The organism is Lysinibacillus sp. NPDC056959 (assembly GCF_042674095.1).
Taxonomy (GTDB): domain Bacteria; phylum Bacillota; class Bacilli; order Bacillales_A; family Planococcaceae; genus Lysinibacillus; species Lysinibacillus zambalensis.
The window spans coordinates 1-106,175 of record NZ_JBHURE010000016.1 but is presented as its reverse complement, the minus strand read 5'-3'; the positions used below and the strand labels follow the sequence as shown (position 1 = coordinate 106,175).

Here is a 106,175-nt window from a genome sequence, read left to right as displayed (position 1 = left end):
ACTATATCAACAACCGACCAAGAAAATGTCTTGGCTGGAAAACTGCAAACGAGGCTTTTAATGAGCAATTGTTGCACTTAATTTGACAAATCATCAAATAGAAAAAGTACAATTCTTGCTGCAGAATTGCGCACGATTGTTAGGTTACTTCATAATAAAATTTACAATAATTCAAGTATGATTCCCATATAACAATCAAATCAATATTTAAAAACAATAAAAATATAATAAAAAACAAAATAAATTTATTGATAATCGATAAAAATTATATTAAAATCATATAATCATTAAATCAGTGAGGTGTTTTAAATGAATGGTAAACTAGGTTCAACTTTTTTCTTAAAGGTTGTTGCTTTTCTTATTGGAATTGCGGTACTTGCCGTGTGTATATTTTTGTTGCCTGAAGCAGCCAGAAGAGATGCTATAGTGCGTCCAGGAGATTACTCGATATATCCGTTGTTAATATGCGCGTATGGAGTATGCATTACATTTTCTGTAGCTTTGTATCAAGCATATAAACTATTGAGTTATATCGATAGTAACAACGCTTTTTCCGAGTTATCCCTTAAATCCTTGAAGGTGATAAAAAAATGCGCTTTTACAATTATTATCTTAATTTTATTAGTAATAGTTTACTTAAGGGTGTATGCCATGTTCACGGGTGATGACCCAGCAGGTCCAATAGCACTTGGACTAATAGGGATATTAGCAACAGCTATCATCGCTGCCATTATGGACGTACTTCAAAAGCAATTAAAAAATATCCTAGAAAAAAAGAAATAAAAATGTAGATGTTTATTTTGCAGGTATAATATCTTCTTTCCCTATTAAATTAAATGGCTCTTAAATTAAAAATTGGCGCCTATTCTTTTTCAAGAATTGCGCCCGATTGTGGAAGATCTTTTTCTATTGAATAGTATCGTTGTACTGCGCAGCTGGAAAGTTGTTCTTCTAAAAGATAAGGGCCCTACAGATCAAAAAGAGATAGTGGGTTTATCCTTTACATCTTCCTTGCATTATTTCACTAACTAGCTGCCATAACGCGTTTTTTTCTTTATTTTTCGGTCCAAGCTTATTACACTTTTCATATTGAGGATTTGAATTCCTTTTTTTACATTAAACCCCAATAAATTTTTCAGAGGTAACTAATTATTATATCGTTTGTTAACTTCAATCGTAATGAACTCCGGCAAATAGCTGGGAGTACATCCTTTTGCTACTCTTTCATCTTTGTAAAGACCCGTTTTCTCACCAAGTTTAATACAACGTGCACGATTCTTTTCATCATAAACGCCTATCCAGCCTGCGGTGAAATTCATAGCCCATTGAACTTCCGGTTCTTCCTGCATAATATTGACTTCTAATGCTGATAGCAAGTTTGCGGTGTTATCAGGCGGTGTTTGTCCAGTCCATCTCAATCGCCCTTGATAATACCAGAAAGCTCGCCTTTGAAGAGCAGAAGGACTATTTTCCCATGACTCCATCAATGCAATCTTCTTCTTGTCTTTGGTGAGCTGATTAGCCATTAACCAATCCATTAAGTTATTTCGCTCATCAAAAGTGTGAGTCTGCATATCCTTATCAAGCTTATTTAGCACATCATGTGAAAGAAGTTTTTTGTCCATAATTAAGATTGCTAATAGTCTGGGCAAAAACTCTTCGGTTGACCAAAGTTCCATAGCTAGTTCGTGATCTTTTTTAATGTCCTTCGCGATTTTTCGTAAGTCGCCTAGCTTAGTTTTACTATTGATCTGAGGTAGAATGTTTTCTGCTTTTGAAGAGCGTTTTATTTCTGTATCTTTTTTTTCATCCATTTTATACAACCCCTTTATTAAAGCACTATTTCATAATATGTCCTTGACAGGATATATAAAGAACTTAATTTCGTTATAAGTCTTATTGCAGTGGTGTACCTCCAAGGTTTACCTTTTTTAATATTGTAGCATATATCGTATTAAAGCTTTCTCCACCTATAATAGAAGAGCAACGATCTTTAATAAAATAATAACATTTACTTCTTTTTAATTGGATACGTAAAGAGCATCCCTTTTTTTAAGAAACGCGCCCGTTAGCCATCCATGTCGCTTAAAATCAACACTACACCACAGAAAATGAAAGATGATTACGTTCTTTCATGGGAGTTTAATAAGAACAGCGACGCTTCTTCAACTAAAGTTCTTGTTAGTTTAAGTACCGATTAAAAAATACTGATTTACAGCTTATAAATTGTCTATATATGCACGTTTTTATTCACATAGCACATCTGCGGAATTTTCTGTAAATTATTTAAAAGTCTTATTGTAGCTTTGTTTATATACCTTTGCATAAAAAGCTGTATAAAGAATGTGCATACAAAAAGCCAAGAAACGTTGATCTCACAGCGTTCATGGCTTTTTCAAGTGTCCCCAAACTTGCAATTGGGAACGTTTATTGAATTTATAATGTATATAGTATTTATTATTCAAGAATAAACATTACAGTAATACTTCAGACAATTAATACAAAAGTACCTGTTTTTTTAAGCACATTTGAAGCCAACAGTTTATCCAAAGTGATTACGAAAACACCAAACAACAAGAAAAATACTCACTATCCCCCAAGCAGTAGTACTCCATATCCACCAAATTACGGATTTAGCTTTTGATGAATTTTCCTCGTCTTCCATATTTGCTTTTATAAAAGCGACCTTACTTTCCATACCTTTTTTCATAGAAGTGAGAACAACAAATCCAATTATTATGAAACCAATAGTTATCCAAAGTAATAGGTCCACCTTTACACTCCCTTTATATAATTGAATTTCACCGCAATTTATTATAGTAATTAGATTCTACAAAGATAACAATAAACCTTTTTTTAATTCAAGTGCGTTTTAGTATATAAAATACCCTGTGAAAATAATAATTAATCCAAAATTTTACATAACCACGTATTAAAATGTAGAAACTTAAAGTTCTCAAAGCGTCGTTTGGTAACATTTCATAAAAGGTTGTTATTCAATAATATGGCCCGATTGTTGAAAAACAAGTTAAACAACACTCTTCAACTAACCTGTCCCGTTAGTTGAATAAGTACTAAAGGCCTCTACTCTTGATTTAAATGCAATAATTTATCTAATGGCATATCTGATTCTTTAAAACCATATTTCGTTAACATCATTTGTTCTATAGCTTTTTCAGGGTTCTCTTGATAAATCTTTATAATTACTTCACAATGTGCCAAAGCTAGGTGTTCTGTAAGCATTTGTGCAAATTCACGCAGTATTTCTTTATGTTCATCTTTAACAGCTTCATCAGAGAAATATGTAGCAGAGACATAGTTTGCACGCTGGTCATCTTCTTCATAAATTAAATCTGGAATTTCAAAATCATCAAATGTGGCAGGTCGAAATTCATCTAAAATGGCTAAAGCATATTGTTGGTCGCCAATTCGAACATCCCACACTTCAAAGTCCCTTAATCTAATTTTACGTTTAAAATAATTAATCAAACAAAAACGGCCCCTTTCAATTTATTTTACTGCTGGTAATCAATCAAAATTACATCTTCTTATTCAACTATTCTGCACCGTTAGTTCAATAAGAAAAAAGAGCTGCAACTCAATGATCTTCAAGTAAAGCCCCCGTTCGTATTATAAGGTCAGCCAGAGTATAAAATGTCCTTTACAAAGGGTACACTTTAGCAACTCAATGATCTTTAATTAACGCACCCCGTTAGTTAAAGTCTGATTCTTCACAAATTCTTTGGTATTCGCAGTAAGTAGTTGATAACCCTACTTATTAATTTCCTCATATTGTGCAGTAAAATTCTGATTACATAAACCAACATAACATCTAAAACACAATATTTGCGAAGCCATTAAATAATTCAAATCTATTAAAATAACCAGAATTACTTTTCTTTTTTATTTCGCAACACTACACTAATAATTATGTAGATGAAACTTAATAAAAGAAGAAATAAGCCACCTAGAATGATTAATCCTATCAATTTCAAAACTATGCTCCTCCTTCCTATACGTAAAACTGAGCATTATCTTTCAGATATTCATTCAATATAGTGATGAAATTTATAATCCCACTTTTGTATATCTATTTAAAATAACCTTCTACTCCTTATTATTCAACTAAACTGCGCCGTTAGTGAAAAAGCGATTGCTCAAATTGAACAATCGCACCCCTTTAGTTTAATAAGACTACCAATAAGAACCTTCTACCACCTTAAGCAATTTAGTCTCCAGTCTATAGGCTGTCTATAAACGTTGAGTTATAAAGATGTAGTGATAAAGGATTGTTAACATTTTAAAATGTTGTGTTCCTTTGGAAATACTAAATCAATTTTTAGTCCATGTGGTTCTCTATTTAATAAGCGAATGTTAGCATGATGTTTTTGAACAATTTCCTTTACAATAGATAATCCGAGACCATTCCCTGGAGAATCCTTAGATTTGTAAAATGGATCGAATACATTAGCTAGATGCTCATCACCTATCCCAGGACCTTCATCCGTAATTGTAATGTGTATTTTGTTATTTTCATTTTCTATACAGGTTATCGAAATAATACCGGATACAGGTGAATAACGAATAGCGTTGCTAAGTAAATTAATCCAAAGCTGTTTCAGTAGCTGTACGTCTGCATGTATAGTGATAGATTCTAGTTGCACATTCCATTCAATATTTTTTTTATTCGATTGTGGATATAGAAGTGTAATCGTTTCTTTTAACATACGATCAATTGAAAATGCCGTAATATCAAGCTTTTTCACCTCATCATATTGAAGGCGTGAAAGCTTTAGCACATTAGTACTCAAATTGGATAAGCGCTCTGCTTCTTCTTCAATGATGAATAAATATTCCTGTTGTGTTGCTTTTGAAAATTCTTTTTCACGTAACGCTTTAGCAAAACCTTTAATCGATGTAATCGGTGTTTGATATTCATGTGAAACGTTAGAAATGAAATCCTGTCTTACCTTTAGCATACTTTGAACAGAAGTAGCCATCAAGTTGAAGCTATTTGTCAGTTGACCAATTTCGTCTTTGCGATTAGATTTTAATGTCATATCAAATTGGCCCTGTGCAATTTTATTGGTTGCCTTTGTTAATTGTTTAATAGGCTTTGAAATATAGTATGATGCGATAAATATTAAAAATAAACCAATGAATAAAGCTAGTTTTACAATAAGCTTCATCGCATTCATTGTCTCAATATGTTCTTTCATGTTGAATTGTAAAAGTATTTTTTCATTATTATTAGTATACGAATAGAATGCGACTATATCGTTCGGATTGCTAACTCGAACAAGTGGATGTCCATTACTTATCTGAGACAGGTCCGCCTGTGAATATTCATTAAGTAAATCGGCAGCTTGTACATGTTTGACATGATAGTTTGTTAGTTGGTTTAAGTGAACTAATAAATTTTCAAGCGATTGTTCATAGGATTCAGTTTCTATAAATTGTACAATTCCATCTAGTTCGGTGACTACTTGTTCTTCGAGTTGATTTGTAATAACAGTTTTTGAGATGAAAAAGGACAGTAGTACACTTATAAATAAGACGATTAAGGAACTAAGTGCTAATTTTACATTCAAGCTTCTCACTTCTTCACCTCTAAACCGTAACCAATACCTCTCAGTGTTTTGATGACTAAATTGGCCTCTAAATACTCAAGATGCTCCCTTAATTTTGAAATATGAACATCGAGAGTTCGATCGCCACGTTCATAACCAAACCCCCATACTTTTTCAATCAATAAATCTCTTGTTAAGACTTTACCAATATTAGAAGCAAATAGTTGAAAAAGCTCGTATTCTTTAAGTTTTAATTGGACTTGTTTTTGATTTGATTTTAAAATCAGGGTGTTACGATTTAATAGAATATTTTCAATTTCAATTTCATTCACAACAAGTACTTGTGATCGTTTTAATAATGCTTTTACCCGAAGTACCAACTCAACCGGATCAAAAGGCTTCACGAGATAATCATCTGTTCCCACTTGAAAACCATGAATTAAATCTTCACGCTCTCCTTTAGCTGTGACCATTAAAATCGGTACATCGGAAAAGATACGGATTTCCTCACAAAATGTGTAACCATCGATACCAGGCATCATAATATCTGAAATTATACAATCAACAGGGTTTGTGGAAAATGCCTCCAATGCCTCTTGTCCATTTGTATATTCAAAAACCTGAAATCCCTCATCCTCTAAGTATACTTTTATTAATGTACGAATAGCACGGTCATCTTCTACAATGGCGACTTTAATCATCTCGTTCACCTTCTTTTAATTATTCATTACGCAAAGCAACTACTGGATCTTTTTTCGCTGCCATTTTTGCAGGTAATAACCCCCCAAGCATGGTTAATACAATACTTAATACAATTAACGCAATGCCATGGACAGGGTTTAAACTTGCAATGTTTGAAAAGTCTGTTAAATTTTCGATAATGATGTTAATCGGCACTGACAATAAATACGTAATCCCAATACCTAAGATACCAGACGTTGCCCCTATAATGAACGTTTCCGCATTGAATAAACGAGTAATATCTTTTTTACGAGCGCCTAAAGCACGTAGTACCCCGATTTCTTTCGTACGCTCCAATACTGATACGTAAATAATAATGCCAATCATAATCATAGATACAATTAGTGAAATTGATGCAAAGGCAATTAATACATAACTAATCGTATCAATCACAGTATTGAGAGAACTACTCATCACTTCAGCCATATCTGTATATTCAATCGCTTCATCTTCAGCTTTGTCATCATTCCATGCATCTAAATAGTCTAAAATGCTGTCTTTCGCTTCAAATGTCGTTGGATAAATAGAAATCGAGACAGGTGTACTGATTGCACCTAATTTGGCTAAAGTAGCATCCTTTGTAAGTGGCTTAGTAAAATCACCACTTGTCATAGCCGTTGGATCCATTTCAGGTAATTGTGTAGATGGTGATGTTTCTTCACCTAACGCCTCTCCTGTAAGTACATTATAATCAGCTTTCTCTTGAGCTAATACAATTTCAGACTGTTGTGCTTCTGCGATAAAGTGCTCATTTAATGCATCACTGTATAAAAGTCCTGTCGATAAAGCTTTTACCTGTGCATCTTCTTTAATTCGGATCACACCACTAATATTAAGTGTTTGACTGTTTTTATCGTTGTATAAGGTTGATAAATCACTTGGGTTTCCATTCACTCTAAATGTATCACCATTTTTCACATAATACTGATCGTTTGATAATAATTTAAATTCTTTTCCTATTAATGATGATAATTTAATCACATCATCCGTTAGTCCAAGTTCATTTGCAGCCTGTACATCTAACTGGTTGTATGAATCTACAACGAGTAATAACTCACTTTCTGATTTTGGGAAATCCCCAGCTAATAAATCATAATTTTCTTCTAAATAGGTTGTACTATTAGTTGTATCTTCAGATGGATAAGTAGTTAAAGGTAAATTAGTTGTATTTAATTTTGTAGCTTTTCCATCTACCAATTTTAAGACTGGTAATTCTACAGAACGTGATAATGAATAACTACTCACAAGCTCCGAATCTAATTTATACACATAGTCTACGTATTCATCTGTTAACACATTGGTATGGGTTTTCGTTGTTTCATCTTCAGATGGGGCATTCACATACATTTTTTTCGTCGTTGGAAATTCATCCAACGTATTGCCATTTTCACCCGTTGGTGGTGAAGGGATAATCGATGTAGATGGTCCATCAGAAACTGTAATTGGCAATGAAGAAAGCATTTCGGTTTGAAAATCATCAATCTGGTTACTAAAACCATTTGATAATGATAAAACGAGTGCAACCCCGATAATCCCTACACTTGATGCAAAGGATGTTAATGCTGTTCGCCATTTTTTAGACAGTACGTTTTTACCTGAACTTTTTAAAGCTGTGAAGAAACTCATACTTGTATGCTTTAATTTGTAATCGCTCGTTATGGAGCTATCTAAAACGGGATTTGTATCTTCAATAAGTTGCCCGTCTTTAAACCGTACGATACGGTCGGAATACTCTTCAGCAAGCTCAGGGTTATGCGTGACCATTATGACCAGCTTTTCTTTTGCTAATTCTTTAATGATTTCCATCACTTGAATACTTGTTTCTGTATCAAGAGCACCCGTTGGTTCATCGGCTAAGATGATTTCAGGATCATTGGCAATGGCACGTGCGATTGCCACACGTTGCATTTGTCCGCCTGATAATTGATTTGGACGTTTCTCAATATGGTCTTTTAATCCAACCTTTATTAACGCATCTTCTGCTTTTTTTCTTCGTTCGCTAGTAGAAATACCACTTAGTTTCATACCCATCTCGACATTATCGCGAATAGAAAGGTGCGAAATTAAATTATAGCTTTGAAAAATAAACCCGACGGAATTGTTGCGATAAGCATCCCAGTCTTCTGATTTAAAACTTTTACTAGAAGCACCATTGATAATTAAATCACCACTAGTGTATTGATCTAATCCACCAATAATGTTAAGTAAGGTAGTTTTCCCCGAACCACTTGGTCCTAAGATTGAAACAAACTCATTTTTACGAAATGAAATCGAAACATTGTGCAATGCTATTTGTTCTAATGTCTCAGTTTTATATACTTTTTTAATGTCTATTAGTTTTAACATATATTCAATCCTCCCTTAATTAAAAGGATAGAAGGGTTATGTTAAATGAATGTTAAATTATTTTATTTCTTTTAGTTTATATTAAAAGGAAAATTATAATTAGGATTTTCTATGCACATTTTGCGATTGTAACTGGGTCATTTCAAGGATTTGACCAAGAATATTTATTAAAGGCACTAAATTTTTCAAAATAACATCTATTCGTTATTGAACTAAACTTCCCCGTAAATTGAAAAAGAAAAAGATGGGATCGCTGTGGAATCCCATCTTGAAGTAAAGCACTCGTTCGTTCAATAAAGAAGAAGGCTATTATCGCCCACCGCTCAATAGAATCAAAGAATCAAGAAATTTTTTTAGTCAAAAAACAAAATTCGGTCCCTTCTTCGTTCGAGTTGAGTGTATAGTTGACTTGCAGAATTCTAGCGATGTCATCAATGATTTTCAAACCAAGGCCTTCGCTTACATGGCTTTGGTCAAAGCCAGTACCATTGTCTGTCATGAAAACCTTTTGATCTTTTATGGTGATTTCTAGCTTTGTAGCTTTTGAATGTTTCAATGTGTTTTGGAACACATTATCAAACATTCGTTGAAGCCATAGTGCATTACTCGTCCATGTTACATGGCTATCCTCTAGATGATAGATTAATTCGATGTTTTGCATTCGATATAAATAGCTCCACTTTTTGATAATCGTTTCAAACAATAGCGTGAGTTGCACTTCTTCCTGGACGATATAAGAGTTCTCCATTGTATCTAGGGACTGCCAATTCAATTCATTTGTTAAGCTAGCGATGTATTGAATTTGCTCATTCAAGGATTCTACTAATTTCGGTTGTTCCTTAAACGTATCTTCTAAATAAAATAATTGTAAACGGATCGCTGTCAACGGTGTATTTATGTCGTGTCTTAGCTTTTGTAATAGCTCTTTTTGCAGCTCCTGCTGTTGTTGAAGCTCTAATTCCCGGTAAGTAGTTCGCTCAATTAGTATGTTAACGGACTGAATTAGCTGTCCGATTTCATCCTCACTGCCAACAGCTAATGTACTCGGTGTTCTTTCATTGCTCGCTAAGTCACGAATCGTTTTGTTGAGCATATTAATTTTCGTTAGTAATGAATTGATCGATTTCGAAAATAAAAACGCTAGCAAACATAATGATAGAAAGAACACAATCAGCATCGTTGGATAGGCGAAAGATTCGTGGAATGGAGTGCCTTTATTTCTAGTTTTAAAAACGAAGTCATAAATAATAGACATCGACACACTAATCCCTAACAAAACTATTGGAACACTGATGATGGCTGTAAATAATAATAATCGATATTTTGTTTTTAATGTCATTTCTTTATGTAGGTATTTAATCGATACCCTTCTCCGTAAATATTTTGTAGGATGGTACCTGATGTATCATTCATTTTCGTTCTAATCTTTTTGATATGGACATTGATAATATTTTGATTGCGATCTTCAAGCGGCCATAAATAGTCAAAAAAATGATCCTTCGTTAACACCCTATCCTTATTTTCATATAAATAAAAGAAGATTTTACGTTCGATTGCAGTCAATGCTATTTCATCATGCATATTATTTTTAAATAGTTTACGATGCTCGCTATCAATTAATAGATGTTGGATTTGTGTAAATGTACCGTACTGCTGCTCTAGCATTTTCTGCATTCTTAAAAGAAGTTCTCTCGGATCAAATGGTTTTGTCATATAATCTTCCCCAACGGTTAAGCCTTGCAGCTTGCTTTCAATATCATTGCGAGCAGATAAAAAAATAATGGGGATATTCAAGCCTAGGCTTTTAATGTTCTTTGTCAGCTGATAGCCATCTTCCCCTGGGAGCATAATGTCCATTATGACTAAATCGATTTGATGGATCATGTTCATCATTTCTCGACCATCTGTTTTCCATACAACGTCATAGCCTTCACGTTGTAGTATTTTTTGCATCAAATCGCCAATCATTTGGTCGTCTTCTACTATTAAAATCGTAAATCCTTTCATTCCCTCGACCTTTCTTTGTTGTCAACTTTAGTTTTCATAAAATCTATAGCAAGCTGATAAATCTCATCCGGTTTATATAAATAGATACTATGAGTGCCACTTAATACTTTCACATCCGCTATGTTAATTTGCTCGGCAAATTCCGCATATTTCTGGCTATGGTACTTCGTATATTGCGAACCTTTATTTTGTTTAGCAATCGCATCTATTAATAATATCGGTGTGTCTTTTGGTTTCGGAAGCTCTTCTGATTTTAAACTATTTTCGTACACTTGTAGTAACTCATTTTTCATATCATCATTAAAAATATTTTTATTGGATAGTGCTTTATAAATTTCTTTTTCTTCCTTAGATAAAAACGATTGCTTCATTACTTCTGGATTATACACTTTCGAAGGTGTTAATCGATGTACGCCCAATTTCGTTAGCAAATTCATTCCTTTAACAGTCCAGTAGTCGACTGCCCCCATTTCATGCTCCACATATTGATTTGGCAAGCCAATATCAAGCGCAATGATTCCCTTAATTTCTTCAGGATATTTTTGTGCCCAATAAATAGCTTCAACCCCCGAAATAGAATGCGGTACTAATATATAAGGAGGCTTATTTCCACTTTTCAAGAGCGCTTCTCTCGTTTGCGCTAAAATTGTATCAATATCTCGTTCGTCCTTCGAGACACCGCTATACCCATACCCCGCTCTTTCTATAACAGCAATCTTATGTTGTTGCGAAAATTTACTGTACAGCCCTTTCATTTCATAAATGGGTGCCGCAACCCCTGAACCTGCCATGAAAACGTAAGTATCTTGACCATCCCCCTCCGTATAAACATTGATTTTTTGATGATCCACTTCAATAAGCGTCCCTTTATTGCCTAGAAATTTCGATTCTTTACTTAGCTGATAACGATGATAACTGAATATGCCGACTAGCCCAACAAGCATGACCGCTATAAAGTAGATAACTATTTTCTTTAAAAGTTTTTTCATAAAATGCTCCTTTCAGTTGATAATGAAAGGATAAACAATAAAAATAAATTTCTAATTAATTTTTCGGTGATAAGCTAAAAAAAGCTGTCTAAAAGTGTTTTACTTCACTTAGACAGCGCTTAATTATTGATCGGGATAGGTCTCTTTTGAGACTCCCACGACTAAAGTCGCAAGCCCTACACCTTACGGTATGACCGGTGGGATTCCTGAGTAACTAAGCATTCGCAGTCCATTTCTGTTTTAAACAGCTCTCAAGATGAGGGGATCTCATTACCCTTCCTAAGACAGTGCATATAGCATCTTAGGCTGACTGACTGTTACCATCAATCACAGGTGCATATCGAATATTCATTGCACCGACTAAATCACGATGTTTTTCGAATCCACATTTACACTTATATTTTCTATCTTGTGCCTTATTCTTTTCGGAACATTTCGGGCATGTTTGACCTGTGTATGCAGGATTCACAAATTCAACTTTAATACCCGCTAGGTTCGCTTTGTACTCCATGAATTGAGAAAGACGATAGAATGACCAGTTGTGCAAATTCTTTTCGTTTTTACGGCTTGTTCTTGCCGTCTGCCTAATGTTCGTTAGTTGTTCTAAGCGAATGACAGAAATATTATTTTCTTTAGCAAAATTAACAACCGCACGACTAACCTTGTGGTCTTGGCCTTTCATGTATAGTTGTTCTTTATCATCAAGATTGCGAATAGCATTTAATTTCTTTAATTTTCCTAACTTCTTACGCTTGGAGTTATACATACGTCTAACACATTTGTTTTGCCTACCATTTCCAAAGAAACGAGCGGTTCCATCATCTGTCACTGCAACAGCAGGGACTTTCAAACCCAAATCTACACCCATTATCCTTGTTCCTGTTTTTTCACTTGTAGGAATAGTGACAGCTATTTGTGCAATCCATTTATTCGCTTTCTTCGTGACACGCAGAGTACCTAATTTGTGTTTCAACAAATCAAAATTGCGGTTATCTTTATCGACCAACAAAGCACGAATAGGTGTTTTAGTTGACTTGCCATCCATCATAATCGGCATTGAAATATGCGTTAAATCAAAAGAATAGTTTTGGTTATTCCAAATACATACCGGCTTCTTTAACACAGGAACAACCTTGAATTTATTTTTCTTCACTTTTTTAAACACACTTTTAGCGTCCTTAATCGCTTGGTTTTTAATAGCACTTGGCAGGTCGGCAGAAATATCCTTGCTTGATTTCTTTGTACTTTTCTTTTCTGCAACCATTTCAGAAACAAGGGCATTGATTGTATCAACATACAATCGACTCATATTCTTTAAAATAGAAGCCTGTTCTTTTGTCGGAAGCAGCTTGATTTTCACTGTTATCGTTAGTGACACATGATTCACCCCCTTGTTTTTTGTTGTTCCACATAACGTTTGACGGTTTCACTCGATGCGTTTCCTGCGGTAGATACAAAATAAGAACGTGTCCATAGGTTTTGCAAATGTTGTAGATGAGGAAATTCCTCTCACTTTTTAGACGTCACTCCTTTGATTTTTGCCATAATATCAGCAGGACTAAGCGTTGGTACGGTATATCAATTATGCCTCGGCATAATTGCGTCCGGAATCGGCTTTGTGCTTAGGCCTGCACGATGCAGGCCAGTTAGCCGTTATCCTACGGATGCGATGATTTTAGGCTAACATCCTCTAAGAACTCCTTTCCGATTCCTTGACATCCGCCGGAGGCTTTAACTTCTTTCAGCGGGTGATTAGACACCCGCTGAAAGAAGTTAAAAACATATGTGTATGGTCTTTGCACACTCCAAAGCAACGATGTCAATTTCTAATTCCTCACATATTTCCTGTACTAAAAGTTTAAAGCGTTCCTCTACATCTGCACGAAGAAAACTCTTTCTTCTGTATCGGGGACAAAAAACGAAATGATAGTTAATCAATGATACGGTTGTGTTTGTTCGTCTATAATCGTTCATACACACAATGTATCAACTTTTTTCATTAACTGCCGCATACACGCATAAATGATGTGAATTTTCTGATATTTTCAGCACCATAAGCCTTTCGGATTTTAGCGGCACTCCGTATCCACCTTCACTCTCATCTCATGCCTGAAGGAGTGGGCTTTCCCGTTCGGAAAATCTGTAAAAAGGATACAGATCGTTGGATGAGCGACTTTAATATTTCCACATCAATATCCGCTAGTTTATTTATATAAACACAAGCTTTTCCTGTTGTATGTTTACCAAAAACCTTTAATAAATTGTCTCGCTCACTGTCACCTGGTGCAAAATATAAACTGATTTTAGCTTTTCGGGGAGAGAATCCAACTAAAGGTGCATCGCCTTCATGTCCTGATTTATATTTATAATGATATTTGCCAAATCCTATAATACTTGGCCCCCACATTTTCGCTTCAAACCCTGTGACTTCAGCAAATATATCCAATAGTCGGTAAGCATCTTCACGCTTTTTTGGATGATCCACGTTTTCAATAAATTCAATAACACTCTCATCCGTTTCTTTTGTTTTTAATTCGTACATTTTTAAGCCTCACCTTCTAAAGTTGAATTTTGATGCATCATAACATTTCCAAATGCTTCCCACAATAGTAAAAACAAAGCTGTCTCATAAGTTTTTTCATACTTACGAGACAGCCCTCTTACTCTTATTCCACTTGCTCCAGTAAAAGTTTTTGCTGGAGATTACTATAAATGCCTTGTTTTTGCATAAGCTGTTGGTGATTGCCCTGCTCCACAATTTTACCTTGTTGAATAACAAGGATTTGGTCGGCATTTTCGATTGTTTTTAGGCGGTGTGCAATAACAAAGCTTGTGCGCCCCTGCATTAAATGCTGGAGACCTTTTTGAATATCAACCTCTGTTTGCGTATCCACACTGGATGTAGCTTCATCCAAAATTAAAATATCTGAATTTTCAAGAATTTCCCGGGCAATAGCTAGTAATTGACGTTGACCTTGACTTAAGTTTGCCCCACCTGCCTGAACAGGTGTATCATATTGGGCTGGTAAATGTTTAATAAAATTATGGGCATTCGCGATTTTCGCCGCTTCTTCAACCTCTTCATCTGTAGCATCAAGTTTACCTAAACGAATATTTTCACGAATCGTTCCTGAGAATAAATACGTATCCTGTAAGACAACACCCACTCTTTGACGGATTGTTGCCATTTTATAATCCTCGATATTATGACCATCAATCAAAATTTCACCTGCATCCACATCATAAAAACGAGTTAATAAATTGATAATCGTTGTTTTCCCTGATCCCGTTGGACCAACAAGAGCAATCGTTTCACCCTTCTTCGCTTGGAAGCTAATATTTTTTAGTACTGGCTTCTCTGGCAAATAGCTGAAGGAAACATTGCGAAATGCCACATCTCCTTTGAGGCTTTGGCAATCAATGGCATGCTTTTTATCCGCTACTTCCGAAGGTTCATCTAAAATTTCGAAGACTCGTTCTGCCCCTGCAATCGCCGATTGGAAAGTATTCAATAGATTAGATAACTGATTCAACGGACGGAAAAATTGACGTGTATACGTGACAAATGCGGCGATAACCCCAACTGAAACGATCCCTTTTAACGATAAAAATGCTCCTGTGCCAATAACAACAGCTAAGCCTAAGTTATTCATAAAATTATTAATGGGCCCAAGTAGACCTGAAGTAATTTCTGCTCTCTGTGCCGAGTTACGAAGATTTTCATTCTGCTTATGGAACGTCTCAATTGTTTGCTGTTCTGTCCCAAAAAGCGTCACAACCTCTGCACCCGTAATCATTTCCTCAATATAACCGTTCAGCATACCTAAATCACGCTGGCGGGCCGCATAGTTTTTACTACTACGTTTAACAATTTGCTTCGTTGTAAAAACAATTAAAGGAATAATAGTCAGCGTCACGATTGCTAGCTGCCAACTTAAAGAGAACATAGCAATACTAACACCGATTACCGTTAAGACCGACGACACGATTTGTGTCACACTTTGTACAAGTGCTGTATTTAAATTATCGATATCATTTGTCACACGGCTCATTAGATCACCAAGTGCTCGCTGATCGAAAAATCTCAGTGTTAATGTTTGTAACTTTTTAAACAGTTCAAGCCGTAATGTGCGAATTGTTTTCATCGCCACATGGATCATGACATATGTTTGAAGCCACGTAAAAATTGATGCAGCTGTATAAATAACTGCTAGCACAATACCAAGACGAATCGTACCGGCAATATCTTTTTTCATAATATATTCATCGACGATATGTCCAATTAAGTACGGTCCTGCTAAACTTAAAAATGTAGAAGCTATTACAAAGAATATAGAGAAATAAAGCCCAATTTTTTGTTGCTTCACATAATGCCACACACGATTAATCGTAGCTTTTTGATTTTTAGCCTTTTCAGCTGGTCCAGCCATACGTGGTCCGCGTCCAAAATTCATTTGCTTTGGTTGACTTTGACTCATTGTTGTACACCAGCCTTTTGCTGTGAAGCGTAAATTGCTTGGTAGAATTTGTTATTCTGTAATAATTGTTGATGTGTGCCTTGACCAACAATTTCGCCGTCATCTACTACTAAAATTAGGTCTGCCTGTTGAATAGAGGCTATTTTAGACGCCACGATAAACGTCGTTGTATCATGATATTGATTGCTAATAGCTTCCTGTACATGTTTTTCAGAGGCACTATCAAGAGCAGATGTTGTATCATCCAGCACTAAAATAGCAGGCTGTCTTACGAGTGCACGTGTTAACGCTAATCGCTGTTTTTGACCGCCAGAAAGATTGGTCGCCCCCTGTGAAAGTTCATGTGCTAAACCTTTATCCAGTCGACTTACAAATTCAGTGGCACATGCTGCATCTAGAGCTTGCTGTAATTCCACTGAAGTTGCATCTTCCTTACCAAGACGGATATTATGGTCAATTGCACCTGAAAACAATAATGCTTTTTGAGAAGTAAAACCAATATGTTTGCGTAAAGTGGATAATGCATAATCCTTTAGAGGCTTTCCGTCCAAGAGGATTTCTCCACTCGTCGGATCAAATAAACGTGGTAATAGCTTCACTAGCGTTGATTTTCCACTTCCTGTTTTTCCGATCAAACCTACCGTTTGCCCCGGCTTTACCGAAAATGTAATGTTTTTCAGGACATCCTCAGCCGATTCATAATAACGATAGCTTACATTTTGAAAGTCAATCGCCCCTTGAATTGGTGCTGTATGTGGATTTTCCGCTTCCTTAACCGCTACTTCTTTATTTAAGACGTCCACGATTCGTTCCCCTGAAGGAATCGCACGTGCAATTTGCATCAATACCATACTAGAAGTCATCAATCCATTTAATATAATCGTTAAATAGTTAATAAAAGCTAGAATTACTCCAACCTTTAAAGTACCGGCTTCTACCTTAATGGCCCCAAGCCAAAGTGCTGCTACAATGCCTAGATTGACAACGAACATCGTAAACGGCACGAGCACGCCAACAATTTGCTCGGCTGTAATAAAGCGCTTCGTTAGCGTATCATTTAGAGCGCCAAACTGTTCAATCTGTTGCGTTTCACGACGGAACGCCTTCACAACACGAATCCCCGCTAAGTTCTCCTGTAGCTTCGTATTAACACGATCAATTGCCTCCTGCACTCGGCGATACAGGACACCCGAATACTTTGTGAAAAAGTACATCGCAATAATTAATAGCGGCACGATAATAAGGAGTATCGAAAATAACTCACGTGCCGTCACAAAAACAATGATAACCGCTCCAATAAATAATAAAGGACCACGCACAAAAATACGCAACGTCATCATAAACGCGCGCTGAACACTTTCTACATCACTCGTTAAAATCGTAATAAGCTTCCCTGTTGTAAAAGTGTCACGTTCCTTTGCCGAATACGTCATCATTTTTTCATAAAGTGACTGACGAACATCCGATGCAAAATGGATCGCTGCCTTCGAACTATAATAGGAACAGCCTATCCCCCCAACAAGTCCGAATACCGCACTGATCAGCATCCAGACGAACATTTTCAGCACATACGGATTATCACCATTCGCAATACCCGTATCAATCATATGCTGCATAATCGTCGGCTGAAGTAAATCCATCGTTACCTCTAATACCATTAATAATGGTGCAATTAAGGTAAAAAATTTATAGGGCCCTAAAAACCCTCCTAACTGTTTTATTGCCTGCATTCCTTCGACTCCGTTCTTTAATTCACATTCATTATTAATTATAACTGAAAAACATTCTCAAGTGGCACTATTTTTTCGGGTCTCGTAATATTTGGGACACGATTGATTTTTTATGTAGGTTTTGGTAACTGCAGAAGTTGCTTTCAAATAGTTTAAAAGGAAGCTCTGGACTAAGGTTCATTTACTGGCATCTCTATGTTAGAATGCTGTTAAGATGGAGTAAATATTACCAATAATGTAATGACGTCCGTAAAATATCATAAGGGAGATGAGAAATAGTGTTACCAATCTTTTATTCTATTGGTTTGCTAATCATATTGCCTGCGAGCTTTATTATTTCGTTATGGAAAGCTCCATTTAAAAGTAAACTAGAATGGTTATTGGACTCATTGGTGACTACAGCACTAATCGTTTGGTTATTTCAAGCAGGAAACTGGAGTTGGGTCGGATACTATGTTCGCTTTCTTTGGTTGATTCTCTTGATTGTCACTTTCATTTTTTCTTGGAAAAAGATAAGAAATTTACCGTTTACAATAAAATATTCACTAAATCAAAAGTTTTCAATTGGTATTTACATTTTACTTATTCTCGTTTTTGGTACGTATAATGCTTTGGTCGTAAAAAGCTATTCAGTAGCCGAAAAAGGCATTGAATTATCCTTCCCACTTAAAAATGGCACCTACTATGTCGGACAAGGTGGTAATCAGGTGGCAATGAACTACCATCAAGCCCATCCAGGACAAAAGTATGCTTTAGATATTTTAAAATTAAATACGATTGGAACTCGCGCTAATGGACTATATCCAGAAGAATTGAATAAGTATCAAATATTCGAAGATAATTTATATAGTCCTTGTAATGGGAAAGTAGTCAACGTCAAAAATGATTTACCTGATTTCCCTCCTCCTAAATCTGATTCAGAAAATCCTGAGGGAAATCATGTCACCCTATCATGCGAGAACGATGATGCGACAACCATTTTATTAGCTCATATGCAAAAAGGCAGCATAGTGGTGGCAAAAAATGAAAAAGTAACAACGGGCCACAAACTTGGAAAAGTAGGAAATTCGGGCAATACAAGCGAACCACATTTACATATTCACGCCGAAAAGGATGGAAGAGGTGTTCCGATCACATTTAATGATCGCTTTTTAGTGAGAAATAGTTTGGTTTGGTAATATATATCCCCCTCCCCCTATTGTTTATTGCAGTTTGACCCGTTCACCCTCATAAAAAATACACCGCAATGTTAGTTCAACATCGCGGTGTATTGAGTATTACAAATCATCAAATCCGTTATCTTCTACATTGACCTTCACATATTGGCGAGAACGTTGCTCGAAGAAATCTGTTTTTCCTAAGTCAACATCCTCATACGCTTTAACCCACTTCAATGGATTTTTGCGATAACCTTCAAATGGACGCTCTACGCCAAGCTGATTACAGCGTACGTTCGCATAGAAGTGTACATAATCATGCACATCTTCCACATCAAGGCCTTCAATTTTATCACCAATCACATCATTAGCCCAATCGATTTCTAGCTGAACCGCTTCACGGAAGATTTCCTGTACACGAGCCGCTCGTTCTGGTGTATCGTATTCAGGATATTCCTCTAAAAGCTCCTGATAAATTTTCACAAATAAATCGACATGAAGCTGCTCATCGCGATTAATATAATTAATCATCGTTGACGATGCCACCATTTTTTGATTGCGTGCTAAATGATAGAAGAAAGCGAAGCCAGAATAGAAGAATAAACCTTCTAAAATCACATCATAGACAATCGCTTCTAGCATATTTCCAACAGATGGCTCCTCTGAAAATGCATGGTAGCCTTTAATTACGAAGTCATTACGTCGCTCTAACACTGGCTCTGTGCGCCAAAAGTCAAACGTACGATCCTGCTCGTCTTTGTTCACAATACTTGATAGCACATAAGAATAAGAGTGATTATGAATTACCTCTTGTTGCGCTAAAATAATCATTAATGCATTTAAGCTTGAATCTGTTAAATAATCCGCTACTTTCCCTGCAAAATCAGTTTGCACACTGTCTAATAGTGCTAGTAAGCCAATGATTTTTAAAAAGGATTCCTGCTCATTAGCTGATAGCTGTGGAAACTGCTTAACATCATTGCTCATATTAATTTCAAACGGAGTCCAGAAGTTACCTAGCATTTTTTTATATTTAGGATATGCCCAGCTAAAACGCACATCGTCCCAGTTTAAAATGTTAGAAGAGCGGCCGTTCACAATACCTGTTGAACGGTTTGGTGCTTCTTTATCCATAATTTGTCGTTTTGTAATAGTTGTCATTGTTACTTCCTCCTAGCTCGCGCAAGACTCACATTCTAGTAATTCTACAGACGTTGAGCGTACATAATATGTCGTTTTCACACCGCTTGCCCAAGCGTTCATATGCAATGCTAGTAAATCTTTTGCCTTGATCGTATTTTGAACGTATAAATTAAGTGAAATGCCTTGGTCGATATGACGTGCTCGAGCAGCATTTTGCTTGATTGTCCAATTTTGATCGATGAAATAAGCAGATTTATAATACCAAGTTGTCACAGGTGATAGATCCGGTACCGTTACTGGAATTTTGTAATCCTTCTTCTCTTCTGAATAACTCTTTTGGAAAATAGGATCAATCGTAGCCGTACTACCCGCTAAAATGGATGTTGATGAGTTCGGTGCAACCGCCATAACATAGCCGTTACGCATTCCTTTTTCAGCAACCGCGGCGCGTAACGCATTCCATTTATTGCTGTCGTATCCACGTTTTTCAAAATACGCACCAGTATGCCAATCTGAGCCTTCAAATAATGGGTAGGCTCCTTTTTCACTTGCCAAATCGTTAGAAGCGCGAATCGTTAAATACGCAATTTCCTCATATAGCTTGTCCGCAAATTCTACAGCTTCCTCAGACTCCCATTGAATTTCTTTCAAAGCTAATAAATGATGCCAGCCAAATGTTCCAAGTCCAATGCCTCGGTAGCGTAAGTTCGTACGCTCTGCTTGTTTTACTGGAATTGTATTTAACGCAATAACATTATCTAACATACGTACTTGAATCGGAATTAATTTTTCTAAAACACCAGCCGGTACAGCTCTACCTAAATTGATAGATGATAAGTTACATACAACGAAATCGCCAGGCTTGCGACGTGTTACGATAACATCATCTTCTAGAGTAATAGACTCGAATTCAGTAGCTGACATATTTTGGAATATTTCTGTGCACAGGTTCGAGCTATAAACCATTCCCTCATGCTTATTCGGATTCATGCGATTTACTTCATCTCGATAAAACATAAACGGCACGCCTGTTTCAAGCTGCGAGCGCATAATACGTTTCATAATATCAATCGCTGGCACAACTTCACGGCTTAATAATGGATTCGCAATACATTCTGCATATTTAGTACGGAAAGTGCCATCACCTTTTTTCTCATCGTAGAAATCCTCTAGTGAAAAGCCCATAACTTCTCGTACTTCATGTGGATCAAATAAATGCCATTCCCCGCGCTCTTCAACCGTTTCCATAAATAAATCCGGTAAGCATAGCCCTGTGAAAATATCATGGGCACGCAAACGCTCATCCCCATTGTTTAAGCGTAAATCTAAAAACGTAAAGACGTCTTTGTGCCAAACATCTAAATAAACAGCAATAGCTCCTTGTCGTTGACCTAGCTGATCGACTGAAACCGCCGTATTATTAAGCTGTTTAATCCATGGTAGAACACCACTAGATGCACCTTTAAAGCCTTTAATTGATGAGCCTCGGCTACGAATTTTACCCATATAAACACCAATACCACCACCGTATTTCGATAATGTTGCAACATCTGTATTCGTGTCATAAATACTTTGTAAACTATCATCTACTGTATCGATAAAGCAGCTAGATAGCTGGCCATGTGTTTTACCTGCATTCGATAATGTAGGTGTTGCCACAGTCATATATAAATTACTCATTGCCCAGTAAGATTCACGTACTTTTTCTAAACGATTTTCTGTTTCATCCTGCATAAGGGTCATCGCAATGACCATCCATCGTTCCTGTGGTAGCTCTACTGGTGTTTTCGTGTAATCACGGACTACATAGCGGTCCATTAATGTTTTTAAGCCAATATACGTAAACAATTCATCTCGACTTGATTCTAAATAGGAAGCGAGTTCTTGAAGATCCTGCTCACTATATTTTGTTGTTAAACTTTCATGATACAAACCAGCTTCTGTATAGCGTGCTAATTGTTCCGGGAAACATTTATAAACATCTTGCACTGAAACGCCACGGCGCATTGCAAATTGATCATATAGTTTTTCTAAATAAATTTGAGCTGCGACGAATGTCCAGTATGGCTCCTCCTCATCAATTAGGCTAAGCGTTTGTAAAATCATCGCATCCGCCCATGCTTCAAATGTCGCATTGTCGTTTTTTCGTAGCCATCGATCCGATAATCTTACAAAACTTTCGAGTTCATCCTCCGTATAACTTTTCTTGAGCTTAGCAATTTGCTGTTCGATTTGAATTGTCATGTATACATTCTCTCCCTTTCTTTCTCCAGCAACACAAAAAGCGATCACGCAACACTTATCGGTTACGTGATCGCAGTAAAATCGGAAATGGAAATGAAGGACATGCACACTAAGAAGTGGACAAATCTCTCGCCTCCACTTCTCAATCCCCGAAGAATGTGTTGCTGTCTTGAACAGATCGGCAGGTCTCCTGGCTCATGCTTCCTCCAAATGATGGCCTTCCCGTTCTTTACAGTGGCCTATTCATCATTTGTCAGCACTTACAGTTGCGGGGACAGCTTCGGCCTAAGATGACTCTTTTCCGAATTCCCTTTTAAACCATATTTGGTACCGCTCGTCCAAAATACTATATATTGTGTTTTAACTCCTAAACAAATCTAACATATAGTGTTTATAGTTGCAATAGGCGTTTTGCCCCTTGAATTTTTTAAAGTGCTACTTTTTCTCGAAGCAAGCCCGATTACAATGCAGTTTTACGTAGTTTTTCAAAATTTCTAGGAAAATATTTTTGTACTAGCTGCTCTTTTTCTGGATTAATTCCTAGTAAAACTACTGCACATGGACCAGCCGTTTTCTCAATATCTAATGCACTATTGACCTGTTGCTCGCCAAAAAGTCGGCTAAATTCTGCTTGTAAACCTTTTGATCCAACTGGCCATACTTGCTGCACAATTCCCTCTTTCCACGCTTGAAAAATAGGTTGCAGCTGTGCGACATCTTCAGGTTGTGCAAGGATTTCATTGCCTACAAGTGGCAAACCATATGTGTACCAACTTAGTTGCTCATGCTTAGTTGCTGTACGTTTCTGCTGCTCCCCAAGCATCGTTATTGACAAGCCTGATTGTAAAGTTGGCATATTAGTCTCTGAACTACCGTCTATTTGCGGACAAAAAAGGCCAGCCTCCTCAAAAACCTGTTGAATGCCTGCAACATAACGAGACCATGCAGCATCCCCTGAAAAATTAGCAAGTAAAATATGCTTTGGTAAAGCATTTGCAGCAAGCTGCTCTAAAAATGTAACACGTGCAGTAAAATATGCTGTAAGCTGATCTGGAGCAGACACAACATCTTGTAGCTTTTCGCCAATTGCAGCGGCATTATCGGTTGTCGCAATGAACTCACCTATTTTTATTGCATTTCTCAATGTACTCGACCTTCCTTACGCACAAACACCTTCGACAGAACTGGCATCGCCACCGCAACGATCACTAGATTAATGAGTGTTGCCAGTGGAAGACTAGTCAATGACGTCCAGTAAAACGCCGGACTAATAATAAAGTAAAATGGTATAGGTGCCACGACACCATTTAAAATAAGTGCCACAGGCCATTTCCAGAAATGCATGCCTTTTTTATGCATAACCCCAAAGATCCATACAACGATAAACATTTCCACTGCGATAATTATATGTAGTGGTCCAAAAGGGAAGCCAGTAGTTAGGGCTGAGATAAAATGCCCAATGACTCCCGCAACACCAGCTAATACTGGCGATAAAAATACAACGCTCAAAAATGCCGGTGCAGAGTCAAGCGCAGCAGTTGTAATAAATGTTGGAATTTTAATGACTGCACCTACTGCACAAATTGCCGCTACCATGGCAGTGAGCGTCAATTTCATCAATTTTTGTCGATCCATTCCATTGCCTCTTTCCGTTAAATTTTTTCATCAAAGCGTGGGGTTGATTTCCGTTCCGGCTGTGCGCTTTATCGCTGACCCTTTGCTTTCGCACAGATAAAACATTCGCCGCTGACGCTTCGCTTTCGCGCAGAGCTTCCTGGGGGCGTCGGGGCAACACGATGTTGGTCACGAAGGCGTTATCACAGGACGTGATGCATTTATCCTTCGTTCTTCTATATCGCTATTCCCCAAAGAGTCGCCTAGCCTCTACTCCAATCAACTTATATACAAAGCATGCGTCTTTGCAAATGTCATCACCACATTTGTGAAGTGTCTTACAAACTCTGCAAGCAAGTTACTATATCATTTGATCTGTTCCCCAATACCGTACCAAATGCGTACGACTTGTTCGGCTTCAGCAAACAATGCTTGGTACAAACGCCCACATGTATCACGTAATAATCGTGCCTGTTTGTCCATCGGCACAACACCACGTCCCATGTCGGTCACAATTATATACAAGGCACAATTTTCTTCAAGGGTCTTTAGTCTTGTCAAAATAGTTCTGACAAGAGGTTCATCATCCTCAAGGTCTTGTGTTACGAGCCATTTCTCTATATTTTTTATAACTAGTACATCACAAGTAGGAGCGCCATCAGGTAGAGTGCCATCCAGTAGCACAACGTTTTGACCTGCAAGTAATTTCATGACATAGTCGGTTTTTCCACTATAGGCTCCTCCGATAAAGACATGCATCTTGCTCCCTCCTCCCAAGCCTTTCTTGAAAACGTTAAAGAAAACATTTTATCATGCGGTGTTTGATAGGACCAAAAAGGTTGCTCAGTTGGAGCAAAGGCTACGAGTAGCGCTCGAATAACCCCGCCATGGACAACGAGATGATACACATCTTCCCCTTTTGGTAATGCAGTGAACCCTTCCAAAACACGTGCACAAAACATATCAAAGCCTTCTCCCCTTGGAGGTGGAGACTTTACAGGATCATCTAACCATGCACAATAACGACGATTGGATTGTAAGTCCTCATATGTGAGCCCTTCAAATTCTCCGAAATTCGACTCTCGAAATCTCCGATCAGACACGTAAGCTGCATTCGGAAAATATCGGACGGCTGTTTCTCTACAGCGTAGTAAATCACTCCCATACACCTTGATGACCTCTTGATCAACAATAGGGAGTAAAGATGCATCAGCTAATGAAGAATCTGTCCAGCCGATATAACGCTTTTCTAAATTTTCCTTTGTTGGTGCATGTCTCATTAAGCGCACAGTAACAACGTCACCCACAGTACAACCTCCATTCCTTCAATTGATGCACCGAGTAAATCCCCAGAAACACCGCCAAAGTTACGCACTGTAAATTGCCGAAAGACTAAAAAAGCAATCGCTAGTACTGCCATCAACACGAACGGAACAATTGTGAAGCCCGTTACAAACAACAAGCTACTGTATGCTACAACTAATGTTAAAAGCATACAGCAGATTAGTAAACCCGGCTTAATATGTGTTTTAAAAAAGTAGGCAAGCCCCTTTTCCTTTGAGCAATTAAGCGACATAAAATAAAAGCTCATACCTACTCGTGTACATAACGGAATAAATACAAGCATCCACAGTTCAAACTTTTGCTGTACGAATAATTCGTGAAGTATGACAAATTTACCAAGCACTAAAAATAGCACTGAAAGCACACCAAATGCACCAACACGTGGATCATCTAAAATTTCAAGCCGCTTCTCACGATCTCGATAGGAAAAATAAGCATCCCCCATATCAATAAAACCGTCTAAATGTAGTCCACCAGTAAATATGGCAAATAATCCGATAATCACAAAGGCAAGTAAGACCTCGCTACTAGCCGACCATTCCGTTAAACCATAGATCACCGCAGCCACTGCGGTACCCATGAGTGCCCCTATCCATGGCAAAAAGGCGAACATCCCTGTAATCGTTGCCTTCGTTAAAGGAATTTCTTTATGTACTGGCAAAACTGTAAAAAATTGAAACGCAAGTTGTATGCTATGCCAGATATTTTTCATCGTCTTGCCTACCTTCTTTTATTTTCAAAGCATCATTCATTATTTCCATTTCTTAACGACACCATAATTGATTTCATACGCCTCATCCGCTTTAGACACGAACCATTGATGTAATTCCCCAAGCATTTGCCGGTATAACTCTACTTCCTCGTTCGTATAGGGTGGCTCATCAAATAATTCGTTTGAGACGATAAAAAACGTCACCCTTTTCTCAAGTAACGTCTCTACCGCCTCTTTTAAAACCTCAAGTTTCTTTTCTAAACATCCAGGTTGTTCCACACAGGGAGCTCCCGCGTCAAAACCTTCGTAAAACGCATTTGTTAACCACGTCGTAACACAGTCCCATAACACGACATCTCCATCAGTCAGTTTATGCAAAGTATTTGCGATTGCGTAAGGTGCTTCTATCGTCAGCCACTCGATATTTTGCGCCTGTCTATCTGCCTGATGTCGAATGATCCGCTTCTCCATTTCACGATCCAACGCAACGCCGGAAGCAATATAAATAAGTCGCTGTGCTTGCATAGACTCTGTTTGATAGTGAGTAACAGCCGCTTTTTCAGCAAAGTGGGATTTACCACTGCGTACTCCCCCCGTAATGAAAATCAGTGGCAATGGTTTGCCCTCCTATAGTAAATGTTGAATGTTACCGATCTCTTGAACGTGCCATTGTTGATCGACTTGTTCAATAATCGTTACACTTGTACCATTAATAAATGGCTCTGTCCATAGCTGATCGACCCTTCGCCCTAAAATAGCGTTAATGATACACTTAATCGTTACAGCGTGTGACACAATTAAAACAGTATTCTCGGGATATTTTTCTGCTATTTTCTTTAACGTAAACATCGCTCGTTCTGTTACCATACCAAAGCTTTCCGTATGGGTTGCAACGAATTGTCCAGGATAATCAGTATATAATTCATAATCCGGATGAGCAATCACGATGTCCTCGACTTTTTTCCCTTGCCAATCTCCTAAAAAAATCTCCCGTAAATTTTCCTCATCATAGACTGGAAGCTGTCGATCAGCTAGAAGAATTTGCATCGTTTCCTTCGCACGACCACTTGAACTGCTATATGCCGCTGTAAAATTAATATTTTTCAAATGATCTCGAAGTTTTTCTGCATGTAAAATACCATTTACAGATAACGGCGAATCTAACCATCCTTGTAGCCGTTGTTCTTTATTCCACATTGTTTCGCCATGTCTTACTAAATAAAAAGTCGTCAGCTTTCTCACTCCTTATTTGCAATCAATTTTGCCTCGGCATAATTACGTCCGGAATCTGCTTTGTGCTTAGGCCTGCAGATGTTTTTTGTGCGAAAGCGCAGTGCTAACGTAGCGTCAGCAAAAGGTCTTGGTTTTGTCTGTGCTAAAGCGAAGCGTCAGCAACAACACGAGGGCCGACACGATGTCGGTCATTTCGGTAATGCCGCAGGACGTGGCGTGTTTACCGATGAGGTCAGTTAGCCGTTATCGCATGGATGCGATGGTTTTAGGCTAACATCCCCTATGGACTCCTTTCCAATTCTGTGACATCCGCCGGAGGCTTTGGGCCAACGCGATGTTGGTCACTCAGTCGTTACCACAGGACGTGGCGCTCTTAGACTGAGTTCCTCTATTTCAGCAAGTATTTTTTGTAGCGACAGGTACAGGTGTTTAGATACCCGTTGAAAAGTAGCTTAAATCTGTATTCATATCACCATCTATAGAGGTGGGAGACTTCTGCTGAATGAAGTTAAACCACGCCTGCAAACAATTCTGTAAATACGTCATGGCTACAATATCTTTAATCCCAATACGGAACCATTCGCCATTTAAGCCCATAAAGTTTTTTGTATGACGCAGTACGACGCCCTTTGATAAACAATATGTAAAAAATGTATCTGCTTGCTGATTTTTCGGTAATGCAAAACATACATAATTCGTTACACTATTTGTCACCTGGCACCCCTGTTCCTGTAAATAGCTCTGTAACGATTGTCGTTGATTTTTAGCATAGGCAATGGCTTGCTCACAATATGTGCGTTCATCTAAACAGCCTGTCCCAATAACTAGGGCAAAGGCATTCAAGTTCCAATGCGGTAGAATATACTTTAGCTCAGTAACAACTACCGGGTTCGCCACTAAATAGCCTAGGCGTAATCCTGGAATCGCATACATTTTTGTCATCGAACGAACGACAATCAAATGAGGATTTTCTGCCACATACTGGATTAATGAATAAGCTTCATCTACCCAGTCAATAAATGCCTCATCAATGACAAGCTCACAATTGACCTTTGCACCGTGAGAGATTAATTCGAGCAGCTCCTCTTTCTTTGGAAGCACACCTGTTGGATTGTTCGGTGTACAAATATATAAAGCATCCGCGTTCACCATTTCACGCTTCAGATGCTCCATTGGCAATGTATAGTGAACAATATCCTCTACAATAATTGGCACAATTTCAGCGCCTGCAGCTGTTAATGTTCGTTCATATTCTGAAAAAGTTGGATGTACGATAATAACACGCTTATTGCTGTAGCGTCTAACTAAAACACTAAATAGCTCAGATGCACCATTACCTAGTAATATAGAATCTTTTGGCACAGCATGAAAAGCTGCCACCTTTGATAAAAACGGCTCACCGTCTGGATCTGGATAACGTTGAATTAGCGGATAAAATGTCCGCCAACGTGCCTCGACAAACGGTGGTGGCCCTGCCGAATTCACATTTTCGCTAAAATCATACACCTTTTCAGGCATATTAAGTCCTAGCTGATGATAAACATTTTGCGGATTCGCTCCGTGATTAGGTAATTGCAAAAATTAACACCTCCACTGATAACATTACTAGCGTAAAGAGCAAGGTCGCGATGCGCATATGAATCACTGACGTTGCAATATGCTCTTTTGTTAATGGGACTAATTTCTCTCCCATTATTGCTCGATAAGAAACGACACCCTTATATGTATTTTTTCCACCAAGCTGAACACCTAATTGAACAGCTGTAGCTGCTTCTAAATAACCACTGTTAGGACTTGGATGCTTTTTCGCATCTTGTGCCCACCGTTTTAAGCGCTTCCCGAGAGATACATTCGTTTCATTTTTCGTCCCAAGCACCATAAGTAAACCTGTTAATCGGCTTGGAATAAAATTAAGTACATCGTCTAGCTTTGCTGCAAACATACCAAAGTCTTTATATTGTTCGTTTTTATAGCCAATCATAGAGTCTAACGTATTAACAGCTTTATAGCCCCATAACCCTATAGCGCCAAATAAAAAGGCATAAAATAATGGAGCTGTTACGCCATCACTCGTATTTTCTGAGACTGTTTCCACAACACCACGAACAATTTCATCCTCGTCAAGTTTCTCCGTATCACGGCCGACTATCCAGGATAGCTTCACACGAGCTTCAGCAAAATCACCTTTGACGAGCGGTTCATAGACAGTCATCGCCGCTTCCTTCAAGCTACGCTGTGCTAGTCCAATCCCAATAAGTAAGCCCTCAACCACTATGCCAAATAGCAGGCTCACCTTATAGCTTAGTAGCATAATGGCCGTCACAACAAACATCGTTGTACCAACTACAGCAAGCGCCATCACCATGCCACGGAGTTTTCTCATTCTTCCTTTATTCCATAACTCTGTTTGAGATTGATTGAGTTTTCCAATCCAGCGTACTGGATGAGGCATTTTAGGAGGATCACCCACTATTAAATCAAAAACAAGCCCAATGATACAGGCAATCACCAGTGCCATCATAACGAATTCTCCTCCTTATCTTTTTTATATTTTTGAATGGCCTCGCGCATCGTTTCATAAACACCGTGGCCAATGATTTTGCCAAGCATCGTAATCGGCCCAGCATATTGATGATAGTCACCTTCCTCTGTTGAAGCAATCAACAAGCTATCTGTCGAAGTACCTGTAGCTTGTGTACCCGTTGTTGGATCAGTGATGCCCTCATCAATAAGTGCCTTAACCTTTGCCTCTGTCGTAGAAATCATCGCTTGAAATAATGCTTCATCCGACAATCTCCCATTTATTAGTACCCACGTATTAATAGTCCCCGCATGATACTGCTCCTGACGATGAAAAGCTCGCGTAATATCGACGGCATTGCCAAGACCAGCAGTAATCATGATGACAAGATGAATTCCTTCATATGTAAATTCACGGACTGTCGCATACCGAGCATAGACTGCCGTCATCATCGCCACCGTATTGTCAATGGGAAAGCCCTCAGACTGTAAAAACCGTTGCAATTCTAGCTGTGGTTTTCGCTCATCATACGTATAGGGCACTGAACGATTCATCAAATGAGTATAAAAGCCAAAACCCGGATTATGTACGGCTGAGGATACTACCTTCATCGGTGAATCTGTTTGGACGGCAACATAATGGTCAGAAATATGAATATCGCCCTTGCGAAGTACTGACATAATCTCGCCTCCTATTCAGAAAATAAAAAAACAAATTCTTACAAAGAAGAATTTGTACTGTTGATCTTAAATTAATCATCTTTCCCCAATTTAAAGCTTTTGAATTTTCGCACAGCATCGCAACTTCATAATACTCAAATTATTTATTTTTTTGAAATTGTATCATAAATTCACAGGTTGCCACAATTCAATTTCGCGATATTTCGTTATTGTCTTTGTTTTAGAGTTTTAAAACGAATGACGGATCCTGCAATAATAAATACCCAACCAATACCGACATAGACAATTTTCATTGTTTTAGTCGAGGACGGTAAAATATCCATGATCGTTAAACAAACAAATAGTATGCCAATCATTGACAGAAGCATACCAATCGATAATTTTTTCAAAAGAAAAACCTCCAATCTGTGTACGCCCTCGATTTTACCGTATTCTCGTCAAAAAGAAAACACTAATCCGTTTCAAGGATTAGCGTTTATCCCCCCGCATTAACAAGCAGTATTTTTTCTGTCCACCTCTACCCATTAATTAAGCAAAGGCAAAGGCAAACTGCCCGTGAACACTAATTAATAAGTGGGGATAAAGAACTCCCCACTTTTAAAAGTTTCACTATATATCCTTACACTCGCACATTTGCAAAAAATTCCTCATAAAGCGCTTGTAAAATTTGGTTTTCAAACTCTTGTAGCACTCCGAATACTAGACTAACTTCAGATGAACCTTGATTAATCATCTCTATATTTGCACCTGTTTTAGAAATCGCAGTTGCAGCACGTGCCGCTAAACCTGTATTATTACGCATACCTTCGCCTACGATAACAATCATCGAGAAACCATGACGCATTTGCACATCATCTGCATGTAACTCATTTTTCACACGAGAAAGAATTCGTTCTTCATTTTCTAGTGTAATTTGGTTTGAACGCATAATGACAGAAATATCGTCTAAACCAGACGGTGTATGTTCATAAGAAATATTTTCATCTTCCAAAATTTGAAGAAGCTTACGTCCAAAGCCTACTTCACGATTCATCAAATATTTTGACACATATAAAGTTGAAAAGCCACTGTCTGCCGAGATACCTGTAACTGGACGTCCTGTAACAGAGCGTCTTGGTACGATACGAGTACCTGGGGCTGATGGATTATTTGTATTTTTTATGTTAACGGGCACCCCAATCTTGTAGACAGGCATTAACGCTTCATCATGGAAAACTGAAAAGCCTGCATATGATAATTCGCGCATTTCGCGATACGTAATTTCTTTAATTTCCACTGGATCATTCACAACTTTCGGGTTCGCGGAGAACACACAGTCCACATCCGTAAAGTTTTCATAAAGCTCTGCTTCAACAGCAGCTGCTAAAATAGAGCCTGTAATATCAGAGCCACCACGATCAAACGTTCGTAGTATGCCCGCTTTAGTGTAACCGAAGAAACCAGGGAATACAATAATTTCCTTGGTATTTTTTAGTGGCGCTAAATTAGCATAGGCCTCTGGTAATGCATACGTGCGTTCAGGTAAATCATTGACGACCAAACCTTCTTTTGGACTTACATAGCGTGCCGTCATACCGATGGAATTAAAATAAGCTGCGATTAGCTTTGCGTTATTGTCTTCCCCTGCCGCTTTGATGCTATCGATAAATAATTCCTCATTCGATTTATCACCCTGTACACGTTCACGTAAATCTTCAGCGATCACATCACAAATTGTATAATCTAACTCCAAACCATCCGCAATCGCCATAAAGCGATTGACAACGATTTGCAATTCTTTCTCAATATCTTCATTTTTTAATGCTGCCATTGCTAAGTTAATTAATAAATCAGTTACCTTTATATCGTCACCAGAACGCTTCCCTGGTGCAGAAACGGCTACGATTTTACGTGCCGGATTAGATTTTACAATGTTTGCTACTTTTTGAATTTGTTCTGCACTTGCTACAGATGTTCCACCAAATTTACATACGATCATAACCATCAAATCCTAACTTTTTAAATTAAATGTATTCCTCCAAAAAACAATTGATTGTACACAGTGTACAAATTATCATTCCCTACGTCAATACAATTTAAAAAATTCACGCAATTAATCGATGGAAAATGGACAATTTTCACACTGTTTGATTTATTATACGGATTTCGTATGAAATAGTTAAGGTTTTTGCAAAATTTTTTCGTAAAATTCCAATATTCGTACAAATATTTGTCTGAACTAGCTGAATTCATCTAATTTATAGAATTTTCAATGGTGTATCTGACATCTCAAAACGAACCACGTCTTTGCGAATTTATATGGATATCAAGATGAACAATTTTAATTGTATAAAGTTGTATCACTTCAACAGCAGGATGTTGATTTATTACAACGATAGGTCGAAAACGATAGGTCGAAACTCTTCGAAAATGACTTCTTTATTTAGAGACATTTTTTTCAAGCGTCGTAATAAAATCAAGTGACGAAAAGTACCTCAATCAAGAACTCTTTTATACTTACTTATATCTAACATTCGTAACAAAGTATTTTGCAGCAAACTTGATTGAATTGTAGTGACTTTCTTCTATATTAATTGAAGAAAACGCTTTCTCCATTATGATATGCTGAAAAAATTGTGATGTTTGTGCTATTTATGAGTGATGTCAAGCTATTCTTTTGTTGTTTTTTATTCGTTTTAAACGGGGATTGCTTTGATTTGCGTAAGTTTGTGCTTTTATTCTGTGGAGGGCTGTATTCGTAAGGATCGGAGCAGTTCTTTAGTTAACCTGATTTTATAACGAAAAGGCCCTAACACAACGATATGCTAGGGCCTTCTGTATGTTAAATCACGCCAATTACATTTAAAAATACGATAATAATTGCAATCGGTGCTATATAGCGAAGTAAGAATAACCATAATACAAATAATTTATAGCCTTTATTTTCACTTACACCCAGTTCACTCATTAATACATCTTTCTTCATTTTAAACGGTACGAAGATCGCAACTAATAATACACCGAGCGGCATAAGAATATTACTTACTGTATAGTCTGCTAAATCAAAGATATTTTTTCCGAATAATGTAACATCACTTAATACGCCAAATGATAAAGCTGATGGAATCCCTACAACAAAGATTAGTAATCCTACAATCAATGCCATTTTTTCGCGTTTCCCTTTACCTTTTGTCGTTAAAGAGGCCACGCTAATTTCCAACATGGAAATGGCTGATGTTATCGTTGCAAAGAAAAATAGTAACAAGAAAATAATGAAGAACACTTTTCCAAATGCCATTTTACTGAAAATCGCTGGCAAGACAATAAATAATAGACCTGGTCCTTGAGACGGTTCCATTCCAAATGCGAATACTACCGGGAAAATCGCAAGCCCTGCAAGCAATGTAATGACAAGTGTTAAACCGACAATAGAAAATGCGGAACGTGGTAAACTTTCTTCTTTCGGTAAATATGAGCTATACGTTACCATTACGCCTACGCCGACAGATAACGAGAAGAATGATTGCCCCATCGCATATAAAATAATTTCAGATGTAACATTTGAGAAATCAGGCTGTAAGAAGAAACGAACCCCTTCTCCTGCTCCATCTAGTGTAAGAGCACGAATAATTAATACAAAGAATAAAACAAATAGTGCTGGCATGAAATACTTATTTACTTTTTCAACACCATTTTGTACACCTTTACTTACGATAAAAATAGTCATAAGAATAAATAATAGCTGTGATCCAACTGCTAAAAATGGATTAGCAATGATTTCAGTAAAAGTTGCTTCGTAAGAGCCATTGCCTTCCCACAGTCTACCTGTAATCGCATTCCATAAATATAATAAAATCCACCCTCCAACAACACTGTAGAATGAAAGCAATATGAAACAAGTGACAATCCCTAATTTACCTACCCACGGCCATTGTGTTTTCGGAGCAATAGTTCTATATGCTTCAACAGCCTCTTTTTGTGTACTTCTTCCAATAACAAATTCCGCCAATAATAACGGTAAACCAATTAATAAGGTAAAACCGATAAAAATAAGGAAGAACGCACCGCCACCTCCAATACCGGCCATATACGGGAACTTCCAAATCGCACCAAGACCTATCGCTGAGCCCGCTGCAGCTAAAATGAAACCTAATTTCGATGTCCATTGCTGTGAATTCATCTCTTTATCTCCTCTCTTTTTCTATTTCTTCGTCGTTTATTACAATTCGGTCTTTATTCATATTGGTCTATCGTACTCCTTTCTTATACAACCACTGCTTTTCAAATAAAAATCGTCCCTACGAAAACGTAGGGACGATAAAAATATCGCGGTACCACCCTAGTTATGAAGATATAACAAGATGAAAACCTTAATAAAAAACGCCCCTACGCAATTACGTAGGGACGATATAATATCGCGGTACCACCCTAGTTATGAAGTTACAACTAGAGTAAAACCTTAATCAATTATGCCTCGGCATAATTGCGTCCGGAATCGGCCGGAGGCTTTAACTTCTTTTAGCGGGTGTTAGACACCCAGTAAAAGAAGTTAAAAAACGCCCCTACGCAATTACGTAGGGACGATGTAATATCGCGGTACCACCCTAGTTATGAAAATACAACAAGAATAAGACCTAAATAAAAAACGTCCCTACGTAAGTACGTAGGGACGATATATATCGCGGTACCACCCTAGTTGTGAAAAATTCTTCACCACTTTATTTGATAACGGTATTCACTACCGTCTTCCACTTCCTCACAACACTGTGATTTATGAAAGATGCTCCAGGTCGAAATTCATGATCATCTATATACTGATTCGCACCAACCATCAGCTCTCTGAAATAGGGAGATTTTCACTACTTAATCCTATCATTGCCCAAATATTAATTTTCCGAATTGATACTATCATTTTTATCACACATAAAAAAAAGAGTCAATTAATTTTTTGAATTTTTATGTATTATCCTCTTATTTTTTGCTATAAAAATTCAAAATATGACTTTTGAATGAATTCTATTGCATGACTTATGAATTATTTTATACTAAAATTTCGCGACAGTTTTATAGTTCAACTATTTGATCTTTTAAACCATCAAAGGTATTTTTACTATCTTAATTGGGAAAATCGCTTAGAAATATAGAGCAATACGACCACTTAATACATCATGGAGTAATGCAGTCATAGAGCCTTTATTTTCAAAATAATCACTTACCAAAATAGCCCCATCACCTTAAGGATCCACAATCCAATTTAAAGCATTTCCATTTGCAGTCCGTCACCAAGGCAGGATTCCTCCATTTGGTAGGAATACCTCGTATGGAGACTCTTCAGGAAATCCTTTTGAATCAGTTCATGGTTGAATTGTTTTACTTCCACTTAATCTCTCCCCTCCATTGTTTGATTGTAAAATACCTCACAAAGAATCTTGTATTCTATATCCAGCTTCTTGTGCCAACTTCTTAATATCATCAATGTCAGATGATGGAACGGTAACCGACATATCGTGTTTATTTAATACATCTACAATAACATATTTAAATCCATTTTTTGTCTTCTTAAAGTACCTTTATTTTGAATGTCACGAGGATATGATATCAACATGACTACAAAAACTGAATAACAAGAAAACTTTGAATCTATTATTAAAAAAAGCATTTGTGTTTGAAGTAAAAACAAAGACTGATTAGATAGATTATAGATAACTTGGACCATAAACATTTTTATATCAAAGCATCTAGCGGTTTTACATTCTTGTGTCAAAAAAGTTGCCTGAAGATAGTGAATTTTTTATACAAAAAAAAACATATGTAAATACATTTTCTTTACATATGTTTTGGAATTTTATTGATTTAGAATAAATTTGAATAACACCTATTCAACTAATTGTTTTTTCACGGTTATTTCCTCTGGTTTATTAATATTTATCACATAAATTAAATCAGAGGTTGCATGTGCTTTTAATAAGTGATCTTCTAGTTCAAGTTTATTAAATGGATTGGAAATCGTTGAAAAGAAAGCCCATATCAAGTTATTATTTTTGTCAACATTAGCAATAAACCCTTCATTTCCCATACCAGCTTCACCACAAATAAATATACTATCATGATGATGTTTAACTTGTGGATGTTTCTCAATCTCACACCAGATGTCTTCATTAAAGGACATGATACTTTCTAAAGAGGTTTCACATAGGGGATTTATAAAGTAATTTGTATTATTACCGTCAAACACTTCATAAGAATCCATAATAATAACTTTACCTGAGCTATAAATTACACTATCTACACCTGGAAGCTGATTATTTTTCCAATTAGTTTGTATAAACTCATTTATTCCCATCTTATTCTCCTTTTAAGTTTTCAATCATTTTGGACATAAAATTTTTGGAAAGCCTGATTTATTAGACAATCTCAAATTTAGTTTCTTATGTAGACTACTTCCATGAATTCTGGCCTTTGAGCCACACTTTTTAGTAACTGAATTCCGTTATAAATCAGTATCAAAAACACCTAAATAAATAAGTTTATTGTACGATTTACGTACATCTGATATTACTAATTCTGGATCCATATAATAGAACATTGAATTAATACTTTCAAAACCTTTCTCTATACAGGTATCTTGTATTTCAATACCTATTTCTGATGAAACTGATAACTCCCCCAAAAATTCTTTTATATTTCTCAACTCTTCTGTTCTAAAAACACCTATTAAATCCTCATCATACCACCTCTCACCAATATCTTTACAAAATTGACACACATTATAATCGGGGTCATCGATATCTATATCTGGATCACTATAATCCAATTCAAAGTATCTTTCAAAAACATTTGTATCTTCATGGTTAATACCCGCCCATATATGAACTTTAGACATGTACATTTTAATAAACCCCACTTTCAAATATTCTCTTGGTTTTTAAAGTCATTTTTACATCTTTACATAAAGTCATCCTTGTTGCTGTACGCACTTAAAGTTTTAAATAACGGAAATCAAAATCAATACCATCGCCATCCAACAAATTTTCTTTATACTCTATTTCTTCTTTCGAACTATTAAAAGTGATTTCTTCGTACAATTTTTGAATCTCAACTATCTCATTTAATAAATAATCATTAAAATCTTTATATACTTTAGCCCTATTAATGGGATCATGAGAAAACAAATATACCTCTCCAGTGTCCCTTTTAAAGCAAACAGGATCATTGCTAGGGCTTTCAGAAAAAACAATATAGTTATCTGTTTCTTCTGCTTGAAAGTTTAATGATACAAACTCCCAAATAGAATTTGTCAATACTTCCCACTCACCAATTTCCTTAAGGTTGTACATGAAATCAGAACTTTCAATGCCACCAAAATTTAAGAAATAATCTTTCGTTTGTATGGGGATTATCCAATCTAGATATTTCTCTGTCTTTTTATAAATTTTTTCACCTTTTAATGAAATCACTTCTACATCATGATTCTCAAGAAAGGATGTCAGATTTTCAATCCAATTGTCTTCCCCTATCTGTTTAATTGGTAATATCGGATCTCTTTTTATTATTTCCGTCATGATGAGCCTCCCTATTCATTTTCAACGTCTTTTACTCGGCAAAGCATTTCTTCGTAAGTGTCGTAATATTTTTCAAAAATTTTAAACAGCAAGTCGTATTCTTTTTCTATCACCTTATACACTCCCCTAAATTTTTTGTCGTTTTTGTTTCTCCTGGTATCCTGCTGATACGCTGACCAACGTCTAATACAAAAAACATATGTAAAGAAAGTGCTTTCATCTTCTTTACATATGTTTCTGAATCTAATAAACCATTATTATCAAGCAAATAATAGCGACTCGATTGTTGATTACTATTCGAGTAAATCCTTTGGTGCTATCCCACGGTTATTCGTCTTATTAGAATCGGCCCCAATCTCTAATAGATACCTTATTGTTGAAGTTTCATTACTATTTTCCATTATCGCTCTCCATAAAGGGGTATTTCCTATGTAGTCAACTGCATCAATTTCAGCACCATGAGTTATAAGAACCTTAACAATACTACATCTGTCATAAATAGCTGCAAAATGCAGCGCTGTTAAGCCTGCTTTATCTTTAATATTCACATTACATCCTATATTCACAAGATAATTAGCAATATCCTCTTTACCTTCAACGATTGCGGACATCAAAAATGTACGTCCGTCCCTATCAACACTATCTATGCCGTATATTTGTAAAAACGCATTGATTTTCTCATAATTTGATTCATTTAATAACACATACAACTGTGTATCATCGAATTTATTCATTTTCTTCCCTCCATGGTGTACTTGATTTAGTGCCTGTAAGATTGCGTTATAACAACCTTATCTAAAGGATAATACGTAAGCGGTTTTAGTCCCTACATCCAATATTCCCTGTCTTCCACCCGATATCAATGCTACTTATATTATTTTATTAATATTAACAAAATAACATTTTTAATGAAAATAATTCCATTTAAAAAACACAAGAAAAGAGCAGAAAAAACCACCTATTATCAGGAGTTCTACTACTCTTTTGATACGCTTTCTGCACTAAAAGTCGGTATCGTATAATCCGATATAATGCAAACCGTTATAAAGCTTGTTAACATCAGTAATTTCTATTTCTGGATCGAAATAATAAAACATTGTGTTTACTTTGTCTAATCCTTTGTGAATACAGATCTTTTTTATTTCAACCATTGTCTCATCTCCTACTGTTAGTTCCTCAATAAATTCATCCACGTCTGTTAATTTATCTTGCCAGTAGACACCAATCCAATCCTCGTCATATACTTTTTCATTAATATCTTGACAAAATTCACATACCTTATATTTTGGATCATCAATATCCATGTCTGGATCACTATAATCGATTTTGAAATACTCATTAAAGATATCGTTATCGACGTTGCTAATTCCTATCCAAACATGAACCTTACTCATTATTCCCATTATTATTTACACCTCACTTAAAGCCTAGGAAGACCTTTTATATCAGTTGAATGTCATTCAGAATATACATTTTCCTTTCTGTCAACAACATCTAAAACGATTACTTCATAACCCTTTTCTAAGTTCCTCTAATGTAAAACCTATTTTAATTCATGCAAACGTTTCCCATAATATTAAAATATAATAGTTATTTGTTTCAATAAAAAATCATCTTAATCTAAATTTATGTATGGTGTAACAGATTGAAATTTTGTTAAATCCCTTCAGTCATCATTTCACACCCTCTCTTAAGTTAATAGCTATATGATATTATCAAATCTTTTTAAGAATTCCTTGTAAACTTTTTCTGAATTTAAAATAGTTGAATAGGTTTATAACTCAAAGCTTTATCAACTACTTCATCTGGGAGTAAATTATCGTAAAAAATGTAATTAGCAGCTTCTAGATCAATTACGTTATGAAGAAACTCTTCTAATAACTGATCATCTTCCGCTTCTGTCTTACCTTCAGCATTCGTTATTCTAGTTACAAGCAATATAAGCTCGTCTCTACTTAATTTTCTCATAGACTTATATACTATCCAAATAATTCTTCTGCTAAATATGATATTTCATGAACTGCATCTTCTAATTCTCTTCCTTCTTCTTCTGTATACTTGCTCTCATTAAAATAAAAATAATTATTTATATCGACAAAACATAAAGCGAGCCTCTTAGGAACTTCTGATTTATCTTTATATTCTTCAATTAACTTTTTCATTGCTTCAATTAATAATTTGTAGCTTTGTTGATTTAATCCTTTCCCACCCCGTAACTCCCTCAGTATTGAGTAATCACCAATGGTAAATTCGTAAACTATTTCTAATGCCTCTTCTACTTTCATAAACCGCACTCCAATCTTGGACATTTTTCATTGCCGAAGTAGGCTCATCATAATGAAAAATTGAAAATCAAATTTTTTTCAATTGCATATACTGCACATTTTTTGTATTTTCATAATCTATTCGCCCTAACCCTCCTCTCATCCCTATAATAAAGTCTCCTTTATAGACAATAAGTGAGTTCGGCACAAATGAACTGAATGGAAAATTATCGAATATTATATTCTTTTTAAATGATCCATTATCAACAGATAAACTAAATAAATTTTCGCTAGATATTACATACAATTGATTATTGAATATATGAAAAGCAATTGGACACTCTTTTAAATCAAGACACTCTTTAATAGAAAAGTGAGTACCATCGTAAATCAGCTGATGTAAATAGCCTGTATTCAGATACAGGTGTTCTAACCCTTCTAGAAAATATAGATTTCCTTCATATTCAAAGATTGATTTAACATTACACTTCTTTAATACTATTTCTGTCGAATCTGGACAAACGACTTTTAACTCTCCTCCCCATTCTCCATAATCTGTGCCAACTATTTTTATATCTAAATAGACATATTGTATACAGTGTTTTTCACGATACCTAGAAATCACGAGTTCTTCGTTTTTTATTCCAACACAATACTGCTTTGAATTATTAATGATTTGCAACCATTTACCGCTTCCTGCACTGGGAATTGCGACATTTATAAAATCATTCCATAATGGCAAAATATTTTCATACCCCCTATAATGCACAGGCGCTGTGAGTTTGATTATCCATATACCTAGGATAGCCGCCTGCAGGCTCAAACCGCGTACACTCTGGTATATGGATTGTTGTATTTAAAACCCTTTTATCATAATCCAGGCATCGTTCTCTGCGAGTGTAAACAACGTGGGATAAAACCCCTTTTTATCTTTATCCTACCATAAATATTAAGTTCAGCTACCTTAAATACAAGACCAGAGGCTACATTAAAAGGTGTGTTTTTTCAAAAATTGTTCTACTTCATGTGTTGGTTAGCAGAGTACGGATTATACAATTAACAACATTTAGAAAAATAATATATAGTAATTTTATATTTTTTTTGATATCTTTTTTAGGACGATACTATAAAGGAATGGCCTATATGTAACTAATTAAACGATTTATTTTAAACCGTCCTGCAGAAAAGCGACTTGCCTATTTTTATGGTATGGTAGCAACGGATGAACAAGTGTGGTTACTACGTGACGGAAATGGCGACATGTTATTATTCGAAGACGAAGACGGCTATCCATTTGTACTTCCTGTTTGGCCAACCAGAAGCTTTGCTGAAATGATGGCTGCTAATTTAGACGAGACATTTGAAGCATTCAACATACCACTTTCGATTTTTCTAGACGATTTAATTGTTGATATTGAAAATGACAGTGGTGCCGTATCGATTTTCCCCAACGAAAACGATACAATTATTCAAACTAGGGATGAAATAAAGGAAATGATTCGTATTTTATGATAAGCAAAATACTCCATAATAAATGGAGAACTCTATCATAAGTAAGAAATAGAATTTTTATTGAACTAACTGAGCAGTTCTGTCCAATTATGAGTATTAACAATAAGGGGGAAACTAATATGACAAAGAAAAATAAGGAGTTGTCACTAGAACAACGTGAGGAACTACTCAGAACTTTGAAAGCCCGTTTTGAGAAAAATATGAACCGCCATAAAGGTCTTGAATGGACTGAAGTACAAGCTAAGCTCGAAGCTAATATTGAAAAACTGTGGTCGCTTAATGAAATGGAAGGAACTGGCGGTGAACCGGATGTTGTTGGCCATGATGAAAAGACGGGCGAATACATTTTTTATGATTGTTCAGCGGAAAGTCCTAAAGGTCGCAGAAGTGTTTGTTACGACCGTGAAGCACTGGAGTCAAGGAAAAAGCACAAACCAGAAAATAACGCTATTGATATGGCAATTGCCATGGGCATTGAACTTTTAACGGAAGAACAATACCGAGAGCTGCAGAAACTTGACAATTTCGATATGAAAACGTCGAGCTGGGTGCAAACACCTGCTAATATTAGAAAACTCGGCGGGGCCATCTTTTGTGATTATCGCTACGATACTGTTTTTGTGTACCACAATGGTGCAGATTCTTACTATGCAGCAAGGGGCTTCCGCGGCTCGCTAAGAGTCTAAATTTTTGATCTCATACCCAGGTTAATATCATTTAATCAAACTTTACTATAAAGCTACATCCAACTCTACAGGAGGTAGCTCCACTATCGCGCAAGGAATAACATTAGGACTTACCAAAATTGGTAAGTCCTAATTTTTCTCTGCTTATTGGGGAAATAAAGGATAAATTTGACACGAAACATGGCTCCATATTATAAGTGCTATTTCGTATTAGTATCCCCCAATTTAAAAACCAATACGAACTCATTTTTTTCTTCAAATCCTATTTAATCTTTATGAGATAAAGAAAAGGTTTCCACCAAAATTGCGCCCTCTTATAGCTAATTATTAAAGTTAAAGCCTATTGAAGCTGGCTCGGTTGTAACAGCCGTTGAAGGTTTAAACACTTATTTGTAAAGAATTTGTTTGTCTATTATTCTTCAATGTCTTTGTCACTTTTGTACTCTAAAATATCTCCAGGTTGACATTCTAAAGCCTTACAAATCGCCTCTAAAGTTGAGAATCGAATCGCTTTTGCCTTTCCATTCTTCAATATAGAAAGATTAGCCATTGTTATTCCAACTCTCTCCGAAAGTTCTGTCACACTCATTTTCCTTTTGGCCAACATCACATCAATATTGATTATTATTGACAAATTGAACACCTCAAATCATTAAATCATTTTCTAATTTTAGATCGATGGCTTCTTTTAAAAGCTTTTGAAGAACAGCAGAAAAGACTGCGATTATCATTGAAGCAAAGATAGGGACCATTCCGAAAATTATGAGACCTGGAGCATCATCTGTCTCTGCTGCAAGAAAAACAAATGGCATCATTAACACATACAAGATACTAATTGTAATTGCACAGTATTTTATTTTCTTTAAAGCTCTTACAGAAAGATTAGAGAACGCTTTGTTCTTATCAATGTAGCTTAGAAGTAGGAAAGCCTGATATAACGCAATGAAATACGGTATTACTGATACATACATAATAATTATACCAGGATATAGTATATACCAGTAATCTGGATTTGCTAGATTATTAGCTAACCAAAATAAGCCAAATATACAGAAAGCTAAAACGGGAGTTCCCATAAGAAAAACAGCTATTTTTAAAAAGAGTGTTGAACCTCGTTTCATAAAAAGCACCTCACTTATTTAATCTACGTTTGATTTTAAAACACTATTTATCGTTTTTCAATAAAAAAATATCTAAATTCATTATTTTTTTATTGAAAACCTATTATTCAATCCTCAACAATGGTAAAAAACACCATTTTTCATTTATAAAGAAATGTTTTTAAATGAAAACTATTCTGCTCCTGTAAGTAATTAACTACAATAAAAGAGATCAATCCATTTTGGATCAACCTCCTCAATCAATACATATTATTCATAATGTTTGGCTATTGCTTAACATCAAATTACAGACATTAGCCTAGGGTAGTTTGTTGGCTTTATCGTCGTTTTCTCCTCAATTATTTAACCTTTTACGATTGTTCTTTGTGCCTTTTTAATGATTCTCTCAGTCGCTTTTGTTGGTGATGCTTTTTGCCATTCATCACAAAGATTTATTACCCACTCTGGTTTCGTTTTACTAGCATCATTTAACCAGTTGCCGACAGAATCTTGAACATACTTTGATGGATCTGATTTTAGTAACTGTAGAATCTGAAGTGCGATTTGTGGCTCTTCTTTTAATCTTTCAATATGCTTTGTCCATACCCCGCGGGGACGGATTGATTCTAAACTAAACCTACGAATGTTTTCATCTTCACTTTTCGCCCATTCCGTTAACAAATCGACACTACTCTCAATATTAGCTGAAAGGTTCTCCCTAATTGACATCCAAGCAATTTCTCGGACACCAAAATGATGATCTGCTGCGAAAGATCGGATATACAACAATGCTTCTTCTAAAGAATGATCGTTGTTTTTATTCATAAACGCTGCCCAACATCGGACGCTATCAGATACATGAGTGGAACATATTTTGATTAGCTCCTCTTTTTTTGTATCACTTTCATTCATCATGACTGTATCTAATAAACTCCCTATTAATCGTATAGCCTTCATTCCCGTTTCTACTTTTTGCTTCTCTATCTCCGTTAATATAAAGTCTAACTTTTCTTCTAGCCCTATTGATGGTAGAACATTTTTTACTAATGTAATATGGTGAACAGCTTGCCATTCCGTTAAATTAACACTCTCTATTTTCCCTTGATTTAACAACATTAAAACTTCACTAGGAATATCGCTAGCCTTTCTAGCTCCCTTTCTATTTAAAACGTCTTCTTTTACAATCATTTAACACCCTCCTGCAATAATGGTTATTAAATTCGACCTGTTCAAAAATAAATGTCTATTTTTATATTATTTTTTCTTACAAAATATTTCCACTATTCCCTCTACTAAATTTTACATCGACATAATTGTGAATCGATATTGATATGGAGTGGCTTGATAGAGACACCTATGATACGATTACCAAATAACAACTTCATTTGTTTTTTATGAACATTAGTGAATTCAAGTGAACAACAACTTAAAAGGATGATAATCAATTGAGTAACGAACAAAATAACAGTAAATTTATATACACATATGTACATCATGTTGATGAATACGATCTGTGCAGAATGGAGATGCGTTCATTTTTTAATCTTGATTCCCAATCAAACTATATAATAAGCCCTATTAAAATTGATCCAAGCCGTAGCCCTTTTATGCAGGACAGACTTGAAGTGCTATTTGAAGATAACAGTATCGAAAACATCAAGACATTGGTGAAGGATTTAAAAGTAAAGGAAGCAACTTATAAAGTAGTTTGTTTAAATAGTATGGATATAGGTGAAGAGAAGAAAATTCATCTGCCAGAGCGTCGAATGATAGAACGCGAGGTAGGTTTGTGCATCGATGGCGAACCAGAGCTAAATGAGCCTGAAGTTGTATTTGGTCTTATTTTAATAGATGGAATATGGTATTTTGGAAAGCATATGAAGAGTGAATCCATTTGGCATAATCATTTACACAAGCCACACAGTTATTCAACGGCACTAAGTACTAGAGTAGCTCGTACTGTTGCAAATATCGCAGTTCCGCAGCCTCAAAATATTCGTGCGATTGATCCTTGTTGTGGTATAGGGACAGTAGTAATTGAAGCCCTTTCCATGGGGATTAATATTGAAGGGCGAGATATAAATTACAATGTTTGTCAAGGTTCCAGAAAAAACATCACTTATTTTGGGTTAACAGGCAACATTACATTAGGTCCAATCTCTGAGGTTAAGGAACATTATGACGTCGCGATCATTGATTTACCCTATAACTTATTTACACATATATCAACCGAAGATCAATTTAATATTCTACAACATGCTCGACGCATTGCCGATAAAGTTGTTGTCGTTACAATTGAAACAATCGATGACTTGATAGAAGATGCAGGTTTTGTTATATCTGATCGATGCGTTGCTAAAAAGCAATCATTTTTACGTCAAATTTTATTATGTGAATAAAAACATTATATTGAAGATGTATATCTAATATATAAGACGAATCGCTTCAAACGCGATTTGCAATGAGAAGAAAGTAAACCTACTCCCAGGTTGCGAGGCGGAGGCGGTTTACTTTTTTTTTTGTAAAAGTAAACGACAATGCAATTACTGAAACTATAAGCGATGAAAAACTTATAGCAACCATATTATCAAGACTTTTTTTATAAAACTATATATAAATACTAAGTACCTATAAAGGTATTTAGAAACTTATTAGGGAAGTATTTTTATTTTATTTTTGCTGTTTTCTCAAAGATTGGTTTGATATTTCGTGAATCGAAAATTTAACGATAGCACCCGTTACTTGAAGAACATCTAAAGTGTCCCGCGGCATCTCTGCCAAAAGGTTTAAACCAACCTCCATCATCAACTATAAAAAAATAGCCAAATATTAAAGAAATAACGGTCATAATAAAATTCAAGCCAAAGAACAAAGGAAATTTAATGTTTCTCGATGATAAACCTACAACAATTATGAACACTAGAAATACCGGAAACAAAAAATCAGCGTGTTGCCCTATTATATTCGTAAAAATGAAATAAGAAAGGAACTGGAAATAAAGACAAAATACTTATGATAAACCTCTTCAATTTATATATACCCCCAATAATAAATTGATAAGGAAAAAACACCTTGTAGTGTAATTTTACACAATAAAGTGTTTTTTAATATGCTGTGGTTTTTTTATTTCAAATTTGATTTAATTAAACTGCTCCGTTAGCACAAGAAGCAACTGCCTCTTATTGAAAAATCGCCACCGTTAGTTTAAATACATTTTTTCACAAACTTTTTCCTTTATTTGATTGTTTATATTAATCTCTTGAAGCTACAGGTAAAGGTGGTTTCTTCAAGATCATTTAGGAAATAAAATACCACATTGTGAAACTGGTGGAGCATTTTTAAATATTTTACGTATCTCTGAAGGATTAAGCGTAGATGAAAAAGAATGGGATGGTAGTGATATTATTTATTTTAATAACTGGTACGGTAATATAATTATTACTGAAGCTGTTTACAAGGTTTTAAATGAATCTAACACTCAAAATGTTATGTTTATTAATTTGAGGGAATTTAGTAATGATTATAGAAGGAGTCTGAAATGAAAGGACGGTTGTGGACGCATTATCCCATAGAATCGGAAGGAAGTTTTCGGCATTTTCAACGGCTAACTTTTGTCCTCGTGCATGGTTCCTGGGCTGATGTTCACTTTTGGGATGGCGTAGCTGCGGTACTGCGTAGTCAAGGGAACATAGTCTACACTCCAGAATACGCAGGCCATGGAACTGATCCAAATAAAAATATCACTCATGCAATGATTACTCAGGTTTAAATTCTGATTGAATAAAGTTAATACCTGCCCTTAAAAATTCTGTCCCATTTCCTTTTCCAGTTAAATCTGGTCTCATTCCTAATCCAATATCAAAAATTCTGTCAGTAACTTCACTAATACTAAGGAAAGCAATCAATTCATTTTCTTTTATTACAGCAAACGATGAGTCCCCTGGTCCTTCTGGGTTTAAAAATTCGTCTAAATCTTCTTTATCAGCTTCCATATCATAAAAAGAACACTCACCATCATAATGCCAATCAAATGTAATATTTTCAGCTTGTTCTTGTGTCAAAATACTAAATTTGTAAGCCATTTAACTCCCCTTCTCACCTTTTGATTCAATCTCCTAATTAACAATCCTGCCCCCGTTAGTGAAGTATTTATTTTTCTATGTATACTCTTTCTAGCAAATTGGAAATAATTCCTCTATAAAAGAATAGTTTTGGAGGAATGTATTTTGTTAATGTCAAAAGCATAGGAAACATATGAATCTGAAAAGAGAAAGAGTACTTAGCAAAATCTAGTGTGTACCATAAACCCTCTAGTCTTGCTCACCAAATTCGTTTTATGAAATCATTTTTCCGTTGGTCACATGAAGAAGATCATATATCTAAAAATCCAGCAGCTAAAATTAAAGAACCAAAAGTCGGAAAACGAATTTCTAAGTTTTTAACCGACAGAGAAATTGAACATTTAAGGGAGACATGCCATACTCCCCTAGAAAAAGCAATATTTCAGTTAAGTGGAAAGCTTAGGAAATAATTTTATCATAAATATTTTTAGTTTATTTAAATCAGAGAAACACTATAATAAATGTTTCTCTGTTCAATTTATGCGCCCGTTAGTTTAAGTGAAACTCTTCACATTTCCATAAAAAGTTGACCATCTCTTAAGCTAATTCGATATAGAATGATTTTACGAAAATTAGGTCTTTTGTATAGAAAATCTCTGAACATCTTAATGATAATTATTCAAAATAACAAATCGTTTTTTGAGATTAAGTGACGTTCATACTTTCTAAGATTTGTACAACTTCTTCAGTTGGAATATTCATATCATCATTTATCCATTTTCGAATTACTTTTATGATCCCTCCTGTTGAATAAGTGAAAAAATATTCTAAATGAGTCTCAGTGGCATTTGGTAACTTTTTTTTAATTTCTGCAATTGTTATATCATGAGCAGAATTCAAAACTGTATTTAGTACATGAGAGCTATTTTTTTCATTAAAAATGATTTTACAGAGATCCTTATTTACAAGTATCAATTTTAACAGTTCATTTAGTATATTTTGTTCTCCCGAAATATTAATTGTACTCATCATTTTCTCTATCAATTCTTCTTCAATACTTCTCATTAAATCAAAGGGATCATTATAATAAGAATAAAAAGTTCCGCGATTAATATCTGCTACTTTACAAATATTCGTAACAGTAATTTTATTTAAGTCTTTTTCTTGTAGCAGCTGTAAAAAAGCCTCTATAATTACCTTTTTACTATACAGTGTTCTTCGGTTTCCTGGTGTACCAACCACGTTTTTTTCCCTCCCTTAGTAACCAATTCACTTTAATATGTTTTTAAATGAACAAAACATTAATAAATGACTACTTAATAACACATGTTTTTATTTTGCTTATTGTTACCTTTAATTAGCCTTAATATACTATGTCTATGCCATTAAATCAACAAGGTGTTCGAATAATAACTTATTGTTTAAGCAATAACTAGTTGTTTTAATGTGTTGTATGTAAAATTAGGATGAAAGGAAGCTGTTAATGGCAAAGTATCTTTATAAATTAGGAAAATTGGCGGCAAACAATAGTAAAAAAATAATTGGAGGCTCATTATTAGTTCTCCTTGTGATAACAATTATTGCAATGAACATGGGATCAAACTTTTCTGAGGACATGTCTATACCTGGATCAGAATCAGAAAAAGCCCTTCACCTCATTAAAAAAGAATTTCCCTCTAATACAAGTCAAGTACAGTTAGTATTTAATGCGCCTGAAAATAAAACCTTAGATTCTGAAGAGATTAATAATGTAATTACGGATACATTGAAAGTGATAAAAGAAAAAGATAGTCATATTGTTTCTGTAGCAAGCCCATTAGAGTTAGGGAATATAAATAAAGATAAAACTATTGGTTATGCAATTGTTACTTATAATGTAGCAGCAGACACGGTATCGGAAAAATCAAAGGAAAATATTATAGAAAACATCGAAAATATACGTGATGCTGGCATTCAAACAGAACTTTCTGGTGATGTTTCATTTTCTGAAATGGAAATTGGAGGAATAACAGAAGTAATTGGGGTAATTGTTGCTTTCGTTATATTGGCAATTACTTTTATTTCCTTATTAGCGGCTGGGTTGCCAATTATTACGGCGGTTATCGGACTAGCTATAGGAATTTTTTTAATTATGATTGGCACAAATTATTTGGATATTACCTCAGTTTCAATAACGTTAGCAGCAATGTTGGGACTGGCAGTAGGCATTGATTATGCTCTCTTTATTATGACTCGTTTTAGACAACAACGGAAAGAAGGATGTTCTGTCCAAGAGTCTGTAGCAATTGCAAATGGAACAGCCGGTAGTGCTGTAGTGTTTGCTGGGATAACAGTCATCATTGCGCTCTTAGGTTTATCTGTTGCAAAAATACCATTTTTAACAATGATGGGTCTATCTGCTGCCCTTTGCGTATTATTCGCAATATTTATTGCAATAATTGTGATTCCAGCTTTTTTAGGTATGATGGGACATAAAGTGGGACCAGATAGAAAGAATAGTTTTTTAAGCAAAATTATTAAACGTGAAAAAAAACAAACTACTTCCGATAGATGGGGAAATTTCGTAGCAAAACGCCCGTGGAAGGTAGCAATTATTGGAATTACACTTCTATCTATAATTGCTATCCCTATTTCCCATATGGAACTCGCATTACCAGATAACGGTTCGAAAAGTGAAGAGACAACAGAAAGAAGAGCATATGACTTACTTACCAAAGCCTATGGCCCTGGACATCTTTCAACATTAATTGTAGCGGCTAAAACCTCAAGCGAAACAACCAATCCACAAGTAGTATTAAGTGATACTATAGAAGAGCTAAGTGGGTTATCAAATGTTAAAAATGTTAGCCCAGCAATTCCTGGACCTTCAGGAAAATTGTATCTTATTTCTATTACTCCAGAGACTGGAGCTGCCGATTCAGAAACAAAAGATCTTGTAAACAATATTAGAGAAAAGGCAAAGACCTTGGAAAAATCCAATCATATAAAATTAATGGTTACTGGTACTACGGCGGTAAACATTGATATATCACAAAAACTGAGTGATGCATTACCAATCTTCGCTTTATTAATTATTGGATTTTCATTCATCTTATTAGTACTAGTATTCAGGTCTATTCTAGTTCCATTAAAAGCAGTACTAGGATTTGTACTATCATTAGGTGCAACATTAGGATTCACTGTGTTTGTTATACAAGACGGAAATTTAATTGATTTATTTGGATTCCCCATTGCCTATCCTATATTAAGCTTCTTACCAGTCATTGTGATCGGAATTTTATTTGGGTTAGCAATGGACTATGAAGTTTTTCTAGTTAGTAGAATGCGTGAAGTATATACACATACCGGGGATGCACGTAAAGCTGTTTTAGCCGGAATGAAAGATAGTGGTGGAGTAGTAACAGCTGCAGGGTTGATTATGATTTCAGTATTTACTGGATTCATGTTAGCTCCAGATCCAATAATTAAAGCAATGGGGTTTTCACTCACATTTGGCGTTATATTTGATGCTTTTGTAGTAAGAATGGCTATTGTACCAGCAGTAATGATCTTAATGGGAAAAGCTTCTTGGTACTTGCCAAAGTGGTTAGATAAATTACTACCCAATTTAGATATTGAGGGAGAATCATTTATGAAAGAAATAGAAAGAAAAAGGAATTAAAAGGAGAAAGATGTTAAGTTCGAATAATGCATAATGTTTGTAATTAATGGGACTGCTTATTTTTTATAAAAAAGTTCATCTGTCTTATTAAATAGGAGGATGTTTTGATCAATCTTTTTTCAAAGCATCCTCTTTCTGTTTGTTCATTTATCAAGGTTATTAATATCAATTTGATCAAACTTTATTCTAAAACAACATCTTCAAATTCCATAAAAACTACATCGCTAAATAGCGATATAAAATACGATTTAAATTTTGTATAGTAATTTTCTTATTGAACTAAACTGCTCTGTTAGTAAAAAAGCGACTGCTCTATTGAACAATCGCACCCGTTAGTTTAAGTGTCTTTAATCACAAATTTAATTGATATGTATTTGACCATCTTGATATTTTAATGAATAATTATCTGCTTTATTCAAGAGAACAGGTAAGTATTGAGAAACCATTTCTGCAATTCCTAGATTGCTCGGATTTAGAATCCAATCAATCGATTTCCAATCTAAAATACCTTCTCTTATTTTAATAGGTGTTTCTAATTTCAAGTGATTAGTTACTTCATACAGATAAACATATATTCCATCTAGTTCATCATTAGAAGTTTCCCAAGTTACAGTACATTTAGAGAAATAGTGTTCCACACTAATCCCTGTTTCCTCAAACACTTCTCGCAATGCACCCTCATCAGGCGTTTCACCTTTTTCAATCTTTCCGCCTACTCCATTCCAGACACCCATAATTGGCGACTTTTCTCGATTTAGCATTAATATATTATTTTCATTTTTCACGAAACAAACTGTATACTTGTACATTATTAGAATCAACCCCTTTTAAAAGATTACTTTCTAGATTATAAACTGTAAAAAAACACTCACAATGCTTATTGCCTTTACTGAGCTACACTGCTTAGTTCGTATTATATGGTTTTATTATAGCAGTAGCCAGAGCTGAACGTAACTGACCTCCACCTTCGCTATTCATCCATTTTTTGTGTAATTCCAATACATTTTTATTTCGTTCTTTTTCATGTTTTTTCCCTCCATTTTTCTTTTCCATTTTTTATGTATTGATAATACTGCATTAAGAAAAAAACAAATGCAGCTATGGGACTCTCTGCGGTATAAAAAAGCATACCGATTTATAACATAAAATGCAGGATGTGAAAGATTACACATGCAGGAGATACTAGCATAACCCCGTTCTAAATTTAGAACAGGGTTAAAAATATAGTTGTAAAATTATTAAGTTTTTCCTTACAAACTTTAAAAGTATATCATCTTCAGGCGACATTATAACTCGCTATTTTGAAGATGTTGATATTGAAACACTTACGACTGTTCAACTAAAAGAGTACTTAGCAAAATCTAGTGTGAATCTTAAATCCTCTAGTCTTGCTCCCCGAATTCTTGCACAACTAAGTGGAAAGCGTAGGAAGGAATTTTATCAGAAATATTTTTAGTTTATTTAAAACAGAGAAACACCATAATAAATGTTTCTCTGTTAAATTAATGCCCCATTTAGTTCAATAATACAAATACTGACTCATTAAATATTTGTTTTTAACATCATTCTTTATTCAATTAGTCTGCCCTACAGCTACAATTTTGCAAGTTGAAATTGCAAATCTAAAGATTGGTTGGTTAGGACTTATTGGTAGAGTACCTAACACAATACCCAGACCTGTTTGTTCCACGGTAAAATCTACTGCAGTAGACCCATTACTTGCCAAAAGATTTACTGTTGAACCAATAAGTGTATTCAGCAATTGTCTAATTGGTCGTTCGCGACAATTGCATTCACATCCAGATTCAACAGGTGACAACAAATTGATAGTAGGTCCTGGTGGTAAAAAACCTACCCCTGTTACATCAGAAATATTTACAACATAGGTTGTAGTTCCATTTGTAACAGTAACTAAAAAATCATTCACCTCTACAATAGTAAACATAAAAAGGAGAGGAGGTACATTAGGTTCATCTGCAATAGTACCAAGAATTACAGTTTGCCCAACAAGTTGTTGTAAGACGGACTGAAGTGGAGAAACACAACAGTCACAAAGACATGAAGATACAGGGACTGAAGGACAATGACTATTAAGCGCTGTGTATTTAACCGGAGGACAACATCCGTTAGGTTTTATGCTAGTAATTTTCTTTTTTTCAGACATAATTTCACCCCACTATTTCTTATAGAGTATGCTTTTAAGAACTATTAGATTGGATTAAAAACTACAAGTTTTTATTGAACATGAATATATCTGCACTGTTAGTACAATAAGAAAAAAGAGCTGTCTAAACAGCTCAATGAACCTTATGCAAAGCACCCTTTACTTGAACATTCACTATTTCTTTAAAGGCATAAATGATGATGGATTTAATTGTTCACTTTCAATAACAATAGCGGTTAATCCTGTGTCAGTTTTGGTTTCATGCCATTCATCTTTCTCCCAAAAGACAGCATCACCTGATTGAACTTTGGCATATTCTTCTTTTTCACCTCGAACATATCCTTCTCCATTCAAAACTAAAAGAAGTTGAGGTACTACTGCTTGATGAAAGCCAATAATTCCGTTTTCTTCTAAGTACATACAACCTACATTTGTTTGCATTTCTCCAGTTTGGATAATACGGGACAAAACAAAATCTGAATCAAATTTAGAAATCTTCTTACCAATATTTTTACTAAAATTATATATCTCCATTTATACCTCCATAACGCTTAGAATTTATATATAATCATTCAAGATTGCTATAAGAAAAACCTCTAATGTATTACATTAACCTGCTACGTTAACACAAGAAGCGATTACTCTTATTGAACAATCGCTCCCCATGAGTTAAATAAAACTCACTTAATTGTTCACAATACTATAAATACTATAAATATCAAATTAATATATATAGTATTTAACAATTAAAAAATGAACAGTAAGCTAACATAGTGAACGTTAACTACTCCCCTTACTTATAGTCACATAAACCATCATTGCTTCAAATTGGCATCAAGTCCTTTCCCTTCAAGGACTTAAAGAAAATAGGTGGAAATTTGATTACCAATCGCCCATAAAACCTCTATCTAGTTACTCTCTGAATATACTATATTTTAAGAATAACTCCTTTTTCGCGTAGAAATTCAAGCCACCACAATGGACAAAAAAGCCCACTCTATTTGAATGAATAGTAGTCTTTTTCATATCAAATGACTAAAATTAGTTGAAAAATGATAACGGTATATTTTCCAAAAAGTCTCTGAACCATGACAAGTTTATCTCACGATTTTGTTTTGTATCAATATAAACAAGGCACAACTAGGAAGAAGGTTACATGGAAAACAGAAAATAGAGAAGCTGGAAAATCAGTTAAAGCTCTCTCTCCTTTTCAACTATAATGGATTAATTATTTACGACTGTTCAACTAAAAGAGTACTAGCAAAATCTAATGTGTATCTTAAACCTTCAAGACATAATCATTATCCCGTTGGTCGCATGAAGAACCTATAAAATTCAGTGGCTAAAATAAAAGAACCAAAAGTCGGAAAACTAATTTCTGGTTTTTAACTAAAAGAGAAATTGAACATTTACTTGAGCATGAAATACCCCCATGGAATATGCTTGAGTTTATATTTTCAACGGGATGTAGAATTGGAGAAATTGTTTCACTAGAAAAGAATCGTATTAATTGGTCAGAACGCTCTGCTATTGTTAAAGGTAAAGGAGATAAAATAATAAAGATATGCGCACCCATTGAAGTAATTCAAAGTTTAATGGAGCAGAAAAAAGTAAAACTACTCGGAAAGCTTAGGAAGGAATTTTTTCAGAAGTACTTTTAGTTTACTTAATACAGCGAAACACCATAATAAAAGTTTCTCTGTTCAATTAATGTCCCAGTTAGTTCAAAGTTTTTTTATACAGAAGTTTTAAAATTTTTTTTGAAATCTCTTCATATGAAGAATTCTTTCCCCACTGGTTATACCACTTTCGAATCATTTCTACTAACCAAAACGGCACAGAATTTCCATCTATTAAATGATAGTATTGTTCATATCCTTTTTTAAAATGCTCCCATCGAAAATCATTACCTTGTAGTGTGTATTCAGAGACATCAATTATTTTTGCTCTTCCGTTTTGTAGTAAAATATTTTTCAAATGGATATCATGGGGGTTAAGGCCCTTATTCCGAACATATTCTCTTGCATCCTCCACTTCATTTACAACCTGTTCTGGAATGTGAATACCTTGTAGAATGCAGTCAAAGAGTGTTTTTCCTTCTTCGTAACTTAGAACGAGGTATTCGTCGTATGAAGCAAAACATCTTGAAAAGTAAGGTGAATCTTCTAATATTTGATAAACATTTGCTTCAACTTTTACTTTGTGTACTTTGTCCTTGGCATATATTTTAAATGCATAAGCTGGTGCGGAAAGAGATTGAAAAACAGCCGCATCTGTCCCGACACCTATACACTTCAAATCATCAGCTTCCCCACTTATGGTTACTGGTTCGTTATTTGGATTTGAAAAAACTTTAATTTTAGAAAGAGAACCTATAGCTTTGTCCCAGTCGTTTTCCATATAATTTCTCCTTTCATTAGCATTGAAGAAAACTACACTATCCAATTACTTTTATAGGAATTCTATACCGCTCTTAACAAAAATCAAATTATACAAGGAAGTTCATAAATCTTTAACTAACACACCCGCAAGGCTTAAGAGGTACTATTTTCATCATTGTTTTGAATACCTCATTAACATATTCTTAGACTTTAATTAAATTACTGAACATCGAATTTTGATAACTCAACCAAAACGGAATATATGTTCATTACTTAACTAAACTGCTCTGTTCAATAAGAAAAAAGAGCTTCCTATGCAACTCAAAGATCTTTAAGTAAAGTGTCACTATCAATATACTACTTTCTTCTTCAAGTATTCGGCCTCTTCAGCACAAAAAGGAATTACGCAGCAAACATACCTGATGGGCTAATAAACTCAATAACTTCAATAAAAAAAAGCGTCAATCCTTGTTGGATCAACGCCCCCATTTATTTTAATTCTCTTTTTCCTGATCAAACCATAGTAGCTCTTTATCATCAACGTCGCCATTATAATTGATTAGAATTTCATCTCCGGCTTTAATATCCGTATAAGCAAAGAAATCAAAAGTTTGGTTTCTAAAATTAATCTCATAAGTCGCATTAGGTTCATAAGAATGGTTAAACAACATACCATAACCAAGAAGGATAGCAGATTGGCCGATCCCGTACTCAAATGCGTAATCAGCGAGTAATGTTTGCTCAATGTGTTCATGTTGTTCATTTGGATATGAAATAACAGGGGCTTCGTGTAAAAGCTGACCTTTTTTAATATCACACGTTGCAAATACCCCTCTATTGAATTCTCCATCACTTAATGGAGATGTTTTGATCTCTATCATGTTTGTTCTCCTACTCACTTTTAAAATATTCTTTGCAGCTGTAAACATTAGCTAGTTCATTTAAACACTTCGTTTATCATTGATTAGCGTGATTCTTTTGGCGGTTGGCAAACGTCACATTTACGTTGATGTTTATTTTTAAACTTTGTAAATGTTTTTTCAAACTTGCTACCACACGCACATTTTAATAATAACTTTTGAGAAAAACCGTGATATTCAGTCGTTAGCAACTTACTTTCCGAATTAGTTTCAATAAATTCTTTAATTTTTTCAATCGTCCATTTTTTATTCAATCTTTTACACCTCTATATTTTATCTCTATGCGGAGGCTTTCATGGCATCCGTTCAGTTATAAGGAACGTCTTTATTACCTTAAGTTATTCATTATAACACGAGCTGGTATATAATCAAAACTGATTGAAAAATCATATTTGACTAACATCCTACTACAAACATTTATGTATTAAAGGTCTACCACTTTTATGATGGAGGAAACATCCCCTTGTTTTATTTATAACGGTACTTCTAATGATACAAGCGTAATCTCGAAATGATTTAACACACGTTTTTGGAATGCACATTTACTCCACCGAACCATTCACCTTTTACAATATGTGGTATTATATTAATAAATAAGGAGTGATATTTTGGTGAATTCCTTTAGCAAATTTATAAATTATATACTACCGCTCATGTTAACTTTCCAATTAATTTATTTCGGAATTCCAGATTTTGTGAAGCTTATTTTTGTTTATGAATATATTTTATTTTTCGGCGTATATTATTTATTTGCTATTCTTCAAGATTTTTTTAATCTAAGTGAAAAAACAAAAACAGATATATTTCTACGGGTTGTCATGATCATTAGTTCTCTTATCCTATTGATTACATCCATCTACTATACTGCCACGTTTTCGATTATACTTTCTACGATAATGTTCGTTGCAATTAGTTTCTCATTATATTTAGAAATCAAGTCAAACAAGCAAGAAGAGTAATCTTTTTTGCTTGTCTGGCTTGATGATTATTATCGTGAAACATTCACTTCGCTAATTTTGTATACAGACGGCTTTCTTTAAATAGAGCAACCGTTTTAGATGTTCACCCTAAATGGTTGTACAGCTGTTTAATGAATCATATTCCAATCATTTGCTTTAGTTGTTCAAACGGCACATATCCAATAATTGGTTCACGTAATTTATTATGAATAATCAATCGAGAATGAGGAATTCCCATTACCTTATATTCTGCTGCAATATCCGGGCTTTTCTCCACATTCACCCTTATAATTTTCACCTTACCACTGAATTCTTCATTCAGTTCTTTAAGCACCCCTTTGAATATTTTACACGGGCCACACCACTCAGCCCAAAAATTTATTAACACGATCTTTTTAGTTTTTAAGTGTTCTCTTAATTCTTCCTTTGTTGTTACTTGAACAATTGACATCCTTCTTTTCCTCCTTTGTGAAAATAAAAATCTTGAAGTTATAATATGCTTATTATTATGATTAGACCCTACTCTTTTCCTTTCACCGCACATTAAAGACCTTTAATATCTATAATTAAGCTAAAAAATATTTTAAATTGTACTATCGAAAACAACTGCCATCGCTGCTTTATATCCCTCGGCAGCAGCGACGATTAATGAAGACTGGCCTAATTTAGCTGTCTCCCCCGCTGCATACACATTTTCCTGTGATGTACGGCCTGCCTCATCCACAACTATGCTACCATTTTCATTTAAATGACAACCGAGCTGTTCTGCAAATTGATTCGGACGCACAAAGTTAGGTACTATAAAACCGCCAACTCTTTCTATTTCAAGCCCAGAACTATACACTATTTTGTTTAAATAACCATCCTCCCCATGAAGATTTTGAATAGGCTCAGTAATGACAGTTATATCTTTTCTTTGTAGTTCATTCAATGTCGGAGCAGAAAGCTCATGACCATTTGTGGCAATCACTAAATCCTTTGACCAATTATAAATAAGCTTTCCTTTAAAAAGGGTTTGTTCTTCATTTTCGGAAATTATAATTAGCGGTTGATCTCTTAATTCCCATCCATCACAAGTTGGGCAGCTGAATAAACTTTTCCCATAATATTTTCGAATATCCGGAATTGATGGAAATTCCTCTTGAACACCTGTTGCCAAAAGTATTCTCTCAGCCACATATTCAATTTCTTCTAACGTCTCAATTTTAAACAATCCATTTGATTGTTTCTTAATATTCGTAACCGTATTTTGATAATAATGAACTGACGGGTATTTTTTCACATCATTCAAAGCCACTTCTTTAAACTCAGCTGGTTTAATACCATCACGTGTCAGAAATCCATGTGATACCTGCGTCACACGATTCCGATTTGTTCCATTATCAAATAACGCGACTTTTTTACGAGATCTCCCTAAAATCAAACTAGCATTCAACCCAGCGCCACCTGCACCAATAATTGCACAATCAAATAATTCTATCATGTAACTCCTCCATAAATTGAGTAGAGTACATGTTGTTCGCTACACAACATGCCATTAAGGCTCAAATTAACGTTTAAAAACAAAATGATTCTAAGCTAACCGTTCGAATCAATCGAAGACTTAAAAGACTCTTTATATCCATGATTAATCAAAAAATAATGGTGGACTATAAATCCACTACTATTTTTTCACAAGATCCGATATTTTGCTGTTTCTTAATTCATTCTCCAATTTTTCTTCTGCAGATAGCATTACTTCTTTAATGACACACTTAGGATCGTCATATAAACAGCATTCAAATAATGACGATTTGCCTTCAATTGCATGGATAACATCTAAAAATGAAATACCCTCCCAGTTATGACTAAGAGTATACCCTCCATTTGCACCTGATACAGAATTGATCATCCCCTCTTTTACTAACTTCGTGAGAATTTTAGACAAATACGTAGGAGAAACATTTTGCATCTCTGCTAATGGCTGGACACCAACTGGTTTATTCGGTGCTTCCTTTGCAAGAAAAAGCATTGTGTGTAGTGCATAATTTGTAGCTTTAGAATATTTCATACTTTTTTCACCTCAATTAGAGACTTCACATATCTATAATAGCATTGAATTTATACCACTTCAATATTTGTGTCTACATGTTGATTTCAAAAAGAAAATGAACCATCTACTAAAGATAGCGGCTAACTTTGTCTCTTCAAAACCCCGGCTACTAATAGATTAAATCTAAATAAAGAAAGTTCAACCAGAAAGATCTGACTGAACTATATAATACGAATTCCTCCGTAAATTGAATTAAATCTCAATTCACAGACTTTCATCCAGTTGTATACATCTAATACACAATAGTTATATTTTCTACATATTTCTCATCTCATAGATTTTTTGCAAAGTACTAAGGTGCATTGATTTATCTTCGGGAGACGTAGCGAATTTATACCTCTCCACAAGCCTGTACCCGAACATAACAAGGATTAGTTCATAGATACAATGTTCAGATACATTGGACATATCCGCATATTCCGAAAAACCTCTGTAATATGCAGGGATGCAATTTTGGTAGTATTCAATCATATGACAGACGTCCGCTTCATCAGTTATTAAACTTGCGATATCCTCACCCATGTACCCCCATCCGGCGGTATCCCAATCGATAAGTACGATTTCATTGTCCGAATAGAATATGTTTGCCACCCAAAAATCTCTGTGGCAAAGCACTATTGGTAACTTTTCGATTCGACTGAATATTTCGTCCGCATTGTTATCAATGTCTATGAGCATTTTACACAGATGCTTCGGGATTTCACAGTCATCTGAGCGTATATAATCATACAAAACATTCCATGACCGATAATGCAGATAGGAATTTTTCATATACTCAACATTGCTTAAATTGGACAAATTCTGCAACACTTTTGGCCTTTCAGTGTACAACCTTCCTTGAAATCGCCCCAATCCCTCTGCTATACGTTCATACATTTCCGAGGTTAGATTTAAGCCTGACACACCATCAATATATTCCATCCACAGTTGAATCTCATCGCCATTTATTTCGGCGTGATAACATTCCGGCCACCGGAACGAATCGGAGAAAACCTTTTTGAAATCCGATGCATAGAGGTCGAATTCCCTACGCCATGATTCCGGATCACCATAACGCTCAAATTTTTCCTGTGTTTTCCAAATCATCTTATACGGCAGATTTTCACCATCAGAAGTTTCAGCCATGCCTGTTACAAGCCGAACAATTCCTATTGTCCCTCCTTGCAACTCTTTAAGTTGATAATCTGCGCGGATTATCGTCTTGTCTAGCATTTTACTCAAAACAAGCGTCAGTATTTCTGGTTTTACAACCTTTTCATCATATTTGTTCATTTCTTGTATCCTCCCTTTTTACCCTTATGTCGCATGTCAATAGACTTTTGTCTCGCCTGTTTATCGATGAGATACTTCGATTTATCATCTACAAACCTGCTTTCCCGCTTCTGTACAAGATAACGCTCCCATTGCTCTGGCGCCAATGATCCATCAGCAAGGGCAGCAAGAACAGCGCAGCCCGGCTCCGTATGATGGCGGCAATCATTAAAACGACACTGTATGAATAATTCCTCCACATCGTTAAACCCCGCACTGATCCCGTCGTCCGCACCGAACAGTCCAAGTTCACGCATACCAGGCGTATCAATAACCATCGCACCGGACGGAAGCATAAAAAGCTGACGATGCGTTGTTGTGTGCCGTCCCCGACTGTCGGCCTCTCGGATAGCCTTGACAGTCATCACTTCCTGATTCATTAAAGCGTTTAGCAACGAGGATTTTCCCACACCGGACATGCCAAGTAATACTACGGTTTTTCCTGGTTGCAAATATTCACTCAACTCGTCTAAACCACTCCCGTTGTGGCTGGAAACTATGTGTACAGGGACATCAGGAACGGCTTTTTGAACTTCAGCTAACGGTATGCTGAAATCCGGGACCAAGTCAGCTTTTGTTAAGATAACGACTGGCTGGCTGTTGCTCTGTCGTGCCTGTGTCAGGTAGCGCATGATGCGGCTGACATTGAAATCCCAGTTTAGGGACGACACGATAAATACGTAATCAAAATTCGTTGCTACTACTTGCTCCAATATAGTTTTGACATACCCTGCTGCATGTCCCGAATAGTCAGCACGGGAAAATTTCGAGCGGCGAGGCAGCAAATTGGCAATGCGGGAAGCACCATTTTCGTTGTATTGCAGAAATACAAAATCGCCAACGCATGGAAATTCCTCCCGAGTTACCGCAGCGTGGTAAAAAGTGCCCTTCAATACAGCCGTCACTTCTCCTTGTTCGGTGATGACGGTATATTGCTCTCGCTGTAGTTCTGTAACCCTTCCAGGTATTAAACCTATCGGCGGTGTTTCGGCTGCGATATAGCCGTATTGTCTCAAATCAATCATTGAACCGACCCTCTCCCAAAAATTAAAGTTGTATTTGGGCATAAAAATACCGCGAACAAGCAGCCTCCTAAGAAGCTGCTGTTTCGCGGAGAATAGCCAAAAGTCGACTATAATTAAAAAGGAATACGACTTTCATCGTATCTCGCTATCAGCAGTATTCACGAAAGGTTACTGTTTACGGCATAGCAAAAAAACAAGAGTGATATTCCCGCTTGCTCTTATGCCAAGCTATAATAAAAGATTGGAATTCACTATGCCCGATATTCGGTTAAGTTAATACCACCAATATGATATAAGTTGTCATTAACAACATCCCCTTTCACAGGAAAAACCTGGAATACAATTCACTTCTATAGTGTGCCATAACCCTCCACTGTAAATCAACAGAAAATTTTGATTATATAAATTTTATCGGTCAGCTACCTCTCCAACTCAATGCCACAACTACCGCATATAACATGAGTAAAGCCAGCTTCTCTCTCGATTTGAAGGTGGCCTCTCGTGCCGAAGTTACTCAGGAAGCCCACTGCCATTAGTCAGCTTGTCCCTTTAGGGGTTGAAGTCTCAAATTTGTATCTTTCTGTCCATACAGTACATTCTTTGGATTGATAATGATGAATAAAACCGCTGCAACAAAATAAAAAATGGCGTTATACATGATTAAATCGAGTAAGTTTCCGTTTATTAGCCCTATAAAAAAATTAAATAATTGATGGATAATGATTGGGATGACTAGATTCTTATTTAAGTTATAAAATGCTGTCATGACGATTTTAATAGACATGATTGCTATCATAAAGAATAGAATATATTTGATTAAATCAATGCCCACAAGCCCTGTAGTAAACCATATGGGCAGATGCCACATACCCCACCAAAATCCAATGATGATCGACGCTTTTAATGGTGAATTCTTCTTTTGAAGCTCAAGTTGAGCGAAACCTCTCCACCCTAATTCCTCTCCTAATGGTCCAGAAAGAAAGTTTTTAAAAAAGAAGTAAAACAGCATTCCCCAGGAAGAAACAGTAAAAATAGAGTCTACTTCATTATTTTTCGATACGAGAAACAAAACCATCAAAAATATGAAGGTTTGAATCCAAATCGCATTAAGAATCACAGAAAATTTAAGTTTATTGTTGAATTTATCTTTTACAAATTGGATAAAACTTTGCCCTGGATAGATTTTTTTAAATAGAATTGCAAATGCAAAGGTTGAAGACCATGCTGATATGCAAAACATTACATCAATAACCCACGTAGGAAATCCTAACATGCTGATGACTCCTACAACACAAAAAAGTGGCAAAAAAATGATATTGGTTAGTAGAATAAAATTGGCTACTGGTTTTTTTAGTTTCTTTTCTTTACTCATGCATATTCCCCGCTTCAAACTAGTATTCCGTAAATATATTTACGAATATTTTTAGCTTAAACCTAGGGGTTACTCACAGGTCAATACTTTTATCACCAAATAATTCGACGAAAAAAATACCCTTCAAAAACAATGAAGGGTAAAAAATATATTCTTTCTATTCATCAAAATATGTAGTTTTTATATTTTTCTCGTCTAAAAACTTTTCAATTTTTAATTGCTGCCTTCCATTCGCTTTAGAAAAATGCTCTGAAGCAAAATCTGATATTTCTGTCAAACTACCATTTTCAACCGCACCAACAATTTCCTCTTCAAATTGTGTTAAAGTTTCCCTGATGGAAGATACAAATTCGTAAATTGTCTTTGAAGGTTCTTTATAATCATCAGGGATAGTATTATTACTTAAAAAATCATTGAAATTCGCATCATTCTTTTTTCCTTCATCCATTAATTTTTTTAACTTTTCCCTATCTGATTCAGTAGCATCCTCATCTTTATAAACGATTGTTTGCATTTCTTCATCGATTACATGACTATAATCCATATACTTTTTTATACTTGCTTTCATTTCATCTTCACTAATAGTTTCATTCTTTTTATTAGAAACAAATAGATCGTCTGGAATTTTAACAGGTACATTACTAGCGGAATTTTCCTTACTTTCTTTTTTGCTTTCTTCTTTAGGCATTGTATCGTGTGAACAACCATACATGACCACAATTGAGAATGCCAAAAATAAATATAAAAAAATTCTTTTCATCTTAATCTCCTTTTCAATTCATTAAATATTTCTATTATAGTAAAGCTATTATTGCTAGCCCCCTTATTCGAACATCTCGAATCGTCTATAAATGAATTAATCTAAAAAGGGTTTGCTTCGCTACACCGTGTACTAGTTGAATAGTACACTATGACTGTTGAGTTTTCAAGTATTAAATTCAAAAAAAAGGGAGAACCCCTAAATAAATGGCTCTTCCTTCGTGAATTTAAGTTGAATAACGTACGCCTCTTTAGCTAAGGAGCGTGAAACAATAATGATCACTTGATAGGTGCATAAATCTCTAAAAACACCCGTTCCAGTCCATCTTCATAAGTCGTCAGTAATAGATTTATATAAACTCGCCCCAATAGTTCATACCCTTCTTCTATTGCAAACTTTCTTAAATTCGCTTCCACGTGTTGATCAATACTTTTTCCACCAGTTGACCATCTTCCATCTTCAATAATTGTATAAATACATTTTGGATGAGATAGAATTTCACCTTCTATTTCTTCATCTAGGTCTTCCACTTTTCGTATAATTATAAACTTATCTTCTATAATACCGTCTTCGTTGAATTGGATGACTCTTCTTAAAGATGTAAGCGTAACTGCTTTTTTTAAGTTGTCTGCATTCTTTTTTAAAGTGTCATATTCTTCATACGCAGTAAAATGTTCAATTTCCCCCTTTATCGCTAAAGGTTTCATTTCCTTAACTATGTATTCTCCTAAAAATTGTTTGATTTTCTTACAATCTTCTTTTACTATTTGAATCTTTTTCAATAGAAGTTTTTTATATTCTATTTCCAGTAAAACCTCTTGTTCTTTTTCTTCTAGTAATGATTGAATTCCATCGATACTCTTACTCTTTCTTAATTGCTGGATTTTTTTAATTTCAATATCAATTTCTCGATAGAAATTTACTGTTGTAATGTCATAAATATCAAATTGGCTATATTTTCTATACCCATTCCCAATATTTTGCTTTGGCTTTACTAAATCCTTTTCCTCGTAAAATTTTAAGGTATCTCTAGATACACCTAAAAAATTAGCTACTTGCCCAATTGTGTACATTTTCCCACCCTTTAACAATACAATTTCTATAATCGATATACCTATTTTTCCTATCAAAGGAAAAATAGGCAACTGTTATTCTCCAAGGAAATTTCTATAGATTCTATCCTACTGAGACTTTCCGACAGTACACTCAGGAGAAATGACATCCCACTTTCCAAACAGCGTCAAACCTGCCGCTTTAGCTAGGAACGTTGAAGCCTCGTTATCGAGTTGGCATCTGTACTGTGTTTCGTAACCCTGCTCAAAGGCGTACTTACTAATTGAACGCACTACTTTGCGAGCATGACCTTTTCCTCTAAAAGATGTCAAAGTCAGTACGCCGAGGTCTGCAATTTGAGTATCTTCTTCCCAAGGATACATGCTAGCAGCACAAACTAATCGGTTATGCTCAAAAGAACCGTATACCGCCCAATGATCCAACTCCACATAAGCATCATCCAAATCTTGTTCCGACGCGGAGGACTCGAACTTAGAGAAAACTGCATCATCTTGCTCTGTTAATTGGCGCAATGACCCTTCCAAACTTTCTTGCAGCAAAACGGTCTTTTCGGCTTCTGAAAAATAGAAAATATAATCTGCACCATGTAGTGTGACGCCCGCTTCCTTTAATTTCTGATGGAAGACCAGATCAGACAGTTTTCGTCCTTTGGAAAGGTCTAATTTATCGGCCATCCCAGGCGTCAAGACTGCCCAAAACCGGCCGTCAGTCGTTTCCAGCACCATGAGTCTACTATCTTCGCTTAGATCTGGGTTGATAGTAATCGTAAATTTTCCATCGTTATAGATAATGTCTCCGTTTAAAAATTGCGACTTCCAATAGTCAGTTATCGTCGGTGAAAATAAATGCATACTTATAACCCCCTACAATTTCTCAAGTATTACCCTAAACCAATCTCGGTATTGAGCCAGCACGATTTCGAAATTAGTTTAGGGTTTTAAATGAACTTCTGAAATCTACCTTTCCCTCTTATATGTGATTTAGCAATGGTGCGGAGAAATAAATCGTTCGCGCCCGTACATTCAGGATATTTAATTTGCTATTTTCTAGACTCTATTTTAATACATTTCTTGCCGATTCGATAAAGGCCCTCATCGATGGTGAAATCCATTTTTCTTGATGCCACAGCATTTGAGTAGCGAATCGTATTTCCGATAAATCCCAAGGTAAAGCAATCAGTTCTCCCCGCTCCAACTCTCCCTTTATCGCCATTTCAGGTAGTAACGCAATGCCGAGCCCAACCATCGTGCATTGTTTTATGGCTTCTACACTATTAAACTCCAGCTCGGTCAAGCTATCGGCACCCTTTCTCAGTAACGTTCGATAGAAGAAAGCTCGATAAGAGCAGCCTTTTTCACTTAATAAAATTTGCTCTCTATTAAAATCTTCTATGCCTAATGTAGAGCGTGTAGCTAATGGATGGTCAGGTGAAACTACCATAAAAAATGGTTCACCCATTAAAAGCTCTGTATGAAGATCTGTAGATATGACAGGTTCATCCAGCATAAAGACCACATCAACATTTCCTTCTCTCAGACTTTGTTTCAAATTATCACTAGACAAGGGCCTAAATAAAAGACGAACGTGCGGATATCGTTCACGAAAAAGCCGGAGCAAGTCGGGTAACCGGTATGTACAGAGCACTTCGTCTGCACCGATTATCACCGTACCAGTTAATTCTTCGCTCTGACTTGAGACATACCGAGCCTCCTCAACATCATTTAAAATTTTGTTGGCATAGGGCAACAACTGGTGGCCTGCATCTGTTAATACAACACTCTTGCCCCAGCGATCCAATAGCTTAACGCCCAATTCTTCCTCTAAAGCCTTGATTTGCATGGTTACAGTAGACGGAACATAGTTCAATACTTCGGCAGTGCGGCTAAAACTGCATGTGGAAGCAAGCGTCCAAAATGTTTTAAGTTGGCGGATTTCCATTGACAACACCTCTTAAGTTCAAAAACATTGAATGTTACAATCAAAAACGTTTCGTTGATTTGATGGTAGCAGTGTCGTAGAGTAAAAATCAAGCTCCAATACCAAATCTTGTATAACAAAGGAGATTCGAATCATGAAAGATTACGAAATTTATTCACTAGGAGATGTCATACTGCAATCGGGTCAAAAGCTACCTCAAGCCTTTCTTGCCTATAAAACGTATGGAACTTTAAATTCTGCAAAGTCCAATGTAATTGTCTATCCTACCTGGTTTGCTGGCCAACATACCGATAATGAGTGGCTTATTGGCCCCGGTAAAGCACTCGATCCTGACAAATATTTCATCATTGTGCCTAATATGTTTGGAAATGGGTTATCTTCCTCCCCAAGCAATACACCAGCCCCTTTTGACAGAGCGAATTTTCCGCTCACAACGATTTATGACAATGTCCGACTACAACATCAGCTCGTAACAAAGAAATTTGGTATTTCGAAAATTGCTCTAGTCGTTGGCTGGTCACTGGGGGCGCTGCAATCCTTTCAATGGGGAACTAGTTATCCTGAGATGATCGAGCGGATTGCTCCATTTGGCGGAACAGCAAAAACCAGACCACATGCTCAAGTTGTTTTTGAGGGGCTTATTGCAGCATTGCAAGCGGACTCCAATTGGAAGGAAGGCTTCTATGATCATCAGCCTGTAGCAGGGCTTGCTGCGATGGGACGCGCCTATGCTCCTTGGGGGTTTTCTCAAGCTTATTATTTAGAGCAACTCTATGAGTCAGAGGGATATTCGACGTTAAATGCATATCTGAAAGACTATTGGGATCAAGTGTTTCTTTCTTTTGATGCCAATGATTTGATTGCTATGCTCCGTACAGGAATCACCGGAGATATTAGCGCTAACACCGAAGACTACAGAAATTTTGAACAGGCATTAAACAAGATCACTGCTCATGCTCTTGTTATGCCAGGATCGACTGATCTGTTCTTCCCTCCTGAGGATAATGCATATGAAGTGAAACATATGCCTAATGCTATATATCAGCTAATCGAATCCAAATGGGGACATTGCTTTGGAATCGGACAAAACGAACATGATTCCCTTGTGATAGACAACTATCTGAAACAATTTTTGCAGTTGGGATGAGTAACTTTACGTATTCTAGTAACAGAGTAGATAATGCCCTTCTCCATAATTTTTTCACTTACAATAATAAAGTGAAACTTTAATCCGTGTGGGGTTTGCTTCTTCCCCCACTGATTATTAGTCTTCACCAATCGGACTTTTTCTGGCAGTTCATCTCCCACCTATCTTCTTTGCTTTTGCCAAATTTTAAGGTAAGAATCTGGTACCTAATGCTTCGTTTACGGTACAAATAAATTACTGCCCTTTAATGTAAACATAGGCTATTCATCTAAAAAGATACACGACTCAAACTTGCTAAAAGATCTCTCACTCTGTTTTACCATGGTTAAGCAATGATAAGGGAAAGTATCTCTTACTCTTACACCATCTTGACTATACCTTTATCTAAGGAGTGGTAAAATTGGCGCGTGTTTTATTTAGGCTGTTTTCTCAAAGATTGTTGCTGTTAAAACTAAAAGACAGATTTAATCTACAAAACGTGTAGGATAAATCTGTCTTTTAGTTTTGATATTTCGTGAATCGAAAATTTAACGAAAGCTCTGATTAGTTGAAGAAAAAACATTCATTGTTTTTAAAATATTTTACTTACTTCTATGTAAAATAACTATTTTCCTCGTGGCCAAATGAAATATGCAATAGATATGATAAAATCAATTCCCAGTACTAAAGACCATACTTTTAGTGTTTCAAAAAGTATAGAGCTACGGTCCGCATCATTTACTAGGTATATCAATATTAATAAAAATCCTGCTCCGATGATATATGCAAATAAATGCTGAAAAGACCCTTTCAAAGAATTACGAGCATATGCGAAACCAGTCTTTTTTTCAGGTTTTGTTCCCTCTTTTTTTATGTAGTATAAGAACTTTTCATCAGCCCAACGAACGATACTCTTTCCAAAAGCAATCGACACACCTAAATAGATAGCAGCAATTGCGTGAGACTTAGTTGCATTTCCACCCTTTAATAGATCTATAGCAGTTACGATTAACAGAAACAAATCAATCACGGGTGTTAGAAGTAAAAAGAACGATCCCATTTTTTTAAAGTTATATACATAACGTAAAGTTAGACCGAGTATTATAACAATCCAAAAACCAATTTCTGCTGCAATAATTGACCAAGTAATAAAATTCAATTAACCACCCCACACTTTTACTTACAAAAAATCTAGTAGTATAAAAACACACGCTTATATATTGTATATTATAAGGAGAAACAATAAAAAAAGTCCACATTTTATCAAATTAACCATATTATTTCAGCGAAAAGCTCTTTTTGCTTCGCTAATTGAATAACAGTAAATCCGCTTAAAAAGCATCTGATAAATGGTGCTCTTTGCCTTTTCTTATTGCTTCAATTGTGAAATAGTTAGATTTTTGACAAGTTGAAATAAGCATTTGCTCTACCCGATTTTCAAATGCCAAGTTTTTATGTAACTCAAGCCAAACGATACCAGTAAAGGTAACTATCCAAATAATACGTACCAACGCCCTGAAATCGTTCCATCCATCCTTTCAAACGGCGATGGAAGTTATTAACGTGTTGTATATGGAATATCCCTTTTTTTACTCGTTGATTTTGATTAAGATTAACTGTTTCGTGTTTAAGATTTTTTGCTGCTGCAAGTTTTTTATAATTGGTAGCGGTATCCGTGCATAACAAAGAAGAATGGGCTATATAATCCCCGAGGAGCTGAGGGGTTTTCCCTGATGAAACTAAGTGAAGCAATGGGCTATTCTTCTTATTACTGTTCCTTTAAATTTCATCAAATCACAGGCATTAGCATTAAACGCTATATGACCCTTAGAAAAACCTATCTTTCTTCAATCAGTCTTAGTGAAACAGATGAAAGGATCATTGAAATAGCGATTAAACATGGCTATTCATCGCAAGAAGCATTTTCCCGAGCTTTCAAGGAAATATTCGGCGTTCCCCCAACGCCTTTCGTGTATGTCCCGAACCATTGCAATCTTATGTAAAGCTCACTATGAATGAAGCGAGGGGATATTATATGGATATTTCAAAAAAATTAAGAATTGAAGATTTACAAAAACATGTGGATGAACATTTTGATGATGAAGTATTACATATTTTAAATGGACAAATGATGTACGAAGAATTCAGCTCTCAACAATTAATGGGAAAAAGCGATTATGCACCGTTTAATGAAGCGATGTGTGTACACGACACCGTTACAACCATTTTTAGCGACTCCTTCAAACAGGTTCGAGCTGCAGGACATCAAGTCTCACTTGAGCATTACGAAGCCATTACAGTTGCACCACTTGAAAAGACCTTATTTTCCAAAAAATATAAATGTATCGTTCTTTGGTTTGGTGAAGATATGTTTTGTCAGATGAACTTAATAACCGTATTAGCATATTTAGAACAAATAGCATTTAAAGGAACGATTTACTATCATGCGGTGAGAGAACAAACATATGATGTGCAAGAAACTGACATAACATTAGGTAGCTATTTCAATCTATATGAAGCAGTGTTAATAGACCACCGTATGCCAGATGTAGAACTGATGCCTGTTATGTATCAAGGAATCAAATTATATTTAGAACTATTGAAAAGCGACAACGACATCACAAAATATTTCCAAACACATCAATATCTACCTCACGATGAAATTGTACAAAACCTACTACACCTCTTCCCTCAATATGGTTTAGGGGATTCTCAATATTTAGAATTAATTAAAACAACGCAAATTAAAGAATGAGCATGCTTACCCCTCTCCCCTTTAGAGTGGTGAAGAGTTGCTACCCAAACTCTTCATCGCTCATTTTTACACTATGAAAAAACGAGTCATCTACTTTGTAGTTATTTTCAAACAGCATCATTGACAATGCATTAGATTTTTTTAATCTGTAGTAATGCATAAAATTTGTCAGGTTATACAAAACCAAAGACTGGGGTGTACTGAATGAGAAATATAAAAGTTGTAGATTATAACCACAATTGGAGCAGCGACTATCAGAAAGAGGAACATTCTATTAGGGCTATCCTTCAAAATGAATTGGTGAATAGTTTTCATATTGGAAGCACGTCCGTTCCAGGTCTGAAAGCAAAACCAATCATAGATATGCTACTAGTAGTCAATGATATTCATAAATTGGATTCATTTTCTAAGCAATTTCAAGAGATTGGATACGAAGTTAAGGGCGAATTCGGGATAACCGGAAGAAGATATTTCCGCAAAGGTGGCGATCGTCGTACACACCAAATCCACGCTTTTCAATATAACAACTTAGATGAAATAGAAAGACATTTAGCATTTAGAGATTATCTTCGAGAGCATCCCGAAGTTTGCAGGCAGTATGGAGAAATAAAGAGCCAACTTGCCAAGCAGTATCCAAATGATAGTGATGGGTATTGTAATGGGAAAGAAGATTTTGTCAAAAGTGTTGAAAAAGATGCTATTAAATGGCATTGGACTGTCCGTTAATTTGAATCTTCATTTAGCGGCTAGAAAGCGATCCGGCTTGTTAGAGGAAAGCTTTCTAATCTCCCTTTTTAATCTATTTCCACTACTAATCTGTCATTTTTCTCATCACCCACTCAATCGGTCCTCTTTTATATTTTTTGCTCCATAAAACTGAAAAGAAAATACTCGCTACGAAAAATAATATTGTAAATACTAATGAAAATGCTAACGTTTGGTTTTCTAACCTATTGAATAACGCCAATATACCCACACCGATGAATACATGGCTTACATAATGCGTTAATGTTAATTGTCCTGTTTGAATAAGTGATTTTATCAACCATTGTCCTGCAAACCTTTCTACGATATTAACAGAAGCGACAATGACAATGATTGAAGATGCGGAATTTGATAAGATATATAAAATATTTGGAGGAATTGGCCCTGTTTGAAACAAAAATTCAGCACTTTTTACATCTAACACCGATAGCGATAGTCGCATTAATAGTTTTGAAAGTACCTCTATTGTTATTAGTAGAATTATAGAAATAAACAACATTTTGTTTCTTACAGCTTTCTTCATTAAATCAAGTCTGCCAAGGATCATTCCAAGCAAAAAGAAACAGAGCCAAGGGAATAATGGGTGATATCCATTAAACAAGAGATTTCTTAGAAAACCTTCGATCGTCCAAAAATCAAGATATTCCATAAACGGTTGTTCTGGATGCCATCCCTTCAAATAATTCATTGTCACTTGTAAGGCTTGCGAGGTGATTAAAAAAAGACTAGATAGGATGATCATGATTTTTGTAGAAGCTACGATAAGGAAGGATGCAATCAACATATAAACACCATAATAATGGAGAATATCTCCAGTCCAATCAGCAACATATAAAAGTAAACCTAGAATAAAGAGAAAAGCGGAACGTTTCCATAATTTCATCCTATTCTCTTTAATAGTAGAAAGCTCACCGCTAATTCTAGCTTTTCTTGTCATCAAGGTAACTCCGATACCAGCCAACGTAACAAAAGTGGCAGACGCCCTTCCATCGAAAAGTCCAGTAAACCATAAAAGCCAATCCGGCCCTCTCCCTGCCGCTCCCATAATGATTTTAAAATTGACGATAAGCATCCCAAACATAGCCAAGGCTCGAGCGAAATCTAGCCCTTCAATCCGTTTAGATTGTAACGGTTCTGTCATAACTGTTCCTCCTTCTGTTAATACACCATCACTATAAACTATAGGGTTGACCTAATGTCAAACCAACTTTTGTTTGTCCACCACTCAATTCATTTGCCCCAAAAAATACGTTAGCTTTATCGCATGGAATTAATCTTTCTTTCATTCTCATTGATAACTGTTTGAGGTTTTATCTTAGGTTTATTGGTTGACATTAGGCTAGCCCTAGGGTTTATATTTATTTAGAGAAGAGGGATATTATGGATGATACAATTACAATAAATCAATTGGCTAAAATATTTGGTATCAGTCATCATCAAATACGATATTACGAAGAAAAAGGGCTCTTATTCCCATCCTACACGGATAATAATAGATATCGAAAATATTCGCTGAAGGAAATTTATCAACTTGCTCAACTATTAATGTTGAGAAACTTAAATCTTTCAATCGCACAAATTAAAGAGGTTTTAACTTCGTATGAAAAAAGTGATTATTTGAAGTTATTAAAAGAAAAATCAAAAGAAATTTCCGATGAAATAAACAAACTGCAAAAAATAAAAAAGGTAATTGATCACCATTATGTAAATATTACAAACCAAAAAGTAAATTCAACAAAATACTTACAAGAAAGTCATTTAGAAAAAATAATCACTTTAAAAACGAATGAAACTTTATCAGCTAAAGATTTTTTAAAATTACAATTATCAAAGCAATTTTTTTATAATGATGTTATTTATGTTTTTGAAGATGATGAATATCATATGTGTATAAAAACGGAATATCAAGCTGATTTCATCATGAATGAAGGTAAATATAAATCTATATTTATTGTAGGTGAAACGGATGATGAAATTGAGGTACAAATAGCATCCATTATCGACAAAAAAAGTACCCCTATCTATGTAATGGAGCTCTCAAGCGGCATTTTTACTAATAGTAATATTCTTGAGTTAGAAGTGCTGATTCCCAAAAAAGATGATAACTACTTGGGTTAAATTTATTAGAATATTAAACCCATGCTAGAGAATGTTAAATTACTGACATCATTTTAAACGGCTCACATATTGAACACAATCGTTCAACATGTGAGCCGTTTTTTTATACTGAATTATACATTCATATCTGTAATAGCAGGAATATTTATCTCTTTCACACATGAAACTGGTGATAAATTAATCACACATTGGACAATGGCTACAATATCTTGTACAGGAATACGTGTACCTTCGTACAATTTAATTGCTTTTTCAGCCCCTTCTTCAAAAGGTACTTCAGCAGCCAGTTCTCCCGGATTAATACACGTTACAGCGATCTTATCTTTCCTCACATGCTCCCGTAAAGCATTTGTAATACCTCGCAAGCCAAATTTAGATGTCACAAACGAAACTTGCTTATTATTCGAATGATCTAAACCTGCTGTCGATCCTATTAAAATTATTTTTCCATTTTCGGCCTGTCTTAAATTAGGTAATAGTGCCTGAATATATGTAATCGTGGAAGTTAAATTAATATTAATTAAGTTTGCAATATCCCCAATCTCATCATTATCAAACGTATAGTCATCTTCAAAACCATGCTTCTCCCATACTCCAACATTATAAATACATACATCAACAGCAACGCCTTGTAAACTTTCTTTTAAAGCAGGAATATGTTGTTGACTAGATAAATCAACAGCGAGCCATTTACGATTTACGCCATCATTTATATCTAAACTACTTGGTCGTGTTCGAGAAACCATCCATACTGTATCCCCTTTTGTTGGTAACCCCTTTACAAATGCATCACCTAATCCTTGGCTCGCTCCAAATATAATAAAGTTCTTACTCATCCAATCACCCTTTCCATATGACTACAACATAAGTATAGTTAATACAAAAACTAGTAACAACTAATGTGATTTATGGAAATATTGAGGTGTCTAAAAATCGTTATTTTAACATATACAAAAAGAATCCATTTTGACAATAATCAATCAAAATAGATTCCTTCAATAGAATAAAAGAAACGATGAACATATCCATTTTTGTTATTCAAAATCTTTTACCCCTAGAGAACTTCTAGCAATAAATACAGATTTCACTAGGATCAATCATTTTTAGGGATGAACCAATAGTTATCTTGATTATTTTCATCCATGTATTTTTTAAACTCTGGAGAATTATAGGCATCTTTTACAGCTTTTGCCCAATCGGTATCTTTGTTTTTTTCATCTACTACTGCTACTAACTCGTAATTTTTCACAACATCTTCTTGCAATATTGCATTTTTTGCATCAATTCCTGAAGAATACACGATACTTCCTGGGATAACACCATAGTCCAAGTCTTCTAATGTACGCGGGATTTGAGCCGATTCCATTTCTTTAATTTCTAACTCATATTTATTTTCAACGATATCCTCTGCTGTTGCTTGAATTGGATCTATACCGTCTTTAATTTTAATCCAACCTGCTTTTTGTAAAATTGCATATGCACGAGCTGCATTTGATGGATCTTGAGGAATACCAATTACGTCGCCTTTTTTAACCTCATCTACTGATTTCTTTTTACCAGGGAATAAAGCAGCTGGAACTGTTGGCACAGCTGTTACAGCAACAAGAGTTGAGCCACTTTCCTTATTGAAATTGTTCATGTAAGCTGTATGTTGGTCCACATTTAAATCAATACCACCATCCGCTAAAGCAACATCCGCTTGTCGTAAATCTGTAAATTCCGTGTCTTCCACTTTATATCCTTCATCTTCAAGAATCGGCTTTACGGCTTTTAAAAATAATTCACTATAAGGTCCTGGGGACGTACCAACTTTAATTGTTTTCTTGTCATCTGATGAGCTTGAGTCAGAATCTGAATTCCCGCAGGCTACTAAAAAAATAGCAAGCGATACTATAAGAAATGCTGAAATATATTTTTTCATAAACGTAAGACCCCTTTTTTATTGATGTCTAATTTTTTTCGCTAAATAACTGCCGAGTGATTGGATAAGTTGCACAATAATAATTAAAATAACGACAGTTAAAATAATGACAAATGTATTAAAGCGTTGATAACCGTGTGATATGGCTAAATTACCTATTCCACCGCCCCCAACTGTACCAGCCATCGCCGTTGCTCCAATCAATCCAATTGTTGCGGTTGTTAACGTTAATATAATAGAAGCAAGTGCCTCAGGAATTAAAAAATGTCGTACAATTTGTAAAGGCTTCGCGCCGAAAGATTTTGCTAATTCGATAATTCCAGGATTCACTTCTAATAGAGATGTTTCCACTAATCGTGCAATAAATGGGGCAATGTAAATAATAAGCGGAACGATCGCTGCCTCCGTACCATATGTTTTTCCGACAATTAAACGTGTAAACGGAACGATTGCTACGAGCAAAATAATAAACGGTAACGAACGAATAATATTAATGATTGAATTTAAAATGAAATAAACAATTTTATTCTCTTTAATACCATTTGGCCTTGTGAGTACTAAAAACAGTGCAAGTGGTAGCCCTAATAACGTTCCAATTAATAACGAAACAGAAACCATATAAACAGTTTCGGTCATAGCCTGCCAAATTATATCCGGGGAAATCTGATTCATATTTTCACATCCTCTACAATGACATTAAACTCTTTAATAAATGCTTTAATTTCTTGAATGATTGACTCATTTGCAGAAAATGCGATAGTAAAGATGCCTAAAGTAGTCCCCTCGAGTTCTGTAACATTGGCAAAGACAATATTGCTTTCTACATGATTGAAACGTTTATTTAGTTGATATAATAACGAGCTAGCCGTATTTTCTCCTAAAAACTTTAGCCGTAATAAAGTATACGACTGTTGATTTTTTTGATAAAATTCCAATAAGTCTTTTGGAATTTTATTAGGAATAACCGTTTCTACAAAATCTTTAGTAGTTTGTTCTTTCGGTTGACCGAATACTTGAATAACATTTCCTGATTCGATTAATTGACCATTTTCCATCACAGCTACTTTATTACAAAGATCACGAATCACTTCCATCTCATGTGTAATTAATAAAATCGTTATATTAAACTGTTCATTGACTCGTTTTAACAAATTTAAAATTGATTTTGTCGTTTTAGGATCGAGTGCAGAGGTTGCCTCATCGCATAATAAAATTTCAGGATTTGTGACCAGTGCACGTGCTATCCCAACGCGTTGCTTCTGACCTCCAGAAAGCTGGTTCGGATAGTTTTTATCTTTATCTTCTAACCCTACAAATGAAAGCATTTCTTTCACTTTTTTATCGATTGCTTCTTTACTTTCATTACGGAGTTTTAATGGCAAAGCGACATTGTCAAAAACACTTTTAGACTCAAGTAAATTAAAATGTTGAAAAATCATACTAATCTTTTTCTTATTTAGTATTTTCTCATTCGGACTTAATGTTTGAATATCCTTTCCGTCTACGATGATTTGTCCAGAAGTCGGATTTTCTAAGCCATTTACCATCCGAATTAATGTACTTTTACCTGCTCCACTATAGCCAATAATTCCATATATATCGCCTTTTTGAACTTCTAGAGAAACACCATTTAAAGCGACTACTTTCTTTTTCTTTTGATAAAATTCTTTTACGATATGTTTAAAGACAATCATGGTATTCATTCCTCCAGATTAATTTGCCACTAAACAGAGAATATGCGCTCCATTCTATTGATTTTCATTTTTAATCAATCAAGAAATGATTAGCTATTTTCAAGAATATTTCCCCTGTATTGAGTAGTGCTCGTTCATCAAAATCAAATTTTGGATGATGGTGAGGATATTGTGTATTTGGTTCCTCATTATGAGCACCTACATAAAAGAAATTTCCGGGTTTTTCTTGTAAATAGTAAGCAAAGTCTTCCGCTCCTAACACCGGTTCTTTTTGAATAAAAGCACTATCTCCAAACTGTTCTTTAATGATTTGCTCCACAATTGTAGCTTCTTCCACCGGATTAACTAGTACTGGGTAACCATGTAAGTAATCTAATTCAAAATCTATATAATTAGTTATCTTTAACCCTTCTAGAATTGCTCGGATTTCCTTTTCTATCTGAGCACGAACATCTTTATTTAATGCACGAACGGTTCCTTCTAAAACAGCTGAATCCGCAATTACATTGAAGGCATTTCCAGCATGTATACTTCCTACTGTGACAACGGCAGCTTCGGTTGGGTTTATACGACGACTAACGATTTGTTGTAGGTGTTGAACTAGTTGCGTTGCGGCAATAATGGAGTCTTTCGTTTCATGAGGTCGAGCTCCATGCCCGCCTTTTCCGAAAATTTGAATCGTAAAGGCATCAACTGAGGCCATTGTTGCACCTGAAGCGGTTGACAGCTTGCCAACTGAAAGGTCTGTCGCTAAATGTGCACCAAATACATAATCCACTCCATCTAAAACCCCTTCTTCAATCATAAACTTCGCCCCACCTGGTGGCTTTTCTTCTGCTGGTTGGAAAATAAATTTAGCTGTTCCATGAATACTGTCCCTATGTTTTTGAAGAACTTTTGCCACCGCGAGTAAAGCAGCTGTATGTCCATCGTGACCACAGGCATGCATAACGCCAGGCACTGTGGATTTATATGTAACTTCTTTTTGATCCTCGATAGGTAATGCATCAAAATCTGCGCGAAATGCAATCGTTTTTCCATGTTCACTTCCTTGAACAATTCCAACTACACCTTTATCACCAACATTTTCTTGCACAGAGATTCCATAGCTTTTTAATGTATCCGCGATAAAGCGGGATGTTTTTTCTTCTTGAAAAGAAAGCTCTGGGTTTTGATGTAAATAACGACGATTTTCTACTATTTCTTCAAATAAGCGGCTCAACTCTTTTGAAAGTATGTCACTAGTCAATTCTTAACCCTCCTCGTATTGATTAATCATTCGATATATTCGAACAATTAATACGATTTTAAACATATAAAACCAATAAGTCAACTATGTTTTATTTATTTGTAATCCATTCCAAAATAAAACAACCATCCACCTCGATTAAATCTCGAGAACTGATGGCTGCAAAATTAGGGATAAGTTTTCATTAATTAGGCTGTTATGGGCATAAAAGATTGTAAAACTATTTATCTAATCGTTTTTTTCACTTTCCCGAAATATGAAAACACTGCTTATTATGCCAAGCACACCAAATAACAAAACCCATATATTCTTAAAAAGAAGTCCATAGATGGTCATTACACTTCCAATAATTCCACTTGAAAAAGCACTGGATACCATAGATTTTTTTGTTGGTTTAGGGAATTGAATAGAGGTTCCTAAATTTTTATTTCCCCATTTACAAGCCGCATCCATAATATTTTGTAGTTTGTCTAACATCTTTTTATCCTCCTATTTTTACAATACGAAAAAAGAAAAAAATGCATTGGACATTGCACCTAGAAAGGCCAACATTGAAAATGATAAACAAACCATTCCTGCAATCTTTTTCGCCTTCTGTTCTCTATTCTTTTTGGACATTAAAACTAACCCTAAGATTAGTAGGAAGCTTGCTAAAATGATATTCATTGCGATAAAGAAAGGTGCTGTTTCTTTTAGAAAGTTTATAATACGCCAAAAAAAGTCCATTGATATCTCCTCCTATTTTTTATTTGCAATAGAGCCTTTACTCAAAAATGCTTGCTACCAACTGCTTCGTCATAAATTGAAATGCAGCTAAATGATCACAGTTCTTTGAAATTCCTTCTTTACTTGCAATGCTTGAAAGAAGAACAGTGAAAGTAGAAAAGGCTAAATTTTCAGGAACCTTTAGTTTAAGATTTGCTCGTTTGATTGCTGTACGAAAAAGTTCACTACTATCAAATATTAGTTTTTCTTTCATTTCCTCCGAAAGTTTACTATAAAACGAAGTGAAATCAGTTGTTTTTACGTCATAAAGAAATGGTTTGCTTTCGTATTCATAGTAAAGCTGGATTATGGCTGTTTCAAAGCCGGACTTTTCAGGGCATTGTTCAATTCGCTCAATGAAATTTTCATAAATAGTATCTTGAATGTCATACAGAACTTCAAAAAAAAGTTCTTCCTTACTGGAATATAAATTATAAAAAGTACCTGTTGATATTTCCGCTTTCTTACACAATGCGCCTATGCTTGTTTCTTTATAACCCGGAGAAATCCAAAATGCCATGCATTCCTCTTTCAATTTACTTTTAATCAGACTTTTATCTTCCTCTGAAAAAACTTTTTTTCCCCTTGCCATAGATGATCTCCTTCTTTCGTGAATATTACTTATGAATATTCATAAAATATATTCACAGGATAGCATTAAAACCAAATTTTAACAAGGGATTAAATAACAAATTATTTCAGACCGTCACCATCGCTTGTAATTTCAATAGATATAAAAAACCAACGCTTTGAATAATGTACCTTCAAAACGTTGGCTTTTCTTTCATTTTTTAAATTTTCCCCACATTTTCACTAGCTTTTGTCACGGTAAATGCTAAGGAAGATACTTCCTCCATTCCTTTCCATATAACTCAAGCTTTTTCTTTTGCCCTCTGCGTATCCCTTATATTCTTTTGAACTGTTATTGCTGCAAATAAACTAAGAACAAATGCCATTCCAAAAAATCCTTTTTCGCTTAAAACAACACTTCCTGCATTGTATAAACCGATGGCCATTAATGAAATAGATACGATAAGGGCGAACCAACTAAGACCATAATAAATAGTAGTAACTGGTATTCCCTCATCTTTATCTCTAACTGCTTTTTGTAAAGATATCGCAGAATAAAGTCCGAAAACTAAAACTGCAAAGTAAAAACCTTTTTCGTTCAATTGCATAGTTGCGTTAAACAAACCTATTAAATAAGACGCAACACCTACTAATAGCGCTGCCCACGAAGCCCCTTTGAAGGCCTGAGTCGGTTCTCCCTCTTTCCGTTCTTCTTTTATTTTTAAATCATTTCGTTTTTCATTATCTACTAAAACTTCATTATCATTGGACATTCAATTTTTCGCCTCCATCTTTTAATCTAATAAAAATGGAGCACTAGAGACACTTCAGTGCACCTTCTTTGCTAAACTAACCTGCCATTAAGTTGAACAAGAAAAAAACGATCTTCTTTATTAAAGTATATGCTCATTAGCATTATAACTTCACAACCTTTACGTTTTATCGATTAATTATGCCTCGGCATAATTGCGTCCGGATTTGGCTTTTTGCTTAGGCCAGCAAATGGTATTAGTGTACATCTTAAATAAGTTGTACTAACTCTGGTTTTAATACAACTTTATGAAACATCCAACAATCAGAGTATTCCGTACCAATTTCATGATCATGCAAGCAAACCCTGTTCATTCCATCACAGCCGTCAAGACCACAACAACCATTTAATCTACTACTGTCTGAATGGTGGTTTGAATTGATTAAATCGTTGATGTTTATAATGATAGATCCTTTTAATATTTCATAAGCTGTTTCTTCTTGAATTAAATAGAAGCCTCAGGAATATAATCTTGGCCATCGTTTTCATTAATCAAATTCAGGTCATTTAATCCGTTAATGGCTCAGAAATTTCTAAATTACATGCTTTACAACGTCTTTGTTTGTCTTTACGTTTCAAGAGGTATTACCACAAATATGGAAATATTAAAAAGATGTTCAAAAAGGAGAGCCTTTTTGAACATCTTTTCTTTATTTCAGTGGAATATTCAGTTCAATATTTTCTCCAATAGGATTGAAGAAATAGTTTAAATACATTTTTGCTTTACCATCATATTTTTCAAAGTTCTCCGTCTCAAATAGGTACTGCTCATCATCTGAGAACGAGCTACTTTTATATTTTAACGTCGTGCCATCTGCTTTTACAGCACTATTTAGAAACGAATGTGCCCTTCTATCATCCCATTTCTTTGCAGCAACTGATACACTATGCTGCGCTACAGAAATATCCCAATCCAAATAATCTGGCTTCGTAAGTACTTCCTTTGTGCCAAAATCAACTTCGATAAAATCCTCACCCTTTGGAACCGCTTGAACAGCTCCAATTAATAGTTTGAGTGAATCTGAATCATGGAAATAATTACTTTGTAAATTAAGCGTGATTTTGCCGTCGCGAATATCACCACCTAATGACAAGCCATATTTAATGCCTTCTCTTCGCTCCCCATTTTCCATCTCGACCGCAAAATCATCAAGGGCTAAAATTTGCATCGTATTCGCTTCGTCTAATTCTATATCGATTGCCATTCTTAATGGAGAACGGCGAATTTGTGTAATCGTAAATTTCTGACCACTGACGTCTACAGTTCGATTCGCAGTAATAATTTTTTCCTTTGCGATTTCGTTTTGTAGTGAAAACGGTATCGTAATTTCAATGTTCCCTTTATCTTTTTCATAAAAACGAAAAACCGCTTTAAAATCCTTTGAAGTATAAGCGAAAGGCTCTGAAAAACTATAATCTACTGAAGAAGAGAAGCGCGTTTGACTTGATTGATTGCTTGTAAATGAACCACCGCCTTTAATTTCTTCGTCCCCTTGGAACAAATGAACTTCCTCCAAGTGTAATTTCGACATATCAAATGAGGCATCGGCGTCATAGTAAAGTACTAATCCCGTATTATCTGCAATCACGCCTTGCAATGTAAGCGATAGGCCATTTTTAGACTGCGTCACATTGATTTCTTCATAGTATCCATTGTCCACAATATCTTTTATCCCTTTATCTCTTACAACCGCTAATACAATTTGTTGAAATCCAGGAATTTTTGCAACATAGCTAGCAATCGTAGGAGAAACACGGATTGAAAATAAAAAGCTTAGGCACAGCAAAAAGACTATTGCAACCGAAAAAATCCGCTTCTTTGTTCTTTTTTCTCGCTGTACTTTATGAAACATATCCATCCGAACTTGTTGAAGTTTCTCCTTTGGAACGTCAATCGGTAGTTTACTCATAGCCAGTCCTCCTTTTCTCCAGCGAAGTTTCTAAGCTTCTTTAGTATGTAATGAAGCTTAGACTTTACAGTACCCTCCGGAATTTGATTGAGCTCAGCAATTTCTTTGTTTTTTAATTGCTGAAAATATTTCATATAGACGAGTTGCTGCTCCGACAAAGATAAATGTTCCAATAACCGCTCCATATCAGAGTAGATAGCCCATTCAACTTGGTGATGCTCCTTAATTGCAACGGTTGGTTGGCGTTTTCGCAAATGGTCTTTACAACAATTGATTAAGACGCGCACGAGCCATGTTCTGGCATACTCGTGCTGTTTAACGATATGCATTTTTTTCAGTGCCTTATAAACTAGGTCCTGCATCACGTCTAAAGCATCTTGCTCATTTTTCAGATATGTAAAAGCCATGCGATATAAAATTTCTTCATCCATTTCAATAAGTGAAAGTATCGCTTGATGATCCCCACGAATAGCACGCTGCACGATTTCACATTCCATCCTTTTCGCCTCCTTCCTCCATTAGACGGAGCGTTGCTTCATTTCGTTCAAAATTTTTAAAAATCATTTGAAACCTTCTATGAATTTACCTTTAATCTTTGCGTCAAAGATGTTCCCTCGAAGACATAAGTTTTTAATTCCTTCCTACTCCGTAAGCTTAATAAGAAATTTGCCTTTAACTTTACCCACTGACTAATTTCATTATCGGCATACTGTCATTGTATTTCACAAATATCCACCCAAGGAACAAAAAACGGCAGATATGAATGAATTCATACCTGCCAAAGCTGCTTACTCTTATTTATTAAAATGTGTGTTCTTCAATTTAATGAATGTTGTTATATATTTGCTATTTGCTCGATATAAAGTGAGTAATCTGCATCTAGTTTTTCTTTATTTTCAATAATGATTTTACCTTCATATAATGATTCACCTGTACGTAAATCACCGATAAGGAACAAATGCCCATCCGAAACACGATCGACTAAATATAGTTTACCATCTGTAATCTGTAAAGAAGGTTTTTCTTTAGCATTAGTAATGCTTGGGTAATTAAAGTTTATAGGCTCTTCCCACTGATTCTTCTCTATATTATAACGGTTCAGTACTAAACCATTGGTTGAACGAACAGGAATGAATATATCTTTTTCTTGAAGAATGATCGAGTGCTTATATGGTTTTAATTCGGCCGGAATTGTCCACTCCTTCTCTTCATTATTCAGATAGTTATACAGATACATTTGGCTAGAGATAGTTTTACGCTCACCATCTTCTAGATATTTGTATTTTTCAACCATATATAAGATATAATTTTCATTTTGCACCTTATTATAGTCATTAAATATATAGATGCTGGCCCTGCTTAGCTCTTCTGACTCTATTTTTGCAAGTATTGAGTCTTGTTCTAATTCCTTTTTGTTTTCATCAACCGTGTATAAGTGCAACTCTTCCTCATTATTGAGATTGCTTGTTGCTAATATTTTTATTTTTCCATTTTCTACATAGACATCACTCTCATTGATCCAGTCATATCTTACATGGTCTGGCATATTGATTTCAAATGAAGAACTTTTATTTGTATTTTTATCAAGTATATCGATTTGCAGAGTGAAAGAATCTCCTCGGCCCTCTTTATTTGAAAAAGCCGTGTAAATTAAACGGTTTTCGTCTTCAAAATACTGACCAGGATTTGCTTCTTTTCCACGCATAAACTTACGGTGTTCTTGAATATATTTTTGAAACATCCCAGGGTAATATCGTTCCTTCAACTCTCCGATAAAAGACTCACTCTGATTAGCCGAACCATCCTTTGATATATCTAAGCTACGATAAATATCAACACTTTGATAACCTGCATGAATGATTAGATTGTCGATTTCTCCCTTATCTCCGTTAGTAGTTTCAATTTTAAGAGATACATTATTTGCCATTGCCTGTTGAATATAGTAAGAACCGATTGTCGTCACGATGATTAAACTAATCAATATCGTTTTCCAATATTTTTTCATTGTCATCCCCCCTTAAACCCTGATTTTACATTTTAGCAAATGATTTGCGATCCAAATGGCACTGACTAATACGATGGTGCTCATTACCAGTTCCAATAAGAAGACTTCTAGTGAGTAAAAATAGCCATTTAATAACCTATTTACTAATAGTGGCGCAATAAATACTCCGAACGATAGCATTCCATAAACGATTGCGATAAAAATGCCTTTTAAACCGTAGCTTCGTTCAATTAAAATGGCCGTGAATAGAACTGCTACAAAGATTAGCCCGACTCCATAAATCAGGATAAATTCCGTTAAGGTATTCGGATAAAGCCTTTCTAAACTATAATCATCATTAAATGAAAAATGCGATTGTAAATCTGTTGGTATAATACTATTAACAATTTGCATTTCGATTGAGATTAATACTATTTGCAAGGCAACTAAACCAAGTACTAAAAGCATAATTGTCGTTAATTTTGAGAAATAAATAGTAATTCTTTCAGTTGGCAACATTAATAATCTATAAATAAATGTATTTTTTCCAAACCAGTCCCGATACCAAATAAAGAAAACATAAATCATCAATATGGCTATGCTAAAAAAGATTGGTAGCAGAAACCATTCAGAACCAACGAACTGATTAAAAGAAAATAACCCGTATTCTTCAGTATATTGGCTCATTGATAATTGATTTTTATACATCACTTGATCCACGCCATTCATATATCCTTTTGACACGACAATCGCCCCAATGACCTGGCTGACAATTATCAATCCTATTAAAGTTAGGTATAGTTTGAAAAATCGATTTACTTCGAAATTAAGAAGTTTTAAATAGTTTTTCACCCACGATACACCTCTCTCATGACATCAACTACTGATTTCCCTTCCCTTTCACGCACTTCCTCTACGCTAAATTCCTTTAATACTTCACCGTTATCAATAAGCACTGCTCTATCAATCAAGTGTTCTATATCACTAATTTCATGGGTTGTAATAATCACACCACGATCTTCAATTAAATGGCTTGTAAACACTTCGGCAATCTGCTCCCGAGAAAAAATATCAATACCAGAAAATGGTTCATCCATCAGTAAGTAATCCACATTCAGTGCTAAACCTAATATCATATTGACTTTAGCCATATTCCCCTTTGATAAATTGGCAATCCTTTCAGTAGGATCTAGTTTAAAAAATTGCATCAACTCTTCTGCCCTTTTTGGATCCCAGTTTTTATAAAAATCAGCCATGAACGCAAAGGCATCACAAATTTTCATTTGCGGCAACATCGTAATCGTATCTGGAATAAAGGTAACTTTTTCAAAGCTTTCTTTCCGGATTTTTTCCCCATCGATCAAAATTTCACCACTATTAATCGGAGTGAGCGCCATAATAGCTTTCATGATTGTCGTTTTTCCTACTCCGTTTATACCGATTAAACAAGTAATTTCACCTTTTTCAGCAGTAAAAGAAAGACCTTTTAATACCCGTTTCCTGCCGTATTTTTTCTCGACATTTTTTACTTCGATCATTTCGATTCCTCCGCTTCTCCGCTTTCGGCATCATGCTTTTTCTTAACTAGTTCCAATACTTCGGATAACGGCACATCGATGGATTTAATAGAACCTAAAAATAAGTCAACCGCTTCGATAATCAATTCCTCACGGACACTTTTAAGGACCGCTTCATCTTTAGTAATGCAGCTCGGCATATTCCCCTCAGTAAAAATCAATCCTTGTTCCCCCATTTCCTTATAAGCTCGTTGTGCAGTATTTGGGTTAATCTTCAGCTGGTTGGCTAGCTCTCTTCTTGATGGAATCTCCTGACCAGGTTCAAAATACCCCTTGGCGATTTGCTCTTTAAAATGCCGGATAACCTGGACGTACACTGGATCCCGATTATTAAACTTTACAGTCAATTAACTCAACTCCTAGAAAATTATATTTTCGTGTATTAAGCACTTGATACAGTTTGAGCATAATGGTGGGCTAAGTACTTTTAAAGAACTACCCGAAATATTATTTAGCCATTACCCCGCTAATCGATCTTGATGTATTAACAGCTTAATACACCACCCTCAAAAAAATGTAAAAGTGTATTAAGCACACAATACACCTTTCGTAATGTATTATACGCTTAATACACATTTTATGTCAATCAATTCCATGGAAATATATCTCAACATTTATAAAGACAACCAGTGTTAAGCTAGCCTTCTCCGTTAGTGAAAAAGCGATTGCTCTTCTAGAGAATTTCAAAGTTCTGATACGCTTACTTTAAAGTCAGGAATATTTGAGAATTGTCCCTTTAAACCAATTTATAAATGTATTTTCATATAATATTAATTTAAGTGTATACATTTGGAAACGCTCATTCGTTGTATAAGTAGAAGGAGGACAAACATGAAAAAAGAAGACGTACTAGCCTCCTATCTTATTAATTTAGGAGAGGAAGTGTTCCGCCTATTACTAGCGAAAGGAGCCAAAAAAGAGGATGCGGAAGATATCATACAAAATACCTTTTATAAAGTTTATCTATTGTTGGACGACTTAACAGAACGGAATTTACGTCCGTGGTTTTTTAGAGTATCACTTAATGAATATATTGATTTGAAAAGGAAAAAAGAGCAACAGAACATTTACTTAAACGAGGATATCTATTCAAAACTTCAACATATGGACTGTGAAATAAATACGATTTTAAATAATGATGAGATTTTCTATTTATTAAAAGACGTCAAAACAGAATATAAGGAAATTTTCTTTTTAAAGTATTACTATGATTTTTCTTATGAAGAAATTGCTACTATTTTGGACATTCAAGTAGACAGCGTAAAGCAAAAATTATATCGAGCACGTAAATCTATTCACTCGAAAATAGGAGGAAAACGTTAATGGATATTTCGATCAAAACCGCTTTAAAAAAAGCTAAACGAAAACAACTACTAAAAATCATCATTTCTTCAATTATTGTCGTACTAATTCTAATACCAATCTTCTATAAAACAGGCAACTATTTTGCAGCCAAAGGTTCTACCCGACTTCACGATTCGCTTTTCTTACATAATGCAATTGCCGAGCCGAATATTCAAATCGATTCTCAAGTAACAGCTAATTCATCCATGTTTGGTGGTAATATTATTTCGAATCGTTCAAAAAATATTAATGGCTATGTAGTCCCTTGGAGCACACTTACGAGTTCGTATGGATGGCTTCGCTCACATATTGACACCAATGAATTAGTACCAGGCTTTTATTGGTCTGACACAGATTTTTATGAGTATGATAAACAAACAAAAAATAAAGTGGCGACATTTTATCATCCTTCTATTCAAAAATATTTTGATGGTGTACAAAATGAACTCAGTGAAGTTTCACAAATGAAAAACTACGTGGCGGAAGTTGCTATTTCTTTTGATCAACCGTATACATTACAAGAAATACAAGCAAAAATTCCCGATAATTTAAACATTGTATGGTTGTATATGGCCTCGCAAATTGCAGATGAAAGTAAAGGACCCTCAGGGGTGTCGATTTATGGATTTGATCCATCTTCTTCACCAAAAGATGCTTATAATGAATTTATGGATTCGCTCAAAAAATATGATGGTAAAGGTGGGAATGAACCTATTCAAGAGTTTTTAAATTCGAATAAAAATAAAAAATGGGATGAAGTGGAAATATTAGGAGTAATGCTAACGGGCCAAGCGCAAAATTTTAAAGCTTTAGAAAATCAAAGTTTTGTTCGTGGAGCTTCAGTAGGCGCCACTGCACAAATGGTACCTTATATTAAACCAGAAAAATAACGAGTCGAAATCAGAATTATATTCGTTCTTTCTTTACAGTGGGTGGCTGGATCTATAGAGCAAAACAATAATAAGTCCCAAGTATTTGTATTAAGACAAAAGAGGCAGTGCTTTTGAGAACTGCCTCTTTTTTTAGTATTTTTTCTACTAAATTGCTCCGACAGTTCAATAAAGAAAAAAGAGCTGCCCATGAAACCAATCACCCCGTTTGTTGAACATGGAAACCTTTTTGCTATTTTCTTGGCTCTAAATTTATCCTTCTTTATCGTAAGTATTCTTTATAAGATTGAGCTTTGGCATATAAGTATATCCGCCCGCTACCGTTTCTTTTGTTTCAACATCATATATTGCATATCTACCTCTAAATTCTTTTTCTGTGTCTTTAAAGGAATAAAAGAAATAAACTTGCCTATCAGGGCTAACGGTCTGATGGTAGTTAATATCTATATCAGGGTAGGGACGAAGAATATTTCCATCAAAAGTTATATAATTTAATTTTTCTACCTCATTAAACAATAACTTTTTTCTAATATTTACAGATGCATCAGGCATTTCTTTAAAAAGAGCAGTATCCAAATGTCTTTGCTGTTGCTTTGACCTCAGCTTAAATCTTTGAAAAACCTCCTGATGTACAGGATACTTCAGGTCTCTTAATGCCTGGTAAAATTCATCTACAGTTTCATCAAAAACTTTTTCCTTGTTTGCAGGATGTAAATATTCATTTTTTTCTGAAGCTGTAGTTTGTGAATAAACAGGATTTGCAAATAACATGGAAAGACTGAACGAACATATAAACATAGACAAACAAATTAAAAATGGCTTTTTCATTTAGGTTACTCCTTTTTAAAAGTAACGTACCCTAATTGTTCTTTAACTATCCTGCTCTGTTAGCGAAAAAGCGATTGCTCTAATGATACAACCAGAATCATCAGAGAAAGGTGTTCCAAATAAATTCTTATCCCCTAAACTAAATCGTTTTTACAAAAAGCTCTAAATCAGTTTATCGGAACATTTTTTCGATTTATCGGAATAAATTTTTGAGTTATCGGAACAAATTTAATATATATCGGAATAATTTTTAAATTTATCGCCTAACTTTAATTTATCACCCAACTTTTAAACTTTATCGCTTCAAGAGGTCAAAATTAAAAAATCACCTCTAAGAAACGAGGTGATTATCATCAAACATTTTTTATTAAGCTACACACTGCCCTAGTAGCCACGAGTGCATTTAAGAAACATCTTCAAACTGACTATTATATAGATCCGCATAGAACCCTTTTTCTGCAATCAGTTCTTCATGATTACCACTTTCAATAATATCTCCGTCTTTCATCACTAAAATCAAATCGGCGTTTTTAATAGTTGAAAGTCGATGGGCAATGACAAATGATGTTCTTCCCACCATCAATTTATCCATCGCTTCTTGGATAAGCGCTTCAGTACGTGTGTCAACGGAACTAGTAGCTTCATCTAAAATAAGCAACGGTGCTTTTTTAACCATGGCCCTTGCAATGGTAATAAGCTGTTTTTGCCCAACAGATAAACTCGTTTTATCGTTTAAAATCGTGTCATAACCTTTTGGCAAAGTTCTTATAAAGTGGTGCAGACCTACTGCCTTACATGCCGAAATCACTTCTTCATCGGTTACATTCTCCTTGTTATACACGATATTTTCCTTAACGGTACCTTCGAATAGCCAAGTATCTTGTAGCACCATACAAAATAAATCGTGAACATTTTTACGAGAAATCGATTTAGTCGGCACGTCTCCAATCATGATTTCCCCGCTATCTACTTCATAGAAACGCATAAGAAGATTAACAAGCGTTGTTTTCCCAGCCCCAGTAGGTCCGACAATAGCAACTTTTTGACCTGCTTTTATTTGCGCAGAGAAATCTTTAATAATTAGCTTCTCTTTCGTATAGCCAAACTTAACATTTTTAAATTCCACATTGCCTGTAACATCTTTGGCATCTAAAGTGGCTTTCTTATTACTTTCGTCTTCAAGTTCCTCTTCTTGTAAGAACTCAAATACACGTTCACTCGCTGCGGCAGTTGACTGCAAGCTTGTAGCTGCCTGAGCTAATTGTGACAACGGCTGCGTAAATAAACGGATATACACCATAAATGAAACGATTACACCAAATGTAATGGAACCTTTCACTGTAAGTGCAGCCCCTACAACACAAACAACAACATACCCTAAATTTCCAATAAAGATCATGAGAGGCATCATCATGCCGGACATAAACTGCGCGCGCCAAGCGCTATTAAAAAGACTTTCATTGATTTCATTAAATTCTTGCTTCGCTACTTTTTCACCGTTATACACCTTCATGACATCATGCCCTGAATAGATTTCTTCAATATGACCGTTTATTCTACCAAGGTCTTGCTGCTGGCGTATGAAGTATTTTCGGGATTTTGAAATAATAAAGGTCATACATACAAACCCAACGAAAGTTGCCGCAATGGCGGAAAGTGTCATCGTCACATTAATTGAGAACATCATAATTAACGATCCAAAGAACATAACAACCGCTGTCACTAACGAACCAATACTTTGATTTAAAGACTGTCCGATCATATCCACATCATTCGTGACACGACTTAATACATCACCATAGGTTGTAGAATCAAAATATTTCAACGGTAATCTATCAATTTTGTTCGATATATCTGTCCGTAACTTTTTAGAAACTCGCTGCGTAATCGTAGCCATAATAAACGCCTGCAAATAATTAAAAATAAAACTCAATCCATACAAAATAGCAAGGAACAGTCCTATTTTTCCAATCGCCGTAATATCAATCTCACCAGTAATGCCTTCCGTTATCAAATCAGTGATGTCACTAAGCATATTAGGTCCAACGATCGTGAAAATTGTTCCTACAGTTGCCAATACAAGTGCAAAGATCATCGCTGGTAAAAAAGGTTTACAATAGGCAATCAACTTGCCCCAAGGCTTTTTAAAATTTTTTGGCTTTTCCCCAGGAGCTGCCATATGACCTGGGCCACTAGGACCTTTTCGGGGCTTATTTTGTGTATTAGGCATTGTCCAACTCCTCCTTCGATAACTGAGAATAAGCGATTTCCTGATAAGTCTTACAAGTTTTCAATAATTCACTATGTTTTCCCATACCAACGATTTTACCTTCATCAAGAACAATGATTTTATCAGCATCTTTAATCGTTCCAATTCGCTGCGCCACAATCAAAGTCGTTACACCTTTTGTTTCTTTTTTCAACGTAGAACGAAGTTGACGGTCTGTTTTATAATCTAAAGCGGAAAATGAATCATCGAAAATAAAGATTTCTGGATTTCGATTCACTGCTCTTGCAATAGAAAGACGTTGTTTCTGACCTCCAGAAAGATTTGTACCACCTTGAGCGACAGCCGCATCATATTGGTCATCCATGTTCTCCACAAATTCTTTCCCTTGAGCAATTTCCACCGCTTTTTTGATTTCCTCATCTGTTGACTGGGTCTGGCCGTTACCACCGTAGGCAACATTAGATTTTACTGTTCCTGAAAATAGTACGACTTTTTGAGAAACGTACCCAATCTTATTATGAAGAGCTTCTTGTGCATATTCTTTTACATTAATGCCGTCAACTAATACTTCACCCTCAGTCGCATCGTAAAATCTTGGAAGTAAATTAATCAGCGTACTTTTACCACTACCAGTAGAACCGATGAAAGCGACAGTTTCGCCTTTATGTGCTGTAAAGCTAATATTTTCTAAAACATAGTCCTCTGCATTAGGATATTTAAAGCTAACATTACGCAGTTCGATGTCACCTTCGATTCCCTTAGGTGACGATTGCAATTCTCCATCCATAATTGTTTGAGGTGTATTTAGCACTTCATTTATACGCGCTGCAGATACTGCCGCTCTTGGCAGCAAAATGAACGTCATTGATAACATCATAAATGCCATAACTACCTGCATTGCATAAGACGAAAATACGACCATATCACTGAACAAACCGATTCGATCCATACCTCCTGCATTATTAATCAAATAAGCACCAATCCAGTAGATAGAAAGAGTTAAACCTGACATGATCAGACCCATCCCTGGTTGCATAAGGGCCATAAGTCGGTTCACGAAAAGATTTGTATCCGTTAAATCTTTATTTACTTTTTCAAATTTCTCTTCTTGATATTGTTGTGCGTTATAAGCATGAACAACACGAATACCAGTTAAACCTTCTCTTGTTACGCGGTTCAGATGATCTGTCATTTTTTGAACGACTTTAAATTTTGGTAGTACAAAGATAATCAGGTTGCCTATCAAAATAAGTAAAACGATGACAGCTACCCCTGTTGCCACTGACCACTCCCAGCTTTTCCCGGTAATCTTCAAAATAGCCCATACTGCAAGGATCGGCGCTTTAATCATAACTTGAAGACCCATCGCAACCGTTTGCTGTATTTGCGTTATATCATTAGTAGAACGAGTAATTAGACTTGCGATTGAAAAACCATTAATCTCTTCCATAGAGAAAGATAGCGTTTTATCAAATACACCTTTTCGTAATTCCTTTGACAAAGATGTTGCTACCCTTGCTGCAAAATAGCCAACAATAACTGCCAATATCATACTGCCAAGGGCACATAAAAGCATCTTCCCTCCAGCTGTCCATATCTCACTCGTTTCACTGCCCTCTGTTTGTACAAGAGTTGTAATTTTAGCCATATAATCCGGTAACTTCAAATCCAAATAAACTTGACCTACAATGAACACAATACTAGCAACAACGAGCGTCCATTCTTTCGGTTTTAAGTATTTAAATATTTTCAACATATTCGCAGTCCCCCTCATTTTAGTTAGCACGCTAACTATATGGTCAAATAAAGTTTCAAAATAGCCTCTTCTTCAAGATCCTATATTCTCTTTCATGGCATCCATCACTTCAAAAAAAACATCAAGTTTCTCTTCCGGGATACCTGATAGTAATTTTTGTTCAAGGATTTCTCTACGTGTCTTAATATCTTCATGTATTTTTAGCGCATCTTCTGTTAAGACAATTTTTTTCAGTCTTGAATCGTAGGAAACAGATTGCCTTGTAATCAAACCATTACTTTCCATGGATTTAAGTATTCTAGATGCTGTTGATTTACGAATAGAAAATGCACGTTCAAAATCCTTTTGAAACACATCTTTATCTTGGTTTTTGCAAAGATAACTAATCGTCCAACCATGCATGGCAGTAAGGTTATCTTTTTCCGTTAGCGTAGCACTTGTGATTTGATCCAATTGTCTTCTCATTAAAAGCGACAATGTACGCAATTCTAATCCAACTGATCTTCTTTTACGCAATTTTTCTACCTCCAATATTTTCACGGCCAAACTATCGTATTTAAAAACTAGTCTAATAGCATTCCTAGTGGAACATCTCCATAATAAAGATAATTATGTCCTTAGGTGCCGATGGATCTTGTTGAGATTTTATCTTCGTATTCAGTTTGCCATAACGCCTGCAAAAATCCAACAACAAAGCAAAACCACTCACTAATTTTTTTATTAAGTGATTTTGCTTTGAAATAAAGTATACTTGTAAATGTCAAAATAGCCATGTACATTTTGGCCTATATGCGTAAATAATTGCAACTACTTGATATGAAGCCTCTACTTACATGACATGAGCCAGAACCGAGCTTTATTAAGTACAATCAGAACCTCCTCTTCACTTCTATTTTTACGTATTAAATCAAAATCTTCTACTATCTTGATTTCATACCACTAGTTATAGGGTTTATTAAATACAAAAAAGGCTATAAGAAGAAATCCTTCTCATAGCCAAATTAAATTTATCACAAATTAGACTCATCTTTAAGCCCTTTATCAATACCCATTGGCTAGCAATTTCTTCACAAACATTTTTAAGTAACTTGTATTCATAAATAAAATCACCTTTTATTATTTTTTCTGTAGCGAGCTTCCTTCTTTTGACTTTTCTTAAATTGACTTTGTTTAATTTTATCATTTTTCCTTTCTAAATGTTTAATTTCATTTTCAACTTTAAAATAGTTATCTAATCTATCTTGACTAAGTAAGTTTTTCTCAACAGCACCCAAGACAGAGCAGCCAGGTTCATTTATATGTGTACAATTATTAAAATAACATTTTGACGCAAGCTCTTTAATATCTGTGAAACTGTTAGTAACACTATTATTTGTATCCCATACTTGCAACTCTCTCATCCCTGGTGTGTCTATTAAATTCCCTCCAGATGGAAGGTTAATTAATTGACGATGAGTCGTTGTATGTCTCCCTTTGTCATCATTTCTAATATCCTGAGTTATTTGAAGTTCTACACCCGTTAAATAATTACATAAAGTAGATTTCCCCGCTCCAGAAGAACCTAAAAGAGCTACTGTTTGCCCCTCACCACAGTACTTTTCAATTTCCTTAACCCCTTTTCCAGTTAAGGCACTAACACAATATATTGAAGTGCCGAAAGCAATGTCTTGAACTTCTGAAATTTTTATTATTAATTCTTCTTCACTAATAAGGTCGCATTTGGTAAGTACTATTACTGGAATACTACCACTATCATATATTACCGTTAAATAACGTTCTATTCTTCTTAAATTAAAATCACTATTTAATGATACAGTAATAAACACAGTATTTATATTTGTAGCAATAACCTGTTCTTGATTGGCTTTTCCAGCTGCATTTCGCGAAATCTTACTAAATCTTTCAAATACTTTATGTATAGTTGCTCTCATTTCATACTCTCTTATTGTACATAATACCCAATCACCAACAGCAGGATAATCTGAGCTGTCAGAGACCTTATTCAAAAAGCTACCTGGTAAATTTCCAATAACTTCACCTAACTCAGTAATTACTTTATAAAGCCCTTTATGTTCCGATACTACCCTACCTAATCTATATCCTTGATTTTCAAAGTGAAGGAATTGATCACTTATTGAATCTAATAAACCAAATGTCTTTAAATTTACCACAGAATCAGCTCCATCAAGATTATTCTTCTATATCATTTTTGTATATCATTCTAGTTTTGATTCTAAAAAATTCATAACACTTTTTAACTTTTCATTAGTAAATTCTAAATTCATGCTCGTTAAAAATTCTTTAATGTTAATATTTCCTCTAGATAAAGTAAATTTGAATTTTTCCATAGTTTTTATAGGTTCATTTTTATAATCAAAAAGTATTAAGCATCCTATCAACTGTGATATTGCATATTCTAATGAATAAAATGGGATTAAGAATAAACGTTTTGAAAATCTCCACTGATGATTCATTTCAGTTTTATATTTCCCCATATCTATGATACCGTTATATTTATCCATTAATATATTAAATTTATCGGAATATATAGATGATGGCTCTGTATATACATGTCTTTCGAATTCTTCAAACATGCATGCAGCTGTTAATGTATATAACACATCTGAGTAATAGTACTTCTCCATAGCTTTAATAACATTATTTTCAAGTAAATTATTCTTTTTTAGATTTTCGATAAATATTAATTCTAAAGTCATACTCCCTATTTCTGCTATTTCTAATTGTGGTTTACTATAAAGTTTCAAAGGTGTTTTTTTATAAGCAGAATAAAAATGAAAAGCGTGACCAATTTCATGAATGAAACTTATCAAATCTCGATAATTATAATTTAAATTCATGAATATAAATGGAACAGCTTCTTTTTCCCCAATAATAGTACAATAATTCATATTTTCTTTGTTTTCATTTATGCCTATATCATAATTTCCTCGATAAATTAACTCATCACGAAAAAAGTGATAAATATCCAGATCAATTTCCTTAAGAGATTCACCAATAACATTTATAAAATCACGTTCATTCGCAAATCTATTAATTAAATTATTACTAACTACCCTTACATCCCAAGGCTTTAATGAATCAAGGTTTAACGATTCACATAGCTTTTCTTCATATATTTTTTTTAGTGGAACTATATTTGTTTCAACAAAATTTAAAGTTATATCTCTTAATTCTTTTGACTTATCTTTGTTCGACAATACATATTCCTTGTAATTTTCATGACCTTTTTTTGATGCTAAATTATTTCTTTCTATAATAATTTTTTTAAATAGTTTTTCTATATCAAATAAATACTTATTTCTTACTCGATTTGTTGCTAACCAAGCCTCTCGCCTAATATCTTTGGAATTAGAATACAAAAGATCTTCCAAGTCATTATACGCAAATTTAGTATTCTTATAATTATAAGGGATTCCCTCTAATAGAAGTTGATATTCTCTAATCGTTTTTCTAATTGAATTAAAGTGTTTATTATTCAAAGAATTATCACTATTTAATTCTAAAATAAATTTATTGTAGTAATCAGGCAAATTTATTAAGTATTGAGATTCTAAAATTTTTTTGTCTATTTTTAAATTCATTACTTTAATTATATTTATCACTTTATTATCAATAAGGGGCTCTTTTGTTGAGCCTTTATTTCGCTGTTCCTCTAGATATATATAATTAAACTGCCTATTAATACTTTCTCTTAATTTAGAATACTCTAGTATGGTTTTCTCTAATTTGTCAGAGTTATTTATTTCAACATTTATTAAAGGTAAGTATTGGTATACAATTTCTTTTATATCCAAAGGTTCACACCCTTTCATTATATATATGAATTAGATTTGGAGTTTTTGTTATATTGTTGAATAACAGAATTTATGAGTAACAAAATAGTTAAAAGTAGAAAAGGAATAGGCACCAATATTAAAATTAATCCGGGATCATAAAATTCTGTTAGTATTGGTAACACCAAGGTTATCAAAGAGAATAGAATACCATCTATTGCATCCGCTAACGAAATGATTTTCCCCCTTATGTGATTAGGAACTGTTTGTAATTCAACATCCAATAAATTAGCAGGCAAATCTTTTGATATCCAGATCAGTAAATACAGAATGTAACCCCAAAAGAAAGGTGATAATGGAATTAATAGTGTTGATATACACATAATTATTATTGGAATAAAAAAACCTACTAAATGTTTCCCTTCATCAAAAAATAACTTATACCATTTGTATGAAAAATATGAACCAATCATCATTCCTACTGCGGATAAAATTCTATAAATTCCATAAAAATCTTCACCGCCATCTTTAGCTGCTCCTAAAGTTGGAATTAACAATGTGTCTGATAATGCTAAGCATCCCCATAATAATGTCGATCCCATCACTAACCCAAATATCTTTTTGCTTTGCCACATAAATTTTAATGCTTCGATTAGTGTACTACTTTCTTCTTCATTATCTTGGCTTATCAATCGTTTTTTATTGGGAATTACAAACCAACAAACTAATGCAAAGACAAGAAATGATATTGCATTTAATGAAAAAATTAAAGATATATTATTTAGGAAAATACCATATGCGGCTATAGTTGCACCTATCACTCTTGCAAATCCACCAAAAAATCCAAACCACCGATTTATATTCGGTAATTCTTTCTCTTCAACAATTAGTGGAATACTTGACAAAAATGCAGGTCTAAACAACATCTTAATAAAACTAGCAATCGTTGCTATTATAAGGATAATTGTATAACTCTCATGAGAGATTAAAAGTAATATACTCATAAAAGCTAAAATTAGATTAACGCTAACTGTGATAGTTCTTCTTGATACTTTATCTGCTAAATAACCAGAAAAGGGACCTATTATTAATTCAGGAACAAACCGTAAAAATAAAAAAAGGCCAAAAAGAAAACCTGATTGGGTAATGGTAAAGACAAAAGTTGCTAAGGCGATACCTTCAGCCATATCACCTAGCTTTGAAAAAGAATCTGATGCAATTAACAGTCTTACTTTATTTTTATCTTTTGTCACTAAATCTCTCCTATACTTTAAATTTAATCTACTCATACACCACTGATTACATTTTCAATCTCTTAAATTAACAAACATTAAACTCTCAAAACTCTTTTAATAAATAAAATCCATCGCTTAAATCACTTGTTATTTGATTTAACCTTAATCTTACATCTTCAGATTTATTATATTTATTAATACTTTCTAAAAAAATACACATTCTAGTATAAATATAACATCCATGGTATACACCATTAAGAGGACGAGAGTCATTTCTCCAAGGAACACTATTCACATAAAAATTTGTATTCAGAGTTTTTTTGCTAAAATTGCATTTATTCTTTTATGACTAGAAAAACTACTGTTCATAGGCGGTCTACTTAAATTAAATGCTTAAAATTTTATGGAGACATACCTCGGTTAAACAAATAGAATTGGAATATGGGAGGACGTGTACGACAATGAGTTAAAAAAGTACAACAAAGAATTCCAGCAAACTGTAGTCGACCTTTATCGCTCTGGTACACCGGTCAATTGACTAGCTAGCGAATAAGGTATATCAAAAGTCACGATTTATAAATGGATTAAACTCCATTCTTTAATTGAGGGAACTGGGGAATTAACTGCAGCTGAAATAGCTACCACCCAGAAGGAAAATCATCACTTAAAATCAGATGTAGATATCCTAAAAAAGGCTATGTCCATATTCGCGCAAAAAACGAAACAAGAGGCAAAGAAGTCTACCCACACACACATTTTTGGGGCGCAACATCCATGCATTTTCCGCTCTACATCCCGTGTAGGTTCTTTTCACTTTGACGGGCTACTTGGGATGTAGAACACTCCAAAAATGGACGTTGCGCAATACAGAACATTAACTTAAGTGAGTCCGAGATCTTGACGTAGATCCATTTCTTGATTTTAAGGTTCTTTTAAGGGTTGTACTCCCTTTACTAGCCCTTCTTTAATGCTCCCCTAATTTATTGAACAAATTTTCATTTTCGATGATAAATTTTTATTATAATAGTTATCAACTTCCACGTTTGGAACCATCAAGTGGTGAGCACATATTAAATTTCCTTGGCTCATGCAATCACACCGGAACTTTTATATTTGGCAACCAACTCACTTAACTTTAAGACATTTTCTTTATATGACTTAAAATCATTATTACTATATTCCATTGTTATTCCTTTGATTGTAGGAAATGTATTTAGACATAACTCAAGAGCATTCCACTCATCAATCTTTGATCTGTCAGTGTCTGTGAAACCTTCTGCTCCTATATGAAGTTCTAATACTTTTACATCCTTTAATAGTTCAACAATTTCTTTAAAAGATACTCCTGTATTTTTAGCTGTTGTTAAACAATGTGGGATATCAAAGATTATTGGTACATCTGTATTTAAAGATACATCCTTTAGTAGTTTATAATCACTTAAACCATCTTCATTATTTAACGACCAATAACGAGGTCCCATTTCCATTACAACAGGTATTTCAAATCTTTCAATAAAATTCAATACCCTTTCTCCTAATCTATCTGATAAACTGCTATCTATAACTGGTGGGAATATATAATTAAAATCAATACCACTACTAGTACCTAATATGCTTACATGGTCACCTAGCCAATGACAATTTAATTCCTTTGCTTGTTGAAAAATGTGATTCACTAACTTCTCATTTAAATGCTTTTCATCAGCAAGTGGTAGTAAACTACTATGAGCAACTTTAGGAATATTGAGTGGTACATTATCAAAATTAGAAGGTGGATGTACTTCTAAATAATTTAATGTTGGATCTAGCTCTTTAGCAAAATTAATAAAATCATCTTCTTCTACCCAGGCTACTCCTACACCTAAAAATGGAATTGCATTTACTTTTTCAATAATTTTTTTATTCATAATAAACCTTCCTTTTATACAATTTTAATTGAATTTTTTTCACACCAAAGAGATACTGCGAATATATACCAAAGGGTTTTAAATTTAGCATATAAAACAATACTTTCCTTTGTCTTGTCCATTAAACTTTGTTTGCTTTCAAAACAATCAATTATTTCCTTCGTATTTATATATTCTTTAAGAGGACCATTAATTATCTGGTTAAATGCTACCTTTGATAATTCACCATACTTCATCCAAAAAAATACTGGATGAGGGAATCCACATTTTTTTCGATTATTAATTACAGATGGTAAATAATCTTTGCTTAGGTTCCTAATGAGTTCTTTGTTCTCATCAGGTGATTCACTAAAAGCTTTTTTAATTAAAGTTTGATCTAACAAAGGGACTCGACATTCAACACCCGAGTACATAGTACCAAGATCTACCCTTGGAAGAGCATCGGCTTCTAAGTGAAGCATTCCAAATTGTCTTAAACCATAACTAAGATCTTTCTTACCAGTGAATTCCCCTATTATCCTTTTTCTTTTTTTCTTAGCCTTATGAGAAATATCATCTATATTACCCCCTCTAAAATTCAAAAAATCACTAACAAATGGCATTCTCATCCATTCATCAAATTCTTCTATACTGGATGCATGTAACCACTCATAACTACCGAATACTTCGTCACTTCCAGTACCAGATAATGAAGTTATTATTCCTTTAGAGTGCATCTCTTTACCTAAACGGTGATACGCAACTATTGTAGGATCCATTGACATCCCATCTTGCTTAGAAATAGCAGTCGGTAATAATTCTAAAAATTCCTTTTCAGTTAATGTAATTTCATGCAAGGGTATTGAAAAATGATTACATACATATTTACTGAAGGGTAACTCCGAAAATGAATATTCTCCGAAGCTTTCATACTGTAAAGTAAAAGCCTCTATATTTGCTCCTTCATTTATGCATTTAGCCATAACTGCACTTGAATCTACACCACCAGATAATAGCATTCCCATTTTAGTACCTTTTACAATATTATTAGTGATAGATTTAGCAAAAGCCTCTTCTAAAGTCATACCAGAGTTAAAATTGTTATTATATTCCTCACGTTGCTGGTATATAGTTTGTATTCTATTACTTTTCAAATCGTACTCTAATAATTCCCCCGGGCTAAGTTTCCTTATATCCCCAATCAAAGTTTCTGGTTCTAAAATTGTATTTCGATACAATAAGTATTCCATTAAATCTTCTGATTTCACATAAATGTTACCACTTAATTCCCTTAGTACATTTAATAAAGATGGGAATTCTGATGAAAAAACTAAATACCCATGTATTGATAAAGAAAAATAAAGTGGTTTTATTCCCGGATAATCTCTGTACAGATATATTTTATTTTCAAGTACATTAAAAGCAGCAATTGCAAACATTCCATTTAATTTTTTTAAAAAGTCTATTCCCTCTTCTTCTAATCCTACTGAAATAGTTTCAGTGTCTGACTGTGTATTCCAGTCTTTAAATTTTAACTTTTGCCTTAAACATTCATGATTTGTTACTTCTCCATTAAACAACAAGATCCAATTATTCGAATTAGAAAAATAAGGTTGATTGGCAATAGCTCTCGGGTCTTTTACAGCTAGCCTCGCTGAATAAAAAATAAAGTTATTTTGAATTATAAAATTCTGATAATCAGGTCCTCTATGTAATAAGGACTCTTCAATAAGTTTAATAAACGAATCGGAATTAATATTATCCTTCACATGATTTCCGATTATCCCAAAAATTCCACACATTTTTCTTCTCTGCTTTCTTCGTATTTTCCCAAACTTAAACCAAGGCTAATTAATAATAACCTTAATACTATTTGTCCAGTAATAAAACCTACATCTTTATCAGGGTTATATTCAGTAACATCTCCACAATTAATATTAGTTATTTTGTTTAATTCGTATAATTCTTCCTCAAGTTTTTCTAGCGTATTTCCTTTCGGTACAGGCGTTGATACCCCTGGAGCTATGCTAAAATCAAGGTAATCTAAATCTATTGAGCAATATACTTTTGTATTTTTTAATACTGAAGATGCTATTTCTTTTACGGAATTTATATACTGAATTTTTTTAGTACTAAAACTGGTGTTACTTAAAGAGAGTACGCCCCTTCTACCAACCTGAAATATATTTTTCACCTCATCAAATTCTGAAATTCTCGCAATAAAGTTAGAGTTATCAATAAACTCTTTACTATTCCCTGCATCAACATGTGCATCAAAATAAACTAATGTAATATTATTATTTCCTTTATTTATTAGAGATTTTATTCCCCCATATGTAATTGAATGATCTCCCCCAATCATCCAAAATTTATCACTAACTTTTTTATTTTGAGCAATATTACTTGCTAATAAATCCAAGAAATTTTTATCTGTAAATTTGTCATCTATATAAAAGCTATTTAAATTAGTTCCATTTAGAAGTTTATATTTACTATTCCAAAGATCGTTAACTAACCAACCCTCTATACCGGTTAGATTCGAGTTTAAGCTAGTTTCGTACGCATCACTTAATCTTCTTATAACATCTGGTCCTTTTCTTGAACCAAGCGATATATTATTTCCGCTATCATAACCAACTAGTATTATTGATCCATCTACTGAATTATTAGATATATTAATTGTATCCCCAAACATTGTAATGGGATTAAAAATTTGTAAAGGCTTACCTAACTCCCTAGAAATCCCATTAATTTTCATAAGTTTTTTTATCTCATTAGAATCCAATTTATCTAAAAGGAAATCAGGAAATTCTTTACCTAAGTATTCCCGCAATTGATACCAAGTATTTTTTCGAAACCAACATTTCGAATTATTCTGATTGTTTTTCAATAAAACCAAATCATTTTCATGTTTTATTGCATGTAACCTAGAACTGATATGATACATATAGAGGTAACCTCCATGAATATATATAACCCACTGGACAATAGTTGATTGGAACTATCTATTAATTGTCTACACGGTCTCTTAAAAGAGGACCTAAAATCGAATCTGGAATTTCGCTTTCTACATCACTTTCTGAAAAGAAATTTGGTGTAATCTCTTTTTCTAGTTCTTTTAGTTTTTCTTCAACTTTTTTATTATCCATAATTATTTCCCTCCTTAATTAGTAATGTTTTATTAAACACTTTAATTGTCTACGCGGTCTCTTAAAAGAGGACCTAAAATTGAATCTGGAATTTCGCTTTCTACATCACTTTCTGAAAAGAAATTTGGTGTAATCTCTTTTTCTAGTTCTTTTAGTTTTTCTTCAACTTTTTTATTATCCATATTATTTCCCTCCTTAATTAGTAATGCTTTATTAAACACTTTAATTATCTACGCGGTCTCTTAAAAGAGGACCTAAAATTGAATCTGGAATTTCACTTTCTACATCACTTTCTGAAAAGAAATTTGGTGTAATCTCTTTTTCTAGTTCTTTTAGTTTTTCTTCAACTTTTTTATTATCCATATTATTTCCCTCCTTAATTAGTAATGCTTTATTAAACACTTTAATTATCTACATGGTCTCTTGAATAAAGACCTAAAACTAAATCTGGAATTTCGCTTTCTATATAACTTTCCGAAAAGAAATTTGGTGTAATCTCTTTTTCTAGTTCTTTTAGTTTTTTCTTCAACTTTTTTATTGTCCAGTGAGGTTATAACAAAGTAAATTATTTAATACCAAAAAATTTATTTAATAAATCTTTGTCAATTTCATTTAAATCATTAGTTAATATCCCTATATTATTAGCTTGTTCAAAAAATTGTGATTCACTACTATCTATAGTCATATTTCCTTCATTCTTCAATACAGTTAACATTCTGTATGTAGATTCATTAATTCTGTAAACCTTGCCTTTCGACCCCACAATATAATATTCAATATTGCTTATAATCTTGTTATTATTTTCAAGTATATTAAGCACACCATACTCACTTTTTATTAGCGATACATTTTGAGCTAGATATACTGGTTTATTAAAATCATAGACTTTTTTATTTGAAGGTATATAAGACGCTTTAAAAATAGAATACTCCAATTCACTTAACTCTTTGATATAAATAGGAATATCAATATTATTAAAAATATAATTATAAAAAGAAGTCCCCTTTTCTGAACCCTTCCCGAATCCAGCTGGATGTTCTAAACTACAATTAACATCCCATAAATAGTCTGATGATAAGTACTCTTGGAAAAATTTATTATAAATAAACTCTTCTGTAGGGTCCAATTCATTCAATTTTTCAATAGTTTTTTTAAATATAGGAGCAACCATTTTCAATATTTGCTTCCAACGTCCTTTTTTTTCCGCATTTAGTGAATCTACATTTATATTTAATATTTCTTCATAGTTATTATGTTTTACCATATCTGTAATAGGACTATTTGGATCATTAATATTCCATTTAGGATCAATACTTAAACGTACTAATATGTCTTGCTTTTTCAATTTCTCCATTTAAATCACCTCTAATTATATTAAGCTTTCTTAAATCATTGATAATTTGGTTATCTGATGATAGACGATCCGTTTTCAAAATAGGAAAAGTATTCAGAAAATACTTTTTGTATGTTAACCAGACATCTTCCTTGATCTCGGTACATGCACAAGTCATGTAAATTCCCGCCTCATCAAAACGGTAAGATTCTAACCATGTAATATCTACAACTTCACTAATAGATCTTAATGATAAACTATCTTGTTCTAGATTCAAATTTTTCAGATCACACATAACTTCAGAAAGGTCAATTGAAATCTTGCTTGATGTTAAACCCCTTAGATTTTTAAGAAGTTTAATGTAATTAACAATTGGAAGCCAAGGAGTCCTAATAGGATGAAATGCAATTTCTACCTCATTTGAATTAGCAAATTCTTCTATGCATTTCACTTGATAATTGTTTATTTCTGCTAATTCTATTCCTTTAGGATCAAAATAACTCTCTCCATGTCCCCAAATACCCAATTTAAAAATTATTAATTTTGGATTGAAATATTCCATAGTCCGCTTAACTTCATTTAGCATATTTTCATTATTATTCCATGGCAGTGTGAATATAGGTTTAACAAAATCATTACTCTTTAATCTTACGGACTCTCTTTCCCTTCCCGTTAGAGGAATACTTACAACAATTGATTCGGAGGAATCTTCTATCAACTTAGCTTGTCTTACTATTTCATCTGAATCCTCTAAAAAGATAGCACAACCTTTCACATGCACTTCACCCCTTTTTGAAACAAAATGTAATAACTAGAAAATATTGTAACACAACTTATTTAATTTTCAAATTATTTTGTTTTTAATATTCAAATACATATATGTAATTAAAAGTTATAATACCTAATATATCCATTTTTAAAACAAATCTCAAGATATACTCGATATCGAAATAGTTAAATTAAACCGTAAAATGTTTGAAATTATATCTTTTGGGTAATAATGTTAAATTGGCTACGATAATCTGTAGTTAACTTTTACTTAAAGAAGACTTTTCTATACGATGATTTGTCAAATTAAGTGCAACAATTGCTCATTAAAAGCCTCGTTTGCAGTTTTCCAGCCAAGACATTTTCTTGGTCGGTTGTTGATATAGT

General features: G+C 34.8%; 100 protein-coding genes, 5 pseudogenes, 1 riboswitch and 1 other annotated feature. Of the genes and pseudogenes, 13 read left to right on the top strand and 92 right to left on the bottom strand.

What is annotated here, in order from left to right:
* Nucleotides 1-309 precede the first annotated feature (309 nt).
* Entirely contained in the window at nucleotides 310-783 is a 474-nt protein-coding gene (locus tag ACFTQ7_RS17290) for a DUF2975 domain-containing protein (protein ID WP_386830114.1), read from the top strand.
* A gap of 362 nt (nucleotides 784-1,145) precedes the next feature.
* Here the strand turns inward: ACFTQ7_RS17290 and ACFTQ7_RS17285 are convergent, their stop codons facing one another.
* The 15 genes and pseudogenes from ACFTQ7_RS17285 to ACFTQ7_RS17215 all read right to left on the bottom strand — a co-directional run bounded on the left by ACFTQ7_RS17285 (nucleotide 1,146) and on the right by ACFTQ7_RS17215 (nucleotide 17,861).
* Nucleotides 1,146-1,814, bottom strand: coding sequence for a DNA alkylation repair protein (locus ACFTQ7_RS17285; RefSeq protein WP_386830113.1), 669 nt, complete (start codon nucleotides 1,812-1,814; stop codon nucleotides 1,146-1,148).
* A 728-nt stretch (nucleotides 1,815-2,542) separates the two neighbouring features.
* Nucleotides 2,543-2,773 (bottom strand): hypothetical protein, encoded by a 231-nt coding sequence (locus tag ACFTQ7_RS17280; protein WP_386830112.1) that lies wholly within the window; start codon nucleotides 2,771-2,773, stop codon nucleotides 2,543-2,545.
* A 311-nt stretch (nucleotides 2,774-3,084) separates the two neighbouring features.
* Complete coding sequence (locus ACFTQ7_RS17275) at nucleotides 3,085-3,489, bottom strand: hypothetical protein (protein ID WP_386830111.1); 405 nt, start codon at nucleotides 3,487-3,489, stop codon at nucleotides 3,085-3,087.
* Nucleotides 3,490-4,292: 803 nt separating this feature from the next.
* On the bottom strand, nucleotides 4,293-5,591 hold the full coding sequence (locus ACFTQ7_RS17270) for an ATP-binding protein (RefSeq protein ID WP_386830110.1): 1,299 nt from the start codon (nucleotides 5,589-5,591) through the stop codon (nucleotides 4,293-4,295).
* 5 nt (nucleotides 5,592-5,596) lie between these two features.
* Nucleotides 5,597-6,271 carry a response regulator transcription factor gene (locus ACFTQ7_RS17265; protein WP_386830109.1) on the bottom strand — a complete coding sequence of 225 codons (675 nt, stop codon included), beginning with the start codon at nucleotides 6,269-6,271 and terminating at the stop codon, nucleotides 5,597-5,599.
* A gap of 19 nt (nucleotides 6,272-6,290) precedes the next feature.
* Nucleotides 6,291-8,657, bottom strand: coding sequence for an ABC transporter ATP-binding protein/permease (locus tag ACFTQ7_RS17260; protein WP_386830108.1), 2,367 nt, complete (start codon nucleotides 8,655-8,657; stop codon nucleotides 6,291-6,293).
* 340 nt (nucleotides 8,658-8,997) lie between these two features.
* The gene (locus ACFTQ7_RS17255; protein WP_386830107.1) at nucleotides 8,998-9,996 is read right to left on the bottom strand and encodes a sensor histidine kinase; all 999 of its coding nucleotides are present in this window, start codon (nucleotides 9,994-9,996) and stop codon (nucleotides 8,998-9,000) included.
* Nucleotides 9,993-10,664: a response regulator transcription factor gene (locus tag ACFTQ7_RS17250; protein ID WP_386830106.1), complete on the bottom strand. Its 672-nt coding sequence runs from the start codon at nucleotides 10,662-10,664 to the stop codon at nucleotides 9,993-9,995. Before ACFTQ7_RS17250 ends, ACFTQ7_RS17255 begins: the two co-directional genes overlap by 4 nt.
* Entirely contained in the window at nucleotides 10,661-11,653 is a 993-nt protein-coding gene (locus ACFTQ7_RS17245) for an alpha/beta hydrolase (protein WP_386830105.1), read from the bottom strand. The genes ACFTQ7_RS17250 and ACFTQ7_RS17245 overlap by 4 nt, the downstream gene beginning before the upstream one ends.
* A 301-nt stretch (nucleotides 11,654-11,954) precedes the next feature.
* Entirely contained in the window at nucleotides 11,955-13,031 is a 1,077-nt protein-coding gene (locus tag ACFTQ7_RS17240; protein WP_386830104.1) for an RNA-guided endonuclease TnpB family protein, read from the bottom strand.
* Nucleotides 13,032-13,036: 5 nt separating this feature from the next.
* Nucleotides 13,037-13,162 (bottom strand): annotated as a pseudogene (locus ACFTQ7_RS17235) (transposase); the annotation flags it as partial.
* A gap of 259 nt (nucleotides 13,163-13,421) precedes the next feature.
* A pseudogene (tnpA, locus tag ACFTQ7_RS17230) lies at nucleotides 13,422-13,627 on the bottom strand (IS200/IS605 family transposase); the annotation flags it as partial.
* Between the two features lie 124 nt (nucleotides 13,628-13,751).
* The gene (locus ACFTQ7_RS17225) at nucleotides 13,752-14,195 is read right to left on the bottom strand and encodes a DUF1801 domain-containing protein (protein WP_386830103.1); all 444 of its coding nucleotides are present in this window, start codon (nucleotides 14,193-14,195) and stop codon (nucleotides 13,752-13,754) included.
* Nucleotides 14,196-14,319: 124 nt separating this feature from the next.
* Complete coding sequence (locus tag ACFTQ7_RS17220) at nucleotides 14,320-16,131, bottom strand: ABC transporter ATP-binding protein (RefSeq protein WP_386830102.1); 1,812 nt, start codon at nucleotides 16,129-16,131, stop codon at nucleotides 14,320-14,322.
* Nucleotides 16,128-17,861 carry an ABC transporter ATP-binding protein gene (locus ACFTQ7_RS17215; protein ID WP_386830101.1) on the bottom strand — a complete coding sequence of 578 codons (1,734 nt, stop codon included), beginning with the start codon at nucleotides 17,859-17,861 and terminating at the stop codon, nucleotides 16,128-16,130. Before ACFTQ7_RS17215 ends, ACFTQ7_RS17220 begins: the two co-directional genes overlap by 4 nt.
* A gap of 278 nt (nucleotides 17,862-18,139) precedes the next feature.
* Here ACFTQ7_RS17215 and ACFTQ7_RS17210 point away from each other — a divergent pair, with 278 nt between their 5' ends.
* Nucleotides 18,140-19,039, top strand: a complete 900-nt coding sequence (locus tag ACFTQ7_RS17210; RefSeq protein ID WP_386830100.1) for a M23 family metallopeptidase — start codon at nucleotides 18,140-18,142, stop codon at nucleotides 19,037-19,039.
* Nucleotides 19,040-19,138: 99 nt separating this feature from the next.
* Here the strand turns inward: ACFTQ7_RS17210 and ACFTQ7_RS17205 are convergent, their stop codons facing one another.
* The 23 genes from ACFTQ7_RS17205 to ACFTQ7_RS17095 all read right to left on the bottom strand — a co-directional run bounded on the left by ACFTQ7_RS17205 (nucleotide 19,139) and on the right by ACFTQ7_RS17095 (nucleotide 41,056).
* A complete protein-coding gene (locus tag ACFTQ7_RS17205) occupies nucleotides 19,139-20,179 on the bottom strand; it encodes a ribonucleotide-diphosphate reductase subunit beta (RefSeq protein ID WP_386830099.1) in 1,041 nt (346 codons plus the stop codon).
* 12 nt (nucleotides 20,180-20,191) lie between these two features.
* On the bottom strand, nucleotides 20,192-22,405 hold the full coding sequence (locus ACFTQ7_RS17200; RefSeq protein WP_386830098.1) for a ribonucleoside-diphosphate reductase subunit alpha: 2,214 nt from the start codon (nucleotides 22,403-22,405) through the stop codon (nucleotides 20,192-20,194).
* 163 nt (nucleotides 22,406-22,568) lie between these two features.
* Nucleotides 22,569-22,755: riboswitch (cobalamin riboswitch) on the bottom strand.
* A gap of 110 nt (nucleotides 22,756-22,865) precedes the next feature.
* Nucleotides 22,866-23,549 carry a hypothetical protein gene (locus ACFTQ7_RS17195; RefSeq protein WP_386830097.1) on the bottom strand — a complete coding sequence of 228 codons (684 nt, stop codon included), beginning with the start codon at nucleotides 23,547-23,549 and terminating at the stop codon, nucleotides 22,866-22,868.
* Nucleotides 23,546-24,040 (bottom strand): ECF transporter S component, encoded by a 495-nt coding sequence (locus tag ACFTQ7_RS17190; protein ID WP_386830096.1) that lies wholly within the window; start codon nucleotides 24,038-24,040, stop codon nucleotides 23,546-23,548. Before ACFTQ7_RS17190 ends, ACFTQ7_RS17195 begins: the two co-directional genes overlap by 4 nt.
* Before the next feature lie 345 nt (nucleotides 24,041-24,385).
* Nucleotides 24,386-24,778, bottom strand: a complete 393-nt coding sequence (locus ACFTQ7_RS17185) for a bifunctional adenosylcobinamide kinase/adenosylcobinamide-phosphate guanylyltransferase (protein ID WP_386830095.1) — start codon at nucleotides 24,776-24,778, stop codon at nucleotides 24,386-24,388.
* Complete coding sequence (locus ACFTQ7_RS17180) at nucleotides 24,727-25,326, bottom strand: histidine phosphatase family protein (protein WP_386830094.1); 600 nt, start codon at nucleotides 25,324-25,326, stop codon at nucleotides 24,727-24,729. The genes ACFTQ7_RS17185 and ACFTQ7_RS17180 overlap by 52 nt, the downstream gene beginning before the upstream one ends.
* The gene (cobS, locus tag ACFTQ7_RS17175) at nucleotides 25,299-26,075 is read right to left on the bottom strand and encodes an adenosylcobinamide-GDP ribazoletransferase (RefSeq protein WP_386830093.1); all 777 of its coding nucleotides are present in this window, start codon (nucleotides 26,073-26,075) and stop codon (nucleotides 25,299-25,301) included. The genes ACFTQ7_RS17180 and cobS overlap by 28 nt, the downstream gene beginning before the upstream one ends.
* Before the next feature lie 39 nt (nucleotides 26,076-26,114).
* Nucleotides 26,115-26,690 (bottom strand): bifunctional adenosylcobinamide kinase/adenosylcobinamide-phosphate guanylyltransferase, encoded by a 576-nt coding sequence (locus ACFTQ7_RS17170; protein WP_386830092.1) that lies wholly within the window; start codon nucleotides 26,688-26,690, stop codon nucleotides 26,115-26,117.
* Nucleotides 26,691-26,702: 12 nt separating this feature from the next.
* Nucleotides 26,703-27,317, bottom strand: a complete 615-nt coding sequence (locus ACFTQ7_RS17165) for a histidine phosphatase family protein (protein WP_386830091.1) — start codon at nucleotides 27,315-27,317, stop codon at nucleotides 26,703-26,705.
* Nucleotides 27,318-27,737: 420 nt separating this feature from the next.
* Nucleotides 27,738-28,886: a pyridoxal phosphate-dependent aminotransferase gene (locus ACFTQ7_RS17160; RefSeq protein ID WP_386830090.1), complete on the bottom strand. Its 1,149-nt coding sequence runs from the start codon at nucleotides 28,884-28,886 to the stop codon at nucleotides 27,738-27,740.
* Nucleotides 28,873-29,829 (bottom strand): adenosylcobinamide-phosphate synthase CbiB, encoded by a 957-nt coding sequence (gene cbiB / locus ACFTQ7_RS17155; RefSeq protein WP_386830089.1) that lies wholly within the window; start codon nucleotides 29,827-29,829, stop codon nucleotides 28,873-28,875. Before cbiB ends, ACFTQ7_RS17160 begins: the two co-directional genes overlap by 14 nt.
* Complete coding sequence (locus ACFTQ7_RS17150) at nucleotides 29,826-30,509, bottom strand: adenosylcobinamide amidohydrolase (protein ID WP_386830088.1); 684 nt, start codon at nucleotides 30,507-30,509, stop codon at nucleotides 29,826-29,828. Before ACFTQ7_RS17150 ends, cbiB begins: the two co-directional genes overlap by 4 nt.
* Nucleotides 30,510-30,715: 206 nt before the next feature.
* Nucleotides 30,716-30,898, bottom strand: a complete 183-nt coding sequence (locus tag ACFTQ7_RS17145) for a hypothetical protein (RefSeq protein ID WP_349658391.1) — start codon at nucleotides 30,896-30,898, stop codon at nucleotides 30,716-30,718.
* Between the two features lie 230 nt (nucleotides 30,899-31,128).
* Nucleotides 31,129-32,487: an aspartate kinase gene (locus ACFTQ7_RS17140; protein ID WP_386830087.1), complete on the bottom strand. Its 1,359-nt coding sequence runs from the start codon at nucleotides 32,485-32,487 to the stop codon at nucleotides 31,129-31,131.
* 843 nt (nucleotides 32,488-33,330) lie between these two features.
* Nucleotides 33,331-34,668 (bottom strand): sodium-dependent transporter, encoded by a 1,338-nt coding sequence (locus ACFTQ7_RS17135; protein ID WP_386830086.1) that lies wholly within the window; start codon nucleotides 34,666-34,668, stop codon nucleotides 33,331-33,333.
* Nucleotides 34,669-35,150: 482 nt separating this feature from the next.
* Nucleotides 35,151-35,373 (bottom strand) — a binding site (T-box leader).
* A 990-nt stretch (nucleotides 35,374-36,363) separates the two neighbouring features.
* The gene (locus ACFTQ7_RS17130; RefSeq protein WP_386830085.1) at nucleotides 36,364-36,831 is read right to left on the bottom strand and encodes a hypothetical protein; all 468 of its coding nucleotides are present in this window, start codon (nucleotides 36,829-36,831) and stop codon (nucleotides 36,364-36,366) included.
* 147 nt (nucleotides 36,832-36,978) lie between these two features.
* Nucleotides 36,979-37,377: an immunity 22 family protein gene (locus ACFTQ7_RS17125; RefSeq protein WP_386830084.1), complete on the bottom strand. Its 399-nt coding sequence runs from the start codon at nucleotides 37,375-37,377 to the stop codon at nucleotides 36,979-36,981.
* A gap of 88 nt (nucleotides 37,378-37,465) precedes the next feature.
* Nucleotides 37,466-38,050: an SMI1/KNR4 family protein gene (locus tag ACFTQ7_RS17120; RefSeq protein WP_386830083.1), complete on the bottom strand. Its 585-nt coding sequence runs from the start codon at nucleotides 38,048-38,050 to the stop codon at nucleotides 37,466-37,468.
* A 293-nt stretch (nucleotides 38,051-38,343) separates the two neighbouring features.
* Complete coding sequence (locus ACFTQ7_RS17115) at nucleotides 38,344-38,826, bottom strand: ankyrin repeat domain-containing protein (protein WP_386830119.1); 483 nt, start codon at nucleotides 38,824-38,826, stop codon at nucleotides 38,344-38,346.
* A gap of 225 nt (nucleotides 38,827-39,051) precedes the next feature.
* Nucleotides 39,052-39,453: an immunity 22 family protein gene (locus ACFTQ7_RS17110; protein WP_386830082.1), complete on the bottom strand. Its 402-nt coding sequence runs from the start codon at nucleotides 39,451-39,453 to the stop codon at nucleotides 39,052-39,054.
* A gap of 352 nt (nucleotides 39,454-39,805) precedes the next feature.
* Entirely contained in the window at nucleotides 39,806-39,988 is a 183-nt protein-coding gene (locus tag ACFTQ7_RS17105; RefSeq protein WP_386830081.1) for a hypothetical protein, read from the bottom strand.
* Nucleotides 39,989-40,029: 41 nt separating this feature from the next.
* Nucleotides 40,030-40,335, bottom strand: coding sequence for a hypothetical protein (locus tag ACFTQ7_RS17100; RefSeq protein ID WP_386830080.1), 306 nt, complete (start codon nucleotides 40,333-40,335; stop codon nucleotides 40,030-40,032).
* A gap of 67 nt (nucleotides 40,336-40,402) precedes the next feature.
* Nucleotides 40,403-41,056 (bottom strand): hypothetical protein, encoded by a 654-nt coding sequence (locus tag ACFTQ7_RS17095; protein WP_386830079.1) that lies wholly within the window; start codon nucleotides 41,054-41,056, stop codon nucleotides 40,403-40,405.
* 410 nt (nucleotides 41,057-41,466) lie between these two features.
* On the opposite strand from ACFTQ7_RS17095, the gene ACFTQ7_RS17090 reads away from it, so the two are divergent.
* Nucleotides 41,467-41,826: a DUF2750 domain-containing protein gene (locus ACFTQ7_RS17090; protein ID WP_386830118.1), complete on the top strand. Its 360-nt coding sequence runs from the start codon at nucleotides 41,467-41,469 to the stop codon at nucleotides 41,824-41,826.
* Nucleotides 41,827-41,945: 119 nt separating this feature from the next.
* Nucleotides 41,946-42,512, top strand: coding sequence for a DUF4256 domain-containing protein (locus ACFTQ7_RS17085; protein WP_386830078.1), 567 nt, complete (start codon nucleotides 41,946-41,948; stop codon nucleotides 42,510-42,512).
* Nucleotides 42,513-42,924: 412 nt separating this feature from the next.
* Here ACFTQ7_RS17085 and ACFTQ7_RS17080 read toward each other — a convergent pair whose 3' ends face one another.
* The 3 genes from ACFTQ7_RS17080 to ACFTQ7_RS17070 form a co-directional block, all read right to left on the bottom strand.
* On the bottom strand, nucleotides 42,925-43,146 hold the full coding sequence (locus ACFTQ7_RS17080) for a helix-turn-helix domain-containing protein (protein ID WP_349658397.1): 222 nt from the start codon (nucleotides 43,144-43,146) through the stop codon (nucleotides 42,925-42,927).
* A 10-nt stretch (nucleotides 43,147-43,156) separates the two neighbouring features.
* The gene (locus ACFTQ7_RS17075; RefSeq protein WP_349658398.1) at nucleotides 43,157-43,633 is read right to left on the bottom strand and encodes a DUF2975 domain-containing protein; all 477 of its coding nucleotides are present in this window, start codon (nucleotides 43,631-43,633) and stop codon (nucleotides 43,157-43,159) included.
* Between the two features lie 342 nt (nucleotides 43,634-43,975).
* Nucleotides 43,976-44,800 (bottom strand): DNA alkylation repair protein, encoded by an 825-nt coding sequence (locus tag ACFTQ7_RS17070; RefSeq protein WP_386830077.1) that lies wholly within the window; start codon nucleotides 44,798-44,800, stop codon nucleotides 43,976-43,978.
* Nucleotides 44,801-45,057: 257 nt separating this feature from the next.
* Here ACFTQ7_RS17070 and ACFTQ7_RS17065 point away from each other — a divergent pair, with 257 nt between their 5' ends.
* On the top strand, nucleotides 45,058-46,011 hold the full coding sequence (locus ACFTQ7_RS17065) for a TRM11 family SAM-dependent methyltransferase (protein ID WP_386830076.1): 954 nt from the start codon (nucleotides 45,058-45,060) through the stop codon (nucleotides 46,009-46,011).
* A 1,356-nt stretch (nucleotides 46,012-47,367) separates the two neighbouring features.
* On the opposite strand, the gene ACFTQ7_RS17060 is transcribed toward ACFTQ7_RS17065, so the two are convergent.
* On the bottom strand, nucleotides 47,368-47,694 hold the full coding sequence (locus ACFTQ7_RS17060; protein ID WP_386830075.1) for a GNAT family N-acetyltransferase: 327 nt from the start codon (nucleotides 47,692-47,694) through the stop codon (nucleotides 47,368-47,370).
* Nucleotides 47,695-48,378: 684 nt separating this feature from the next.
* Complete coding sequence (locus ACFTQ7_RS17055; RefSeq protein WP_386830074.1) at nucleotides 48,379-48,915, bottom strand: TetR/AcrR family transcriptional regulator; 537 nt, start codon at nucleotides 48,913-48,915, stop codon at nucleotides 48,379-48,381.
* Nucleotides 48,916-49,156: 241 nt separating this feature from the next.
* Here ACFTQ7_RS17055 and ACFTQ7_RS17050 point away from each other — a divergent pair, with 241 nt between their 5' ends.
* Nucleotides 49,157-51,334, top strand: coding sequence for an MMPL family transporter (locus tag ACFTQ7_RS17050; protein ID WP_386830073.1), 2,178 nt, complete (start codon nucleotides 49,157-49,159; stop codon nucleotides 51,332-51,334).
* 359 nt (nucleotides 51,335-51,693) lie between these two features.
* Here the strand turns inward: ACFTQ7_RS17050 and ACFTQ7_RS17045 are convergent, their stop codons facing one another.
* From ACFTQ7_RS17045 to ACFTQ7_RS17035, 3 genes and pseudogenes are all read right to left on the bottom strand, one after another.
* Nucleotides 51,694-52,143 carry an NUDIX hydrolase gene (locus ACFTQ7_RS17045; protein ID WP_386830072.1) on the bottom strand — a complete coding sequence of 150 codons (450 nt, stop codon included), beginning with the start codon at nucleotides 52,141-52,143 and terminating at the stop codon, nucleotides 51,694-51,696.
* Nucleotides 52,144-52,907: 764 nt separating this feature from the next.
* Nucleotides 52,908-53,396 (bottom strand): annotated as a pseudogene (locus tag ACFTQ7_RS17040) (bclA protein); the annotation flags it as partial.
* Between the two features lie 276 nt (nucleotides 53,397-53,672).
* Nucleotides 53,673-54,032: a cupin domain-containing protein gene (locus ACFTQ7_RS17035; RefSeq protein WP_386830071.1), complete on the bottom strand. Its 360-nt coding sequence runs from the start codon at nucleotides 54,030-54,032 to the stop codon at nucleotides 53,673-53,675.
* A gap of 866 nt (nucleotides 54,033-54,898) precedes the next feature.
* Here ACFTQ7_RS17035 and ACFTQ7_RS17030 point away from each other — a divergent pair.
* Entirely contained in the window at nucleotides 54,899-55,159 is a 261-nt protein-coding gene (locus ACFTQ7_RS17030; RefSeq protein WP_386830117.1) for a tyrosine-type recombinase/integrase, read from the top strand.
* A gap of 58 nt (nucleotides 55,160-55,217) precedes the next feature.
* On the opposite strand, the gene ACFTQ7_RS17025 is transcribed toward ACFTQ7_RS17030, so the two are convergent.
* The 13 genes from ACFTQ7_RS17025 to ACFTQ7_RS16965 all read right to left on the bottom strand — a co-directional run bounded on the left by ACFTQ7_RS17025 (nucleotide 55,218) and on the right by ACFTQ7_RS16965 (nucleotide 67,330).
* Nucleotides 55,218-55,898 carry a serine/threonine protein kinase gene (locus ACFTQ7_RS17025; protein WP_386830070.1) on the bottom strand — a complete coding sequence of 227 codons (681 nt, stop codon included), beginning with the start codon at nucleotides 55,896-55,898 and terminating at the stop codon, nucleotides 55,218-55,220.
* Between the two features lie 475 nt (nucleotides 55,899-56,373).
* The gene (locus tag ACFTQ7_RS17020; RefSeq protein ID WP_386830069.1) at nucleotides 56,374-56,760 is read right to left on the bottom strand and encodes an SET domain-containing protein; all 387 of its coding nucleotides are present in this window, start codon (nucleotides 56,758-56,760) and stop codon (nucleotides 56,374-56,376) included.
* A gap of 83 nt (nucleotides 56,761-56,843) precedes the next feature.
* Entirely contained in the window at nucleotides 56,844-57,053 is a 210-nt protein-coding gene (locus ACFTQ7_RS17015) for a hypothetical protein (RefSeq protein ID WP_323649546.1), read from the bottom strand.
* Nucleotides 57,054-57,894: 841 nt separating this feature from the next.
* A complete protein-coding gene (locus tag ACFTQ7_RS17010) occupies nucleotides 57,895-58,209 on the bottom strand; it encodes a thioredoxin family protein (protein WP_386830068.1) in 315 nt (104 codons plus the stop codon).
* 132 nt (nucleotides 58,210-58,341) lie between these two features.
* Complete coding sequence (locus ACFTQ7_RS17005; RefSeq protein ID WP_386830116.1) at nucleotides 58,342-59,238, bottom strand: NAD(P)/FAD-dependent oxidoreductase; 897 nt, start codon at nucleotides 59,236-59,238, stop codon at nucleotides 58,342-58,344.
* A gap of 183 nt (nucleotides 59,239-59,421) precedes the next feature.
* Nucleotides 59,422-59,808: an Rrf2 family transcriptional regulator gene (locus ACFTQ7_RS17000; RefSeq protein WP_386830067.1), complete on the bottom strand. Its 387-nt coding sequence runs from the start codon at nucleotides 59,806-59,808 to the stop codon at nucleotides 59,422-59,424.
* 297 nt (nucleotides 59,809-60,105) lie between these two features.
* Nucleotides 60,106-61,122 carry an aminoglycoside phosphotransferase family protein gene (locus ACFTQ7_RS16995; protein ID WP_386830066.1) on the bottom strand — a complete coding sequence of 339 codons (1,017 nt, stop codon included), beginning with the start codon at nucleotides 61,120-61,122 and terminating at the stop codon, nucleotides 60,106-60,108.
* Nucleotides 61,119-62,186, bottom strand: a complete 1,068-nt coding sequence (rsgA, locus tag ACFTQ7_RS16990; protein WP_386830065.1) for a ribosome small subunit-dependent GTPase A — start codon at nucleotides 62,184-62,186, stop codon at nucleotides 61,119-61,121. Before rsgA (ACFTQ7_RS16990) ends, ACFTQ7_RS16995 begins: the two co-directional genes overlap by 4 nt.
* A gap of 532 nt (nucleotides 62,187-62,718) precedes the next feature.
* Nucleotides 62,719-63,558: a CPBP family intramembrane glutamic endopeptidase gene (locus ACFTQ7_RS16985; RefSeq protein ID WP_386830064.1), complete on the bottom strand. Its 840-nt coding sequence runs from the start codon at nucleotides 63,556-63,558 to the stop codon at nucleotides 62,719-62,721.
* Nucleotides 63,559-63,715: 157 nt separating this feature from the next.
* On the bottom strand, nucleotides 63,716-64,318 hold the full coding sequence (locus ACFTQ7_RS16980; RefSeq protein WP_386830063.1) for an NDxxF motif lipoprotein: 603 nt from the start codon (nucleotides 64,316-64,318) through the stop codon (nucleotides 63,716-63,718).
* Nucleotides 64,319-64,596: 278 nt separating this feature from the next.
* Nucleotides 64,597-65,391, bottom strand: coding sequence for a MerR family transcriptional regulator (locus tag ACFTQ7_RS16975; protein ID WP_386830115.1), 795 nt, complete (start codon nucleotides 65,389-65,391; stop codon nucleotides 64,597-64,599).
* Between the two features lie 108 nt (nucleotides 65,392-65,499).
* The gene (locus ACFTQ7_RS16970; protein ID WP_386830062.1) at nucleotides 65,500-66,243 is read right to left on the bottom strand and encodes a GNAT family N-acetyltransferase; all 744 of its coding nucleotides are present in this window, start codon (nucleotides 66,241-66,243) and stop codon (nucleotides 65,500-65,502) included.
* A 202-nt stretch (nucleotides 66,244-66,445) separates the two neighbouring features.
* Nucleotides 66,446-67,330: a LysR family transcriptional regulator gene (locus ACFTQ7_RS16965; RefSeq protein WP_386830061.1), complete on the bottom strand. Its 885-nt coding sequence runs from the start codon at nucleotides 67,328-67,330 to the stop codon at nucleotides 66,446-66,448.
* A 133-nt stretch (nucleotides 67,331-67,463) separates the two neighbouring features.
* On the opposite strand from ACFTQ7_RS16965, the gene ACFTQ7_RS16960 reads away from it, so the two are divergent.
* Nucleotides 67,464-68,477 (top strand): alpha/beta fold hydrolase, encoded by a 1,014-nt coding sequence (locus tag ACFTQ7_RS16960; protein ID WP_386830060.1) that lies wholly within the window; start codon nucleotides 67,464-67,466, stop codon nucleotides 68,475-68,477.
* A 604-nt stretch (nucleotides 68,478-69,081) separates the two neighbouring features.
* Here ACFTQ7_RS16960 and ACFTQ7_RS16955 read toward each other — a convergent pair.
* On the bottom strand, nucleotides 69,082-69,615 hold the full coding sequence (locus ACFTQ7_RS16955) for a hypothetical protein (protein ID WP_349658414.1): 534 nt from the start codon (nucleotides 69,613-69,615) through the stop codon (nucleotides 69,082-69,084).
* Between the two features lie 172 nt (nucleotides 69,616-69,787).
* Nucleotides 69,788-70,172, bottom strand: a pseudogene (locus tag ACFTQ7_RS16950) (IS1595 family transposase); the annotation flags it as partial.
* A gap of 17 nt (nucleotides 70,173-70,189) precedes the next feature.
* Between ACFTQ7_RS16950 and ACFTQ7_RS16945 the strand changes: the two are divergent.
* Both ACFTQ7_RS16945 and ACFTQ7_RS16940 read left to right on the top strand, forming a co-directional pair.
* A pseudogene (locus ACFTQ7_RS16945) lies at nucleotides 70,190-71,211 on the top strand (helix-turn-helix transcriptional regulator).
* A gap of 204 nt (nucleotides 71,212-71,415) precedes the next feature.
* Nucleotides 71,416-71,937, top strand: a complete 522-nt coding sequence (locus tag ACFTQ7_RS16940; RefSeq protein WP_386830059.1) for a GrpB family protein — start codon at nucleotides 71,416-71,418, stop codon at nucleotides 71,935-71,937.
* A gap of 85 nt (nucleotides 71,938-72,022) precedes the next feature.
* Here the strand turns inward: ACFTQ7_RS16940 and ACFTQ7_RS16935 are convergent, their stop codons facing one another.
* The gene (locus ACFTQ7_RS16935; RefSeq protein WP_386830058.1) at nucleotides 72,023-73,117 is read right to left on the bottom strand and encodes a DUF418 domain-containing protein; all 1,095 of its coding nucleotides are present in this window, start codon (nucleotides 73,115-73,117) and stop codon (nucleotides 72,023-72,025) included.
* 239 nt (nucleotides 73,118-73,356) lie between these two features.
* On the opposite strand from ACFTQ7_RS16935, the gene ACFTQ7_RS16930 reads away from it, so the two are divergent.
* On the top strand, nucleotides 73,357-74,094 hold the full coding sequence (locus tag ACFTQ7_RS16930; RefSeq protein WP_386830057.1) for a helix-turn-helix domain-containing protein: 738 nt from the start codon (nucleotides 73,357-73,359) through the stop codon (nucleotides 74,092-74,094).
* Nucleotides 74,095-74,207: 113 nt separating this feature from the next.
* On the opposite strand, the gene ACFTQ7_RS16925 is transcribed toward ACFTQ7_RS16930, so the two are convergent.
* From ACFTQ7_RS16925 to ACFTQ7_RS16855, 15 genes are all read right to left on the bottom strand, one after another.
* Entirely contained in the window at nucleotides 74,208-74,930 is a 723-nt protein-coding gene (locus ACFTQ7_RS16925) for an SDR family NAD(P)-dependent oxidoreductase (RefSeq protein WP_386830056.1), read from the bottom strand.
* 257 nt (nucleotides 74,931-75,187) lie between these two features.
* A complete protein-coding gene (locus ACFTQ7_RS16920; protein WP_386830055.1) occupies nucleotides 75,188-76,015 on the bottom strand; it encodes a MetQ/NlpA family ABC transporter substrate-binding protein in 828 nt (275 codons plus the stop codon).
* Between the two features lie 18 nt (nucleotides 76,016-76,033).
* On the bottom strand, nucleotides 76,034-76,687 hold the full coding sequence (locus ACFTQ7_RS16915) for a methionine ABC transporter permease (protein ID WP_386830054.1): 654 nt from the start codon (nucleotides 76,685-76,687) through the stop codon (nucleotides 76,034-76,036).
* Nucleotides 76,684-77,709, bottom strand: coding sequence for a methionine ABC transporter ATP-binding protein (locus tag ACFTQ7_RS16910; RefSeq protein ID WP_386830053.1), 1,026 nt, complete (start codon nucleotides 77,707-77,709; stop codon nucleotides 76,684-76,686). Before ACFTQ7_RS16910 ends, ACFTQ7_RS16915 begins: the two co-directional genes overlap by 4 nt.
* 70 nt (nucleotides 77,710-77,779) lie before the next feature.
* Nucleotides 77,780-78,958: a M20 metallopeptidase family protein gene (locus tag ACFTQ7_RS16905; RefSeq protein ID WP_386830052.1), complete on the bottom strand. Its 1,179-nt coding sequence runs from the start codon at nucleotides 78,956-78,958 to the stop codon at nucleotides 77,780-77,782.
* A gap of 228 nt (nucleotides 78,959-79,186) precedes the next feature.
* Complete coding sequence (locus ACFTQ7_RS16900; protein WP_386830051.1) at nucleotides 79,187-79,435, bottom strand: hypothetical protein; 249 nt, start codon at nucleotides 79,433-79,435, stop codon at nucleotides 79,187-79,189.
* 18 nt (nucleotides 79,436-79,453) lie between these two features.
* The gene (locus tag ACFTQ7_RS16895) at nucleotides 79,454-79,684 is read right to left on the bottom strand and encodes a hypothetical protein (protein ID WP_386830050.1); all 231 of its coding nucleotides are present in this window, start codon (nucleotides 79,682-79,684) and stop codon (nucleotides 79,454-79,456) included.
* Between the two features lie 37 nt (nucleotides 79,685-79,721).
* Nucleotides 79,722-80,315, bottom strand: a complete 594-nt coding sequence (locus ACFTQ7_RS16890; RefSeq protein WP_386830049.1) for a TetR/AcrR family transcriptional regulator — start codon at nucleotides 80,313-80,315, stop codon at nucleotides 79,722-79,724.
* 280 nt (nucleotides 80,316-80,595) lie between these two features.
* On the bottom strand, nucleotides 80,596-81,066 hold the full coding sequence (gene yiaA, locus ACFTQ7_RS16885; protein WP_386830048.1) for an inner membrane protein YiaA: 471 nt from the start codon (nucleotides 81,064-81,066) through the stop codon (nucleotides 80,596-80,598).
* A 688-nt stretch (nucleotides 81,067-81,754) separates the two neighbouring features.
* Nucleotides 81,755-83,014, bottom strand: coding sequence for a DUF4179 domain-containing protein (locus ACFTQ7_RS16880; protein WP_386830047.1), 1,260 nt, complete (start codon nucleotides 83,012-83,014; stop codon nucleotides 81,755-81,757).
* Entirely contained in the window at nucleotides 83,011-83,511 is a 501-nt protein-coding gene (locus ACFTQ7_RS16875) for a sigma-70 family RNA polymerase sigma factor (protein WP_386830046.1), read from the bottom strand. Before ACFTQ7_RS16875 ends, ACFTQ7_RS16880 begins: the two co-directional genes overlap by 4 nt.
* A gap of 338 nt (nucleotides 83,512-83,849) precedes the next feature.
* Complete coding sequence (locus ACFTQ7_RS16870) at nucleotides 83,850-85,019, bottom strand: hypothetical protein (RefSeq protein WP_386830045.1); 1,170 nt, start codon at nucleotides 85,017-85,019, stop codon at nucleotides 83,850-83,852.
* 12 nt (nucleotides 85,020-85,031) lie between these two features.
* A complete protein-coding gene (locus ACFTQ7_RS16865) occupies nucleotides 85,032-85,850 on the bottom strand; it encodes a hypothetical protein (protein WP_386830044.1) in 819 nt (272 codons plus the stop codon).
* Nucleotides 85,847-86,536, bottom strand: coding sequence for an ABC transporter ATP-binding protein (locus tag ACFTQ7_RS16860; RefSeq protein WP_386830043.1), 690 nt, complete (start codon nucleotides 86,534-86,536; stop codon nucleotides 85,847-85,849). The genes ACFTQ7_RS16865 and ACFTQ7_RS16860 overlap by 4 nt, the downstream gene beginning before the upstream one ends.
* Complete coding sequence (locus tag ACFTQ7_RS16855) at nucleotides 86,533-86,922, bottom strand: GntR family transcriptional regulator (protein ID WP_374966927.1); 390 nt, start codon at nucleotides 86,920-86,922, stop codon at nucleotides 86,533-86,535. Before ACFTQ7_RS16855 ends, ACFTQ7_RS16860 begins: the two co-directional genes overlap by 4 nt.
* A gap of 484 nt (nucleotides 86,923-87,406) precedes the next feature.
* Here ACFTQ7_RS16855 and ACFTQ7_RS16850 point away from each other — a divergent pair, with 484 nt between their 5' ends.
* Both ACFTQ7_RS16850 and ACFTQ7_RS16845 read left to right on the top strand, forming a co-directional pair.
* Nucleotides 87,407-87,898 carry an RNA polymerase sigma factor gene (locus ACFTQ7_RS16850; protein ID WP_386830042.1) on the top strand — a complete coding sequence of 164 codons (492 nt, stop codon included), beginning with the start codon at nucleotides 87,407-87,409 and terminating at the stop codon, nucleotides 87,896-87,898.
* Nucleotides 87,898-88,809 (top strand): sigma factor regulator N-terminal domain-containing protein, encoded by a 912-nt coding sequence (locus tag ACFTQ7_RS16845; RefSeq protein ID WP_386830041.1) that lies wholly within the window; start codon nucleotides 87,898-87,900, stop codon nucleotides 88,807-88,809. Before ACFTQ7_RS16850 ends, ACFTQ7_RS16845 begins: the two co-directional genes overlap by 1 nt.
* Before the next feature lie 252 nt (nucleotides 88,810-89,061).
* Here the strand turns inward: ACFTQ7_RS16845 and ACFTQ7_RS16840 are convergent, their stop codons facing one another.
* From ACFTQ7_RS16840 to ACFTQ7_RS16770, 15 genes are all read right to left on the bottom strand, one after another.
* Nucleotides 89,062-89,637, bottom strand: a complete 576-nt coding sequence (locus ACFTQ7_RS16840; RefSeq protein ID WP_386830040.1) for a hypothetical protein — start codon at nucleotides 89,635-89,637, stop codon at nucleotides 89,062-89,064.
* 403 nt (nucleotides 89,638-90,040) lie between these two features.
* On the bottom strand, nucleotides 90,041-91,867 hold the full coding sequence (locus ACFTQ7_RS16835) for an ABC transporter ATP-binding protein (RefSeq protein ID WP_386830039.1): 1,827 nt from the start codon (nucleotides 91,865-91,867) through the stop codon (nucleotides 90,041-90,043).
* On the bottom strand, nucleotides 91,860-93,623 hold the full coding sequence (locus ACFTQ7_RS16830) for an ABC transporter ATP-binding protein (RefSeq protein ID WP_386830038.1): 1,764 nt from the start codon (nucleotides 93,621-93,623) through the stop codon (nucleotides 91,860-91,862). The genes ACFTQ7_RS16835 and ACFTQ7_RS16830 overlap by 8 nt, the downstream gene beginning before the upstream one ends.
* A gap of 72 nt (nucleotides 93,624-93,695) precedes the next feature.
* Complete coding sequence (locus ACFTQ7_RS16825) at nucleotides 93,696-94,139, bottom strand: MarR family winged helix-turn-helix transcriptional regulator (protein ID WP_386830037.1); 444 nt, start codon at nucleotides 94,137-94,139, stop codon at nucleotides 93,696-93,698.
* A 590-nt stretch (nucleotides 94,140-94,729) separates the two neighbouring features.
* A complete protein-coding gene (gene rsgA / locus ACFTQ7_RS16820; RefSeq protein WP_386830036.1) occupies nucleotides 94,730-95,794 on the bottom strand; it encodes a ribosome small subunit-dependent GTPase A in 1,065 nt (354 codons plus the stop codon).
* A gap of 45 nt (nucleotides 95,795-95,839) precedes the next feature.
* Entirely contained in the window at nucleotides 95,840-97,438 is a 1,599-nt protein-coding gene (locus ACFTQ7_RS16815; RefSeq protein ID WP_386830035.1) for a M3 family metallopeptidase, read from the bottom strand.
* Nucleotides 97,439-97,455: 17 nt separating this feature from the next.
* On the bottom strand, nucleotides 97,456-98,670 hold the full coding sequence (locus tag ACFTQ7_RS16810; RefSeq protein ID WP_386830034.1) for an MFS transporter: 1,215 nt from the start codon (nucleotides 98,668-98,670) through the stop codon (nucleotides 97,456-97,458).
* A gap of 1,067 nt (nucleotides 98,671-99,737) precedes the next feature.
* Nucleotides 99,738-100,559: a multinuclear nonheme iron-dependent oxidase gene (locus ACFTQ7_RS16805; protein WP_386830033.1), complete on the bottom strand. Its 822-nt coding sequence runs from the start codon at nucleotides 100,557-100,559 to the stop codon at nucleotides 99,738-99,740.
* Nucleotides 100,560-100,573: 14 nt separating this feature from the next.
* On the bottom strand, nucleotides 100,574-102,340 hold the full coding sequence (locus ACFTQ7_RS16800; protein WP_386830032.1) for an asparagine synthetase B family protein: 1,767 nt from the start codon (nucleotides 102,338-102,340) through the stop codon (nucleotides 100,574-100,576).
* Nucleotides 102,319-103,485: an arginase family protein gene (locus ACFTQ7_RS16795; protein WP_386830031.1), complete on the bottom strand. Its 1,167-nt coding sequence runs from the start codon at nucleotides 103,483-103,485 to the stop codon at nucleotides 102,319-102,321. Before ACFTQ7_RS16795 ends, ACFTQ7_RS16800 begins: the two co-directional genes overlap by 22 nt.
* Nucleotides 103,486-103,546: 61 nt before the next feature.
* Nucleotides 103,547-103,687, bottom strand: a complete 141-nt coding sequence (locus tag ACFTQ7_RS16790; RefSeq protein WP_386830030.1) for a hypothetical protein — start codon at nucleotides 103,685-103,687, stop codon at nucleotides 103,547-103,549.
* Between the two features lie 41 nt (nucleotides 103,688-103,728).
* On the bottom strand, nucleotides 103,729-103,869 hold the full coding sequence (locus ACFTQ7_RS16785; protein WP_386830030.1) for a hypothetical protein: 141 nt from the start codon (nucleotides 103,867-103,869) through the stop codon (nucleotides 103,729-103,731).
* Nucleotides 103,870-103,909: 40 nt separating this feature from the next.
* Complete coding sequence (locus ACFTQ7_RS16780; protein WP_386830030.1) at nucleotides 103,910-104,050, bottom strand: hypothetical protein; 141 nt, start codon at nucleotides 104,048-104,050, stop codon at nucleotides 103,910-103,912.
* A gap of 202 nt (nucleotides 104,051-104,252) precedes the next feature.
* Entirely contained in the window at nucleotides 104,253-105,041 is a 789-nt protein-coding gene (locus tag ACFTQ7_RS16775; RefSeq protein WP_386830029.1) for a hypothetical protein, read from the bottom strand.
* Complete coding sequence (locus tag ACFTQ7_RS16770) at nucleotides 104,995-105,795, bottom strand: hypothetical protein (protein WP_386830028.1); 801 nt, start codon at nucleotides 105,793-105,795, stop codon at nucleotides 104,995-104,997. Before ACFTQ7_RS16770 ends, ACFTQ7_RS16775 begins: the two co-directional genes overlap by 47 nt.
* Between the last annotated feature and the right edge of the window lie 380 nt (nucleotides 105,796-106,175).

Bases quoted from the DNA above. Each gene is read 5' to 3' on its own strand.
- ACFTQ7_RS17290 (WP_386830114.1), top strand. From the start codon at position 310: ATGAATGGTAAACTAGGTTCAACTTTTTTCTTAAAGGTTGTTGCTTTT.
- ACFTQ7_RS17285 (WP_386830113.1), bottom strand. From the start codon at position 1,814: ATGGATGAAAAAAAAGATACAGAAATAAAACGCTCTTCAAAAGCAGAA.
- ACFTQ7_RS17265 (WP_386830109.1), bottom strand. From the start codon at position 6,271: ATGATTAAAGTCGCCATTGTAGAAGATGACCGTGCTATTCGTACATTA.
- ACFTQ7_RS17260 (WP_386830108.1), bottom strand. From the start codon at position 8,657: ATGTTAAAACTAATAGACATTAAAAAAGTATATAAAACTGAGACATTA.
- ACFTQ7_RS17255 (WP_386830107.1), bottom strand. From the start codon at position 9,996: ATGACATTAAAAACAAAATATCGATTATTATTATTTACAGCCATCATC.
- ACFTQ7_RS17250 (WP_386830106.1), bottom strand. From the start codon at position 10,664: ATGAAAGGATTTACGATTTTAATAGTAGAAGACGACCAAATGATTGGC.
- ACFTQ7_RS17245 (WP_386830105.1), bottom strand. From the start codon at position 11,653: ATGAAAAAACTTTTAAAGAAAATAGTTATCTACTTTATAGCGGTCATG.
- ACFTQ7_RS17225 (WP_386830103.1), bottom strand. From the start codon at position 14,195: ATGTACGAATTAAAAACAAAAGAAACGGATGAGAGTGTTATTGAATTT.
- ACFTQ7_RS17220 (WP_386830102.1), bottom strand. From the start codon at position 16,131: ATGAGTCAAAGTCAACCAAAGCAAATGAATTTTGGACGCGGACCACGT.
- ACFTQ7_RS17215 (WP_386830101.1), bottom strand. From the start codon at position 17,861: ATGCAGGCAATAAAACAGTTAGGAGGGTTTTTAGGGCCCTATAAATTT.
- ACFTQ7_RS17205 (WP_386830099.1), bottom strand. From the start codon at position 20,179: ATGACAACTATTACAAAACGACAAATTATGGATAAAGAAGCACCAAAC.
- ACFTQ7_RS17200 (WP_386830098.1), bottom strand. From the start codon at position 22,405: ATGACAATTCAAATCGAACAGCAAATTGCTAAGCTCAAGAAAAGTTAT.
- ACFTQ7_RS17190 (WP_386830096.1), bottom strand. From the start codon at position 24,040: ATGGATCGACAAAAATTGATGAAATTGACGCTCACTGCCATGGTAGCG.
- ACFTQ7_RS17185 (WP_386830095.1), bottom strand. From the start codon at position 24,778: ATGCATGTCTTTATCGGAGGAGCCTATAGTGGAAAAACCGACTATGTC.
- cobS (WP_386830093.1), bottom strand. From the start codon at position 26,075: ATGAAAAATATCTGGCATAGCATACAACTTGCGTTTCAATTTTTTACA.
- cbiB (WP_386830089.1), bottom strand. From the start codon at position 29,829: ATGATGGCACTGGTGATTGCCTGTATCATTGGGCTTGTTTTTGATTTA.
- ACFTQ7_RS17150 (WP_386830088.1), bottom strand. From the start codon at position 30,509: ATGTCAGTACTTCGCAAGGGCGATATTCATATTTCTGACCATTATGTT.
- ACFTQ7_RS17140 (WP_386830087.1), bottom strand. From the start codon at position 32,487: ATGATCGTATGTAAATTTGGTGGAACATCTGTAGCAAGTGCAGAACAA.
- ACFTQ7_RS17135 (WP_386830086.1), bottom strand. From the start codon at position 34,668: ATGAATTCACAGCAATGGACATCGAAATTAGGTTTCATTTTAGCTGCA.
- ACFTQ7_RS17130 (WP_386830085.1), bottom strand. From the start codon at position 36,831: ATGGGAATAAATGAGTTTATACAAACTAATTGGAAAAATAATCAGCTT.
- ACFTQ7_RS17125 (WP_386830084.1), bottom strand. From the start codon at position 37,377: ATGTACATGTCTAAAGTTCATATATGGGCGGGTATTAACCATGAAGAT.
- ACFTQ7_RS17120 (WP_386830083.1), bottom strand. From the start codon at position 38,050: ATGACGGAAATAATAAAAAGAGATCCGATATTACCAATTAAACAGATA.
- ACFTQ7_RS17110 (WP_386830082.1), bottom strand. From the start codon at position 39,453: ATGGGAATAATGAGTAAGGTTCATGTTTGGATAGGAATTAGCAACGTC.
- ACFTQ7_RS17100 (WP_386830080.1), bottom strand. From the start codon at position 40,335: ATGAAAGTAGAAGAGGCATTAGAAATAGTTTACGAATTTACCATTGGT.
- ACFTQ7_RS17085 (WP_386830078.1), top strand. From the start codon at position 41,946: ATGACAAAGAAAAATAAGGAGTTGTCACTAGAACAACGTGAGGAACTA.
- ACFTQ7_RS17075 (WP_349658398.1), bottom strand. From the start codon at position 43,633: ATGAAACGAGGTTCAACACTCTTTTTAAAAATAGCTGTTTTTCTTATG.
- ACFTQ7_RS17070 (WP_386830077.1), bottom strand. From the start codon at position 44,800: ATGATTGTAAAAGAAGACGTTTTAAATAGAAAGGGAGCTAGAAAGGCT.
- ACFTQ7_RS17060 (WP_386830075.1), bottom strand. From the start codon at position 47,694: ATGGCTTACAAATTTAGTATTTTGACACAAGAACAAGCTGAAAATATT.
- ACFTQ7_RS17050 (WP_386830073.1), top strand. From the start codon at position 49,157: ATGGCAAAGTATCTTTATAAATTAGGAAAATTGGCGGCAAACAATAGT.
- ACFTQ7_RS17045 (WP_386830072.1), bottom strand. From the start codon at position 52,143: ATGTACAAGTATACAGTTTGTTTCGTGAAAAATGAAAATAATATATTA.
- ACFTQ7_RS17035 (WP_386830071.1), bottom strand. From the start codon at position 54,032: ATGGAGATATATAATTTTAGTAAAAATATTGGTAAGAAGATTTCTAAA.
- ACFTQ7_RS17025 (WP_386830070.1), bottom strand. From the start codon at position 55,898: ATGGAAAACGACTGGGACAAAGCTATAGGTTCTCTTTCTAAAATTAAA.
- ACFTQ7_RS17020 (WP_386830069.1), bottom strand. From the start codon at position 56,760: ATGATAGAGATCAAAACATCTCCATTAAGTGATGGAGAATTCAATAGA.
- ACFTQ7_RS17010 (WP_386830068.1), bottom strand. From the start codon at position 58,209: ATGTCAATTGTTCAAGTAACAACAAAGGAAGAATTAAGAGAACACTTA.
- ACFTQ7_RS17000 (WP_386830067.1), bottom strand. From the start codon at position 59,808: ATGAAATATTCTAAAGCTACAAATTATGCACTACACACAATGCTTTTT.
- ACFTQ7_RS16995 (WP_386830066.1), bottom strand. From the start codon at position 61,122: ATGAACAAATATGATGAAAAGGTTGTAAAACCAGAAATACTGACGCTT.
- rsgA (WP_386830065.1), bottom strand. From the start codon at position 62,186: ATGATTGATTTGAGACAATACGGCTATATCGCAGCCGAAACACCGCCG.
- ACFTQ7_RS16985 (WP_386830064.1), bottom strand. From the start codon at position 63,558: ATGAGTAAAGAAAAGAAACTAAAAAAACCAGTAGCCAATTTTATTCTA.
- ACFTQ7_RS16980 (WP_386830063.1), bottom strand. From the start codon at position 64,318: ATGAAAAGAATTTTTTTATATTTATTTTTGGCATTCTCAATTGTGGTC.
- ACFTQ7_RS16975 (WP_386830115.1), bottom strand. From the start codon at position 65,391: ATGTACACAATTGGGCAAGTAGCTAATTTTTTAGGTGTATCTAGAGAT.
- ACFTQ7_RS16970 (WP_386830062.1), bottom strand. From the start codon at position 66,243: ATGCATTTATTTTCACCGACGATAACTGACTATTGGAAGTCGCAATTT.
- ACFTQ7_RS16965 (WP_386830061.1), bottom strand. From the start codon at position 67,330: ATGGAAATCCGCCAACTTAAAACATTTTGGACGCTTGCTTCCACATGC.
- ACFTQ7_RS16960 (WP_386830060.1), top strand. From the start codon at position 67,464: ATGAAAGATTACGAAATTTATTCACTAGGAGATGTCATACTGCAATCG.
- ACFTQ7_RS16940 (WP_386830059.1), top strand. From the start codon at position 71,416: ATGAGAAATATAAAAGTTGTAGATTATAACCACAATTGGAGCAGCGAC.
- ACFTQ7_RS16935 (WP_386830058.1), bottom strand. From the start codon at position 73,117: ATGACAGAACCGTTACAATCTAAACGGATTGAAGGGCTAGATTTCGCT.
- ACFTQ7_RS16930 (WP_386830057.1), top strand. From the start codon at position 73,357: ATGGATGATACAATTACAATAAATCAATTGGCTAAAATATTTGGTATC.
- ACFTQ7_RS16925 (WP_386830056.1), bottom strand. From the start codon at position 74,930: ATGAGTAAGAACTTTATTATATTTGGAGCGAGCCAAGGATTAGGTGAT.
- ACFTQ7_RS16920 (WP_386830055.1), bottom strand. From the start codon at position 76,015: ATGAAAAAATATATTTCAGCATTTCTTATAGTATCGCTTGCTATTTTT.
- ACFTQ7_RS16915 (WP_386830054.1), bottom strand. From the start codon at position 76,687: ATGAATCAGATTTCCCCGGATATAATTTGGCAGGCTATGACCGAAACT.
- ACFTQ7_RS16910 (WP_386830053.1), bottom strand. From the start codon at position 77,709: ATGATTGTCTTTAAACATATCGTAAAAGAATTTTATCAAAAGAAAAAG.
- ACFTQ7_RS16900 (WP_386830051.1), bottom strand. From the start codon at position 79,435: ATGTTAGACAAACTACAAAATATTATGGATGCGGCTTGTAAATGGGGA.
- ACFTQ7_RS16895 (WP_386830050.1), bottom strand. From the start codon at position 79,684: ATGGACTTTTTTTGGCGTATTATAAACTTTCTAAAAGAAACAGCACCT.
- ACFTQ7_RS16890 (WP_386830049.1), bottom strand. From the start codon at position 80,315: ATGGCAAGGGGAAAAAAAGTTTTTTCAGAGGAAGATAAAAGTCTGATT.
- yiaA (WP_386830048.1), bottom strand. From the start codon at position 81,066: ATGTCCAATGATAATGAAGTTTTAGTAGATAATGAAAAACGAAATGAT.
- ACFTQ7_RS16880 (WP_386830047.1), bottom strand. From the start codon at position 83,014: ATGAGTAAACTACCGATTGACGTTCCAAAGGAGAAACTTCAACAAGTT.
- ACFTQ7_RS16875 (WP_386830046.1), bottom strand. From the start codon at position 83,511: ATGGAATGTGAAATCGTGCAGCGTGCTATTCGTGGGGATCATCAAGCG.
- ACFTQ7_RS16870 (WP_386830045.1), bottom strand. From the start codon at position 85,019: ATGAAAAAATATTGGAAAACGATATTGATTAGTTTAATCATCGTGACG.
- ACFTQ7_RS16860 (WP_386830043.1), bottom strand. From the start codon at position 86,536: ATGATCGAAGTAAAAAATGTCGAGAAAAAATACGGCAGGAAACGGGTA.
- ACFTQ7_RS16850 (WP_386830042.1), top strand. From the start codon at position 87,407: ATGAAAAAAGAAGACGTACTAGCCTCCTATCTTATTAATTTAGGAGAG.
- ACFTQ7_RS16845 (WP_386830041.1), top strand. From the start codon at position 87,898: ATGGATATTTCGATCAAAACCGCTTTAAAAAAAGCTAAACGAAAACAA.
- ACFTQ7_RS16840 (WP_386830040.1), bottom strand. From the start codon at position 89,637: ATGAAAAAGCCATTTTTAATTTGTTTGTCTATGTTTATATGTTCGTTC.
- ACFTQ7_RS16835 (WP_386830039.1), bottom strand. From the start codon at position 91,867: ATGCCTAATACACAAAATAAGCCCCGAAAAGGTCCTAGTGGCCCAGGT.
- ACFTQ7_RS16830 (WP_386830038.1), bottom strand. From the start codon at position 93,623: ATGTTGAAAATATTTAAATACTTAAAACCGAAAGAATGGACGCTCGTT.
- ACFTQ7_RS16805 (WP_386830033.1), bottom strand. From the start codon at position 100,559: ATGAATAAAAAAATTATTGAAAAAGTAAATGCAATTCCATTTTTAGGT.
- ACFTQ7_RS16800 (WP_386830032.1), bottom strand. From the start codon at position 102,340: ATGTGTGGAATTTTTGGGATAATCGGAAATCATGTGAAGGATAATATT.
- ACFTQ7_RS16795 (WP_386830031.1), bottom strand. From the start codon at position 103,485: ATGTATCATATCAGTTCTAGGTTACATGCAATAAAACATGAAAATGAT.
- ACFTQ7_RS16790 (WP_386830030.1), bottom strand. From the start codon at position 103,687: ATGGATAATAAAAAAGTTGAAGAAAAACTAAAAGAACTAGAAAAAGAG.
- ACFTQ7_RS16785 (WP_386830030.1), bottom strand. From the start codon at position 103,869: ATGGATAATAAAAAAGTTGAAGAAAAACTAAAAGAACTAGAAAAAGAG.
- ACFTQ7_RS16780 (WP_386830030.1), bottom strand. From the start codon at position 104,050: ATGGATAATAAAAAAGTTGAAGAAAAACTAAAAGAACTAGAAAAAGAG.
- ACFTQ7_RS16775 (WP_386830029.1), bottom strand. From the start codon at position 105,041: ATGGAGAAATTGAAAAAGCAAGACATATTAGTACGTTTAAGTATTGAT.